This is a genomic window from Gammaproteobacteria bacterium (assembly GCA_041395725.1).
GTDB lineage: Bacteria > Pseudomonadota > Gammaproteobacteria > Pseudomonadales > Pseudohongiellaceae > NORP240.
Genome location: JAWKZW010000001.1, coordinates 3869216 through 3984558, shown reverse-complemented (window position 1 = coordinate 3984558; position 115343 = coordinate 3869216). Strand labels below are relative to the sequence as shown.

The window sequence follows — 115343 nt, the reverse complement described above, 5'->3', positions numbered from 1 at the left end:
AAGACTGATCAGGACAATTAGCATTGGTTTTACGTTTCCCGCTTGGAATGTAATTTTGGGGGCCATCTGCAGGCCCGCTCACCGGATAATAACAAACCTGTAAAGATATCGCCTGAGAGACCCGCCACATTTTGGCTATCTCATCATCCCGCCTGACCTGCCCATCAGTAAAGCTGCCGGTTCAGTGCCGCCACCGGTGTGTCCCGGTTCTGGCCGGTGAATTGTGCGCAAACCACAATTGGCTGTCCAGCGAGGATGGAAACGATTTTTTTGTTAATTTTTTTAGCAAGTGCTTGACTGGGAGATAAAGGGTTCTTAGAATCCCTCGCTCTTTCGCGGCCACCCGCAAAGACATCCTGTACGTCCCCTTCGTCTAGAGGCCTAGGACACCGGGTTTTCATCCCGGCAACAGGGGTTCGAAACCCCTAGGGGACGCCATTTTCCTCCGTAGTCGTATTCCAAGGAGTAATTTCTGCTCCTTCGTCCTGTCTGGGCCTTCGCCGCTGAACCACCCTTTGTTCGTATGATCGTATTCTTTTGGTCTGCGCTCTCAGTGCGAGATCAGGTCGGACTGATCTCGCAGCGCTGAAAACCATGCCTTCTGCGCACCAGCGCCGGCCTGGCATCGCTGTTGTGCGCGTCTCCCTGGCGATTGCTGTTCCTGTGACATGGGGGGATGCGGCCTGGCGTCGCGAGCCGGCCGGACTTTTCTTTACAAGAGGCACAGGTCTGTGCCGGTTGAAACCCAAAGCCTCGATATTTTTCTCTTCCCGCTTCGGCAGATTTGCGGCTATATCTATAGTAGCCTTCAGTGGGAAGGCTATATAATCGGCCAGACCAGGTGCACTTTCATTCAGGCTGACCCCGGCCAAAAAACCGACACAATAAGTTATGGCAGGAAAACGATCGCCCAATTGCCCCGCCCAGTCACTGAACGAAGCAATCGAGAACGTAGGCGCGATTTACGCGGAAGAGGGGCGTAACAGCTTTCCCGGTACCCGGGCCGTCATCCGCATGGGGTATAACGGCCTGAACGGTGCATCCAGGCGGGCGCTCGGGGCGGTTCGAGGCTTTGGGTTGCTGGAAGGACGGGGGGCTGAGTTGCGGGTCTCCGATGATGCGGTGCTGATAATTGCCGATGCCGAGGCGGAGGACCAGTCTGAACGGCAGGCCGCCCTGCTGAGATGCCTGCGGCACAACCGAGTGTTCAGCGATCTATATGAACGCTATCGTGAGCAGAGTTCCACGCAGCAGATTTCCGCCTACCTGCAGAAAAAATACCGCTTTAAACCGACGGCAGCGGACAAAACCGCCCTGGTATTTCGCAGCTCCCTGAACTTCGTTGGCACGGATCTGAACGGCCAGGGAGCGACGGCCGATGAGTACGTGGCCAAGGCAGTGGCGGGCGGGATAAAAACAGTCGCCAATGCCGGCGGGTTGCCAACGGGTGCAAACCCGAGGCCAGGGTCAGAAACAGGCACCGCGAGGGTACTTTACCAACCGCAGTCAGGGGAATTTCTGACAGGCTTTCAAGGCAGCCCCGGCCACCCCCAGACAGCGAATCATTCCGGTAGTGCTTCCTCTTGCGACCAGCAGGACAGTTTTGTCCTGGAGCACGGCGTGGCGCAGCTCAGCTGGCCGGCGCAGATGAGCTGCGAGGAGTTTGAGGATTTTACCGATTGGCTGGTGCTTGAGCACCGTAAAATAGCTCGCCGGGTTACCGGTGGCAGGTGCTTTACTCTTTCCCGGAAAGCGGGCCGGAGCGCGCAGGAAGGGCAGGAATCACCGGTCGACTCTCCTGAGAATTGACACGCCCTGCAGCCTGACGCAAGGCAGCCTTGTGCACCACAAACCCCGGTTGCAGACCGGCCAAATTACCCGCATACTCCGTCAGCTTTAAACCTCCTTTTCCTCGCGATTTCAGATGACAGCTGCAATATCAATCGAGAATTTAAGTAAAACCTACGACAACGGCCACGAGGCACTGAAAGGTATTTCCCTGGAAGTGCAGCCGGGTGATTTTTTTGCCCTGCTTGGGCCCAATGGCGCCGGCAAGTCAACCACCATAGGAATAATTGCCACACTGGTCAGGAAAACCGCGGGCCGTGTTGCGGTGTTCGGCAGGGATGTGGATACCCACGTTTTCGAAACCAAGCAGGATCTGGGTATCGTGCCACAGGAGGTCAATTTCAGTCAGTTCGAGCGGGCCCGGGACATTGTAATGACCCAGGCCGGCTATTACGGGCTTTCGCGCAAGCTGGCGGCAGAACGGACTGAGGTCTACCTGCGCAAACTCGGTCTGTGGGACAAACGCATGGTGCGCTCACGGACGCTGTCCGGCGGTATGAAAAGACGCCTGATGATCGCCCGTGCTCTGGTTCATGAGCCGCGCCTGCTGATCCTCGACGAGCCAACCGCCGGTGTCGACATCGAGCTGCGCCGCTCAATGTGGGAATTTCTCACCGAGATCAATCGGGCGGGCACTACTATTATCCTGACCACCCACTACCTGGAGGAGGCGGAACATTTGTGCCGCAACATCGCCATCATTGACGAGGGCGAGATCATTGAAAATACCTCTATGAAGTATCTGCTGTCCCAACTCGATTCCCAGGTGTTTATTCTCGACCTGGTCAACGAGCTCTATGAGCTTCCCGAAGACGCGCCTGAGGGCGTGGCGCTGCACAAAGTGGATAATCACTGCCTGGAAGTCAGTGTTTCCGGAAGCAGGGACCTGGGGCAGATCTTCTCCTACCTGGGGGACCGGGGCATTCAGGCTACCAGTATGCGTAACAAGACCAATCGTCTCGAACAACTTTTCCTCTCCAAACTGCGAGACGAGTAAGCTGCCATGTCACGTTTTTTCGCCAACCACAAATACATTGCTTTTGAAACTATCGTCATTAAAGAAGTGCGGCGGTTTTCTCGCATCTGGCTTCAGACCCTGGTACCCCCGGCGATTACTATCGGGTTGTATTTTGTTATCTTCGGTAACCTGATCGGGCGACGGGTAGGGGACATGGGAGGGTTCCAGTACATGGATTTTATTGTACCGGGCCTGATCATGATGGCTGTGATCCAGAACTCCTATTCCAACGTGGTGTCCTCGTTCTTCAGCCATAAATTTCAGCGCAGCGTAGAAGAGTTACTCGTGGCTCCTGTTCCAAACTACGTCATCCTGGCGGGTTTTGTTGTAGGCGGTATGGCCCGGGGGCTGGCGGTGGGGGCAATCGTTACGGCCATGGCACTGTTCTTTACCGATCTCAGCATACAGAATCCATTGCTTACCTGTTCGGTCATATTGCTGACCTCTATGGTTTTCTCATTGGCAGGGTTCATCAATGCGCTGTTCGCCAACAGCTTTGACGATATTTCCATCATTCCCACGTTCGTGCTGACGCCCCTGATTTATCTTGGCGGTGTGTTTTATTCATCCCAGATGCTGCCTTCATTCTGGCAGGGCGTGTCGGCCCTGAACCCGATTTTCTACATGGTCAACACCTTCCGCTACGGAATTCTGGGGGTATCAGACGTCAATACCATCTGGGCCTTCGTGATACTGCTGACCTTTGCGGGGGCTCTGTATGGAGGCTGCATCGTTCTCTTGAGGCGCGGGACCGGCCTGCGCAGCTGATTGGGGAATTAAAACAGATGGACAAGAATCCCCTGGGGCAGGCCACCGAATACCCTCGCCACTATGATCCCGAGCTGCTCTATGCCATACCCCGTTGGGCATCGCGATCGCTACTGGACATCGACAAGAAGGTGGAACTGCACGGTTTCGACATCTGGCGCGCCTACGAAGTGTCCTGGCTGGACCTTAAGGGTAAGCCTGAAGTCGCCATGGGTGAGTTTTATTTTGACGCCCGGTCGGAAAATCTGGTGGAATCAAAATCACTGAAGCTGTATCTGAACTCCCTGAACAACGAAATGTTCAGCAGCAGCGCGGCGTTTGCCCAGCGCGTGGCTGCTGATCTGCAGAAGACGACCCGCTCCGAGGTCAAAGTGATAGTCAGGCCCCTTGGTGAAAACCCTCTGAGTCAGATTCAGATTCCACCGGGAAAATGTATCGACAGTGCCACGCTCGGCGTACCTGAGCTTCAGCCGGATGCTGAACTGCTCCGTACCACCGGATCCAGCACTGAACGCAGCGCGCTTTACAGTAACCTGTTCCGCTCCAACTGTCCGATCACCGGACAGCCGGACTGGGCGACCGTCATGGTGCAGTACAGTGGCCCCACTATTGACGAGGCCAGCCTGCTGGCCTACCTGTGCTCGTTTCGCCAGCATGCCGGCTACCACGAAGAATGTGCGGAGATGATCTACCGGGACCTGATGTTCAAGTGTGGGCCGGAAAATCTGGTCGTGGGGATGAACTTCAATCGTCGCGGTGGCCTGGACATCAACCCCTATCGCAGCAATAGACCAATCAGCCCTGACCGCATGAATTACCGCTTCGTCCGCCAGTAACCTGGATAAAGCAGCAATCTCAGTTGCACTACGCTGAGCATTCGTGCACCAGGGTCCTGGTGCCCGAAGGTATTGCTAATGGCATCAGTGATGGCAATCAGTTATTCGATCACCATCAGAATTTCTCCGGGTGTGACGCGGTCACCCTTGGCAACATGGATGGCAGTAACCTTACCGCCCACGTTGGCAAGAATCTCTGTTTCCATCTTCATCGCTTCCGTAACCAGCACCGCCTGACCGGCTTCCACCTGATCACCTTCACTCACCAGTACTTCGACGATATTGCCCGGCATGGCCGCGGTCACATGACCCGGTTCGGTGGCTTTGCCCCGCTTGCTGCCCTTGTCGGCCACATATTCGTTCAACGGCTCGAAGGTGATTTCTTCCGGATGACCATCCAGGGAAATATACAGCTTGCGTTTGCTGCCCCCGGAACTCCCCACGCCGGTAATGGCTACGTCATAGATTTCACCGTGCACATCCAGCTTGAATTCAGTGGCTACACCGCTGGTCTCCCGGGAAGGGGCCTTATCGGCTTGTATCGGCTCCAGCACTTCCGGTTCTAAGGTACCTTCGGCCCGCTGCTTGAGAAATTCCCGGCCCAGGTCCGGGAACATGGCAAAAATCATGACATCGTCTTCCGACTGGGCCAGATCGCCAATTTCCTGGCGCAGTTTCTCAAGCTCCGGTTTCAGGGAATCGGCCGGCCGCTCTTCGTTGGGTTGTTCGTTGCCGATAGCCTTTTTTTGAATCTCCGCATTCACCGGGGCAGGAGGTTTCCCGTAGCCGCCCTGCAGGTAGCGCTTCACCTCGTTGGTGATGGTTTTATAGCGCTCCCCGGCCAGCACGTTGTACACGGCCTGGGTACCTACAATCTGTGAGGTGGGTGTCACCAGGGGCGGATAGCCCAGATCCTGTCGGACCCGCGGAATTTCGGCGAATACTTCCTTGATGCGATCCAGGGCGTTCTGTTCCTTCAACTGATTGGCAAGGTTGGACATCATGCCGCCTGGCACCTGATTGATCTGCACGGCGATGTCTTCCCGGGTAAATTCGTTTTCGAACTGGTGGTATTTCTTGCGCACTTCGCGGAAATAGTCGGCAATTTCCGACAACAGTTCCAGGTCCAGACCGGTGTCATAGGGAGTGCCCTTGAGCGCAGCAACCTGCGACTCCGTAGATGGGTGCGACGTACCGCCGGCAAAGGCGGAAATGGCAGTATCGATACGGTCGGCGCCGGCCTCAATAGCCTTAAGCTGGCAGAGCGGCGCCAGACCCGAAGTGGAATGGCTATGGATGACCAGCGGCAGATCAACACTGGATTTGATGGCTTTGACCAGTTCGTAGGTAGCATAAGGGGTCAGCAGCCCGGCCATGTCCTTGATGGCGATGGAGTCAGCGCCCATGTCCCTGAGTTCCTCGGCCTGCTGCCTGAACAATTCGGGGGTGTGCACCGGGCTGGTGGTGAAACAGATGGTGCCCTGCGCGTGTTTGCCGGCCTTTTTGACCGCCTGCATGGCCGTTTCGATATTGCGTAGATCGTTGAGGGCATCGAATACCCGGAAGACATCCATGCCATTCTCGGCACAGCGCTGCACAAAAGCGCTGACCACGTCGTCGGCATAGTGGCGGTAACCCAGCAGGTTCTGGCCCCGCAGCAGCATCTGCAGCCGGGTATTGGGCAGAGCTTCACGCAGTTTGCGCAAGCGCTCCCAGGGGTCCTCTTTCAGAAAACGGATACAGGCGTCGAAGGTAGCACCACCCCAGACTTCCAGCGACCAGTACCCCACCTTGTCGAGTTTATTACAGATCGGCAGCATGTCTTCGGTGCGCATGCGGGTGGCAATCAGCGATTGATGGGCATCCCTGAGAATGACATCGGTTATCTGGATTGGGCTTGAATCGGGCATTAAATACTTCTCCTGAAAATCACCAGCCGGCATGGGCGGCGGCAGCAGCGGCAAGGGCCAGGGCAACTTCAGCCGGGTGGCGCTTGGTGGAGTAATTCAACAGTTCCGGGTGCTCGACAACGAAACTGGTATCGAAGTGGCCGGACTTAAAATCCTCGTGCTGCAGAATCTGTTTATAGTAAGTGGCGGTAGTGCGGATACCGTGCAGACGCATGTCATCCAGCGCTCGCTGGCCACGCGCGATGACTTCCTCCCAGGTCAGTGCCCACACCACCAGTTTCAGGCACATGGAGTCATAGTAAGGAGGGATTTCGTAACCGGTGTAAATGGCGGTGTCCACGCGAACCCCGGGGCCACCTGGTGCGTAGTAGTGGGTGATGCGACCGAAGCTGGGTAAAAAGTCGTTTTTGGGATCTTCGGCATTAACCCGGAACTGCATGGCAAAGCCGCGAATGGATATGTCTTTCTGCGCATAGCGCAGCGGCAGCCCGGCTGCGATGCGGAACTGTTCACGGACAATGTCCACCCCGGTGATCTGTTCAGTGATAGTGTGCTCCACCTGGACCCGGGTATTCATTTCCATGAAATAAAAATCGTCTCCAGACAGCAGAAATTCGACGGTCCCAGCGTTTTCATAGCCAACCGCCTGGGCGGCCTTAACGGCCAACTGGCCGATGTGCTCCCGCTGCTCCGGTGTCAGCTGAGGGCTGGGGGCTATTTCAATAAGCTTCTGATTGCGGCGCTGAATAGAGCAGTCGCGCTCGTAGAGGTGAATGGTGTTGCCGTGGCTGTCTGCCAGTATCTGTACCTCGATATGGCGGGGATTGATGATGCATTTCTCCAGGAACACTTCGGCGGATCCAAAGGCTTTTTCCGCTTCCGATATTACCCGGGGGAACTGCTTGCGCAGTTCATCGGCATTGTCACAGCGTCTGATACCTCGTCCGCCGCCACCGGAGGTAGCCTTAAGCATGACCGGGTAGCCGATTGTTTCCGCTACATCAATGGCTTCGTGGAGGTCTGCCAGGTTCCCGTCCGAGCCGGGTGTCACCGGTACGCCGGCAGCCCGCATGCTGTCCCGGGCCTGGGTTTTGTCACCCATTCCCGCTATGACACTGGCTTTGGGGCCTACGAAGGTGATGCCTTTCTGCTCACAGAGACGTGCGAATTCGGCATTCTCGGACAAAAATCCGTAGCCGGGATGGATCGCGTCGCAGCCGGTTTCCAGCGCCAGATTGACGATCCGCCGTGGATCCAGATAACCGGCGATGGGATCTTCACCCAGGGAATAGGATTCATCGGCGCGCTTGACACACAGACCATAACGATCCGGTTCCGTGTAAATTGCCACCGAGCGGATACCCAGTTCGTTACAGGCCCTGACGATACGCAGGGCTATCTCGCCGCGGTTGGCGATGAGGACTTTCTTCAGCGTTTTTTCAGCCATACTTCCTTGCCAGTTGTGCCGAATGAATTATTGTTCTGCAGCCCTGTGGCTGCTCAGCGGCGTAGAGTACCAGAATGGGCGAATATTCAAATAGCTGCGACGATTTATTCGCCTCAACATATCCCTATGATAAAGAGGGATAATCGCCCACGCACCTTGTATTTGCGGGGGCACTAGGCTACAGTTACGCCCCCATCGGGAGGGGCCCGAGCGGCCGAAGGAGTACCCGGTGGGCATGCAGGCACACACTGGAAAGTGTGTAGTCGGCAACGTATCGAGGGTTCGAAAGCCGCGTAGCGGCGCAGACAGCCGGAGGCTGCCCCGAAGGGGTGAGGAATTTGGCTTAGTCAAATTCCGAATCAATCCCTCCCTCGGATACGCGAAGCGTATCTTTGTTACCAGCATGCAAGGTGCTGAGAAGAGAACAACTGAATTACGGTGAGGTGTCCGAGCGGCCGAAGGAGCACGCCTGGAAAGTGTGTATACGGCAACGTATCGAGGGTTCGAAAGCCGCGTAGCGGCGCAGACAGCCGGAGGCTGCCCCGAAGGGGTGAGGAATTTGGCTTAGTCAAATTCCGAATCAATCCCTCCCTCGGATACGCGAAGCGTATCTTTGTTACCAGCATGCAAGGTGCTGAGAAGAGAACAACTGAATTACGGTGAGGTGTCCGAGCGGCCGAAGGAGCACGCCTGGAAAGTGTGTAGTCGGCAACGTATCGAGGGTTCGAAAGCCGCGTAGCGGCGCAGACAGCCGGAGGCTGCCCCGAAGGGGTGAGGAATTTGGCTTAGTCAAATTCCGAATCAATCCCTCCCTCGGATACGCGAAGCGTATCTTTGTTACCAGCATGCAAGGTGCTGAGAAGAGAACAACTGAATTACGGTGAGGTGTCCGAGCGGCCGAAGGAGCACGCCTGGAAAGTGTGTAGTCGGCAACGTATCGAGGGTTCGAAAGCCGCGTAGCGGCGCAGACAGCCGGAGGCTGCCCCGAAGGGGTGAGGAATTTGGCTTAGTCAAATTCCGAATCAATCCCTCCCTCGGATACGCGAAGCGTATCTTTGTTACCAGCATGCAAGGTGCTGAGAAGAGAACAACTGAATTACGGTGAGGTGTCCGAGCGGCCGAAGGAGCACGCCTGGAAAGTGTGTAGTCGGCAACGTATCGAGGGTTCGAAAGCCGCGTAGCGGCGCAGACAGCCGGAGGCTGCCCCGAAGGGGTGAGGAATTTGGCTTAGTCAAATTCCGAATCAATCCCTCCCTCGGATACGCGAAGCGTATCTTTGTTACCAGCATGCAAGGTGCTGAGAAGAGAACAACTGAATTACGGTGAGGTGTCCGAGCGGCCGAAGGAGCACGCCTGGAAAGTGTGTATACGGCAACGTATCGAGGGTTCGAATCCCTCCCTCACCGCCAAAATAAAAAGGGCCCGCTAAAAGCGGGCTTTTATTTTCTGCGAAACAGGCCTAGCAAGAAGATTTTCGGGATCGAAAGCCACGCAGGGGTGAATAAATTGTCCATAGACAATTTACGAGTCAATCCCTCACTCTCCATCTACAAATTCTGTGAACCCACTCCATAACCCCGCACAAAAACTCTGCAACAATTCTCTTATCAAGAATCACTCCACCGATCCCCCTGCGGAGATTCAGGCAAATGTTTGTAAAACTCAAACTTATCCTGTTGCTGATACCCGTTCTGGCAACTGCCTGCACCAGCGTGCCTCAGGCGAATTCATCATCCTGGGCTGGGTTTAAACAGGACGGTAAAGCATCCTTCTATGCAGCGAAATACCAGTCTCGCCAGACTGCCAGCGGCGAACGATTCAATCAGGCTGCCAGAACGGCCGCGCACAAAAATCTGCCATTCGGGTCACTTGTAAGAGTGAAGAATGTCGAAAATGGTGAAACAGTCATTGTCAGAATCAATGACCGCGGGCCTTTTGTCGAAGGGCGTATAATTGATCTGTCCCGCTCGGCCTTCGCTGATATAGCAGACACCCGCCTGGGTGTGATCGATGTGGAAATAGAGGTTCTTAACTGACAAGCTGGAAAGCCTTGAACTTCCCACGAAATTGAGAGTAAATATCGGGACCCTGCCTGACCGAGGCCTCTGCCTGATGAACAATAAAGCAGTCATTTCTGCCATTCTGACCTTATCGATCTACCTGCCGGGTCAACTGCATTCGAGCAATGCCTCCGCGCAGGTAAGTGGATTCTTTGTGTGTGTTGACGATGCCGGAAACCCCGGACTTTGCAGCGGTGAAATACCCGCGGATCTGCTTCCCGATGAACCTGTCAGCATGAAACCCGATGGGCGGGGCTGTGGGAAAGGATTGCTCACCTGGAGCGAAAATAACAACTCAGTGACACCAGGCATTAAATCCGCTGTCCTGCACACTTATTGCCACGACGGCAGGGAAGTGGTCATCTGGACTGATTTTGAACAGCGTTTTCTAGCAGATTTCGGAACCGCAAATATCAGCCGTCGTCAGGTTACCGATAGCGATAGTAATCAAGTCGTACTTGGTAGAGGAATACGAAGGGCTACCGGGTTTCTGGAAGGGCATACCTTGGTCAATTATCAATTCGAGATCAGCGGTGATTCAGCCGGTGCAGGCTTTATCAACGATTCCTTATTTGATTTGAAAGACGGTGATCTATTCCTGGTAGCGACAGAGGGGCCTGCTATAGAGATCAGGCAAATCCACTACAACCTTGCGTATATAAGTGCGGAGGATATTAAATGGCTTGCAATAGAGCACCCGGAGATCAGTTCCTTTTTTGAAGATTTTCATGAATAGGTTTTTACGGGATTCAGTGAAGAATCAGGAATCTTTGAACAATTAATTGATAAAATTGCTGCGGATATCGATTTTCAAGAGCCGCAGTAGCTTTATTTTCCAAAGCCGCATGAGTCCTGCTGCCGGAAATGTCAGCCAGTTAATTACATTAGCATGGTGAAAGTAGTGCTTCCGCAAATTCTGCTCTGTTCTGCAATATCCTTCTTTGCCCGCACGCTGAAGACTTTGGTCTTGATGCCTACAAAAACCTTAATCTACTGTATGAATCTTCGGATCCCGATGATACCCGCTGGTATTTTGAAACAAAACTCCGGGAGGGGACTCCAGCAGAAAAATACGGCGTACTGCGGTTAATGGCGGAGCGCAAACTTTACTGGTTAGTCCCTGCAGCCCTAAACGCGATTGAAGATGAAAGGAATGTCAGATTGGAGATGTTTCATCTAGGTGCCCTGACAGTTTCAAGGGAATCGACAAGAGCGTTGCGTGAATTGGCAGTACCGTTGGGAATCTGGGATGAGGAGGTTAGCCACTTTTATCTGGGTTGGCGACGACATAGTCCCGAAGAAATCAGGAGATCCTGGGAGGCACTATGGTTTGCCTACCAACAGGTTTATCCGGAAAGGTTTCAGTAACCCTTAAGGAACCTCTGATTAATTAGGGAATCAGAAGTTCCTTAACGTCAATGCTGCCTTTTGTCGATATAGATTTGCAGTAACCCTCGAATGGGATAGAAAATCTATCCGCAACTAGATATGTAATACGCTGATATTTGAATCAGCTACCGAATGAGATTTATTTTGTCTATTTGTATCAAACTGACGGCACAATTATAGAAAGCGATGCTGATACTTGGTTACCTGTTAATCACGCGAACAGTCTTTGCATTTGAGTGTTTTGAGGGTGCTGATTTTACAGCAGAGGAAATCGTGGAGCTGGCGACTGATATAGTGATTAGCAAGGTGACAAAGGCTGAGTTAATCCGGCGAGATGACGATTACGTTCCCGATGATCTTTCCTTTGATATTGAAATTCTTGAGACTATGTTAGGAGATCTGGAGGGGGAATTGACCTTTAACTACCGTTATTTTTAGCAGGGAAGCACTCCCTCCGATCTGGTTGTAGGCAATAGTTAGGTTACAGCCCTTGATGACAGTTCTCGTGTCGTTGATCTATGCAATCCGATCATCGATATGACAATCCCGCGGGAATAGCTGAAGAAGGGTGCGCTATTAGATAAACCTGTCAGCCCCGATGCCTGGGCTCCCAATTTTCTTTAAAGCCTCTAGGAAGCAGTGGATGTAAGATGATCAATCAGAGTTTCTTTAAAATGAAAAGGATTCGCGTTTACCTCCTGTTCCTTTTGCTGGGACTAAGTTTCTGCACCAGCGAATCTTACCCACCATTCGAATTTTTCTACAATATCACCGGCGAGAAGGCCGTTGTCATTTCCATTTTGCCAGTCGAGACGGGTGTGGAAATGCACACCCGGGTTTATCCGGAAGATGGCCAGATAGGAGTAGGGGAGGTGGCTTCCAGGGACGATAGTCGAATTTTGACGTTACAGGAGGCGGGAGAAGTGCGCAGGCTGTTTACGGCGGTAGATTTTACTTTGATTAATGATGGGAATTATATTCCACCTCTGGATGCCTCGCTGTGGGCCGTCAACACCCGTGAGACAGCAGGCGATTATTACTCCGTACTGGAACCCGGTGAGGCTATCGAAGAACGTAATCTCTCCGAACTGGTTGCTCTAGGTACCTTGCTGTGGAACCTTGCGGAGCTTGATGGGATGTACTACTGATAGTCTCGCCGGACAAATATATTATCTGTTCCCTCAGTCAGGCCAGGGGCTGAATGGATTTTTTCTTTTCCTGATTGCCTTGCGGATCAGGCAAGGTGGCGCGGGTGAAGGTAGTGGTTTTCCTGACCGGAGGGTTGGGGTAGTATCCAGCCAATTGCCAGTTAATAAGGCCAGATTAACAAGGAGAGAGGGGAATGGGAAAAAATACTGCGCTGGCCCTGCTGTTGGCGGGTACGCTTTACTCCATCGACGTTCTGGCGGTCGACGTCGACTGGCCGCATTATGGCAGTGATCTGGGGTCTTCGAAATATGCTCCCCTGGACCAGATCAATGCTGACAATGTCGATCAGCTGGAGATCGCCTGGGTCTGGGACAGTGTCGATAACGCCACAGTCGCCCAGGGCCAGGCGGAAGGTAACTTTTCAGCCAGGCCTGGCGGGTGGAAAGCAACGCCCATCGTGGTCGATGGTGTCATGTATGTGCCCACCTCTTTCGGGCGAGTCGTCGCCCTTGATCCCGCCAGCGGTGAGCAGCAATGGATGTTCGACACAAATGCCTGGCAAATGGGCCGACCTGCCAACCTTGGCTTTAACGTCAGGGGCGTTGCTTACTGGGAGGAGGGGGAAGATAAGCGCATCTTCTTTGCGACTTACGATTCCTACCTGTGGTCATTGGATGCCGAAACAGGACAGCCTGTCGCCGACTTTGGCGACGCTGGCCGCATTGATCTGACGCTGGGTCTGGGCCGGGAGGTCGAGCGTGGCCTGTACGGTGTGGTGTCCCCGCCACTGGTGACCAATGGCGTGGTGGTAGTCAATTCCATTGTGCACGATGCGCCGCCCAACAAGGAGATGCCGCCAGGCCACGTGCGCGCCTTCAACCCGCGAAATGGCGAGCAGGTGTGGATGTTTCATACCATTCCCCAGGCCGGCGAATTTGGCAACGACACCTGGGAAGACGGCTCGTGGGAATACACGGGCAATACCAATTCCTGGACCATCATGAGTGCCGATGAGGACCTGGGCCTGGTCTATATTCCGATCGGTACCCCCACTAACGACTGGTACGGTGGATTGCGCAAGGGCGACAACCTGTTTGCCGAGAGCCTTGTCGCCGTGCGGGCAGAGACCGGTGAATATGTCTGGCATTTCCAGATGGTCCATCACGGCGTGTGGGACTACGATCTGCCGGCCGCGCCCACTCTGGTGGATATCACCGTGGCGGGCAAACCCATCAAAGCGGTGGCGCAGATTTCCAAACAGGGTTTTACCTATGTGTTCGATCGGGTTACCGGCGAACCGGTGTGGCCTATTGAAGAAAGATCGGTACCTCAAAGCAGCGTACCGGGCGAACGACTGTCACCAACGCAACCATTTCCGACCAGGCCCGCGCCTTTCGAGTACCAGGGGATCAGTGACGAAACGTTGATTGACTTTACGCCGGAGTTGCGCGCAGAGGCCCTGCAGAACATCGAGCGCTTCGACTACGGCCCTCTGTTCACACCACCGTCGTTGCGCGGAACTATTCAGCTCCCTGGCTGGATGGGTGGGGGCGAGTGGCACGGCGCTGCATTTGATCCTGATACCGGGCTCTATTACATTCCGTCCGGTACCACGCCCATTGTCGTCGAGCTGCGTGATGCAGATCCGGAGCGTAGCAACCTGGTTTACCGGCGGGGTGGGGCACGTGGCGTGGCCGGTCCCAGTGGCCTGCCTCTCACCAAACCACCCTACGGGCGGATTACTGCAATAGACCTGGATACCGGCGAACACGAGTGGATGGTGCCCCATGGTGAGGGTATCCGGCAGCAGATAATTGATAGGGGCATCATCGATCCCGGCCCGGTCGGCAGCGATAATCGGGTGGGGCCGGTTCTGACCCGTACCCTGCTGTTTGCGGCCCAGCGGGATAACGAACGCAATCTGCTCAGAGCCCTAGACAAGGCGACCGGGGAAGTACTGGCCGAGATTGACCTGCCACTGCCGCCGCAGGGCACGCCGATGACCTATATGATTGATGACCGGCAATACATCGCCATTGCCGTCGGCGGCGGTGGCGATGCCAGGCTGGTAGCTGTGGCGTTACCCTGATTTCACGGGGCTGCTCCAGAGGAAGCGATTGAAGGGCGTTGTCCAGGCATCCCAGGTGCTGCTGATGCGCAGGGCCGCTTGTTCGAGTCGAGCGGCCCGTGTTGGGGCGCACTGCGGAATGAGGCTTGAATCTCAGCGGCGCATTCCAGATAATGCGCCCTGCACAGCCCCCGGGCTGTGCTATCATGCTCGACGGTAGCTTTTGTCGGTCCCCTCGCAATGATAGGTTATGAACCCCGCCAGGCCCGGAAGGGAGCAACGGTAGTAATCGACTCATGTGCCGGGGTGTGGCTGGCAAGGGCTACCACCTATTTCTGATGCCGCCTTTGTCCATCACGGCACTGCCCGCTGGGCGGGCCCCCGGACTGGTTCCGGATCAAGCAGATCAGCAACGGTGATTTAATAACGGGATGACTTATCAGGTACTTGCCCGCAAATGGCGACCCGGCACCTTCAGTGACCTGGTGGGTCAGGCCCACGTTTTAAAACCTCTGACCCACGCCCTGGACAACCAGCGCCTGCACCATGCCTACCTGTTTACCGGAACCCGTGGTGTGGGTAAAACCACGTTGGCCCGGATCCTGGCCCGCTGTCTCAATTGTGATAAAGGCATCAGCTCAACGCCCTGTGGCAGCTGTGAGGCCTGCAAGGAAATCTCCGAAGGTCGGTTTATCGATCTGATCGAAGTGGATGCTGCGTCCCGGACCAAGGTGGAGGACACGCGGGAACTGCTGGAAAACGTACAGTATGCCCCGTCCAGGGGGCGCTTCAAGATCTACCTGATCGACGAAGTGCACATGCTGTCCACCCACAGCTTTAACGCGCTGCTGAAAACCCTCGAAGAACCGCCCCCCCATGTCAAATTCCTGCTGGCAACCACGGACCCGCAGAAGCTGCCGGTTACTATCCTGTCACGCTGCCTGCAGTTCAATCTGAAAAATCTCAGCCCCTTGCAGATCGAGGAATACCTGGAAGACATTCTGGGCCGTGAATCGATCAAATTCGAGGAGGCGGCCCTCTGGCAGCTTGCCAATGGGGCAGCCGGCAGTATGCGGGACGCCTTGACGCTGCTCGATCAGGCGATCTCCTTCTGCGAGGGCGAAGTGACCGCGGCCGGTGTCAGCGATATGCTGGGCACCCCGGAGCAGGGCGTGGTGTGGCAGTTACTGGATGGCCTGGCGGCAAAAGACACTGCCGGGCTGCTGGAAGCGGTTCGGCAGGTGGCGGAGCGGGCACCGGATTTCCAACAATTACTCGATGCCATGCTGGCAGTTCTGCACCGGCTGGCGATTGCACAGGTCTTGCCCGATGCCATCGACAACAGCTATGGAGACCGGGAGCAGGTGCTGGAAACTGCAGGCAGGATCAGCCCGGAAGATATCCAGTTGTTTTATCAGTTTGCCCTGAAAGGCCGTGCCGATCTCAATCTGGCACAGGATAGCCGTGCCATGTTTGAAATGCTGTTGATCCGATTGCTGGTGTTTGCACCGGAAGGCGTGCCGACCGTCCCAAAGCCGGGCCAGGGTGATACTGCGGCGCCGGAGCCATCCATCGGTAGCGGCAAGCAAAAAAAAAAGAGCCTGAAAAGCGTCCGCAACATTAAAGCACTTCCCGAGCCGCAGTCTGCGGGCGAGGAACAGCCTACCCCGGTAAAAGCTGTCGCGACAAAGACTCGAAAAGCAGCTCATCACGTGCTTGACACCCCGCCGGCGGTCGCGGCTGACGGGTTAACTGGAACCGGAGCGGTTGAAGTGCCAAAGCCCGGCACCGCTGAGCCCCCAGACTCCGACCCAGCTGAGCGGCAGAAGCCCGATCTAGCAGAGTCGCCAGCACCCAGCGAGGTCAGCCACCCGGAGTTACCGGCCAGGCCGGGGTTGCTGGACAATCAGAACTGGATAGCTCTCTACCAGCACCTGCATCCAGGCGGGATAACCGGTAACATCATGGCCCACTGTGTCATCGATCGGGCCGCAGAGGAATCCCTGCACCTGTGCCTGGACAGCAGGCAGAGCGCAGTGTTCAGTGAGGAGCATCGTTCCCGTATCGAACAGCTGCTCGCTGGTTACTTTCAGTGCACGCTGGAATTGTTCATCGAGATCGGGGCACCTGCCTGTGAATCCCCCGCGGCCTTCAATCAGCGGATCAAGCGGGAGCAGCTTGAACAGTTGCGCAATCGTTTCGAACAGGACAACAACGTTAAAAAACTGGTGGAAACATTTTCGGGTGAGATTCTGCAAGAGACAATTTCACCTGTCTGACCATGAGGAAATTAAAGTGACAGATTTGAACGCATTGATGAAACAGGCAAAGGAAATGCAGGAGCAGATGCAGAAGGCCCAGGAGGAGGCGCTGAACAAAATCGCTGAGGGTGAGTCCGGAGCAGGGATGGTGAAGGTGACTATGAACGGACGTCATGATATCAAGGAGGTCAGGCTGGCTGACGACCTGCTTAAAGAAGACAAGGCAATAGTCGAGGACCTGATTGCCGCTGCGGTGAACGATGCGGTCAGGAAGATAGAGGAGATGAACAAAGATGCCCTGTCGAGCATGGCTTCCGGGTTCAAGTTGCCTGAAGGATTCAAATTCCCGTTTTAGGTTGTTATCTGCATGCTCTCTAGCCCGTTAATCGAACAATTAGTCGAAGCGTTTCGCTGCCTGCCCGGGGTTGGTCCTAAATCAGCACAGCGCATGGCGTTGTACCTGCTGGAAAGAAACCCGGAAGGGGGGCGGAGGCTCAGCGAGGCGCTGCTCGAGGCCATTGAAAAAGTTGGCAAGTGCAGTCGCTGCCGAACCCTGACCGAGCTGGAAACCTGCAGTATCTGCGCCAGTCCGTCACGAAACAGGAAAGTATGCTGTGTGGTGGAATCGCCAGCGGACGTTTATGCTCTTGAACAGACCGGCACCTACCGCGGTGTGTATTTCGTTTTGATGGGACACTTGTCACCTATTGATGGTATCGGGCCGGAGCAGCTTGGTATTGATGAGTTTCTGCAACTGGTCGGCGAATACGGTACCGAAGAGGTCATCCTCGCCTGTAATCCTACTGTGGAAGGAGAGGCAACCGCCTATTACATTGCCGAGCAATTACGCGACAGAGGTCTGGTTGTCTCGCGTATTGCCCATGGCGTGCCGGTTGGTGGCGAGCTGGAGTACATAGATGGCGGGACTCTCAGTCACGCTTTAAGCGGTAGAAAACCAATGGACCTTACCTGAATATGACAGACATACAGACCGGCAGGCAGCCCGCCTATCTGGACAGCAACGAGGCACTGGCTGAAACCTGCCGGGAATTGTCCGGAAAATCGGCACTGGGATTTGATTCTGAGTTTATCCGCACCAATACCTATTACCCCAAACCGGGGCTGTTTCAATTGGAGGACGGGGAAGAGAGTTTTCTGGTTGACCCATTGGCCATCGATGAATGGGAAGGTTTCAAGCGTTTACTGATCAATGAATCTACTACTGTGATCATGCATTCCTGCAGTGAGGATCTTGGCCTGCTGGGCAGTTTCCTCGGGGTTCTACCGAGAACTCTGTTTGATACGCAACGTGCTGCGGCATTCACGGGGCAGGGTTACAGTCTCAGCTATCAGGCCCTGGTAAAAAACGAACTGGATATCGACATTCCCAAAGGTGAGACGCGGTCCGACTGGCTGCGACGGCCCTTGAGTGAGACCCAGCTGGAATATGCCGCCCTGGATGTGGAATACCTGGTTGAATTACAGCAGCTGCTGGAAGATAAACTCAGAAAGCGGGATATGCTGGAGTGGTTCGAACAGGACTGTCGTGATCTACTGGCCAATGTGCCCGATGAAACCAATACCGCGGCCTGGGAAAATGCCTATCAGTCTATAGCCTCTGCCTGGCAGCTGGATGAGCCAGCACTCAGACTGTTGCAGAAACTGGCTTACTGGCGTGAGCAGGAGGCCAGATTACGAGACAAGCCCAAGAGCTGGATAATCCGTGATCCTGAGTTACTGACCCTGGCAAGTCAGCTTCCCGGTACCGGTACCATTGACGAGGCCGATATCAGGCGTACGGACGTTTTCCCGGCACGTTTCGTGGACCGTGAGGCGCGTCAGTTGACCCGCTTCCTGAACGGGGATTTTGCCGCCCGCGAACCTGCGAAACCCGGTCTGGTCAGCAAACCGCTGGGCGGCAGCGCGAGAAAACAGCTGAAAACGCTGCAGAAACTGACTCGTGATAAAGCCGAGGAACTGGACATCAGCCCTGAACTGCTGGCACGCAAACGCCTGTGGGTGGAACTGCTGGAAAACCAGGCGCGTGGCGACATCGAATTCTGGCCACCCGGGCTGAACAATTGGCGACGTGAATTGCTGGAGCCGGGAGTTATGGCTATTCTTAGCCCGGGAAGTTCCCGATGAAACCTAAATCAGATCTATCAGGGGCCTGACACCGTGTCGGAATTGCCCTTCTGGGAGCGACCGCTGGAGTCGCTGAACACCGAGGAGTGGGAACAGCTTTGCGATGGCTGCGGGCGCTGCTGCCTGCAAAAATTGAGCGATGAAGAGACCGGGGAGATTTTCTACACCCGTGTCGTCTGTCGCTATTTCGATGAGCAGAGCAGTCGCTGCAGATGTTACGGCAGCCGTAGTGAAAAAGTGCCCGACTGCCTGCGGGTTCGGGAGCATGACATCGGGTCGTTGAGCTGGATTCCTGACACCTGCGCGTACAAATTGCGCCACCAGGGTAAACCGCTGTTCGACTGGCATCCTTTACTTTCAGGATCACGGGATGCCATGGAGCAACAGGGTATCGCCGTGGCCGGCCGGACGATAGATGAACGGCATGTTCACCCGGACGGTCTCGAAGAACACATAATCACTTGGGTATCGGCAAATGGTTGATGCAACAAATTATTGGATTGCCTGGGGTGTTTATCTGGCCGCCGGCTCCCTCTATTTTGCACTTTTCTGGCGTATTACCCGCTTCCGTGAACGGCGTTTGCTGGCTTACTGCCTGCGGGCTGTCATGCTCGCCCTGATTGCTACTCCCTGGTATGTCAGCGACACCGGTGCGGCCATGGCGCCAGCCCTGATAATTGTCCTGATGGACGCCATAACTATCGGTGGTGAAGCGGCGGTGCGCGCCTTCGTGCCCTTGTTTTTGTCTCTTGTTCTGTCCGTGGTGCTGGCGCTTCTGCTGATGCTGGTCCGGCGCACGCTGGGCCGACGCCAGGGCGCTTCGAGTTCCTGATACCGCGTGGTTTTCCCCTCTGCCTGAATCCGCCCCACTGTCAGCCGCGTATCCGGTATTATCCTGTATTAATAGGCACACGCTGGGTAGAATACGGCGTTTTTAATCGACAGCGAAGATGGACGGGGAATTATGAGTTTTACCGGCACCAGTGAATACGTAGCCAGTGAGCAACTGCAAATGGCGGTCAATGCCGCGGTGCAGTTACAACGCCCCTTGCTGATCAAGGGTGAACCCGGGACCGGCAAGACCCTGCTCGCCGAGCAGGTTGCCAAGGCGATGGATATGCCCCTGTACCAGTGGCATATCAAGTCCACTACCAAGGCGCAACAGGGGCTCTATGAGTATGACGCTGTATCGAGATTGCGGGATTCCCAGCTGGGTGATGAAAAAGTCCACGATATTGCCAACTATATCCTGAAAGGTAAGGTCTGGCAGGCCTTTGATTCAGAGCGTCAGGCGGTTTTGCTGATTGACGAAATCGACAAGGCTGATATTGAGTTTCCCAACGACCTGCTGCTGGAAATCGACCGCATGGAGTTTCATGTTTATGAAACCCGCGAAACAGTCAAAGCCCGCCATCGCCCCGTCATCATTATTACCAGTAACAATGAAAAGGAATTGCCTGACGCTTTTCTGAGGCGCTGTTTTTTCCACTACATAGATTTTCCTGATCCGCAGACCATGGAAAAAATAGTGGAGGTGCATTACCCCGGTATAAAAAAGCAGCTGGTCAGTCAGGCCATGGATATATTCTTCGACGTAAGGAAAGTACCTGGTTTGAAGAAAAAACCTTCAACCTCCGAATTGATAGACTGGCTGAAGCTGTTAATGGCCGACGATATTCCTGAGGATGTCCTGAAAAACCATGACAGCCGCAGAGCTATCCCGCCACTGTATGGCGCGTTGCTGAAGAATGAGCAGGATGTGCAGTTGCTTGAGAAGCTGGCATTCATGCATCGGTCCAAATCCTGATGCTGATCAATTTTTTCATGACACTGAGGTCTGAGCGCCTGCCGGTCACCCTGACTGAGTTGTTTGCGCTGCTTGAGTGCCTGAAAAATAACCTGGCCTTTGCCAATGTTGACGAGTTCTATTACCTGTCACGCCTGTGCATGGTCAAGGACGAAAAAAATTTCGACAAGTTCGATCGTGCTTTTGCGCGCTATTTTGACAGCGTGGAGCAACTTGATGAGCTGTTTCAGTATCAAATACCGGAACATTGGTTACAGAAGCAGTTTGAAGCCTCTCTGAGCGATGAGGAGAAGGCAAAAATTGAAGCGCTTGGCGGATTTGAAAAACTCATGGAAGCGTTTAAAAAGCGCATGGAGGAGCAACAGAAGCGGCATCAGGGCGGGAACAAGTGGATAGGAACCGGCGGAACGTCGCCATTCGGTGCTTACGGTTACAATCCGGAAGGAATCCGCATCGGACAGGATGAATCGCGTAATCAGCGGGCAGTCAAGGTATGGGATCGACGTAACTTCCGTGATCTGGACGATAGCGTAGAGTTGGGGACCCGCAACCTGAAGCTGGCATTGCGCCGACTGCGCAAGTTCGCCCGCAGCGGCGCGGCAGATGAGCTGGACATGGATGACACCATCAGTTCCACGGCGCGTAATGCCGGACTGCTGGATATCAAGATGGTGCCGGAACGTCACAACGCGGTTAAGGTGCTGCTGTTTTTTGATGTAGGAGGATCCATGGATCCCCATGTCAGGGTCTGTGAGGAGCTGTTTTCTGCAGCCAGAACTGAATTCAAGCATCTTAAATATTTCTATTTTCACAACTTTATTTACGACTCGGTCTGGACCAGAAGCCATAGACGCATGGCGGAAACCACGTCAACCTGGGATATCCTCCACAAGTATTCAACCGACTATAAAGTCATTTTTGTCGGTGACGCCACCATGGCTCCCTATGAAATAACCCACGCCGGAGGGAGCATCGAGCACTATAATGAGGAAGCGGGTGCGGTCTGGATGCAGCGACTGCATGAAACTTTTGAGAATCTTGTGTGGCTCAACCCGACTCCGAAGGATTACTGGCAACACAGCTATTCCATTGATCTGGTTCGCCAGCTTACCGGGCATAGAATGTTTCCTTTAACTGTCAAGGGACTGGAAGAAGCCATGTCGCGGTTGGCGCGCTAGGAACGGCGAAATTGCCCAGAGGCATTCCGGAAGAAGCTTAAAGAGTCTATTAGGAGATCCCATGACTGAACGGTTAAGCGGCGAATACGATCCTAAAATATTCCACTCCCTCCTGCAGGTACTGGAACGGGCCGTCAGTGAGTATGGTGACAACCCGGCGTACACTTGCTTTTCGACCACCCTGTCGTATCGGGATGTTGACCGTCACAGTAACAACTTCGCCGGGTACCTGATGCGAGAGACCTCCTTGCAGCCAGGTGACAGAATAGCGATTCAGCTTCCGAACCTGTTGCAGTTCCCCATTGCCGTGTTTGGTGCTTTGAAGGCCGGATTGGTTGTGGTTAACGCCAACCCGCTCTACACAGCCCGTGAAATGCGCTACCAGTTTGTTGATGCCGGTGTAAAGGCTATTGTTATCCTGGCGAATTTTTGTGACAAGCTGGAGGAAATACTGCCGAGCACGGGCATCGAGCAGGTGCTGATCACGCAGTTGGGTGATCTGCAACCGCCATTCAAACGGCTGATTTTAAACCTGGGCATCAAATACCTGAAGAGAATGGTACCGGCTTATAATCTGCCCACGGGAGTCGATTTCAACGCCGCTTTAAAGCTGGGGAGTAGGGCTTCTGAAGCAGTTCCTGTCGTCCCTGGTCAGAGTCGGGACACGGCGGTGATTCTTTATACCGGCGGAACCACCGGATATGCCAAGGGTGTTATGCTCTCGCATGACAATCTGCTCGCCAACATGATGCAATTCCGAATTCGCAGCACGGAAATTATGAGTGATGGTGTAGAACATGTAGCGGCACCATTGCCTCTCTATCACAGCTATGCGTTTTTACTTCATTGCATAGTGATGCCCTTTGCAGGTAATCACAATCACCTGATACCGAATCCCCGGGACCTTAAATCCGTTATTGAAGTTTTTGAGAAGAACACCATCACCGGTTTCGTAGGCATCAACACACTCTACCTGGCACTTTTACAGCATTCAGGCATTCATGCCATTGATTTCAGCTCGCTGAAGTTCTGTGGTGCCGGGGGAATGCCGCTGTCTACCCGGGTAATGGAAGACTGGCAAGATCTGACAGGGTGTCCGATCTTCGAGGGGTACGGGCTCACAGAATGTTCGCCGGTAGTGTCGGTCAATTCCCCCAGTCACAACAAACCTGGCACGGTAGGAATTCCTATGGCTGATACCGAGGTAAAGGTTGTCAATGAAGAGGGGCAGGAGCTGGCTTCGGGAGAGGTCGGCGAGCTGTGGATCAAGGGACCCCAGGTTATGCGGGGCTACTGGGGCAGGGACGAGGAAACCCGACAGGTGCTGAGTGAGGATGGCTGGTTCAGATCCGGTGATTACACGCAGGTTGATCAGGAAGGCTATATAACGATTGTTGATCGCAAGAAAGACATGATTCTGGTATCCGGTTTCAATGTAATCCCCGGCGAAATCGAAGACTATGTCAATAGCCACGAGGCTGTGCTTGAAAGTGCCGCTATAGGGATTCCCGACGAACACAGTGGCGAGGCGGTAGTGCTGTACGTGGTTCTCCGTAAAGGCCGACAGCTGGATGCAAAAGCCCTGAAGGAATACTGCCGGCAGGGCCTTACCCCTTATAAATTGCCAAGGCACATTCACTTTAGAGAGGATCTGCCAAAATCCAATATCGGCAAGATCCTGCGACGTGAACTTCGAGATAACCACACCGCCACCGGAAAAGGCTAGGCCGGTGACAAAGTACGGTCAGCAGTGTGAGTAACCCGACCTCTGTAGCAAATCAACTGGTTAGCCGATTGAGTCAGGATATCGCCGAATGCGCAATCTCTGACCGGTTTCGCCTTGCCCGGGAATTGGAAAAACTCGAGCGCTTGATCGTGGCGGCTGAAGAACGGCAACGGGTAGCGGCGAAGGTAAGGGGTGGGGAAGTACCCGGAAAGAAGGCAGCGGATATTACCGCCGTCGCAGAAGTTCTGCAGCAGGCAATTGAACGCTCCAGGGCCAAGTGCCTGCGCCGCTGGCAAAGCGTGCCTGAACAGATAGTCTTGCCTGCGGCCCTGCCGGTGGCCGGAAAAGCCGAGGAAATCACGGCGCTGCTAAAGACTAACCAGGTCCTGGTAGTGGCAGGGGAGACCGGTTCCGGGAAAACCACTCAGTTGCCCAAGATATGCCTCCAGGCTGGCCTGGGGAAGTACGGACTGATCGGTCATGCACAGCCACGCCGACTTGCCGCGATTTCGGTTGCCAGCAGGATTGCTGAGGAGCTGGGGACGGAAGTCGGCCAGGGAGTCGGCTATCAGATTCGATTCAACGACAAGACCAGCGAGGCCTCGTACCTGAAACTGATGACCGACGGCATACTGCTCAATGAAATGCAGCGGGATCGGTTTCTCAACAGCTACGAGGTGCTCATAATCGATGAGGCCCATGAACGAAGTCTCAATATCGATTTTATTCTCGGCTTTATCAAGCAGCTTCTGCCAAGGCGACCTGACCTGAAAGTCATTATTACTTCCGCAACAATCGATGTGGAAAAATTCTCAGCGCATTTTGATGATGCACCGGTGGTTTCCGTGTCCGGTCGCACCTATCCTGTCGAGGTCGTATATTCCCCCATAGGTGCTCAGGACGATCAGCGAGAGGCGATGTTTGATGATGATCTGCAAGCTGAAGCAATTCTTTCGGCTTTGCGTGACATCGAACAGCTGGACAGAAAACACAGTGGCCCCGGTGACGTTCTGGTTTTCTTCAGCAGCGAAAAAGAAATTCGCGAAACTGCGGTCAAGATTCGCAAGCAACGTTTTCGTGATACCGAGGTATTACCTCTTTATGCCCGCCTGCGGCAGACCGATCAGGTTAAAATTTTCAAACCTCATACCGGCCGCCGAGTCATTCTCGCAACCAATATTGCCGAAACGTCCTTAACTGTACCGGGCATTCGCTATGTCATCGACACCGGGCTTGTGAGGATCAGTCGCTACAGTGTGCAAAGCAAGATTCAGCGGCTGCCTATCGAACCAGTCTCCCAGGCCAGTGCCCGGCAACGGGCGGGGCGCTGTGGACGGGTCTCGGAGGGGGTTTGTATCCGCCTTTATTCCGAAACGGATTTCGAGTCCCGACCGGCTTTTACCGACCCGGAAATAAAACGTACTAACCTGGCCGCTGTCATCCTGCAGATGCTGTTTCTGCGCCTGGGGGAAGTAGAGGCTTTCCCGTTTATCGACCCGCCGGAGAACAAGGCTGTTAACGATGGCTTCAAGTTATTGTTCGAATTGGGCGCCATCGATGAAAAGCAGCGATTGACGGCGACTGGAAAAGTGATGGCCCGTCTGCCGGTGGATCCGCGCCTGGCCCGCATGCTGATCGCCGGTGCCCAAGGTGGGTGCCTCAACGAGATTGCCATCATTGTCAGCGCATTAAGTATTCAAGACCCCAGGGAAACGCCAGCCGATAAACGTCAGGCTGCCAGAGAGAAGCATTCCCATTATAACCACCCGGATTCGGATTTCCTCAGCCTGGTCAATTTGTGGAATGAGTACGAGTTACAAAGGCAGGATCTGAGTCACTCTCAGCTGCGCAAATATTGCACGCGTAACTTCCTGTCCTATGTGCGGATGCGGGAATGGCGTGAGACTCACCGCCAGTTACTGGGTTTGTGCCACCAACTGCAGCTCACCCTGAACCGGGTCGAAGGAACCTACAGGGAAGTGCACAGGGCCCTGCTGGTCGGCTCACTGAATCAGGTCGGTTGCCGCTCCGAAGGAACCGAATACCTGGGCAGCCGGAATCGCAGATTTCGACTGCTGCCGTCGTCTGCGCTGTCATCCAAAGGTCCGAAATGGATAGTCAGCGGCGAGATTTTCGAGACGGCTCAGGCCTATTCGGCAACCGCCGCCAAAATAGAACCGGAATGGATTGAGTCGGTTGCCGGGCACCTGTTGCGCCGGGCCTGGTCGCAGCCCCACTGGAGCCGCAAGAAACAGCGCGTAATGGCCTATGAAAAAACCACGCTCTACGGGTTGGTTATTATTGAGAAAAGGCAGGTTCCTTACGGGGATATTGATCCTGCCACCTGTCGGGAGCTGTTTATAAGAGATGCCCTGGTTGATCAGCAACTGGACACTGATCTGGCTTTTTACCGGCACAACCGGCAACTTCGCGCGAGCCTTGAAAAACAGGAGGAGAAGGTCCGTAAACAGGCGGTCTTTATTGATGAGCGACAGTTGCAGGATTTCTACGAAAAGAGAATCCCGGAATGGGTAATCGATCGGGCCTCTCTGCTGCGATGGTATCGACAGGCAGAAAAGAAGCATGCTGCATCGCTCACCATGCGACTGGAAGACCTGATTCCTGCAGCGGAGCGGGAGATTCTGCAGCAGGATTTTCCGGATCGAGCCACGTTGCATAATAATCCGCTGGCAGTCAAATACGAATTCAAGCCGGGCCAGGCGTCAGACGGCGCGACTATTGATGTCCCTGCACCCCTGATTAATCAACTGAGTCAGAAAGATCTGGACTGGGCGATACCGGGCCAGCTGCGGGAACGCAGTGTGTATCTGCTTAAAACTCTGCCCAAGACCATCAGAAAGCAGTTGATTCCAATACCGGAGTTCGTAGACCGGGCACTGGAGGGGCTGGATCCTGGCAGCCAGGACGCTGATCTGGCCACTGTGCTCTGCGAGCAGGCACGGCGTCTTAAGGGAGTGTTGATCACGCCGGAGCAACTAGTGTCGGATGCTGTCCCGGATTTTCTGAAAATCAAGATCCGGGTTGTCGACAATTCTGGCAAAGTACTGGACAGCGGCTCAGACCTACTGGCACTGAAGAAAAAGCTGTCCTCTGACAAACGGGTCAGCGCTGTTCTGCGGACCGCGACCCCAGAGACAAAACACCCCCTTGAGCAGCAGGGTTTAACCGACTGGGATATAGACCACTTACCGGAGCAGGTGGAGGTTGGAAGGCAGTTAAAGCTGGTCCGCTATCCTGGGCTGGTGGATGAGCTGGACTCGGTTTCTGTGCGTTTGTTTGAAGACCGTTTCCAGGCAGCCAGGCAGACCCGCCGTGGTCTGGTGCGACTGTATCGGCTCAGGACGGTGCAACAATCCCGGGATCTGGTGCGAGACTTTATCAGACAGCAACGGGCATGGGGGCTGCAATTGCCACCTCTACTGGCCGGTAAGAATGTCGCCGAAGCCTTTGTTTTTGCTGTTTATTGTGAGTGTTTTCAGGTCCGTCTCCAGATCCCTGCCGAGCGAGAAAGCTTTGAGAAAAGCCTGCAGGGTAACAAATCTGAAATTTATCCTGTGGCACAACAGATTACCGGCTTGCTGAGTAAGGTGATCCAGCAACACTTTTCCTTGCGGAAAAAGCTGAAGCACTGTGAAAAATCAAACGGACCGTTGTACGAAGATATTGTGTCTCAACTTGATAACCTGCTTGGAGAGGATTTTCTCTACTGTGTGCCCTTTGAATGGCTGAAGGAATATCCCCGTTACCTGCAGGCTATGGACCAGCGTCTTGACCGGGCGGTCAGCCAGAAGGCGCGGGATTCCGAGTTATTCGGGCAAGTCAGACCCCACTGGCAGAAGCTTCTGCTGCTGGACCGCAAGACGCATGGGAGTTTGAACGCTTTTGTTGAAGATAAGCCGGAGTTGGCGTCAATTCGCTGGATGATTGAAGAATTTCGCGTTTCGCTGTTTGCCCAACAGCTGCGCACCCGAATGCCCGTTTCCAGCAAAAGACTGGACAAGCTGTGGCAGCAGGGCAAATTTGCCGCCGGTTAGTCTTCCGTCTGCGATCCATCCTTACAATAACCACGTAACTCCTTTTCTCCTATAAATTTTTTTTGAGCTGTAGGTCGCGATTCTCACTTGTGGCGCTTGGCGGTTGTGGCATGACCACTTACAATGCGTTCAAATTGAGTATCTTAGGGCAGGATTTTCTTTTTGGCCGGTCTTATCTGGTTTGGCCTCCTGCCTTTGAGCAGCTATTGCTGACGCTGGGGCAACTCGGCCGTGCCAGTTCTGCCGGTGGCATCCAATGATGGCGCATTGCTCGTTCGATGAGGTTTAAGCAATTTGTGAGAATGAAAGAAGACCGGGGGTTGGTTGCAGGCTGCAACTGCCAGGGGAGTAGGGATATGTTTGGAGAGAGCGTGTATCAACGTCCTCAACAGGGTTCGCGTTTTAGTTGCATCATTGCCGGACTGTTCAGTCTGGCGCTGATGCTGCTGACGCACAACGCCATGGCTTCAGATCCCTGGGAACGAGCCAATCGACGGTTGTATCAGTTCAACGATTTTTTCGACACACTGATAATCAGGCCGGTAGCCGTTGTTTACTCCAACCTCATGCCCTCGATCATGCAACAGGGTGTGGGAAATTTCTTCAGCAATATCGATGACGTCAAAGTCACCCTCAACGATCTGCTCCAGTTCAAACTGGAAGACGCAGCCAGTGACTCGGCCCGCGTGGTTCTGAATACCACGGTAGGCGTAGTAGGGCTTATTGACGTGGCAACGCCCATCGGGCTGGAAAAGAATGACGAAGATTTCGGCCAGACGTTTGGCGCCTGGGGTGTGCCTGCCGGGCCTTACATTATCATTCCAACAGTTGGCTCGAGCACCTTAAGGGATGCGGTTGGCTGGGCACTTGGTCTGGCCTTTAATCCATTCTTTTACGGCGAATCGAGTGTGTCAGTGCCCGCGTATGCGCTGGAACAGACCAGCACCCGGGCCAATCTCCTGGCCTTTGACGAACTGGTATTCGGTGACGAGTACATTTTCGTTCGCGAGGCTTACCTGCAGCGCAGGGAATATCTGGTCAAGGATGGGGAAATCGAAGACGAGTTCGGTGATTTTTGATGGTGTATTCCATTACCAGGTCACAGTGCTGACAGCCACATAGTCCTGACTTTCCAGTCATCTCCGCACAGGGTCAACCGCTGAGCGAGCTGCCCCGGATTTTCAGCTTGGCTTGAATAAAATCTCCGTGGCTGACGTGAATCAGGTCGGCGATGCGGCGAATCAGGCCTTCTTCATACTTGTCGAGCTTTTCGTCGGCAAATGCTAGCCGCCACAGGTTTGCTATCAGGGCAGTTTTTTCCTCGTAACTGCAGTGATCGTTTATCAGGCGGGTAAACTCATACAACGAAGTGGAATCTTTGGCTGTTGTGCGTGCCAGTTGAACTATCTCGTCAACTTCCTCCCGGGCCAGTGAAAAAGTCTCTTCCAGAACACGGATGAACTCTTCGGTTTCCCTGGCATCGAGTTGATGATCGGTTTCCATTAACTCGACCATCAGTGCGGCGCCGGCCAGTTCTGAAGCCTTCAGGTGCTGGGTTTCGTCGATGCCGGAATCCTGGCCCGGTTTCTGGTCAAAAAGTTTCTTCAGTAATTCAATCATCACAGGTCCTTTAGCTTACGAAAGACATGGCAGTATGCAAAACGTCAATGCCGGCATCCTGGCGAAAAGCATTTTCACTCAGGTAGCGTCGGAAAGCCTTACCTCCACGCGTCCCCTTAAAGAGTCCCAGTATATGCCGGGTCATGTGGTGGAGTGGCGTACCACGCGCCAGTTCCCGCTCGACATAGGGCAGATAGAGGGACAGGTAATCCAGCCTGGGAAGCGGCTTTTCTTCCTCACCATAGTAAAGCGAATCGACCTGGTGCAGCAGGTAGGGATTACTGTAAGCCTCGCGGCCAACCATCACGCCATCCATCCGGGTAAATAAATTCAGGCCCTCGTCGAGCGACGTGATGCCGCCATTGATAATTATCTCAAGATGGGGAAATGTCTCCTTCATGAGAAAGACCCGCGGATAGTTCAGCGGTGGTACTTCTCGATTCTGTTTAGGGCTCAATCCTTTAAGAAGCGCTATTCGCGCGTGCATGATAAAGAGTTCGCAGCCTGCCGACGAGACCCGTTCGACGAAACCGGCCAGATGCTCGTCAGAGTCCAGTTCATCGACGCCCACCCTGCACTTGACTGTTACAGGTATCTGCACCTTGTCCCGGATTGCGGCGACGCAGCGGGCAACCAGATCCGGCTCACGCATCAGGCAGGCACCAAAGCGGCCCGATTGAACTCTGTCGCTGGGGCAGCCGATATTCAGATTGATTTCCTTATAGCCTGCCTGCTCCGCCAGCAGCGCGGCCCTGGCCAGCTCATCGGGATTGCTGCCGCCCAGCTGGATACCAAGGGGGTGTTCTTCCTCGTTGTAGAGCAGGAGTCGGTCGGTGTCGCCGTGTACCAGTGCGGCACTGGTGAGCATCTCGGTATACAGAAACGCCCGCCGCGAAATCAAACGCAGGAAGTAGCGCTCGTGACGATCGGTCCAGTCCATCATAGGCGCTACACTGAACCTTCGGTCCACTGGAGCCCTTGCTACATCTATCTTTCCGGTTGATTTGAAAGGTTTTTCCGACAATTGATTTTGACCCTTTTATATACTGTTTTTTACCGTTTTTCAGTATTCGGTGCTACCAAAGTGCTACCAAAATTCTGGTAGCACCTGAGAGATTAAATTATGGCGACAATTACATCACGAAAGCGCAAAGATGGTATGAGGTACTCCGCTCAAATACGCATAAAGCGTAATGGTAAGGTAATTCATACAGAAACCGAAACATTTGATAAAAAATCTCTCGCCAAGGAGTGGGCTGCCCGGCGTGAATCTGAGTTGAAAGTTCCTGGCGTATTGGAGCAAGTAAGGCATGAGGGGGTGACTGTCCAGCAGGTGCTGGAGTGGTATCGCGATGATTATGATGGAAAGAGTAAATTTGGACGTTCGAAGCTTAGCCACATTGAGTATTTGATCAATCACCCTACATTCTCCGGCCTTGATGCCATTAATCTCACATCTAGTCAGTTGGTGGCACACATCACCCAAAGACGCCGGAAGGGAGCAGGTGCATCTACCGCGAATAACGACCTTATTTGGCTACGCAACGCCTTCAGGGCTGTTCGTATAGGACGGGACATTCCTTTGAATATTCAAGTAATTGATGATGCGAGCTTCCTTTGTCGAAAGGAAAAACTGGTGGCTAAATCCAAACAACGTACTCGACGTCCTTCAATGGATGAGTTAGGTGCTTTGATGGACTACTTCAGTGGCCGTGACGGCCGAGCCAGCATACCGATGGTCGAGATCACGTTATTTGCGTTGTTTTCCAGTCGGCGACAGGATGAAATCTGCCGGATTCAATGGCCTGATTTAGATGAAGAGAATAAGCGCGTTCTTGTTCGGGAGATGAAACACCCGAGGGAGAAAACAGACACCTGGGTTTTCTTGACGGATGCGGCCTGGAGCATTATTCAGCGTCAGCCGAAGACAGAGAAGGAAATATTCCCCTATAACGGAAAATCCGTCAGTGCCGCGTTTACCCGAGCTTGTCATTTTTTGGAGATTGACGATTTACGCTTCCATGATCTGCGCCATGAGTGCACCAGTTGGTTGTTTGAGTTGGGGTGGGATATTCCGCGAGTATCGAGCGTGACGGGGCACAAATCCTGGGCGTGCCTACAGCGGTACACGCATCTTCGAGAGTTGGGGCAAAAGGATCGTTACAGTAACTGGCGCTGGCTGCCTTAATGTTAGGAGTTTAGGCGCTGCCAGTCATGCTTGGCTTTTTCCTTTAGTAGATCGATATGGTTGGCCAAATCAACCGCACTGACTAGCCACATACTCTTCTGGGAGCCACCACGGTACGCGGGAATCGGCAATTGTTGATGTCGGGCATGGGTACTGGCCTTTTTCAGGCTCATCCCGAAATACTTTTCGCAACACTGCTCCAGAGGGATATCTCCTGTCCCATATTCCGCCATTAAGGCAAAGAAAGTGCTGCTGTTCGTCATATATTGCTAGTTCTTGATTGATTCAATAGTAGTGTATAAATAGGAGTTGAAAGCAGCATCTATAAACTTTGCATAGGTGTGTGAAAATAATTCAGGAATAATAAAACCTAATTGATATCAATAGGGTATTGATATTTTTCAGAAGTAGGTAAAGGGCACGTGATCGTGCTCCATTGAAAATCACCGTAGCACCATTACCCGTCGTGAATTCAGTCTGATAGGCAATGCCCTTGATCAATCAAATTGTTCAACCACTGCCGAAGAAAGCTATTGAGTTCCTTACGCAGCTGAGGATAGAACTTCCCTGGCTCAGGAAACACTTGCTGATAGAGCGGCGGTAACGACATTTCAAATGTAAAGGCCTCCACCATCCGCTGCGACGGGTAGATAAGCACCACCATTTCAGGGTCTTTGCACATATCGCCATTCTGCTCAAAGTAATGCGCTAACGACACTGCAATGCCTTCATCATTTCCGGAAGCACCGTCGAGATGCGGTAATCGCTCGACCACCCAATCCATCAATCCCGCTACCTGGCTGCGGCGACATTGGTCGGGTACAGCCCCCTCATTAGTCATAACACCCAGCTTAATCAGCCGGTCATAGTTGGTTTCATAAATTGTCTTTCTCATGATTTTTCCTCGCTTGTTGTTTAACGAGCGCAGCGCCCGTCTGCGCTCCTGACCCGCTGGCGAAGCGTGGGGGTAGCAGATGGCCAGTGGCTCACCGGAAGCCGCAGCTAAGTGAGCGAGCGAAGCGAGGGAGTCTGAACGGGTGAGGAAGCGCGAAGCCTTGCACTTGCCAGGCGCGAGGGGCAACGCCCCTTAGCAGGTAAGCTACAGGGCATTAGGGGAAGGTATGGGGGGTACCCCTCGTTGATTGTGTAATAGCGATCAAACAGCCCGGAGGGCTGGGGCGTTAGGGATTGAGCGGGCGCCGGTCCCCCCGGCAAGGGGGATGAGCGTCTAGCGAACCCGGAAAAGCCCGTCAGACGCCAATATGTGCAGACATTTATGAAATCAATAATAAACGTTGTTGAAACGTTTCAGAGTATGCTCTAGTATGCCGTCATGTTTTTATGGCAGTGGTTGTGAGGTCATTATGAGTGAGCAGAGCAGTGTGGCGGCAGGCGAGATTGCTGAAAATATCTCTCGCCTTAGGGAGCAGGCAGGTATCAAGCAGGCAGAGCTGGCCAGGCAGATTACCTGGAGTCCAGCGTCTTTGTCCCGGGTTGAGAGTGGCGACCGTGATGTTTCGCCGGATGAATTGCAGACTATCCTCGGGGCAATAGGGTCTGAGGCCGCAATTAAAATGGGGGAGGCCATAACGAGGCAGTGGATGATTCTGTCTAGACCTCCTCTTGATCATCAGGAGCAGGATCTTCTGTGGCAGGCTGAGCAAGTGGCCCAACAACTGGAAGAGCTTCGTAGGCAGCCTGATGTCCGTCATGCGTTTGAGCGGCGCTTGTCCGAATACCTGGATGAGCTTAAGAGGGCTGCGAATCTGATCCTCAATAGAGAACATAAGATCGCCATGATCGGAAGCATTGGGATCGGGAAATCGACCTTTATTTGCCGAGTGACCGGCCTGGAAGTGCCCGGAAAAGATGGTGGCTTTCCCGTGTCTGTACTTGAGGCGGGAGCTGGAGGGATAACGATCTGTGAGGTTCATTTGCGGACCGGGCCGGGTGTCGGCATTTTGATTGAGCCCAGGGGGGAGGAGGAGATTCGGGCTGACGTGTCGGACTTTGCGGATCATATCCATAGGGCTTCTCGTCCAGAAGGTTCGGAACCGACGGTTGCAAGCAGTGATTCGCAAGGCATTTCAAAGGAGATTGAACGTGCTGTACGAAATATGGCGAATCTGAGAATACGCAGAGGAGAGAAACAAGCTGACGGAAAGCGTTCATCTCGTCGTGATGAGGCAAAAGGCCTCGCAGCCGAGTTCGATTCTATTAGGGAGCTGGTAGTCGAAATACTGACCAGGATGGAATTGCATCGCAGGGACGGACGGGATATTTGGTATGACCCGAAATGTGGGAAGCCCCCATTGGTTTGGCTAAAGGAGACGTTTGAGCAGATCAATAACGGGCGGCATCCTGAGTTTTCGCTTCCAAAACGTATGGAGGTGGTTGTGCCAGAGCGGTTGCTCGGGATTGATAATCTTGATGTCGAGATTGTCGATACCAAAGGTATCGATAGAACAGCGACCCGCGCAGACCTGGAGAGCCATTTGGATGATTCGCATACACTGACTGTGCTGTGTTCCAGCTTTAATAATGCTCCGTCAGCGGAAACGCAGCTCTTGCTGGAGCGCGCCATTCAGACCGGGGTAAAGTCGCTTCACAGTAGGGCGGCGATTGTTGTGCTGCCGAGGTCGGACGAAGCGATGGCTGTTAAGGACGAATCTGGCTTTATGGTCGAATCGATTGAAGAGGGTTACGAGTTAAAAGGCGAGCAGGTTTCCCTGGCTTTGGACTCCTTAGGGTTGCACGACCTGTCAGTTGAGTTTTTCGATGCGCGCCAGGATGGTGTTCAGAGGATACAGGATTTCTTAGCAGGCCGTATTCTTAATTTACGCAATGATTTCTGTTCGCAGATGAACGAAATTGTTGAAAGTGCTGAAGTTCTTCTGGGGAACCACGAACAAGAGCAGGTCCAGGCAGTCATGCAACAAGCTGCCACCATGATTAAGACTTGGATAAACCAAAATTCTGAAGTTCCCCAAGTTTCCGATCATGTACAAGATAGCTTGATGCATGAGATAGCTGCTGTTTACGCTAGTACATTGAGAGCTACGGTTCGTCGCGAGGGGGAGTGGTATAACCTAAGTTACTCACACCATCTTGGCTTTGGTGCCAGGAAGCTTGCGGTGTCATCTCTTGGAACAAGAGTGTCGGGTTTCTCGGAACTTTGCGGAACGATGGTTGCAAACCCTGATTACAAGGAAGCGGAAGGTCTTGTGAAACAGGCAGAGCGATTGCTTCTCTCGGCTTACGAAGAGCTGTTAAGGAAAATCCAGCTAATGGGCCAGACAGCTTTCAAGGATGAGTTAAGGCAAGACTCAGCATTCTGGTTTACTTGCGATCAGGAATGGGGAAGAGGTGGCGGATACAAAGATCGAGTCGCGACACGCAACAAGGATTGGTTTGACGAAGATGCTCGTAAAGACCTGCAGAGACAGATTAACGCTGTAATTGAAAAGGAATGGAGTCTGGCGTTGCAGCGCGTGAAGGGATTGTTGGCTAATTAAACCAATCAAGGGTTTGCGAGGCTTATCAATCAGTTAATTGCAAGGGGGCGGGAGAAGTAGCTTGTTGTCTTCGGTACCGTAAATGGTGGTGGACGTCATAGCCTTTTGTCCACTAAGTTTATGGAGTTATGTCTGCGCTTTACGTGCGGATGACTCCTGACCTGTTGGTTAAGCGCGAGGGGCAGCGCCCCTGAGTAGGGCTTCAATGAGTATTGCTGATAAGCCAGCCGCCCAGCGGGCCGAAGCGTTAGCGATTGAGAGGGCGTCAGTTCCGCGCAGTGGAATGAGCGGTTAGCGAACCCGGCAAAGCACGGTCAACGCTAACATATAGCAGTTCCATAATGTGGTTCAGCTGGTCATGATTTATACACCGGATGGTCAAAGCACTGGGAATCGGTATACAAAAGAGAAATCAATCGGTGATAATAGGCCTCAGGTATTTATAAGAGTTCGTACTATCTAACTAAACAACATTGAAACGCCCCCACCAAACAGTCATTTAAGAGGGATCTGGAATGCACATCATAAGACCGTTATCTAACCAAGTTCGTTCAGCACGCAGTTCTCTTTTCCGTCCTTTATTAATTCTCGTTTTTGCCTTGCTAATAAACGGCTGCGGTAGTTCTCTTCAAGTCAAAAAGGTAAAAAATAACCCTGCCAGCGGTGTTGTTTATGCGCTTCCATTTACCCAATACGACATTGAAATCAAACGTCGGATTGCCTCATGCGAGGGCGCGGAAATGAAGGTGGCTACCGATATCACCATGACGCCTACCTCCAAGACGGACATCGAACATGTGTATGCCATTGATGTCACATCACTATCGCGATTCGCCAATCACGCCAGTACCAGTGTTGAGCTGTTTGAAGATACACTCCAGTTAAAATCCATTAACGCGGAGGTTAAAGATAAGTCTCTGGAAATCGTAGCGGGTACAGTAAAAAGCCTGGCCACCCTAATGACAGTCCCATCTCCCTTTGGGGTTGCTCCCGGTGTTCCGCAAATCACTTGCTATAAAACTCCAGCCGGAGTTGAAGTCATTAAGAATCAGGTGACGGCGGCGAATGCCCAACATACCGTTGTCAAGGACCTTACCAAAGAGCTGAGCGAAAAAACGCTGCTCGCTACACAGCTGGCCTCTCAAATTGCTGATCTGGCACCGGGAAAAGACCCTAACCTTGAGCAGTCATTTGCCAATGCCAAAAAAGTGGTCAAGGCAAAACAAGCGCAGTTAGAGCTGGAAGAGAAAAAGCTGGCGCAATTGCTCAAGCCAATATCGCATACGCAGAAAGTACAGTGGCCCTTGCGTAGTGATGAGGTAAAAACGGCGACTCCTTTCCGTATCCCGCTGCCGATATTAAAGAAATGGGTCAGTCCAACGATCTCTGAGGGCGATTCACAGCAAGTCGCGATGGATGTCTATTTCCAGATTGAACGCATCGATACCTACGGCGTTGATCCCACCACAATCGGTACTGAAAAACCTCCTGTTGTTACCAGTAGTCTTCAATACCGAACCCCGGCGCTGGGCCGATTGGTCGCGTGCAATAAACCGGCATGTGACAGCAATGCTAATAAGGCCAATATGATTGCGCAGCTTGAAGGCCCCATTGCGCAACTGGGATTCGTCAACTCACTACCGATTAAAACGAAGACCTTTGAAAGTGCCAAGTTTTCCGCTGAGTGGACAAAAAACGGTTATCTGTTAAAGGCTGGATACGAGAAGACACAGTCAGCCGGTGAAAGCATCAACGCCTTTGCTGATGCCATTGCAACCCAGTACAAAGACCTCTCTGACGCAAAGGCATCAGAAGAGCAAAAAGCACTAGATGCCGAGCTGCTTCGATTGCAGGCCCTGGTCGGCATCGCCGAGGCCGAGAAAAAGCTCCAACCGCCCGAGCCCGAGTCTGACCAAGCCAAAGCTGTGGAAGCGCTAAACGCCGATACAAGCCTCCTCAAAGCCAAAATCGAACGACTTGAGGCTGAGAAAAAGCTGAAAGAACTGGAAGGCAGCTAATGCAACTTCAGGCAAGCCGCCCTAAAGCCGACTTTCTGGAGGAGCTGTCCCCACCACCAACGGTGAAATCATTTTCGGTTTCACCAGAGCACTTTGTCAGGAAGGATCTGCGTGAGGATGGTGTTATTACACCGGTGCGCGTACAAATGCCCTGCAATAGCTGCACATCGCACGGGTTTTGCGCTGTCATTGAATCCTATTGTTTGTCGATGACAGCCTCGGATATTGAGCTTGCTGCCGGTTGGATGCACACCTGCTTGGCGCAAGCCCATTGTCACAGCGGTGTGTCTATCAGGGGGCTGGCCGAGTTACTGCCTGGACAAATGATTCCCCTGGCTCAACAGGGTAGCTACCCCTGGGAACCAGCCCAATGTAATGTGACGGGCCAGTATCCCGCACCTGCACTAAGACAATTGTTGGGGGCCGAACAGATCAGAGCAGCCATACTCAATGGCTACCCGGTCGTCACCGGAATGTGGGCGCAAGATGATTTTTTAACTTGGCCGGGCGGTGACATTTACGCACCTCAGGACAAAAATGGTTCATTTCAGCACGTCGTCTGCTTGGTTGGGTTCGACGATCATAATCGCTACTGGATTGCCAAAAACAGCTATGGGTCAGATTGGGGAGATAATGGATACGTCTCGATTGCGTATGGCCACTGTGGAATCGGGCAGCTATATCACGCCTACTGTGCGGAAATAGCCTGAATACTAAATCAAAATACGCTGCTGACTGTTGGTGTTGCTGTCCTGCCGGAAAGCAGTGACCTCTGATTCGAGGTGGAACACTTTGCCAAACCTTTTATACCAGGGCAATTCGGGGTGCTCATGGGTGCAGCGCCATTTCTTCAATGTCATGGGGGAGAGGTTAAGCAACGCCGCGGCCTCGCGGGTAGATAGCTCCCGGTCTTGTTCGTTGTGTGATAACTGATCCATACAAAGTGACTCCGGTTAACCGAGAGATCAGCCTAGCAACCCCGCGTAAAAATACCCGAGTCAATCTTTCACAGACGTAAATAAGGTTCCATGAATGGTATTTGATGGTGGCAGTAAGATCATTATATGCCCGGAAGAAATGGCCTGAGTAGGCACAGTTCTATCTTGCCTGGATCAGTTGTCAGTGTAATCGCGCAAAGCACTCCAGATTCATTTTTTCAGCGATCCTAAGAAAACGTTCTCGCCAAGGGAGTTTGCGTATTTTGTCCTGGGCGTCCAAATTTGGAGTTCTGTTTGTTCATCGTATATCCGTCCATCTATCATTTACGTTGAATATTCTGCAAGGATATTGGTCTTCGTATTTATAATTGTTCCGCCTGCATCCAGCTAACGCCTTACTGGTGGCGTCATCTTGAGACAATTTACTGCTTTTCCATGACCATGCACCTGTATGTGACTGTGCAAAGGCTTTATGCTCAGAAGCCAATCTGTATTCATTCAGGTATGAAATGAGTGCCTTAGAGCTGATTATTTGCCCTTCGTCCTGCTGAGTATCATGTGAAATAATGGACTCATCACGATCCTCCTTCTTCCACTCCCCATTGATATTGATTACCTTGCAGGGATATTTCCCTTCATTTTTATGGTTATTACCTCTACATACAGCCAAAGCACTGTGAATTGCATGCTGCTCTGATGTTCGACCTGACCTCCATCCCCAGGCTCCGCTCTCTGATTGAGCCAGCGCCTTAAAATCTGGGGCTTTAATATACTTGCTTCTATAGGAATCAAGCGCATCATCCCTAATAAGCATACTATCACCTGCTGGTGTTTTCCGTGGCGATCTAGAGCTCCGAGTTGATTTCAATCGAACTATCTCTTCCTGAATCAACCCAAGAGATTTGTTTAGTCCGGCTCTCATGCAGTTTCTGTATGAAGTAATATATTTCTCTTTAGCTTCGAGAGATTTTGCTTTCCCAACCTTAATATCTACCAATACATCAAGTACATATTTGTCACAGCTCTTAGTGATGTTGTTTGTTACGGTTGCACCGACATTATTCCATCCCAACTTTTCGAGCATGTAGCTTCGAATATCCTCTAGCTTCTCGTTTCTCTCTCTTTCTGGTGTCAGCGCAGATTTGTCTGATTTGATTTTTTCAATGTAGTTATCAGTTGCTCGCGCTAGCACTTTGTCCCACTTTTTGTCCCACTCCAATACAGATACATGCGTTGCATTGTCGTAAGAAAAGGCGACGCTGGATACCAGTAGCAGAAGAATAGATACAGCATACTTTTTCATCATTAGGCCCTGCCTTTTATCTAGAATATTTTCTGCCAACCAGCAGTAAGAAGAAAATCAGTTTCAAGCTGTGGACCATGGAGGTCCTGGTGGATTGGAAAGCCAGTTTCTAGTGCAAATCGATGGCCCTTAAAGAGGCCGCTTGTCACAAGGAGATTGATGCCTCCCAAGAGATCAACTCTATCGCCACCTTGGAACTCAGTTTGGGCAGTTTGAACAGGCCCGATAATCTGGGCGTCACGCCCATCAATATTACCCTGTGTAGTTCCTTTGATTCGAAGCGATGTGGAAACGGAATCTGAGAAAAGATAAGCGAACCATGCAGATACCTCATAACGATCTCCGAGCGAATAATTCTCAGAATTATCGCCCAGTCTCAGGCTTGAACGAGCCTGAGCGCCCCATCCCCAATTTGAAGAAAAGCCGTTATAGGTGATTCCTGGCTCCAAATCCCAGGTGCCTGAACCAAGTTGCATTGGGTAAGGCAAGCGGACTGTGGTCGTTGCACCCATTGGGGTTAAAATTCGGTCATTCTCTGTGATACTGCCGGTTGGGATGGATACGCCAGCGTTCAGATGAAGTTTATGTTTGCCATCGTCATAAAGCCTGATTAGACCGGTTACCTTGGTATCGCCAAAACCAGATGAACGTGTCGTGAAATTACCAAGAACGGTAGTTCCTTGAGCACCTTGGAACGTGACATGATCCATTTCACGTTCATTATACGTGCCCATTATCATTAGCGTTATATCATCTGTTGGAGCGTACATAGCGCCGAACATATGCATTTCCATGCGCATTGATGTAGGCACAACACGTAAGGTAGGTGGTTGACCCGACGTTCCGGAGAATTGATTGGGTATGGTCGACACAATTTGTCGAGGCGATGCTGAATTTGTTCCAATACGATTGCCTTCCATATCCATATCCATATATCGATATGAAAACATCAGTTCCCCCTTTTTGTGGAGGTGATCGCCCATGACACCAATAGGCGCATGGTTGTATGCCATTGAGCCTGCGCTGGCAGTCATAGTTGTAGATAGATATACAATGAAAACTGTAAAGAGATATTTCAGTTGATTACTCACTCTCTTTGCTTCTTGTCCTTTTTCTCTGTTAATGCCTCGATTGATAAATTCGAAGCTGCATCTAGGGCCTGTTCACACTAATTAGCCTATCAGCAATCAATGAGAAGTTGATAAAGAACCTGAATACGACATCAAGTTTATCAAAACGGCTAAAAATTCTACGAAATCCTTTCAGTCGTCGAAACAGGCGCTCTACCTCATTCCTCTTTTTGTACATTTCTTTGTCGTATTCCCATGGTGTCACACGATTTATCTTTGGAGGAACAACAGGCATCATTCCCAAATCCAAAATCAACTGGCGCGTATCATCCCCTTCGTAGGCTTTGTCCATGATGACACTTGCCCCTTCCCAGCCACAGCCTTCCATGGTTCTCAGCAGGTCACGGCCTTCGGGTGCATCTCCAGACTGCCCTGGTGATAATGAAAAGGCTACAGCAGTTTTATCGTCAGCCGCTACCATGTGAATTTTAGTTGTCCATCCACCTCTTGATTTACCGATGGCTTGTTGACCGTTTTTTTTAGTGCACCTGTGCCATCGGGGTGGACTTTAATGATCGTGCTATCCAAAGAAACTTGATCAACTTGGATGTTGATAACATCTGCGCTCTGGAGCACCGAGAATACGTGATCCAAAACACCTTTCTTCGCCCAGCGATTCACTCGCATGTAAATGGCATGCCAGTAGCCAAAGTGCTCCGGAAGACCTCTCCATTTGCAGCCATGTTCTGCCACGTATAATACGGCGTTAATCACCTGTATATTCGGTATTTTTACATTACCCCGTTGTATTGGGAGCAAATGCTCAATGATTTTAAATTGCGCTTTTGTAATTTCCATAGGCGCTGATTTTATCAAATTTAGTGTGAACAGGCCCTAGATTGATTAATGAGAGTTGATGGCGTTTCTGGTGCTGGAGGGGAAATGTTGCATCCATGGTGAAATCGAGTGGCCGTTTTCATGTTATCTTCCAATTCCTAATAAGTGTTAAATCTGAGTTTGGTGGTTTGTCGTTATTTGAGAAGTATCCTTGAAATGACTTGGCACAAATCAAGGTTTTCTTAATCATCAAAAGTAGTGATATTTTTTGCTCAATTCATGCACTGCTTCGATAAAGACACCTGCATTGTTTGGGTCAGTAAACTGGGAGATACCATGCCCCAAATTAAAAACATGACCGCTACCTTTGCCAAACCGTTCTAATATACGAGTAACTTCTTCGCGAATTGATATGGGCGAGCCAAGCAATACGGCTGGGTCCATATTCCCTTGTAAGGCAACTTTATTACCTACTTGCTGACGGGCCTGTCTAATGTCCGTAGTCCAATCCAGTCCAAGTGCGTCTGCACCCGATACAGCCATGACATCAAGCCATTGCCCGCCACCTTTGGTAAACAAAATGACTGGCACCGGACTACCTTCATTCTCGCGGATTAGGCCATCGATGATTTTCTTTACGTAGGCCAGTGAAAATGTTTCGTAAGCAGGGCCATTCAGTATTCCACCCCACGTATCAAAGATTTGTACAATTTGAGCCCCGGCCCGAATCTGTGCATTGAGGTACGAGATAACGGATTGCGCCAGAATGTCCAACAATTGATGCATGGCGTCTTGCTGCTGGTACAGAAAGCTTTTGATACGGTGGAAATCACGGGTTGACTGTCCCTCCACCATATAGGTAGCCAATGTCCATGGGCTGCCTGAAAAACCGATTAAGGGAATTCGGCCATTCAGTTCACAGCGAATGGTGCGGACCGCATTCATTACATATCCTAAGTCGTCATCACCGTCGACAACCTTCAAACGATCAATATCTGATGGTCTTCCAATAGGTTCCTTGAACTTAGGCCCTTCACCCGTAACGAAATAAAGACCTAGACCCATGGCATCCGGAATTGTCAGAATATCCGAAAATAGAATTGCCGCATCTAAGGGAAATCGTTCTAGTGGCTGTAGGGTAACTTCGCACGCAAAATCAGCGTTACGGCATAAATCCATAAAACTCCCGGCATTCGCACGACTGGCTCGATACTCAGGCAAATATCGACCTGCCTGCCTCATCATCCATACAGGTGTACAATCAACGGGTTGCTTTAATAACGCCTTTAACAGGCGATCATTCTTTAATTGTGGAAAGCTAACATCTGAGATCAATTTACTTTTCCTCACTGTATAAACGAATGTCAGAAACTAATCTGATCTTAAGCTTGCTAGCTAAGACCTTAATGCTAGAGTTGCAAACAAATTCGCAGCTTTTGAATATGGGTAATCAGATGCCAAAAAACGTATTGATACGCCGCAACATAACAATGCTGCTAGTATTGTTAATATATGCGGTACCACGGTTTTAGTTACCTTTTTTATCTATCAGCTTCATTAACTCGGCCCCTATTACTAAGTCGTTTTCATGGCCGAACTTGTGTTTACGCAAATATCCCTGGCGATCAACTAAGATCAACGTTGGCGTCCCTCTCATTTGATAAGCGCTCATGGTTTGAGGGAAGGGATTACTGTCGTCTGATGGCATATCGATACCCACGGGAAACTCAATGCGGTTTTCCTGTAAAAATGCTTCCAGCATGATTACTGTATTAGCTTCATGGTGTTCAAAGACGGTATGCAGACCTATTACTGCAACGTCGTCTTGACTGAATAAGGCATGAACACGGCTGGCTTGTGGAATTGAATACTGTACACAGCCGGGGCATAACATTTGAAAAGCAAAGATCGCAACGACTTTTCCGCGCAGTGCGTCCAGCGACAATTCGTTGTCTGTATTCAGCCAGGTTTGCACACTCAGTTCGGGGGGCTTGGTTAGTTCGGTCATAGAAATCTCACAAGGTCTGGGCATACCTGCGAGTGCAGGTATGCCGTGTAGGGATAGATGCTGTACCGGTTCTACTTTACTTTTCCGGGTAAAGAGAGATCACCCGATGCCACATCAAAAACATCCACAACACACAATAGAGGAGCATGCGCGCTTTCATTGACACGTAAACCTGATGTCACGCCATCGAAAGCAATACCTTTCAACTCTTTAGCATTGCGAAACGGTACGCGCACTGATACATGCTTTTTACCAATAACAGGTGAGTACCCTGGGCTATCGATGAGGATCGGTAATCCGGGCCAGGTCAGAGGTAGCTTAGGGCTACTACCGGCAGGAATATCCTTCACCTTTAATGCACCTTCACCACAAGCATCATCGGGAACCAAAACCACCCAATGCGAGTGCCAGACGGTGCCATCGTTTCCTAGATCACCATCGGCATTTTCATCAAACAGTGGCGTATCGTCGAAATCAGGATGAGAGGTGATTGCCATAGACAAAATCCCCTGACCTTCATCAAAACCTACTGTCGAACTGTCTATCTTGGTTGGCCAGACATAGGAGAATACATTGCTTCCTTCGAGCTTACCCGTTGGAGTCGGTTTTGATTTGCCAGCTTTTTTACTCACTTCCATGGTGAAAGTTAGCCAATTATCACTGGCTTCAACGCTGGCCTGCACAATATCGAAAGCAGCCAATTTGGCGTTACCTTTTTCTGCCTTAATACCGTGAGCAGAAGTTGATAACGATAGGCACAGCAAAGCCATTGCACTAAAACTACTGGATATAACTTTAAATTGTTTCATAATATGAACCTCATTGAATGGTTGGTTACACAGGGGCTGGACAGCCTTCCATCTGAAGGATAAAAAATCCTTCAAACTCGACTGCTCGCTGAACTTCGGGGTTGGCTGCTTCCGTATGGCAAAAATTACAACGCGACTGCTCTAATCCTGCTGGGTTTTCGTCAATACTCGCTAGCCATTCTCTACCACGACGCAAGGCCACATCAGGATCAGTGCCCGACCTAACGAACACATCAAAATGCAACAAGCGCCCGTCGGTAGTTTTTGCATATGAGTCGTACACATCGATTTCCATAAAACCTCCTTACTTGACTTCAATTGTGATTTTTTCAGATGCGACTACTGGGGTATGCACCGCATGATAAGGATCACCAAAAACTAACAGGAGCGTGTACTTACCAGGAGGCAGGTCTAGCTCTGTTTCAGTTTGGCCTTGTCCAAAATGCAGGTGCTGTTGATCAAAAGGGATGGAGCCATTGCGTATTTCATCGGTCAACACCGAGTTGACAAACAAATGGTGATGTCCAATGTATTTGAATGCCTTGTTGTCCACCCCAGCAGGAGCGACCCCCATGCCTCGTAGCCCAAAGATAACCCTGAATGGACTCTTGACCTCTTGTTTGTCTTCAAGATTGACAAAATACACTTGGGCGGATGCGGGAGACGGAGAGTCCCCTGCATATACGATCCCAGACACCATTAGAGTTAGCGCTATGGTCAATGAAAGAAATTTCATGGTGGCTCCTTTGAGCTGCGTTATGCAGCTGGGCGCAAGTTGACCTTGGGGAAATCCACGGGCACATCAAAGGCAACATTGGTGTAGTTGGTGAAGATATTCAGAGCAACGTGAGCCAGAATCTCAGCGATTTCTTCATCACTAAATCCGGCCTCGCGAACTTCTTCTATATCTGACTGTGAAACACTGGCGCGCTTTATCACGAGCTTTGCTGCAAAATCCAGAGCAGCTTGCACCTTGGGATCTGATGACTTGCCAGCTTGAGCCGCCGCCATTTCCTCTTCACTCGCACCGGCGTTTTTCCCCAGCAGGGTATGGGCAGCAAGACAGTACTCACAGCGGTTAATATCAGCGACCAGTACGGCAATTTGCTCACCCAGTTTGGCACCTAAAGCACCGTTGCCTAACGCGGCAAAGGATGTCCACATACTTTCGAGGGCAGCAGAAGAGTTACCGATGGCTTTAAACATATTGGGTACAACGCCAAAAGCGCCGTTTATTTGGTCAAAAAGCACTTTTTGGTTACCAGATGCGCTAGTAGGCGCGACTAAAGGGAGACGAGACATAGTTCTATTCCTATAAATGATTAGTGAAAAAGGTTTAGAATCTAAACCATGTCTTGCATAATACTGCCCTTTTTAGGATTGTCAAGAAGGTTTAGAACCTATACTATTAAATAATAATGATGAATGATATTGATATATGGCTGGAAAGGCTGACTTCTCTCTATAGAAGCCAGATACGACATGCAGCCAACAATGAAGGTATCCAACCAGTACATGTGGAGATTCTTCAGTACCTGTCTATCAGCAATCGATATTCAAATACGGCACAGGCATTAAGCGAGTATCTAGGGCAAACGAAAGGAAGTATCTCTCAGAGCCTGAAGCTCCTGGAGAAAGAGGGTTTTATTGAACGGCGCCCATGTACTGAGGATAAACGCGTCACCCGCCTTTACTTAACACCTAAGGCTAAAGCGAGCATTAAGCGCATATCCAACTTATTGATGCCAAACCTGGGGGAGGCTAAAGAAGTCAGTGACGCAGTTAAATCACTGCTGATGGAGTGGCAGCATAAGAACAACCATCAAGGCTTTGGGCAATGCCAATCTTGCCGATACAATCGCTCACTGGGTAATGGAAAATTTCAGTGTGGGTTGACCGGGGAACCGCTATCCAAAATCGAAGTTAAGCAACTCTGCCGTGAGCATGAATTTCAGAGCCAGAGCGAAAACCAGAGCAGAGTGGGCCCGTAATCCTGACCATTGATCATCCATCCTCTGGGGTGATCAGGCACCGCTATCAATCCCTTTTGTTGATAAGTCGAGTCGCTTTTGTGTGCTCGGCGTGGTGGTGGCTGGGCCGAAGAGAGGTGATATCTGGACCACCGTTAAACTAAAAACTGGATGGTTTTTTAGAGTAGTGAAGTGCTTATTATGCCCTAAATCCCAACTGAAATATTTGCATGCACAGCAATACAAATATTTATAACCGAGTACTTATGGTCTGATTGTGAGTGATAGTTTGATCTGTGTGTCGATTGCCGAAGCCGATTCCTTTAATCTTGCCAACGAAATTGATCAGGCGCTATTAGCTGGAAGCGATATTATCCACCTCGATGTCGCGAACGGACAAAAACTAGCTATTAAGTTTGGTCTATCCTTCGGTAAGGTTTTGCGCGAGCATGTCAGAAACTCTTTTCTCAGTGTTGAAATAAAAATAGCGACAGATCATTCAGACATACTTGTTTTGGCAGAGGCGGGTGTCGATTATATATCGTTCAGACCGGAGGTGATGGATGACGCCGAATCCATCATTAAAACGATTAAAACCTATGGCTCTAAGGCTGGGATTTCCCTTGATATTGAGAGTGAGATAGAGACACACTCAATGCTTTTTGACCAGTTGGATTTTATTACCCTGTCTCTTGATGAAGAAACGACGACTGATAGTTGTATCTCAAGAGCTGATTTAGACAGAATTTCCCATGTGAGGGATATGCTAATTGAACACCAAAGCGGTTTGAGCATTTGTGTCGCCGGTAGAATAACGCCCGAGAATGTATCTGCGCTGGTATGGTTAGGTGTTAAACGATTCATTATCGGCCAAACGCTGTTTGAGAGCAGCGATTACTATACGACAATTGCCAGACTGAAAATGACAATCAAGTCTTGTGAGGATCGCAGGGACGTCTAAAATTGAAGCGCTCTAGCGAGCATGGTTTGTGATGATAGAGGTATGGTAATGAAAACCCCGATGAACTGTGACTTGCATGATTATCTAGAAATAGCCTGTATGTACAAAATACAGGTTTCTATAACGTTAACGGGTGGCAGGAAATACAAGGGCACTCCCATCACCACTAAGATTAACGCCGAAAAAGAAGAATGTCTTGAGTTCTTGCCTGTGTCCAGCAATGAACAGATGTGTATACCGCTATATATGCTAGAAACAATGAAAGCGCTCACGCACAATATTCATTTCAATGTCGTCACGTTTATTGAGCCTCATTGATCAGTTTAGCGTTTCCGATAACTGCTCTATTGACCGGGTTATTTCAACTTCACTCAATGCTCCAAAGCCAAAACGCAGGTGTGTAGGCGTAACTTGGTCATCTGAATACAATGTGCTTAAGGTTGAGTCTTTTCCAGGCAGGCTATCCAGTGTTATTCCATGAGCGAGTTTTGAAATATCAACCCATATAGCCATCCCACCCGTAGGCAACGTAAAAGAAATATTATCACCAAAGATTCGATTAAATTCTGCTGCCGCGAAATTCCTTCTCGCTTCATATTGCTTGCGGATTTTTCGAATATGGCGCCTGACCTCTCCCGATTCCATCAATTCTGAGAGAACAATTTCAGATATGGTATTACCCTGTCTGTCGATTAGTACAATCTGTTGTGCTGCTCTTTCGATGAATTGAGCGTCAGCAGCAATGTAACCGAGCCTTAGACCTGGTGCAAAAACCTTTGACATAGAGCCTATATGTACGACATTTTCCGAGTTAGGAAGACTTGCAAGTGGTGGAATCGGGTTGGTCTCATAATGAAATTCATGATCATAGTCATCTTCGAGTACCGCGAATTTGAACGATTTGGAGAGTTCCAATAGCGCGAGCCGTCTCTCCATCGGTAAACATACGGTTGTTGGGTATTGATGGTGTGGCGTAACATAAATGGCGGCGACAGTATGCTTGGCCAATATGGCTCGTAGATTGTCGATATTCAAACCTTGTTGGTCGAGTTTGCAGGTTATGACTTTAAAACCATTCGATTCAAACGCTGCCCTGGCAGGCGGATAGCACAGGTCTTCCATCACAATAGCGCCTTTGCTTGGGTCTAACACTCTTGATGCGAGATAAATACCCATTTGACTGCCCCTGACAATACAAATTTGCTCAACGGTACAGCTCATAAACCTATCGCCGGACAACATTTTTTTGACCGACTCGCGCAATTCGATGGTGCCCCTTGGGTCTCCATAGCCGAGCCTAGAGTGACGACTCAGGTTGATACATACCCTTCGATACGTCCTTGCGAGCAATTCATAAGGTATTAGTCGAGAATCAGGCGTTCCATCATTAGTGACTGCCATCTCGTCATAAGAGCAAACAGCATCTTGATAAAGCACCTCAACCAACTCTGATGGCGACTTGGTTTTTTGTGTGCTGTTGATTAAATCTTCGTTTGTGGCTGTAAGCCCTTGCTCGGGGAGTGTTTCTGAAATATAGGTGCCTGATCTAGGACGAGTTACTAACCACCCCTGAATTTCCAGTTCTTCATAAACTTGCTGGACCGTTTTTCGATTGACACCGAGTTGTTCTGCCAGCGAGCGCGATCCTGGCAGCATGCTTCCAGGTGCTAATCGCCCTTCCTTTATATCTGTTGTCAGCTTGTTCAGTAGCTTTGAATGCAGGGTCTTACCAGGGCTGCCCTCTAGCCAGAATTGCGTCTCCCAAGGTCTCAACATATTGCCTTCCATTTCTGGACCATTAAAAATGAAAATACTGGATCTTATTTTGGGTCCAGCTTAGCTGTATCTTACCGCCATTGTCAAAACCGTCTAAGAGGAGATCGTGCGTGAAGACAGCTGGAAAAACGAAACAGGAGCTAATGCAGAGCGCTGAGAGTGATATGCAGAGGCTGATTAAAGATATAGGTCTGTCGGATAGAGAAAAGCTAGCGCTGACCTGCCGTATTCTATTTGATAAGGGCCATGATTCAGGCTTGGTCGGGCAGATTACTTGCCGTGCTGAAAAACCAAATACGTTCTTAACGCAAAGATTCGGCCTAGGCTTCGACGAGATTACCGCTGACAACTTAATCGCTGTTGATCAAGACCTAAAGCCGTTAGAAGGCGAAGGTATGCCCAATCCAGCGAATCGCTTTCACACCTGGATTTATAAAGAGCATCCAGAGGTTAACTGCATAATCCATACACACCCAACGTACGTTGCTGCGCTGTCCATGTTGGAAGTGCCACTAGTGATTTCCCATATGGACACGAGTGGGTTGTACAACGACTGCTCTTTTGTGAAGGGCTGGCCAGGCGTTCCAGTCGGTAATGAAGAGGGCATTTTAATCTCCAACGCCCTAGGTGATAACCGGGCCGTCTTTCTTGCTCACCATGGCCAGCTTGTGACCGGGAAAAATATCGAGGAAGCCTGCAATCTAGCTGTCCTGATTGAGCGTGCGGCAAAGTTGCAGCTCTTGGCAATGGCTGGAGGAGAAATACAACCTTTACCACCTGCATTGGCAGAAGAAGCCCATGACTGGGTATCTACCGACAAGAGAAATAGGGTCAATTTTGCGTACTACGCGAGACAGGCCCTAAAAAAGCACACTGACTGTATATGAGGAGCACTTTATGAACTTATCTGGAATTATTGGTTACCCGGTGACGCCGTTTAGCAAAGATAACAAGAGCGTTGATCTAGAGAAACTCGGTAATGTAATCGACGTACTACTTGACGCAAAAGTGGATGCAATTGCTGCTTTAGGTAGTGCTGGTGAAGCGGCCTATCTGAGTGAATCTGAGTGGAAGCAAGTAGCTGAGTATACCGTGAAGCATGTCGCTGGGAGAATACCGGTGGTAATAGGGGTTGCAGAACTCACTACGGAACAGGCGATTAACTATGCCCAGTACGCGTATGAGATCGGTGCAGACATGATTATGCTCTCTCCATTTTCATACTATAAGTTGAACGAGCAGGAGATCTACTCTCATTACGAAAGTGTATCGAATGCTACGCCTCTACCCATAATGATCTACAATAACCCCGCAACCTGTGGTGTTGATATGTCGCCAGAGTTTATGCTGAAAATGGTCGATGGTATTGAGAACGCGGCCATGATTAAGGAGAGCACCGGAGATATACAACGGATGCATAAAATCCACACACTGTCGGGTGGTCAGGTGCCGTTTTTTAATGGCTGTAACCACATGGCCCTGGAAGCACTGAATGCCGGTGCCAGCGGTTGGTGTACGGCTGCGCCATGCCTAATTGGGGATCAGCCGAAACAACTGTTTGATGCGGTTAAAGATGGTAAAAGCGAAAAGGCAAAAGATCTGTTTTATCGGCAGTATGACTTTCTTGAGTTTATCGTGACTTCGGGTTTGGCTGCGGCGGTAAAATCTGGTCTAGCAATTCAAGGCAGTAGAGTAGGGGGGCCTAGAAAACCACTGTTGCCTCTAAATGAGACTGCACAGAAACGCCTTGAAGGTATGCTGAATGACCTTGCTCAATAAGAACAGAGAGAAAGGATTGCGATTTCACTAAATGAAAAATCGCAATCCTTTACTTTTATAATTACTGCTATTTGCAGTGAAAGCCCCCTATTTTTTCAGAACAATCACATTCTACTGTTAGCTAAACATACACAGCGTCAAATGAAGAGTATCTTCATACGCGGAAAGACAGCTTAGTTCAGGCGCAAAAGACGCAAACTGATCCGGCAACTGTGCGGCTATAGGGCCGACAGCTGCCAGATCAGGTATGAGATACTGTACTCAAGGATAGACAGTAACTGGTTTTGGCCGAATGCCCTCAATATGAACTTTATCACCTATTTCGAACTTGTGGTTTGGAGAGCGCAGTTTAATGCGTTCTCCGTTGGCCTTTTCGACTGTGTAAGCTTGACCGCTCAACCCTAAATCTTGCTGGACGTTCTTGCCAATCCAGGATCCAGGTAATATCGCCAGCAAACTACCTGCAGGACCTGCTAGTCCGCCGATGAGAAAAGCGGTAATGCCGCCAACCATTTTCCCGCCGGTATTATCGTCGTGTTGTTCGACAACGACGTCCGCCGCCGTGAACGGTGATTGTGATATAAGTAGAGCGGTCATGGCTAATACTTTCAGTTGATGTTTCATAGTCGTATATCCTCATGTGTGTTGGTTAAATAGTTCAGCCTTTGTCATACGACTAAGTCGTAGAGCTACGTTGCTGGGACGTTTTTCTAATCATCTCCGCTGGTCGAAAAAACTGTGTGTACAAATAGGCTGTTAGCTCTTTGGGCAAATCGAGCTGTTGCATGGCGGTATACATACAATCGAGCCACATATCGCGCTCTTTAACGCCAACTGACAGGTGGGCATGTGCTGCCGGTATATTGATGGGCGCGTATAACTCGGCGTAACGCGCTGGGCCGCCCATCCAGCCACACAGAAAAGTGAAAAGCTTATCGCGGGACAATTGAATATCGTCGGGGTGCCAATCCCAGATCGTGCGGTACGCTTCTTCCTGTTGCATGATGTCGTAAAAGGTATCCACCAGGCGGCGAACCCCTGCTTCTTTGCCGACAGCCTGAAAGGTTGCATCGCCCCGACCATACAGAATGTGTGTGTTGCTCATGACGAGCGCCTCAGCAGCATGGCATCGTGAATAGGTCGGCACATCTCGCAACGAAATTGAGTGGCATGATCGAACATGATTCCATCGGGTTCGTCACAATCGCGCTCAATCGAGTCCTTGATATCGTTGAAATAAAGATTGTTACAGGTAAACCCTAGAGAGGGTTCAGCCCGCTTTCGATTGGCGTCCATGGCTACCCCTATTTATAAAAGGCGACGTGAAAGGCCACGTTACCTAACGGCTTCACGTAGTGAGTTTGTTCAGAGACAATTACGGCACTCTCGCCAGCCTTCAATCGTTGTTCGGCTTCATGCCCGATCTCAGTTATCACGTACTTTAAGCTGCCTGATTCGACATTGAGCACGCCCCAAACGCCAGCCTTGGTTGAGTGATCCGCGAGAAGCGCTGAGGGGACGCTCTCATGGGTGAAAGTGGGTGTGGACTTATAGTGTGTTAGGCCTTCAGGCAGAGTTGCGCTCATGCTATTTCTCCTTACGCCAGTAATTGTTGGCAATGGCGATTGTTTTGAATTCCAGTGCGACCAGTTCTGCCGCATACATTAAGAGTTGAGCGTCGTCGGCATATTCTGCACGCACGGCTTGCTTGATCGAGCCATCGCGTTGAATGCTACCGATGGTTTTGCGCACAAGCGTGATAGCGAGTTGACGCCCTTCGTAGGGCGTAGCGGTAATCAGTGAGGGGACGTAGTTCGTGCTTTGAGGCGGGTGCTCCCTGGAGTGATCCGCGAGTGCTGGGGTGCAAAGGAAGAGGCTAAGGACAATGAGTGTGTGTACTTTCATGATGGGGTTCCTCCTGTGATCGAATTGGCTAACATTAACGTAATGGGGTGACGTCATTCGCCGTCACGGTGGGAGCACGGTTCCCCCATTGTGTACGCTCGTGGTTCACAACGGCGGCGACTTCTTCGTCATTGAGCATGGCTGCAAAGCCCGGCATGGGTGAGGCGTAGGGCACGCCGTCAATCACCTTGTCGGCCACGCCTTCGAGCACGGCGAGAATATGTTCTTTGGGGTCGTCATCCAGAACGACGCTATTGCCTTTGAGTGGTGGAAACACGCCAGCGAGTCCCGAGCCGTCCGCTTGATGACAAGACGAGCAATTGTTGCCGTACACCTGCTCGCCAAGTGCTTGCCAGGCGGCAGCTGCTTCGGGTTCGCCCGCCCGCTGAGCGGGAGAGGACAGACTGGTTTCTTGATTTGCTAATCCACCGAGCTCGGGCGTGCGAACGCGGTTATGTACCTCAAGGGACAAATAGCCTGCACCCCAGGCGAGTATGGAAAGAAACAGTACCCAGGCCCAGGTGGGTATCGGCGCTGGTGTTTCCATGCGCACCGGTTCAAACTCATCGCCGATGTTTGAGCTGTAGGCATTGGCTAGAATGGCAATCTCGCCTGAGAGGCGATCATCGTTGCGTATCCCATGGATTGAAATGGAAGGCCCATTTTGCACATAGAAGGTCATGTGTCGCTGGCTTGTGTCCCCATTGTCTTCAATCGCTTTAAAGATCAATGTGTGCTTCCCATCTGGCAACTGCGTAGTATCCAGTTCAAATTGCTCAGGCGGCGTCAGCGTTTGCTGTGGCGTTGCGTCATCATTGAGATACACTTCAATACGCATGGGGTCGCTCCTTCCTGTCGTAGCCGTCGATGCTTTCATCACACAGGACGCGATACTTAATGTGGGACTCATCTCGCTCTCCTGGATCAAGCATGCCCAGTGCTCCCTTGTAAAAAGCGTAAATCACGAGCACGGTGGCGATGCCAATGACAACCCAGCCAAGGACGGTACTGCCTTCACTGCCATCAAAGCCGCAGAGCGTGATAGCAAGATCGATGTAGTAATACAGGCGTTCCATCATGGCTTAACGTCCACTTGTTGAAGTGATTGCAGGTAGCTCACCATGTCGAGAGCTTCTTGCGTTGCAACGATGACCTTCCCTTTGGGTTTAAAAGCATCAGGTACTGGCACCACGGTGTCATCATCTTCAGCGGCGTCTTTCTCTTCAAATAGCCAGGGATAACCGGGCATGACCGACGTGGAAACCACAGCACGTGGGTTGTACAGATGGATCAGGTTCCAAATCAGTGAGGGTTGTCGGCTGCCGACATTAGATAGATCTGGCCCTGTTCGCTGTGTACCGAGTAAGGGCGGTACTTCAAGGGCGTAATCGCCAGCCAGCGAGCCGCGACCATACGGAGCGTCAACGGGGAGGTCGCGCACAAATTGTGTATGGCAGGTGGCACAGCCCTCTTTGAGATACAGTGCGCGACCGTTAGCGATCTCAGGTGAAGGAGGCTGGATACCGGGCAGGGGTGGGGTGCGTTCAGCTTCAAAGGCAGGTAGCACCGCGATAAAAATACTGAGGAATAAGAATGTGATTGCGGCAATCGCAATGAGCATTCGGTGTTGTGTATGTAGACTCATCGTAGGTTAGCCTCGAATTAGGTGGCACTGGCAGCGATCGAAGCAGGTGCTTCCTTAGCGTCAGGGAGCGGACGCATTTGCCACAGGTTCACGATGAACACCAGATGGCTAGCCACCATCATGAATCCACCAATGGAGCGCCAGAGCCACATCGGTGCTGCCGCGTCGACGGAGGCAATGAAGGATTCACCGGCGACCCAGGATGTACCTTGTAATATGCCCGCAATGGAGATTGCAATGACGTACAAACTACCGCCCAGGAAGGCCAACCAGAAATGCAGGCCTACGGCCGTGTTGGAGGGGCCACGCCCGGTGATGCGGGGCACGAGACCGTAAATGGCACCCCAGATACAGAACGCGACAAACCCGTACATAGCCAGATGTGAGTGGCCTACGGTAAAGTTAGTAAAGTGCCAGTAGATATTGGCTGAGCGAAAGGCTTCGATTGTGCCCTGTGAGGAGGACAGCGCATAACCCCAGACACCTGTGAGCAGAAAAATAATGGCATAGCTGCGGCGCACTTTATGCCAGGAACCTCTCGCCGTGAGGAAGAAGTTCCCAAAGCCCGACCACACCGGCACCATCATCCCGACGCTGAATAAGATGGCGGTGGTTTGAACCCACCAGGCAACGGGACTAAAAATGAAGTGGTGAGCACCAATAAGCGTGTAAAAAAGGATGCTGGTCCAGAAACCGAGTGCGCCAAGCGCATAACTGTAGATGGGTTTGCCTAACATGCGAGGTAAGGTGTAATAGGTGATGCCCAGAACCATCGGCGTAAACCACATACCGACGGCATTGTGCATGTAATAGCCCTGCACCACGATATTGCCCATGCCTTGCTGGTAAAAGGGCAGGTAGCCAATGGTGACGATAATGGCAAGCCAGCAAAAGGCACCCATGATGTACCAGTTGGAAACATAGATTTCCGGGGTGTCGCGCCGAGCTAATGTTTGATAAGCGCTATAAAAGTTACAGCCCAGCCCGATGGCGTATATCAGCATGATTGGCCACAGGAGTTCTCGGTATTCCTGGGGACCACGGCTCAGTCCCAGTGACAGGGTGATGATGGCCAACACCATGCACAGGTTCCAGCAGTGCATACCGATACGTGCGATACCAGGACTGACAAGGGGGATTTTCGACGTGCGGGTGACCACATAGAGCGCCAATCCCATCAAAGCCATGGACGACCAGCCGAACATCACGACATTGGTATGGATAGGGCGAATACGTCCAAAGGAAAATACCGGTAGCTCCAGCACTTCCGGCCAGTAAAGTTTGACCGCTGCCAGCAAGCCGTAGGCGGTTCCGACGAGCAGCCAGATACTGGCAGAGAGGAGGTAGGCGTACAGTAGCTTTTTGGTTGCGGGCTCGTGACCCGATGGCAGTGTTGTTGGACTCATTGCAGTCTCCCTTACACCACCATCGCGATGACAACGCCCATCACGATACAGGCAAGTACCGTGATGCCAGTGGAAAAGCCGAAGACGCGAGCCAGGGTTTGCTGGTCTTGTTCTTTGTTCGTCATATGAGTTACCTCGCTCTATTCATCAAAGATAGATTTGGATTTTCTGGACCATCGAGTCCACGTCTGTCTCAAAATTCAGGTAGTCGACGATGCGAGAAAACGGGTCAACGATGTACATCAGCGAAGAGTGTTGAATTTGATACCCCGGCTCCGGTTGATCTGGTGCCTCTGCCAGCAGGGTCTTGAAGCTATCAGCGGTTGCAGACAGTGCTTGGCGTGACCCGGTCAAACCGACAATGCGATCGTGAAAGTGTTCAAGGTAGGTGGCAATTTTGTCAGGGGTATCTCGTTCTGGATCAACAGTGATAAACAGAGGATTGACTTTGTGGCTGTTACCCGCTTGATCCAATGCATACATAACCTGCGTAAGCTTATGCATCTGCGTGGGGCAAACCATCTCACAGCTGGTAAAGCCGAAAAAAACCAGTTGATATCGCCCTGCAAAATGTTTTTCGGTTACCTTCTGGCCGCGATGGTCAGTCAGGCTGTACTGAACGCGATTTTGTAGGTCATCGTGATGACCAATCATGAAAAATAGAGACGCAACGATAACGAACAGGGTAATAGCAAACAAAAGGAACGTTTTGGCTAAGGGGCTTTTGGTTAGTCTATGGCTCAACATATAAGGCCTCCCGAAAATTTATTATGCGACCCGGCATGCCCAGCAGGCATCTAACCGAGATTGAGATCGCTACCATGCTATAGTTCATGTTCATTGACCCAGACTTGCATAGTAGGCGGCTATATTGGCGGCATCCTCATCAGTCAAGTTTGCGACCATGGGGGTCATCATTGCGTTCTTTCGAGCTCCGTCGCGAAATGCGATGATCTGGTTTTTCAGGTACTGTTCCTTCTGGCCAGCCAGATTGGGCCAGAGGGGGTTGGGGCTAATCCCTTCGTTACCGTGACAGCCAGAACAGGTAGCTGCTTTACTTTGTCCCGCCTCAATGTCGGCGGCCTGAGTTATGGGCGTAGCGATGAGGAGAGCAAGGGCCGCAGTAGGTAGGTGAAGTTTCATCGTGTGTCCTCCAAGAAGAGAGTCGTTAGTGTGAGTGAGTCGAGTGTTCAGTTTCGGGCTCGGATGTGCTGGATTGCGCAGTTGAGCCTTTGGGTTGATCTAGCGATTTAGGCGAGGCTTGGATATAAGCTATACCCATAAAAACTGCGCCACCGAAAATGTTGCCTAATGTGACCCAGCTCAAATTGTGAGCCATACCCGCCAGGCTGATACTGGAAGTAGGCTCGCCTAGTAGGGCGATGCTCAATAGCGTCATATTGGCCACACTGTGTTCGTAGCCACTGGCGATGAAGGCATACAGGCACCAGAAGATGATGATGGCTTTGGTTGTATCACTTTGGGTTCTCGCGGCCATCCAGAGTGCGAGACAAACTAACCAATTACAGAGAAGTCCGCGAGCAAGCAGTTCTATTCCACTAGAATTCATCTTGTAGCTTGCGACCTTATTAACGAGCGCTGTTCCTTCCTGGGTGAGTACACCACCGCCACCAGTGATAAAGAGCAGGGCGAGCGCGACTGAGCCGAGCAGATTGAATAGCCATGATGTGCCCCATACCCGCAGCAGTTCCCCTATGCGAGTCGTTCCTCGACGGCAGCCTATGGTCATGTACATCGTGTGACCAGTGAAAAGCTCTGCGCCCGCAAAAAGAATCAGAGTCAGCGCAACCCCAAACGACGCCCCCATAACCAGCTTTTGCCACGCAGGATCAATTAGGGCGCCCACCGAAAAAATAAGAATAATTCCAAGACCAACATAGGCCCCAGCCATCATTGGCGCGACGCAAAACCTGTGTTCCCTGTTTTCTGGCATGGTGGAGTCTCGGGGTTCGAAGGTCGGGCTTTTTAACCAATGGCTGCGGGCAAGTCAATAGAAGAGGCGGGGATGTCGCGTATTCTGTGAATTTCCGGGGAATCGCGTATAATCTGCGCCTCTTGAATTTGCCACCAGATCAATTACCGATGACACAGATCAGAACCCGAGTCGCCCCCTCTCCGACAGGTGATCCCCACGTGGGCACCGCTTATATCGCGCTATTCAATCGATGCTTCGCCCATACCGGGCAGGGGAAGTTCATCCTGCGCATCGAAGACACGGACCAGGCACGAAGCACACCGGAATCCGAACGGAAAATACTTCGTTCCCTGCAGTGGCTGGGGCTCAGTTGGGATGAAGGACCGGATGTAGGAGGAGATTTCGGACCGTACCGCCAGAGTGAACGCAGCGATATCTATCGGTCTCATATTGCACAGTTGCTCGATGCTGGAACTGCCTTTCGATGTTTCTGCACAGCAGATCGGCTGCAGCAGCTGCGCGCGGAACAGATGAAACAGAAATTGACTCCTGGCTACGATGGCCATTGCCTGCACCTGACGACGAAAGAGATCGAGCAGAAGCTGGCAGATAAAGAATCATACGTGGTACGTATGAAAGTACCAAGCGAAGGAGACTGCCAGTTTGTCGACGGTCTTCGTGGCGAGATTCTCATTCCCTGGCCGCAGATCGACATGCAGGTATTGATCAAATCTGACGGCCTGCCAACCTATCATTTCGCGAACGTGGTAGACGACCACCTGATGGAAATTACTCACGTTATAAGGGGCGAGGAGTGGATCAATTCGACGCCGAAGCACCTGCTGCTGTATCAGTATTTCGGCTGGAAACCGCCTGAATTTTACCACATGCCGCTGTTGCGCAATCCCGATAAGAGCAAGCTCAGCAAGCGTAAGAATCCAACCAGCATTTTTTACTACCGTGATATGGGTTACCTGCCCGAAGCGGTGGTCAATTACCTGGGCATGATGGGCTGGACCATGCCTACCGGAGAGGAGAAGTTCTCTCTTGGGGAGATGGAGGCAGCCTTTGATATCTCCAGAGTTTCCCTTGGCGGGCCGATTTTCGATCTGGAAAAACTGGACTGGTTGAACGGCAAGTATATTCGGGAGAATCTGAGTGACCAGGAACTGGCCCGGCGCTTTCTGAATTGGGCTGGCCAGGATAACCGTCTTGATCGACTGACGGGCCTGGTGCAGCAGAGGGTGGAAAAGTTCACCGACCTGGTGCCCTTGGCCGCGTTCATGTTCAGCGGACTGCTGGACATTGGCCCCGCGGATTTTCAGCACAATAAGCTGAACGACGATGATTGCAAGAAAATTCTGCAGTTCCTGCTCTGGCGGCTTGACGGACTCGACAACTGGCACCGTGACGGCATTGAACAGACCGTTCAGTCACTGGCCGAAACCATGGGGTATAAAATCAGAGAGTTCCTGTTTCCTGTTTTTGTCGCCATTACAGGCAAGCCGGTGTCGGTGTCAGTCATCGACGCCACGGCAATTCTGGGCCTGGACCTGACTCGCGCACGTCTTCGCCACGCGCTGGAGTTACTGGGGGGGTTTTCGAAGAAGAGGACCAAGGAAGTGGAGAAAGAGTACCAGCAGTTATAGCAACGCGCATTGACAGCCTTACGAGCTGTGCTTAGAATGCGCGTTCGTTTCGGGGCGACCCGGGATTCAGAAACAAAACCAGCATCACCACTCAACGTTTAACGTATGGGGCCTTAGCTCAGCTGGGAGAGCGCAACACTGGCAGTGTTGAGGTCACCGGTTCGATCCCGGTAGGCTCCACCATCTTCTCTTGTTTATCAAATCAGACCCTGCGGGCCGGGCTATGCCGGCAGTGGCTCGATGGGTCCGGGATGATAAGTCCCGGAACCTTCCATCGTCTCGTTTGTTATTCGTGCCTCTTTCAGGCCGGGTAGTCCCGCTTGGTGTGTCCCTTGTAAAGCTGACGAGGGCGACCGATCCGGTAAGGATTGCTTACCATCTCATTCCAGTGTGAAATCCAGCCAGGTGTTCGACCGATAGCAAATATCACAGTGAACAGACTGGTGGGAATGCCTATGGCCTGGAGGATGATCCCGGAGTAGAAATCCACGTTCGGATAGAGCTTCCGCTCGATGAAGTATTCATCCTCAAGGGCGATTTTTTCCAGTTTGCGGGCAATCTTGAACAGGCCATGATCTGCCAGGCCAAGCTCATCCAATACCTCGTCGCAGATCTTTCGCATTACCTTGGCGCGCGGGTCAAAGTTTTTGTATACCCGATGGCCAAAGCCCATCAGGCGGAATGGGTCGTCCTTGTCCTTGGCGCGTTTGATAAATTCATCAATCTTGGATTCGTCGCCTATCTGATGCAGCATCTTCAGTACTGCCTCGTTGGCGCCACCGTGTGCCGGTCCCCATAAGGCGGCGATACCGGAGGAAATGCAGGCATAAGGGTTGGCGCCGGTTGAGCCGGCCAGTCGAACCGTGGAGGTGGACGCATTCTGTTCATGGTCCGCATGCAACAGAAAGATGGTATCCATCGCCTTGGCGAGCACCGGGTTGACGTTGGGCTCTTCACAGGGCGTGCTAAACATCATGTGCAGGAAATTCTCTGATAGAGACATCTCGTTGCGGGGCTGCATGAAGGGTTGCCCGATGGCGTGCTTGTAACACATGGCCCCCAGAGTCGGCATTTTAGCAATCAGCCGGTGCGCTGCCTCACGGCGATGATTCGGGTCGGTGATTTTCAGGTGGTCATGATAAAACGCTGACAGGGCGCCTACGACGCCAACCATGACGGCCATGGGGTGCGCGTTGCGCGGAAAGCCATGGAAAAACAGATGCAGCTGCTCATGGACCATGGTGTGGTAGCGAATACTGTTTTCGAATTCGCTCCGTTCATCGGTAGTTGGTAATTCGCCATTCAGCAACAGGTAGCAGGTCTCGATGAAATCGGATTTTTCCGCCAGTTGCTCGATCGGATAGCCGCGATGCAGCAGAATACCCTGGTCCCCGTCGATGTAAGTTATTTCGGAGTCGCAGGATGCAGTGGAAACGAAACCCGGATCGTAGGTGAAAATGCCTTTACCGACCAGGCTTCTGACGTCTACGACGTCGGGTCCGGTTGTGCCTTCATAAACGGGTAGCTCGATGGTTTCATTTAAGCCGTCTATGGATAACCGGGCCATCTTGTCACTCATTACTGACTCCTTAAGAACACAAGCTGTTACAGAACCCCGGGGAAATAGCGGCACCGAGGCGATAGATCGCTCTGCTTCAGGTAATTGATGAAATACCCGTCAAGGGCTGGACGGGGTGAGGGTCGGAATATATGGAGTGATTGGTCTGTTTGTCAAATTTTATGCATCGGGAGAGGTAGGCGGTAGCGCATTCTAACCGCCGTCAAAATGTCGTCACACGTCTATGATAAAGGCTGCGCCACTGGCCCCGGGAGACGGTTTTATGGCACTGCGAATACATTTGCCCGGAAGATTGACAAACTATTGTCTATATCGCCGCCAATGTGCGGCATTTGGTTGTAATGAATGGGTTCAAAGTCTATACTCTGCGCCCGTTGTAGCGCGTTATTACCGTAATGATTTCAAGTAGTTTGATCCACATTCAGGGATCCTTGCGTAAAACCACCTGACATTTATTTTTGTTCAAATATTGGGGCGAAAGTGAAAGATAACAGACCTGTAAATCTCGATTTCACAACTTTTAAACTTCCGCTCCCAGCCATTACCTCAATCCTGCATCGCATATCCGGTGCCGTCCTGTTTGTCGGCATCGCGGGTCTGCTGTACCTGTTGGACAAGTCACTCAGTTCACCCGAAGGGTTTGCTGCGGTGACGGAATGGTTGGGCAATCCGGTCGTGAAGCTGGTCACCTGGGCGGTAGTTGCGGCCCTGTTGTATCACTTCATCGCCGGCATCAAACACTTGATCATGGATTTCGGCATCGGTGAGACTCTGGGAGGTGCGGTGCTGGGCGCGAAGATCGTCATCGTTCTGGCTACAGTCGCAATCGTCGCAGCGGGGTTATGGATATGGTAACTAGCGTCAGCAGTTTTGGTCGCAGCGGGTTGTTTGACTGGGTGATTCAGCGAATTACCGCGGTAGTTCTCGCTTCTTACACCCTGTGTATTCTTTCCACCCTGGTGCTGAATCCGGATATGGACTATCAGCAGTGGCAGGAAGTCTTTTCCTCTTTCGCCATGCGCTTTTTTACCCTGGTGGCGTTACTTTCAATCCTGGCCCATGGCTGGATTGGCATGTGGACAATTTCCACCGACTACCTGACTACCCGGATGTTTGGGACGAAGGGAACCGTGCTCCGGATTCTCTTCCAGCTGGGCTGCGTGCTGCTGACCCTGCTTTATCTGGTCTGGGGTATTGATATTTTGTGGGGAAACTAGATGGCTAATCTGAGGACTATTTCATTTGACGGAGTCATTGTCGGTGGCGGCGGAGCGGGTATGCGCGCGGCACTGCAGTTATCCCAGTCGGGCTACAAAACAGCGGTAATATCCAAGGTGTTTCCTACCCGTTCGCACACGGTTTCCGCCCAGGGGGGTATTACCTGTGCGATTGCCAGCTCCGACCCTAATGACGACTGGCGTTGGCACATGTATGACACTGTGAAAGGGTCAGACTATATCGGCGATCAGGACGCCATTGAATACATGTGCAGTGAAGGGCCACAGACTGTGTTCGAACTGGAGCACATGGGCCTGCCATTTTCCCGTACGGAAAACGGCCGCATTTATCAGCGCCCGTTTGGCGGCCAGTCCAAGGATTTTGGCAAGGGCGGCCAGGCGGCACGTACCTGTGCGGCCGCTGATCGAACCGGTCATGCGCTGTTGCACACCCTTTACCAGGGCAATGTCAAGAATGACACGGTATTTCTCAACGAGTGGTATGCAGTAGACCTGGTCAAGAACCAGCAGGGCAGCGTGGTTGGAATTCTGGCCATTAATATCGAATCCGGTGAACTGGTGTTCGTCAAATCCAAGGCAACAGTACTGGCCACCGGGGGCGCCGGCAGAATTTATGCCTCTACCACCAATGCCCATATCAACACTGGCGACGGTGTCGGCATGGCGCTGCGCGCGGGCTTTCCGGTTCAGGACATGGAGATGTGGCAATTCCATCCGACCGGTATCTATGGGGCCGGCACTCTGGTCACGGAAGGGTGCCGGGGCGAAGGCGGATACCTGATCAACAAGGATGGTGAGCGCTTCATGGAGCGCTATGCGCCCAACGCCAAAGACCTGGCCGGCCGGGACGTGGTTGCCCGCTCAATGATTCTGGAAATCCTCGAGGGCCGGGGAGTGGGTGAAAATGGCGACCATGTCCTGCTCAAGCTGGATCACCTCGGCGAAGAAGTGCTGAATTCCCGCCTGCCGGGTATCCTGGAGTTATCCAGAACATTCGCCCACGTGGATCCGATAAAAGAACCTATTCCGGTCATCCCCACCTGCCATTACATGATGGGTGGTATCCCCACCAATATTCACGGGCAGGCCATCAGTCAGGACGCTAACGGCCAGGATCACCTGATACCGGGCCTTTTTGCGGTAGGCGAGGTTGCCTGTGTGTCGGTTCATGGCGCTAACCGCCTGGGGGGTAATTCATTACTCGACCTGGTGGTGTTCGGGCGCGCAGCCGGCAAGCATATCGAGGAATTGCTGCGCACCGGCATCAGCCATGACGAGGCCAGCCAGTCCGATATCGATGAGGCGCGCCAGCGCTTGCAGAAGTTGGAGGATTCCACTTCCGGTGAGAACACCAGCGAGTTGCGCAAAGAATTGCAGGCCATCATGCAGAATCATTTCGGCGTGTTCCGCCAGGGTGATTTTATGCGCGACGGCATCGAAAAACTGGCCGGACTCAGAGAGCGGGTTGCCAATGTTGCCCTGCAGGACAAGAGCAGCGTTTTCAATACGGCAAGAATTGAGGCACTTGAACTGCAGAACCTGTTTGAAGTGGCCGAAGCTACCGCCATCGCCGCGGAGAACAGGACGGAAAGCCGTGGCGCTCATGCCCGCGACGATTTCAAAGAGCGGGATGACGAGAACTGGCTCTGCCACTCCATGTACTTCCCGCTGGAAAAGCGTGTTGGCAAGCGTGGCGTTAACTTTGCCCCGAAGACCGTGGACAAATTTGAGCCAATGGCCAGATCCTATTGATCACCTTGTCGCAGGGCGTCAGGGTGGTTATGAACTGAGGTTTCGGGCCAGATCCTGTTGATCAGCCTGTCGTGAGGCACTGAGGCGGTTATGAGCTGAGTTTTTAAGCCAACTCGTCAAAGAGTTTGAAATATCTTATGAGTCAGTCGCTATTTCCGAACTGAGTTTTTAATTAAAGATCATTAAGCTAGTTAACGATATCTCGCAGTCCGGCCCGAATTATCAGGTCACTGCCAGAAATGACGAAATTTCGAGGAAAGTGCAATCGTGTTAGTCAGCCTATATCGCTACAACCCGGAAACAGATGAAAAGCCGGTTATGCAAGACGTTGAAGTCCAGCTGCCTGAAGGCAAGGACCTGATGGTCCTTGACGTGCTTGAAATGATCAAGGCAAAGGATCCTTCCATCGCCTATCGCCGCTCGTGTCGTGAGGGTGTCTGCGGTTCTGATGGAATGAATATCAACGGAACCAACGGTCTTGCCTGTATCACACCGGTATCCTCGGCCGTCAAACCCGGTGGCAAGCTGGTGTTACGCCCCCTGATGGGGCTGCCGGTGGTGCGCGATCTGGTCGTGGACATGAGTCTTTTCTACCAGCAGTTCGAGAAGATCAAACCGTACCTGATCAATAACGAAGCACCACCGGCCATTGAAAGGCTCCAGTCGCCTGAAGACAGGGAAAAACTAGATGGCCTCTACGAGTGTATTCTGTGCGCCTGTTGCAGCACCAATTGCCCCTCATTCTGGTGGAACCCGGACAAGTTCGTCGGCCCGGCCGGATTATTGCAGGCCTACAGATTTCTGGCTGACAGCCGTGATACCGCGACTACCCAACGGCTTTCAGAGCTGGAAGACCCCTTCAGTGTGTTTCGCTGTCGCGGCATTATGAACTGTGTTGCCGTCTGCCCGAAGGGATTGAACCCGACCCGGGCGATTGGCCATATACGTTCCATGTTGCTTCAACAGGCGACTTGATAGCTGCGGGGCCGATTTCTGAGAAATAGTCAGCCTGAACGAGTTGGAGTTAATCCTCCAGAAAAGAAACCAGTTAGGACATAAAGATGCAAGATCGCACAATGGATCATCTGTGGAGTACCAGCCATCTTTCTGGTACCAACGCGGATTATGTGGAGGAACTTTACGATCAGTATCTGATGGATCCCGATTCCATCCCTGACGAGTGGCGACATTTCTTTGACAGTCTGCCTGCCACTTCCGGAAACGGGCAGGCAGAAGTTTCACTGAGTTCCATAGAAAGGCATTTCCGTGAGCTGGGCAAGGTCAGTCGCTTCAGCCCCATTCTCAGCAATGATGCAGTGGTTAACTCCGAGCATGAGAGCAAACAGGTTGGCGTGCTGCTGCTGATCAGTTCCTACCGCGTAAGAGGGCACCAGAAGGCCGAGCTGGATCCTCTGGCGCTAATGCATCGCGAGCGTGTTCCGGACCTTGAACTGGAATTCCATGGGCTGTCTTCCGTAGACAATTCGACGGTCTTCCAGACCGGTTCACTGTTTATCAGCAAGGACAAAGCACCTCTCAGGGACATTGTGGATACGCTGGAGCGAATCTACTGCCGCACCATTGGCTATGAGTTCATGCATATCGTCAATCTTGAGGAGAAGCAATGGATTCAGCAGCGCATCGAGAGCAACGACGGCTACCCCACCTTTGAAGAGGATGTCAAGCGCCATCTCCTGGAGCGCCTTACGGCAGCAGAGGGATTGGAAAAGCACCTCGATTCCAAGTTTCCAGGTACCAAGCGTTTTGGCCTCGAAGGTGGTGAGAGCCTGATACCCGCTATCGACGAACTGATTCAGCGCGCCGGGAGCCGCGGGGTGAAGGAAGTAGTAATCGGCATGGCCCACCGAGGCCGGCTGAATGTACTGGTTAATATATTGGGCAAGAACCCTTCCGATCTTTTCGATGAGTTCGAAGGCAAGGCGGTTTATCAGAATTCGGGTGATGTCAAATACCACCAGGGGTTTTCTTCAAATATCATGACTGCCGGCGGGGAAGTGCACCTCGCAATGGCCTTTAACCCCTCTCATCTCGAAATTGTTGCGCCGGTCGTGGAAGGCTCGGTACGGGCGCGCCAGACCCGCAGAAAAGACCCGATCGGTGATACTGTTCTGCCTATCATTATCCACGGCGATGCCGCATTTGCAGGGCAGGGCGTGGTTATGGAAACGTTTCAGATGTCCCGTACCCGGGCCTACTCAACTGGCGGTACGGTGCACATCATTGTCAACAATCAGGTTGGTTTCACCACCAGCCGTCAGGAAGATGCCCGCTCTACAGAATATTGTACCGATGTGGCGAAAATGGTTCAGGCGCCTATTTTTCACGTCAATGCCGACGATCCAGAGGCAGTGCTGTTTATTACCCAGCTGGCGCTCGATTTTCGCTACCAGTTTAAAAAGGATGTTGTGATCGATCTGGTCTGTTACCGTCGCCGGGGCCACAACGAAACCGATGAGCCGTCGGGTACTCAGCCGTTGATGTATAGAGCAGTCAAGCAGCATAAGTCCACCCGCACTATCTATGAAGAAAAATTGATCGCTGAAGGTATGGTGTCGGAGGAGGAGGCGGACAGGCTCAGTAACAGCTATCGCTCGGCGCTGGATACCGGCGAACATGTAGTGAAAAGCCTGGTCAAAGAGCCAAGTGTCGAATTGTTCGTCGATTGGAGTCCTTATATCGGCCATGGCTGGAGTCCGCATTATAATACGACTATTAGCCTTGACACGCTTAAGGGGCTGGCAAGGAAACTGGTGAGTGTGCCTGACGGGTTTACCCTGCAACGGCAGGTCAAGCGTGTTATGGACGACAGAGCCAAGATGGCCGCCGGGGAGCTGCCGGTAGACTGGGGATTTGCCGAAACTTTGGCCTATGCCAGCATTCTTACCAGCGGCAATCAGGTGAGAATCACCGGGCAGGACGTGCGACGTGGAACGTTTTCTCATCGCCACGCAGTGCTGCACGATCAGAAAAAAGGCGATTCGTATACGCCTTTGGAAAACCTCGCACCGGATGCGATGCGCTTTTTCATCTACGACTCGCTTTTGTCTGAAGAGGCGGTGCTGGCCTTCGAATATGGCTACGCAACGACCACACCCAACGCCTTGGTTATCTGGGAAGCCCAGTTTGGCGATTTCGCCAATTCCGCTCAGGTAGTGATAGATCAATTCATAACCAGCGGTGAGCACAAATGGATGCGTCTCTGCGGACTTACACTGTTGTTGCCGCACGGCTATGAGGGCCAGGGTCCTGAGCATTCCTCGGCCCGTCTCGAGCGTTTTCTGCAGTTGTGCGCGGAGCACAATATTCAGGTTTGCCTGCCAACCACCTCGGCGCAGGTTTTCCACATGCTACGCAAACAGGTCCTGTGTCCGCTTCGCAAGCCGCTTGTGGTTATGTCGCCGAAGAGTCTGCTGCGTCATAAAGAAGCCACCTCCACCCTGGAGGAGTTCGCCGAAGGCAGCTTCCGAGTGATCCTGGATGAAACCGATGACCTGAACAAGGAAGAGATTACACGCGTCATCCTGTGCAGCGGCAAGGTTTACTACGAACTCCGTCAGGCCCGTCGCGAGCGGAACATCAGTAATATAGCCATCATTCGGCTGGAGCAGCTCTATCCGTTTCCGGAAGAGGACTTGCATAGCTGCCTGACAGAGTACGTAAACACCAAAGAAATATTCTGGTGCCAGGAAGAGCCAATGAATCAGGGTGCCTGGTACGCCAGCCAACATCATATGAGAAGGGTAATTGACCAGATAAATCCGGCACTGGTATTGCAGTATGCAGGGCGTGAAGCGTCCGCTGCTGCGGCCGCTGGTTACCATGCATTGCATGTTAAACAGCAGCAGGAATTTATCGAGCATGTACTGCAACAGAACTAGCAGACCGGTTTAGTAAGGAAAACCATAATGACTATAGAAATCAAAGCGCCAACTCTTCCCGAATCCGTTCCTGACGGGACCATCGCGACCTGGCATAAGCAAATCGGTGACACGGTGAAGCGTGATGAGCTGCTGGTGGACATCGAAACTGACAAGGTGGTGATCGAAGTGGTTTCACCTGTAGATGGAACCCTGACCAAAATTTTCAAAGAAACCGGGGACACTATCGTCAGCAATGAAGCTATTGGTGCCGTCAAAGAAGGGGATGGAGAAGAGCAGAATGCCGACGCCCCGGCGCAGGCAGCTGAAGCCCCGAAGCAGGCAGATGTGCCTGCTGAACATGCGGGCTCCCAAGGCGCGGAGGATCAGCCCGCAGTCAGTCCGGCGGCGCGAAAACTGATGGAGGAGAACAAGCTGAGTGCTGACTCTGTCAGCGGTAGCGGTAAAGACGGAAGAATCACGAAAGAGGACGTATTGGCCCGGCTCGAAGGGGGGGGCGGTGGGAGCAGTGCACCTGCTGCTCTGTCTCCAGCGCCAGTTTCAAGTGGCGGGCGTATCGAAGAGCGGGTTCCCATGAGCCGTTTGCGTGCCAAAGTGGCTGAAAGGCTGCTGCTTGCCACGCAGTCGACGGCTATGTTAACCACGTTCAACGAGGTCAACATGAAGCCGATTATGGATCTGCGCAGCAAGTACAAGGAGCTGTTTGAGAAGACTCATGAGGGCACCCGGCTGGGGTTCATGTCGTTTTTTGTCCGCTCCTGTGTGGAGGCGCTGAAAAAATTCCCCGCCGTCAACGCGTCCATCGACGGAAACGATATTGTTTATCATGGCTATCAGGATATCGGTGTGGCTGTTTCGTCTCCGCGGGGGCTGGTTGTTCCCGTGTTGCGTAATGCCGACCACATGAGTATGGCAGCTATCGAAGCCAAGATTGGCGAATTCGGCGAAAAAGCCCGGGACGGCAAGCTGGGGATCGATGAAATGACAGGTGGCACGTTCACCCTGTCGAACGGCGGTATATTTGGCTCGTTGCTGTCGACTCCAATTCTTAACCCACCTCAAACTGCAATCCTGGGTATGCACAAAATACAGGAGCGTCCAATGGCAATCCGTGGAGAAGTTCAGATTCTTCCCATGATGTACCTGGCGCTTTCCTACGACCACCGGATGATTGACGGAAAAGAAGCCGTGCAGTTCCTGGTGACGGTCAAGGATTTCCTGGAAGATCCCTCAAGGATAATACTGGAAATTTAAACTTACCCGACTAACTCGAGAGCAATCAGATCATGGCAAAAGAATACGATGTCGTCGTCATAGGTTCCGGCCCCGCGGGCTATGTGGCGGCCATCCGTTGTGCCCAGCTGGGTTTTAAGACGGCGTGTATAGAAAAGTGGCTTACTAAAGACAATGAAACCGTCTATGGCGGTACCTGTCTGAATGTCGGTTGTATTCCATCGAAGGCGCTGCTGGATACTTCCCACAAGTATGCTGAAGCGGCTCATGGCCTGGAATCCCAGGGCATTAAAATTGGCGAGTTGAGCCTCGACGTGCCCGCGATGATAGAGCGCAAGGCTAAGGTGGTTAAGCAGCTCACGGGGGGCATTAACGGCTTGTTCAAAGCCAACAAGGTGGACGGCCTGGCAGGATTCGGCAAAGTGACCGGTAAAAACCAGGTAACTCTGACGGCACACGATGGCAAGGAGGAGCAACTCCAGGCCAAACACATTGTTATCGCCTGTGGATCGGTGCCCATTGAGATTCCGCCGACACCGATAGACCAGGAAACCATAGTGGATTCGACCGGCGCCCTTGAATTTCAGGAAGTGCCTAAGCGGTTGGGTGTTATCGGTGCCGGGGTAATCGGACTGGAACTGGGAAGTGTCTGGGCACGACTCGGTTCTGAGGTGACAATACTTGAGGCACTGGATGATTTCCTGCCTATGGTGGATCGACAGATCGCCCGGGAAAGTGCCAAGATCTTTGCCAAGCAGGGCTTGAATATCAAGCTGGGCGCACGGGTGACTGGCAGTAAAATCGCCACTCAGGCGAAAAAACCCGTGGTAAAGGTGCAGTATTCCGATGCGGACGGTGAGCAGGAAGCAACTTTCGACAAGCTCATTGTAGCGGTTGGACGACGCCCGTTCACCGATAATGTGCTCGATAGTTCCGTAGGCGTCGAACTTGACCAGCGTGGATTTATCAAGGTCGATGAGCAGTGCGCAACCAACGTGCCCGGAATCTATGCTGTTGGCGATGCGGTTCGTGGTCCTATGTTGGCTCACAAGGGGATGGAAGAGGGCGTTATGGTCGCCGAGCGGCTGGCTGACAAAAAGACCCAGGTAAACTACGATCTGGTCCCTTCAGTCATTTACACCCATCCCGAAGTTGCCTGGGTTGGTCACAACGAAGAGCAACTGAAAGCCGCGGGTACTGAGTACAATGTAGGCTCATTTCCCTTTGTGGCGAGCGGCCGGGCTCTCGCGGCTGACGATTCAGACGGGATGGTTAAAATACTTGCGGACGCCAAGACAGATCGTATTCTTGGCGCCCACATTGTCGGGCCCAGTGCCGCAGACCTCCTGCAACAGGTTGTAATCGCCATGGAATTCAGTGCCAGCGCCGAAGATATCGGGTTGACCATGTTTTCCCATCCCTCACTGTCGGAGGCGGTGCACGAAGCAGCGCTGGCGGCCAACGGGCATGCGATCCATATTGGCAACAGAAAAAAAAGAACCTGATCAACCAGCAATTTCAGACCACAGGCGACTGGCCTCAACGGGCCACGTCGCCGTTCAAATTAGAAGCGGTGACTTTTCATGAATCTACACGAATACCAGGCCAAAGCCCTGTTTGCTGAATACGGGTTACCCGTATCCAAGGGCTATGCGGTTGATACGGCAGAAGCAGCGGTCGAGGCGGCCGAAAAGATTGGCGGTGACAAGTGGGTGGTAAAGGCCCAGGTCCACGCCGGAGGACGAGGAAAGGCAGGCGGCGTGAAACTGGTTTCCACCCCCGACGAAGTCAGAGCCTTTGCCGAAAAATGGCTAGGTAAAAATCTTGTGACCTACCAGACCGATGCCAATGGACAGCCGGTCAGTAAAATCCTGGTTGAGTCCTGCACCGACATTGCCAGTGAACTTTACCTGGGGGCCGTGGTAGATCGTTCTTCTCGGCGTATTGTCTTTATGGCCTCTACCGAAGGGGGCGTGGAAATTGAAAAAGTCGCGCACGAAACACCGGAAAAAATCCTCAAAGCCACAATAGATCCGCTCACCGGGCCCCAGCCGTTTCAGGCTCGGGAACTTGCCTTCAAACTGGGACTGAACAGCGCCCAGAACAAACAGTTTACCAAGCTGTTTCTCGGTCTGGCGAAGCTGTTCACCGACCTGGATCTGGCATTGCTGGAAATTAATCCCCTGGTAATTACTGACGAGGGCAATCTGCACTGCCTCGATGGCAAAATCAATATCGATGGCAATGCGCTGTATCGTCAGCCAAAGCTGCAGGAAATGCACGATCCGTCTCAGGAAGACGAGCGGGAAGCGCTGGCGGCCAAGTGGGATCTGAACTATGTTGCGCTGGATGGCAATATCGGCTGTATGGTCAACGGGGCCGGCCTGGCCATGGGAACTATGGACATCGTTCAGTTGTTCGGTGGTTCGCCGGCCAACTTTCTGGATGTGGGGGGCGGTGCCACCAAAGAACGGGTTACCGAAGCCTTCAAGATCATCCTTTCTGACGACAAAGTGAAAGCGGTGTTGGTAAACATTTTCGGCGGTATTGTACGTTGCGACCTGATCGCGGAAGGCGTCATAGGTGCAGTAGAAGAAGTCGGTGTCGAAGTTCCTGTGGTAGTCCGGCTCGAAGGCAACAATGCCGAGAAGGGGCGTGACGTTCTGGAACGCAGTGGTCTGAATATTATTGCGGCGACCAGTCTGTCGGATGCTGCCGAAAAAGTTGTCGCAGCAACGGGAGGTGCACAATGAGTATTCTGGTAAACAAGGACACCCGGGTAATCTGTCAGGGTTTCACCGGTGCACAGGGAACCTTTCACTCGGAACAGGCGATCGAGTACGGCACTAAAATGGTCGGTGGTGTTACGCCAGGCAAAGGCGGGCAGGAGCACCTTGGGCTGCCGGTCTTCAACACTGTCCGGGAAGCCGTCAACGCAACGGAAGCCGAGGCTTCAGTCATTTATGTGCCGGCACCGTTCTGCAAAGATTCCATACTCGAAGCCGTGGATGGCGGTATTAAACTGATTGTCTGTATCACCGAAGGTATTCCCACCCTGGACATGCTGGTCGCCAAGGAAAAATGCGACCAGAGCGGCGTCCGGTTGATCGGTCCCAACTGCCCGGGGGTGATTACACCGGGAGAATGCAAAATCGGCATTATGCCCGGTTATATTCACAAGCCAGGCAAGGTCGGGATTGTCTCCCGCTCAGGTACGCTGACTTACGAGGCGGTTAAGCAGACCACGGATTACGGTTTCGGACAGTCCTCCTGTGTCGGTATTGGTGGCGACCCGATTCCAGGGTCTAACTTTATTGATATTCTTAAGCTGTTTGAAGCAGATGATCAGACCGAAGCAATCGTTATGATCGGAGAGATTGGCGGTACCGCCGAAGAAGAGGCCGCTGCCTTTATCAAGGATAATGTAAGCAAGCCGGTGGTTTCCTATATTGCCGGAGTGACAGCGCCGCCGGGTAAGCGTATGGGGCATGCCGGAGCCATCATTTCAGGCGGCAAGGGAACGGCCGAAGAAAAGTTTGCTGCCCTGCAGGAGGCTGGTGTCAGCACGGTACGCAGCCTGGCTGATATCGGCAATGCACTGCAAAAAGCTACCAACTGGTAGGATCCTTTGAGCTGCAGTGGTAGCTGTCTTCAGCCTGCCACTGCAGTCACTTCCCTGAACTGCCTGCACCAATTCCGTACGTCCCGTGCGCAGCCTCTGTGCTTGCCTGGCGCCAGTTTGTGGCAACTCCTGCTTCATTTTCTGGCAAACTCATGGCCCTGTTTTGGGCGCTCATACCTTTAACGTGGCCCTTGGCTTGAAAGCCCGTATTTTATTGAAACTTCCTTAATATAGAGGTTCTAAAATTCGGCGGGGTTGTGTTAGTCTAGTCGAAAATTTGGTACCAAGTACCTGATTTAAAGGACTGCAAGCAAACGTCAGAGCAATTGGTTACCTTCCCACTCACTTGTGTTGTGTGTGAGTAGAAAGGTAACCAGCTTTGAGTTCTGTCAGGGAGATCTGCCAGTTCCGTAAGGGGCTAAGACAGCAAATGGAATGCCTGTGGCAGACAGGCGAATTAGGGACAATAATAAAACAAGTATGGTTAGGTTTTAGGCTTCTGAACCTTACGGCGTAACTCTATCGAGTAAGCAGGGACATGCGGGTTTGAATGGCTGTCATGGCCAGACACACAATCCACCTGTTCATTGCTTGCAGTAACGAGGGCAGTCTGTGGTGCGGAAGTCCAACTGAAATCAAGAATAAACAGATAGGATGGAAAATGAACTACCGTCGAATATCCAGTAAGATCCTGGCGCCTCTCTTTTCTCTGGCGTTTGTCATGACAAGTAGTACGCAGGCTGCTGAGATCATGACCGATACCAGTATGATTGATGAGGCGCTTAGCGTTCTCGAACGCAAAAATGACGAGCTCGCGGAAATCCAGACCGAAATTAATCGACTGGCGAACGCTGCAAGCTCCACCTTTGAGCAATTCAAGCAGGAAAATGACAACCTCGAGGCCTTGCTGGTATTGAATGCGGAATATCGGCAGTTGATTTCTATCCAGGAACGGAACATCGCTACCCTGGATGAGAGTATCGCCAACGTTGAAGTTGTTACCCGCGAGATTCCTCTGCTGATGGAAAAGATGATGGCCAGCATCGAGCAGTTTATCGAGCTGGATCTGCCCTTTCAGATGGAAACCCGTAACAACCGCCTGACTTTCGCCCGCAATGCGATTGACAATCCCGATGTCTCCGTCGCGGAGAGATTCCGTCAGGTCCTGGTCCTGTACCAGAACGAAACTCTCTACGGACGTACCCACGAGACATACCCGGATACCATCATGCTCAACGGTGAAGAGCGTGAAGTGAATATTCTGCGGGTAGGGCGTATTGCACTGTTATTCCAGAGCACAGACCGACAGGTTACCGGTCACTGGAATAACACAACACGGGCCTGGGAAGAGTTGCCGGCAGGTGACTATCGCACCGCAGTCCAGTCTGCTATCAGGGTTTCCAGCGGCCTGGATGCGCCCCGTATTATCGAATTGCCAATTGCAGCACCGGAGTTAGCACAGTAATGAAAACAACAATCAAGACATTAGGTTTATCTGTTACGACGTTTCTGCTGGCTTCCTTCGCGAGCGCCCAATCGCTTAACACCTCCGAATTGCTTCGGGCGGTGGAAGAGGACCGGGTTGCCGAGTCTGAGGCGTATCGAACCCGCGTGCAGGAATTTCAGAACGCGGCCAGTAACCAGGAGGAAATTCTGGAACTGACTCGAAGCCGGGTATCCGATCAGGAAGACCTGCAGACCGAACTGAGTGATCAGTTTGAAGCCAACGAAATCGAAATCTCCGCCAAGCGCGAGGTTCTGCGTGATCGCCGAGGTGATTTAAACGAATTGTTCGGAACCCTGCAGGGTGTTGCCGGTGACTTCATGAGCACATTCACAGGCTCAATCATCAGTGCCCAGTATCCTGGTCGTACCGAATACCTGGAAGGCTTCATCGCCAGGGCCGGCAGCACGACTGAACAACTGGCCATCGATGAGATCGAGCGTTTCTGGTTTTTCATGCAACAGGAAATCACCGAATCTGGGAAGGTAGTCAAGTACAGTGGCCCGGTTGCACTTCCATCCGGTGAAACAGTGACTCGGCAGATCACCCGGATTGGTGCCTTCAACGCGGTATCAGAGGGCGAGTACCTGTCGTACAACAGCAATCTGGGTACGCTGCAGGTACTGCCGCGTCAGCCCTCCGGCAGCATGATCAGCCGGGGTTACTACCAGGATCAGGCACAGGCTCTCGAAAATGCCAGCAGCGGTTACGTGAAGATCGGCCTGGACCCGACCGGCGGTATCGGTGGACAGGTGTTTGCCAACCTGGTGAACTTCCCGACTGTGGATGAGCAGGTTCGCAATAACTCCGGCCCCATCGGTTTCACTATTATCGGTGTCGGTATTATCGGTGTGGTCGTTGCACTGATCCGTTCGCTGATGCTGACTCTGACCAACATGAAAGTGCAGCGTCAGTTGAAGAGTGACAAGCCAATGAAGAACAACCCGCTGGGTCGCGTTCTGGCGGTTGCTGAGTCCAATCCAAGCGCCGATACAGAAACTCTGGAACTGAAACTGGGTGAGGCAATATTGCAGGAGACACCGTCCCTGGAAAGATTCCTTACCTTCATCAAGATTATCGCCACCATCGCACCTCTCATGGGTCTACTTGGTACGGTAACCGGTATGATTCAGGTGTTCCAGCAGATCACAGTTTACGGTGCGGGTGACCCGACTATCATGGCAGGCGGTATTTCCGTGGCCCTGATGACTACCGTACTTGGTATTACTGTCGCCATCCCGACAGTGCTCATGCATACCTGGGTAAAGAGTAAGAGTGATACCATCATTCATATTCTTGAAGAGCAGGCGACTGGCATGATCGCTGAAAAGGCGGAGCAAAAAGCAGCATCTCATTAATGCTGGCGGAGGTTAGATAATTATGTACTTCACGCTATTAGACATGTTGGATGCTATCGGCAGTTTCATGGATCGTGGTGGCCCAGTTCTCTGGGTCATCGCCGGTCTGCTGCTGATCAAGTGGTCGCTGGTTTTTGAGCGGGTTTGGTATTTACACACCACGCACAAGAAAAACGTGAAAAACACCCTGGCTGCCTGGAATGCGCGCTCCGATACCAAGTCATGGAGCGCACACGCTATCCGCCAGATGATGATTTCCAAAGTGTCCCTGGATCTGCGTACAACCATGCCAATGATCGAATCACTGGTTGTGGTCTGTCCACTATTAGGTCTGATCGGCACTGTAACCGGAATGATCGAGGTTTTCTTCGTGATGGCGGTTACCGGTGGCGGTGACGCCAAGTCCATGGCCGGTGGTGTTTCCAAAGCAACCATTCCCACTATGGCGGGCATGGTCGGGGCTTTATCCGGAATCTTTGCGTCTAACTGGTTGAAAGCCAGCATTGATCGCGACCTGGAATTACTCGAAGACCACTTACCATTAAGTGATTGATCTGAACCAACATCGTAAGAACAAGGGTCTACTCTACTAAGGGGTAAGAATTATGAGATCAGGTTTAATGAAGAAGAAGGCCGAAGAGCCAGCAGGTGAGATCGATCTCACTCCAATGCTGGACGTGGTCTTTATTCTGCTGATTTTCTTTATCGTTACCTCGGTATTCATTACCGAGGCCGGCATCGACGTCGCCAAGCCAGAAGCCTCCACTGCGGAACCGAAAAGCAAAGATTTGATTCTTATTGCTGTCAGTCCGCAGGGAGACATCTGGATCGATGGCGAGCAGATCGATCCACGTTTCATTCGCTCCCGCTTTGAGCTTCGACTGGCAGAGTCACCTAATTCCTCTGTCGTCATTCAGGCTGACCAGGCGGCAAGTAACGAATATGTCATGATGATCATGGCGGCTGCCCGCGAAGCTGAAATAGCGGACGTTTCCATATCAACTGAAGCCTAATCCAAGGAGACCTGACAATGATATTTATAAGATGGGGCTTGTCTTTGGTTCTAGCGAGCGGAATAACATTTGGGCTTTTCTACTTCATGCAGGCATTGATTGCCACCGGTGATAGAGTCGAGCAGAACTTGAGCATCGTCAGGGTTGTGGACGCGACGATGCCCGACATCGAACTGGAAGTCATTGAGGAAATCGATGAGCCAGAGCCTATCGAAGACTTGAACGAGCCGCCACCTGAGCCTGAAAATCGACAGGTTGATCTGGATAGCGGGCCTTCGTTGGCCATCGCCAGGACCGAGGTGAACATTGACGCCGATCTAAATCTTGGTAACGCGTCTATTTCCATCACTGACGGGGAGATGTTACCGCTAGTAAACGTTACACCGCAGTACCCGACCCGAGCAGCATCCAGAGGTATTCAGGGCTGGTGCCAGGTCAGCTTCACGGTTGACGGTGACGGAAATGTGGTTGAGGACACCATCACTGTTGTTGATGCAGAGCCACCCAGTATCTTCGACCGCTCCTCTATTCGAGCGGCCGCGCGGTTCAAGTTTCAACCCCGTGTTAAGGACGGTGTTGGTGTCCCCGTACCCAATGTTCAGTACGTATTCAGATACGTTCTGGAGGAGTGATAATTAATGAAAAAGTCACTTGTTAAAGGTTTACTGCTGGCAATCTTTTTTGCGGCCAATATGACGATGCTGGAAATCGCGTTGGCTGGAGAGGAGCAGCGGGCACCGCCACCGACCCGCTCCTCCGACGTATTGTCCGACAGGGTTTTCAGGGCGATCAGTGAAGTTCAGGAATTGATGAGTCCGGAGGATCCTGAGGATCAGCCGGACCTGGCTCGTGCGAAGGTTCTGCTGGATGAATTGTATGAGTCCCGCTATGAGAGAATGAACGACTTCGAGAAATCGACGGTGCTGAATTTCTACTCCAACTATTACCTGTCAACCGATGATATCCCCGCGGCAATTCGCAATTTCGAACAAATGCTGGAGATTGAGGAACTGCGTGAGGATGTTCGCTTACGAGCCCTCAGAGCGCTCGGGCAGCTCAATATGGCGGAGGAGAACTACGAGGACTCCATCACCTTTTACAACCAATGGCGGGATCTGTCCCTGGAAGAGGACGACACGGTATTTCTCGGGCTGGCCAACAGCTATTACTCACTGGAGCGCTATGCAGAAGCTGTCCCTCACATGCTGAGCCACATGGAAATGCTGGCTGATGCCGGGGAAGAGATTGAACGTAACAAGTGGGGCCTGCTCAACGTGCTCTACATTGAGCAGGAAGATTACGTCAACGCGCTGCAGGTTACCGAGAACATGGTAGTCAAGTTCAATGACCCAGCCGACTGGCGTAACCTGTCCGCAATCTATTCTTTCCTGGATCAGGACAGTAATCGCATCGGGTCCCTGAGAATACGTTACCTGCTTGGTAACATGGACAGCGACGCTGAGTACATGAATCTGGGTCAGTCACTGGCCGGTGAAGAAACACCATACTCTGGTGCCGAGGTCATCAAGGCCGGCATCGATTCCGGTATCGTGCCGGAAGACGTGGATAACCTTAAGATTCTTGTGCAGATGTATCAGCTGGCTTTTGAGTTTGACGAGGCTGTTGAGCCTGCCATCAAGCTGGCAGAGATGTCCGAGTCAGGAGACGGGTACGATACCCTGGGCTATATTTACTATATGCTGCACGATTATGAGGCTGCGGCCGAGGCATTCCGTAACGCTATCGACAAGGGCTCACTGGAAAACCCCGCGGACACAAATCTGTTCCTCGCACGAGCATTGGTGGAACTGGATGAGTATACCGCTGCGGAAGCAGCGGCAAGGCTCTCAGCGGATCTCGGTGACGATTCTGATTCGAGGGCTGCGAGGAATTACCTCAATTTCATCAATGCACAGCGCAATCGCTATAACGCAATTTCACAGCGTAAAGCTAATGCCATCGATTTTTACGTAGCCTACGACGATTGATGGATCTGCATTTGGTGCTTGAATAGCGTAAAAACGCCCCCATAAAAAGCCCAGTTCAATGAACTGGGCTTTTTTTTGCCCAAAAATTACGAAATCCAGTAACGGTAAGTCAAGCACGCGCTATGACCACTCGATAGACAAAAATTCAATTTAAGTTAAACAAGAGGCTATTCAATGACTGCAGAAAATAAGGCAGAAACCAGGGGCTTTGAAACAGAAGCCAAGCAACTGCTGCACTTGATGATCCACTCGTTGTACAGCAATCGCGAAATTTTCTTACGGGAGTTGATATCCAACGCCTCCGATGCAGCGGACAAGCTTCGCTTCGAAGCGCTGTCAGAACCAGACCTGCTGGCGCAGGATACGGAGCTGTCAGTAACCATCGATTACGATTCCGACGCTGGCACGGTAAGCATCTCGGACAATGGGATAGGTATGAGCCGTGATGAGGTTATCAGTCACCTTGGCACTATTGCCAAGTCGGGTACTGCTCAATTTCTTCAATCTCTTACCGGTGACCAGAAAAAGGATTCCAGATTGATCGGTCAGTTCGGCGTCGGTTTTTACTCGGCGTTTATCGTAGCTGATGAAGTTGAAGTGGTCACTCGTAAAGCAGGGCTGGCTGAGGACCAGGCGGTTCGATGGAAGTCTACCGGTGAATCGGATTACACCATTGAAGATGGGCATCGAGAGACCCGTGGTACGACAGTCATACTGTACCTCAAGAAGGACGCGGCTGAGTTCGCAGAACCTTACCGTTTGAGAAGTATTGTAAAAAAATACGCTGACCACATATCCATTCCGGTGCTGATGAAGAAAGAATCGCCTGCCACTTCCGAGGAGTCCGAGGAAGCTGAAGAGGCTAAGAAAGCGGAAAGTTCCATAGAGTATGAATCCGTTAACCTGGCTAAGGCGCTGTGGACCCGGCCGCGCACTGAACTGAACGACGAGGAGTATCAGGAATTTTATAAGCACGTCATCCACGACTTCGAAAACCCTGCTACCTGGAGTCATAATAAAGTAGAAGGGAAACTCGAATACACCAGTCTGCTCTATGTGCCGTCGAGAGCTCCATTTGATCTTTGGAACCGGGAAGCGGCGAGAGGATTGAAGTTGTATGTGCAGCGGGTTTTCATCATGGATGACGCTGAGCAGTTCCTGCCGTTGTATCTGCGCTTTATCAAGGGCGTCGTGGACTCCAACGATATCTCTCTCAATGTCTCAAGGGAGATTCTGCAGAAAGACCCAGTCGTAGATTCTATGCGCAGCGCGCTGACCAAACGTGCGCTGGATATGCTGGAAAAACTGCGCAAGAACGACAAGGAAAAGTACGCTGTTTTCTGGAAGGAATTCGGCCAGGTACTCAAAGAGGGACCTGCCGAAGATTATGCGAATCGCGAGAAAATCGCCAGTCTGCTGCAGTTCACTACAACCGAATCAAAGGCCAGTGAACAGGATCAGGGCCTCGAAGACTATGTCTCCCGGATGAAGGAGGGCCAGGACAAGATTTACTATCTGGTTGCCGATTCGTTGAACGGGGCACGTAACAGCCCGCATCTGGAAATTTTCCGTAAGAAAGGTATTGAAGTCATTCTTATGCACGATCGCATCGATGAATGGCTGATGGGCTACCTGCAGGAGTTTGATGGCAAGCAACTGCAGGATATAACCCGCGGTGAGCTCGATCTTGGAAAGCTGGAGGACGAGGAAGAGAAAAGCCGCCATGAGAAGGTGGAGGAAGATCTGAAGGGGCTGGTTGAGCGGGCCAAAGGCGCCCTGGGTGAGCGCGTGCAGGAAGTAAGGCTGACTCACAGATTGACCGACTCACCCGCCTGCCTTGCGATGGGGGAGCATGAACTGGGCGAGCAGATGCGTAAGATTCTCGAGGCGTCTGGACAGCAGGTGCCGGAGAGCAAGCCTGTCTTTGAACTCAATCCAGACCACCCTCTGGTGGAGAAACTGGACCAGGAGAGTGATGAGGAGCGCTTCGCCGACCTGATCGGAGTGTTATTCGATCAGGCCAGCCTGTCACAGGGGCGGCAGCTTGACGATCCCGGACAATACAGTCGCCGTTTGAACAAACTGCTGCTGGAATTGTGTAACTGACCCGGAGGTTTCACCCTTTTTCCGTAACGAGGCCGTTCCATGGAGCGGCCGCCGCTGGAGGGTGATTGAATTTCCGGGGCAGCCTCCTCTACATCTGTTCCAGGGTATTCAGTCCCAGCAGGTCCAGGCCCTCCCTGAGCACGTCGGCGGTAATCCGGGCCAGGGCCAACCTGCTGGCCCGGACGTCTGGCTCCGCCTTGAGAATAGGGCAGGCCTCATAAAAGCGCATGAACAAACCAGCCAATTCAAAAAGATAGGTGCACAGATGGCTGGGGTAGTAGTCTGAAGCGACCACCTGCAATACCTCCGGTAAGCGGAGTAATTTGACCATCAACGCTCGCTCCTCCGGTGCCGTGATGGAAATCGCTACAGCCTCTTCAGAGGTATTCAGCGGTTGCTTGCGGAGCACGCTTTTGATTCGCGTGTAAGCGTAGAGCAGATAAGGCGCGGTATTCCCATCCAGGGCCAGCATGCTGTCCCAGTCAAACACGTAGTCGCTGGTTCGATTCTTGGACAGGTCGGCATACTTGACAGCGCCAATCCCTACTTTTTCGGCGATCTCCCGACGGGTCTCCTCGTCGGTGTCCGGGCTCTTGGCAGAGACCAGCTCGAAAGCCCGCCGGACAGCTTCATCCAGTAGATCAATCAGCTTGGTGAGACTGCCACTTCGGGTCTTAAAGGGTTTTCCGTCCTTGCCCATCATCGTCCCATAGGCAACATGCTCTAACTGGCAGGCAGGCGGCAGGAAACCGGCGGCTTCGGCCACGGCAAAAACCTGCTGAAAATGCAGCCCCTGTCTTGCATCCACTACATAGAGCACGCGGTCGGCACTCAACTCCTGGGCCCTATAACGGATGGCCGCCAGGTCGGTGGTGGCATACAGAAATCCGCCGTCAGACTTCTGTACAATGACCGGCAGGGGTTCGTCGTCTTTGCCTCGGAATTCTGGCAGGAACACGCAGCGCGCGCCCTCAGAAACAGTCAGCAATCCCTTGTTATCCAGGTCTTTAACTATTCCCTGTAACTTGTTGTTATAAAAGCTTTCTGCTCTCAGATCTGAACGCCTTATCTTGATGCTGAGTTTGTCATAGACCGCTTCACAATGGCGCAGGGATTCTTCGATAAACTGATGCCAGAGAGTCAGACTCTGTTTATCACCACTCTGCAGTTTGACCACGCTGGCGCGTGCCTGGTTGGCAAAGTCCGGGTCGGCATCAAACTTCTCCTTGGCAGCCCGATAAAATGCTTCCAGATCGGACAGCTCAGCTGACAGGGAGTCCAGGTCGTCGCTGACAAGGCGCAGGTAGGCGATCAGCATGCCAAACTGGGTTCCCCAGTCGCCAACATGATTCTGCCGGATGACTTTATGGCCAAGCCTCTCGAGGATCCGAACCAGGCTGTCGCCGATGATCGTGCCGCGCAAGTGCCCGACGTGCATTTCCTTGGCCAGATTCGGCGAGGAGTAATCCACTACAATGGTTTCCGGCTCGCTTACAGGGGGAACCAGATCAGCCGTGTGCTGCTGCAGGCTGCTGACGCGGCTGGTCAGCCAGTGATCCGACAGATGGATATTGATAAATCCAGGGCCAGCCACTTCGTAGCGTTCTACCAACTGACCGGTTTCCAGTGCCTGGCATACTGCTGTGGCGATTTCCCGCGGGTTCCTCTTTAGCTGCTTCGCAACAGCCATGACCCCATTCGCCTGGTAGTCCCCGAACTCGGCGCGAGAGGCCGAAATGACCGCCGCCGGGCATTCAGCGATTCCGGTAACCCGGGAGAGGGCTTCGCTGATGAGTTCATCCAGGGTTTCTTTAATCGTTGCCATGGCGCTTTTTTCCCAATTAGTAGTACCGGATAGGCCCAGTCAGAGTGTTCGGCAGGTATCCGCGCGCGAAAAGGCGGGATTGTACACTATCTGCCCAGATTCTGATTGGCCGGCGGTGTCAATCGAGTAAAATGCCGGCTCGCGCCAACTTTCACACAGGTTTAACGCCGAATGTCAGAAAATTCCCAGGTCCAACTGGTGCAGGTGGATGCCGAGACAGCAGGTCAGCGCCTGGACAATTTCCTGTTGAAGGTTTTGAAGGGCTGTCCCAAATCCCGTGTTTATCGCATTATCCGCAAAGGGGAGGTGCGCATAAATCGCAAGCGGGCTAAACCCGACAGTCGCTTAAGTGAGGGGGATACCGTGCGGATCCCGCCAGTGCGGCTCTCTGAGCGTCAGTCGCCCCCCAGGCCCGGTCCTTCGCTTACCGCGCTGCTTGAGAACAGTATTCTGCATGAGGATGACAATTTACTGGTAATTAACAAACCCGCCGGATTAGCGGTTCACGGTGGCTCTGGTGTCAAGCTGGGTTTGATTGAAGCCATGCGCCAACTGCGCCCGGAATGGCATAACCTGGAGTTGGCGCATCGCCTTGACCGCGACACTTCAGGGTGCCTGCTGTTATCGAAAAAAATGAGCTTCCTCAGAGAGATAAACAGTCAAATTAAACAAAAATCTGTAACCAAGATCTATTGTGCGCTAGTGCTTGGTTACTGGCCGGATGGCCTGCAGGTGGTGGATGCACCCCTACAGAAAAACCACCTCGAATCAGGAGAGCGCATGGTAAAGGTGGATTCGGAGGGCAAAAAGGCATTGACGCGGTTCCGCGTTATCGAACATATCGGACGCCTGGCGACACTGGTCGAAGCCGAGTTGGATACCGGTCGAACTCACCAGATCCGGGTGCACTGCCGTCATGCGGGGCATCCCATTCTGGGTGACGCCAAGTACGGCGAGCGCAATCTGCCTGCGGCAATCGGTGAAATCAAGCGCCTGTGCCTGCATGCCTCGCGGCTGGAATTCAACTACCCGGCCAACGGGCCGTTATATGAGTTTCAGGCGCCTCTGGGTGTGGACTTCCTGGCTATCGTCAAACTATTGAGAAGTCAGCAAAAAACTGCCCGGGAATAAGCCCCGGAAGAGTAGATTTTTTTGACACATCGAGGCAGTGCAACTATTATTGCGCGCCTATGTCAGAAGCCCCCCTTCCAGCCTATGTCGATGCGCGAAAGGCTTTCGCCCAGAAACTGTCGATTGCGGGTCAAATCGAGCTGAGGAAGCTCGAAAGGGTGGCGGCTTGTACGGCGGAGGCTGACGGTAAGGTCAACGCTGAGCTGAGTTTCAGTACTGACAGCGCCGGACGCCGTCGAATCAGGGGTGAGGTTTCAGCACGGTTAACATTGGTCTGCCAGCGCTGTCTGGAACCGGTAGCCGAGGAAATCAGGGAAACAGTCGATCTGGTACTGGTACCTGATGAGGCGGCAGCAGAAGCGCTCAGCACGGAGTTCGACCCGTGGATTACCGAGGATCATCGAATTTTCCTTGCTGACCTGCTGGATGAGCAATTGTTGCTGGGAATGCCGATAGTCAGCTATCACAAGGACGGACCCTGCAGCGAAAACACCCGGGTCGAAGTAAAAGCGGAACCAGGGACTGAAAACCTCGGAAAAGAGGAGGCCGCTGAGGCCGATTCCAGCAATCCGTTCGCGGTGCTGGCGAAGTTGAAACTGGATTGAGGCTGGGCATTATGCAGCGCTTCCAGGTACATGGATTACTGAAAGATTTTTGAAAGAATACTGACGTTTAGGAGCTTACAATGGCAGTTCAAAAGAGCAAGGTTACCCGGTCGAGGCGCAACATGCGACGTAGCCACGACAGCCTGTCCGGACCCACTTTATCCACTGACAAAACCTCCGGTGAGGTACATCGTCGGCATCACATCACTGCCGATGGTTTTTACAAGGGTAAAAAGGTGCTTGATCTCGGCGACGAGTGAACTTGAGTTACCGCAAACGCATAGCTATTGATGCGATGGGCGGTGACCTCGGTCCCCGAGTCACCGTTCCGGCAGCCCTTCGGGCACTGGCATCTTACCCGGACCTGCACCTGATCCTGGTTGGCGACAGTACCCGGATTGGAGGGCTTTTGTCGTCTGCTGGGGGTGACTTCGAGTCAGACCGGCTGACTGTGCTGCACACAGAGACTGTTGTGCACGACGAGGACAAGCCCACCCGGGTATTGCGGGATAAGACTGAGTCTTCCATGTACCTGGCTGTGCAGCTTGTGCAGCGCGGCGAGGCCCAGGCCTGCGTCAGCGCCGGGAACACCGGTGCGCTGTTGTTGTCCGGTCGACACCTGCTCAAGACCATACCTGGCATTGAGAAACCGGCAATCCTGGCCACCATACCAGGGGCCAGCAGAAATTGTTACCTGCTTGACGTCGGGGCCAACGTAGACTGCAAGGCCGGGCAGCTGTTCCAGTTCGCTGTGATGGGTTCGGTACTGGCGGAATCCCTGGGTGGATTAAAGCAGGCCAGAGTGGCCCTGTTGAACATCGGTGTAGAAGAGTACAAGGGCAGCGAACAGGTTAAGGCTGCTGCTGCGTTGCTGGAAGCCAGCGATTCGCTCAACTATATTGGCTTTGTGGAAGGCAGTGCCCTGTTTGAGGGAATTGCCGATGTGGTGGTATGCGACGGCTTTGTCGGTAATGTCACGATTAAGTCCAGCGCGGGAGTGGTGCGGGTCATCAACCAGAAGCTGTCGGAAATCGCCAGCGCCAGTGGTGATAATCAGCAGGGAGCACTGGCGCAGGCAAGAATGATCGGCGAGTTGCAGCGGCGGGTAGATCCCAGTCAGTTCAATGGTGCAAGTCTACTGGGATTACAGGGCGGCATTATAAAGAGTCATGGCAACGCCACCGCAGAGGGATTTACCTATGCGATTGAGCGAGCGATCAAAGAAGCTGAAAGCGACGTGCCTGGTTTGATAGCGGAAAAAGTCGGCAATATTGTCGGCATGGTGACTTAACTGGACTGGCAAAAGCGCAGAGGTGTCACGAGCCGGTGCTGCCGCACAGTTTGTTAGAAATCATAATAAGATCAAGCGATAACTCTCATGCATAAATTCGGATTCGTTTTTCCTGGGCAGGGCTCTCAGAAACTGGGCATGCTGGCGGATTTGGCCAGCCAGTACCAGTCAGTGGAGGCCACTTTTGCGGAGGCATCCGATGCTGTTGGGCTGGACCTGTGGGAAATCTGCCAGCGCGATGCCAGTAACAATCTCGATCAGACGCACATAACCCAGCCAGCCCTTCTGGCAGCTTCCGTAGCTGTCTGGCGGCTCTGGAAAGAGAATGGTGCGCCGGACCCCGCCATCATGGCCGGGCACAGCCTTGGGGAATACTCGGCCCTGGTGTGCGCCGGTGTTATCGACTTTACCGATGCGGTGCGCCTGGTCCATAAACGCGGCCAGTACATGCAGCAGGCCGTGCCGGCAGGCAGTGGCGCCATGGCTGCAATCGTAGGGCTGGAAGACTATCAGATTCGTGAGATCTGCCAGCAGGTAGCTGACGGGCAGATCGTCTCCCCGGCAAATTTTAATTCCCTGGGCCAGACCGTTATTGCGGGTGAATCCGATGCCGTCGAACGAGCGATGGCCGCCTGCAAAGAGGCCGGCGCCAAGCGGGCACTACCCCTAAAGGTAAGTGTTCCCTCGCACTGCGCGCTGATGCAACCCGCGGCGGATAGACTGGCCAGCGACCTCGAAGCACTGGCATTCAGGCCCGCCATCATTCCGGTGGTACAGAACGTCAATGCGGAGCTGGCCACAGAGGCCGAAAGTATCAAGCAGAATCTGCTGAACCAGTTACATCAACCGGTATTGTGGGTTGACAGTATCCGGTTAATCCATCAGGGCGGCATCAAGCTGCTGGTTGAATGCGGCCCGGGCAAAGTTCTCTGTGGTCTGATAAAACGAATCGAGCCCGGCATTTCCTGCTTTGGCAGCGATGACTGCCAGAGCTTTCAACAGGCCCGTGAAGAGGTTTCAGGCTAAGCCTCAGACCAGGCTTAAAAATACGCGGTCTGGTCGAAAACGATCATTTAGAGGAGATCACAGTCATGAGCGAAGGTGCACGAGTAGCCCTTGTTACGGGCGCCAGCCGCGGAATCGGCAAGGCAATAGCCATCGAATTGGGCCGCCAGGGACTCACCGTGGTGGGTACCGCAACTTCCGACGCCGGGGCTACCGCCATCTCCGCCTACCTGGCAGAAAATGCTGTTCGCGGCCAGGGACTGGTTCTTGATGTCGCATCTGACGAGGGCGTGGCTCTCTGCCTGGAGACTGTTACGGAGAATTTCGATGCACCGCAGATTGTGGTTAACAATGCGGGAATTACGCGTGACAACCTGTTAATGCGCATGAAGGCATCGGAATGGGAAGCTGTCATCAATACCAACCTGACGGCCATGTATCGTGTGTGTAAAGGCAGTCTGAAAGGTATGACCAGGGCGCGCTGGGGCAGGATCATCAATATCAGTTCAGTGGTTGGCTCCAGTGGTAACGCGGGCCAGACCAATTACGCTGCTTCCAAGTCTGGTGTCGAGGGCTTTTCCAGGGCACTGGCCAAAGAGGTCGGTTCCCGTGGCATAACCGTCAACGTGGTTGCACCCGGATTCATCGATACAGATATGACCAGCGAATTACCCGCGAAACAGCGAGAGACGCTGTTGGCACAGATCCCTCTGGCCAGATTGGGTAACCCTGAAGAAATCGCGGCAGTGGTCGGTTTTCTTGCATCAGAGAAAGCCGGATACATCACTGGCGAGACAGTGCACGTCAATGGTGGTATGTACATGGGCTAATCTCTTAGGCTTTTCTTTCTGCATGAAACGGTGGAAAAATTTGGTTCCAAATCAAATTAATCCGCGTTAGAGATTACAACTAAATCAAAATAGAGGTAAACTTGCGTCCATATTTCGAGGCTGGTCTTGCGCCATTCCGCGGTATTGCAGTTGGCCGCATAAAATTGTTAAAACTCAGGAGCTAATGATTGATATGAGTAGCATTGAAGAGCGCGTTAAGAAAATTGTTTGCGAGCAACTTGGCGTAAAAGAGGAAGAGGTCAAACTTTCTGCATCCTTCGTGGAAGACCTTGGCGCTGATTCACTGGATACCGTAGAGCTGGTAATGGCCCTTGAAGAGGAGTTTGAAACAGAAATTCCAGACGAAGAGGCGGAAAAAATCACCACAGTCCAATTGGCAATCGACTACATTAACGAACACCTGTAAGGTTTCGGGAAATCCAACAAAAGCTACTCTGGCCTGCCAGAGTAGCTTTTGTTTTATACGCCCATCGTAATACGCGAGTTTACGGAGATACTGCAGTGAACGGTAGAAGAGTGGTGGTAACTGGCATGGGCCTGCTTACCCCGGTTGGTAATGACGTGGAATCGTCCTGGCAAGCCATCAAGAGTGGGCAGAGCGGCATTAATCCCATCGAGCATTTCGATACGTCAGAGTTCACCACGCGCTTCGGCGGATCTATCAAGAATTTCGACAGTAGCCAGTACATGCCGGCACGAGAAGCACGGCGCATGGATGTTTTCATTCAGTATGGTATGGCCGCTGGAGCCCAGGCAGTCAAGGATGCTGGCCTGGAAGATTGCAATATCGATCCTCAGCGGGTTGGTGTGGCTGTGGGTTCCGGAATCGGTGGCATCAGTTCCATCGAAGAAACTTCTTACCTGGTCAGAACCGAAGGGCCCAGGAAAATTTCACCGTTTTTTGTACCTGGTTCCATAATCAACATGATCAGCGGCATGCTGTCTATCCGCTTCGGTTATCAGGGCCCCAATATTGCTATCACAACTGCCTGCACGACAGGAACTCACAACATCGGCATTGCTGCCAGTATGATCGCCAGCAGTCAGGCTGATGTCATGCTGGCTGGCGGTGCTGAAATGTCCTGCTCCCGGGTCGGGCTGGGTGGGTTCTGCGCAGCACGCGCTTTGTCCACCCGCAACGATGATCCGACCCGGGCCAGTCGGCCCTGGGACCGCAACCGTGATGGTTTTGTGCTGAGTGATGGCGCGGGCGTGCTGGTCCTGGAGGAATATGAGCACGCCAGGGCGCGCGGTGCCCGTGTTTATGCCGAACTGGTCGGTTTTGGTATGAGCGGTGACGCTTACCACATGACTTCGCCGCCAGAGGGCGGAGCCGGTGCAGCACAGTGCATGAAAAACGCCCTGGCCAGTGCGGCCCTGGCTCCTGAGCAGGTCGATTACATCAATGCCCATGGCACATCGACACTGGCTGGCGATAGCGCTGAGACTGCAGCTATCAAGACCGTATTCGGTGAGCATGCTTACAGACTGTGCGTCAGTTCGACCAAGTCCATGATTGGTCACCTGCTCGGTGCGGCAGGTGCGGTGGAAGCTATCGTTTCCATCCTGACCATTCGGGATAATGTCGTATCGCCAACTATTAATCTGGACGACCCTGACGACGGCTGCGATCTTGACTATGTGCCTCATCAGGCCAAGGAACGGCAGGTCGATGTGGCCATCAGCAACTCCTTCGGCTTCGGTGGCACCAATGGAAGCCTTATTTTCGCCAGGCTGAACTGACCCTGAAGCTGGCGAAGTCCAGCCTGAGCGACAGAGACCATCGACGTGTCAGCTACTCTGATCAACGGCGAAACCACTACCTGTATACCGGTTTCTGACCGGGCCTTCCAGTATGGCGATGGGGTATTCGAAACGATTCGAATTAGCCGGCGAACCCCGACCCTGTGGTCATTGCATCTGAAGAGATTGCTCGCCGGTTGCCAGTATCTGGGTATTCCGGTCGATGCACGATTGATTGAGGCAGAACTCTTCCAATTGTTAGCAACCAATCCCTCCGACGGCATCGCGAAACTGTTGATATCCCGAGGTAGCGGAGGGCGAGGCTACCAGCCACCCGCGGTGACAGAACCGCTCCGGATTGCACAATTTTATCCTCTCCCGGCAGAGTTGGATTTGCGCAGAGACAGCGGTATCCGAACGCGACTGTGCTCCCATCCCATTTCCCGCAACGGCTCGCTGACCCGCTTCAAGCACCTGTGCAGGCTGGACCAGGTGATTGCCAGTGGAGAACTTTCCGAGGCATTTCCTGAAGGTATAATGCTCACCGAGGATGAACAGGTAATCGAAGGCACCCGCAGCAACTTATTTCTGGTCTCAGGCGGTGAGCTTGTTACTCCTTCTTTACAGGAGGCCGGCATTCACGGTGTGATGCGGGAATACCTGATTAACCGGTTCGCCGGGGGGGATGTCTCTGTCAATGAAGTCAAACAGGAGATAGTCAGCCTTGAGACCCTTCGCAGTGCGTCGGAGCTGTTCTTCTGTAACAGTGTATTTGGTATCTGGCCGGTTACCGAACTACAGCTTGTGGACGGACCTATTCCTTATGCAATCGGGCCCTTTGCACAAAGAGCAGGCGAATTTGTAGATGATGCCTTTGTTTTGGAAAACTAGATCTCTCTGGCTTTGGTTGCTCAGTGGCGCGGTTATTTCTGCGTTGTTGATTGCAAGTTTCCTGGTTCGCGCCTGGGAGCAGCTTAATGCGCCCCTGAACCTGAGCTCCAGTGTGGTTTTCGAGGTGTCTGCCGGCGCGTCGCTGTCAAGAGTGGCCGATGAACTGGCTGGCAATGGCTGGCTTGACTATCCGTTGATATTTACCCTCTGGTCCAGAATAACGGACAGTGACGGGTTGTTGCAGGCAGGGGAATACCAACTCGATCCACCGATCAGCGCTATTCAATTGTTGAGCAAATTGACCAGCGGCGAGGTTAAACAGTATCAGCTCACCCTGGTTGAAGGCTGGACGTTCACCCAGGCACTGAATGCTATCTGGTCCAGTCCAGGAATCACAGCGACTTTGGCTGGGCAGGGCGGCGCGGCGATCGCAGAGAGCCTGGCATTTCGTTTTACTCACCCGGAAGGACAGCTGTTCCCGGACACCTATTTCTACACGCGAGGTACGACAGATCGTGAGGTCCTGCAAAGAGCCCATCGACGCCTGTTGGAAATCCTGGACGAAACCTGGGAGCGGCGGGCTGGAGCGTTGCCGTTCAATTCACCTTACGAAGCACTGATTCTGGCCTCGATTGTAGAAAAAGAGACCGCCGTTCCCGACGAGCGGCGCCAGATTGCCGGTGTATTTATCCGGCGTCTTGAACAGAACATGCGCCTGCAATCCGACCCCACGGTGATTTACGGGATGGGCTCCCGCTTCGACGGCAACATTGATCGCGAAGCTCTGAACGAGGTGACCCCCTACAACACCTACCGCGTAAACGGGCTTCCTCCGTCACCGATCGCCCTGGCAGGTCGAGAAGCAATACTAGCCAGCGTCAACCCGGATACTGCAGATGCCTTGTATTTTGTCTCCCGTGGCGATGGCAGCCATCAGTTTTCCGCTACCCTCGAAGAGCACAATGCGGCCGTGCGCCGCTATCAACTCGGTGAACAACCGCTATAACGTACGGACATCAAGCTTCCATGACAAACAGCAGACAGTTACAAGACGGTGCCAAATTTATCACTATCGAAGGGGTAGAGGGGGTCGGTAAATCCACCAATATCGCATTCATCAAGGAGTTTCTGGAGCAGCGCAAGATTAACCTGTTGGTGACCAGGGAGCCGGGTGGAACCGAGTTGGCAGAACAGATCCGGGATCTTCTCCTGCAGGAACATGCCGAAGCCATGAACCCGACTGCCGAACTGCTGCTGATGTTCGCTGCCAGGGCTCAGCACTTACAGAATAAGATACTGCCTGCGCTGGCGCGCGGATGCTGGGTGTTATGTGACCGATTCACCGATGCGACCTATGCCTATCAGGGAGGTGGCCGGCAGCTGGACGTCAACAGGATTTCACTACTGGAACAATTAGTTCAAGGCGATTTGCGTCCGGACCTGACCATTATCCTTGACCTCGATCCGGAGACCGGTCTGTCCCGTGCATCAGAGCGGGGCGAACTGGACCGCTTTGAAAAGGAAAAACTGGAGTTTTTCCAGCGGGTACGTCGCACCTATCTGCAACGGGCGGCGGCTGAACCAGAGCGTTGCATTGTTATAGATGCCGGTCAGCCGTTGGAGAGCGTCAAGTCTGCTACACTGTCAGTAGTCGAAATGCTTTTCGAATCACCGACGGGGAATTAGCTCAAGTATGGAACTGGCACCTTATCCTTGGCAACGCCATCAGTGGCAACGGCTGATGCAACAGCAGGAGGGCGACCGCCTCGCGCATGCGTACCTGCTCATGGGTGAGTGCGGCCTGGGCAAAAGGCATTTCGCTCTGTCCGCAGCTGCACGGTTGCTTTGCACGTCTCCGGCCGACAATAAGGCCTGCGGCAATTGTCGCAGCTGCCAGCTCTTGGGTTCCGGCAGCAACCCCGATCTTTTACTGGTAGAGCCGGAAGACAGCAAGGTCATCAAGATCGACCAGGTAAGGCAGTTGGCTGAGTTCTCCAGTAAGACGAGCCACAGTAATTCCCGCAAGGTTGTCATCCTGCAGCAGGCTGAAGTGCTTAACGTCAATGCGGCCAACGCCCTGCTCAAGACTCTGGAGGAGCCGCCGGCCAGCACTGTCCTGCTGTTGGTCTCGGATAATCCCGGCAGGCTGCTCCCGACTATCCGTAGTCGCTGCCAACGTATTCTGTTTGCCGTTCCGAACCAACAGCAGGCATTGGAATGGCTTGCAGCCAATGCCCCCGGTGAAACCGGGCTGGAAGGGCTGCTGCTCCTGGCTGCTAACCGCCCGGTTCAGGCTCTCGAGCTGCTGCATAGCGACGAATTGCAGGACCGGGACAACGTCCTGACGGGGCTGGCCGCGGTGCTGGTCGGAAAACTGGATCCGGTTGATTTTTCTGCCACCGGTAAAACCATCGGTGCAGAAAAAATTATGGACTGGTTATGGCAGACCAGCTCGCTGACGGTAAAACACCTGTTGCTCCACGAGCCACCCGAGGCAGCCGGTCAGGCACTCCGCCTGATCTATCAGGCTCTCGCTGGTTCCGCCCGGTCGGAGGATGAAATACTGGCCCGTTTACTGGGCATCAACCAGGCGGCCGAGGAGGCAAGGCAGCAACTCATCGGTGCATCGAACCCTAATCCGCAACTGGTGCTTGAAGGTATCCTGTGGCGTTGGTCCCGCCTGGTTTCCTGATATGGGGCCTGATCCGTCTCCCGGGCGGCAGCCCAGACTGTTCTTCCTTCGCATCGCGGACACATCGGCTCTGCAGCATTATTACCTTGAATGGGTCGATTCCGGTGGCATCTTTATACCGACTCCTGTAACCAGCTGCCTGGGTGAAAAGGTGTTCATGGTTCTGTCCCTGGCTGACGCGTGTCATGCGGTTGAGGCAAGAGTGGTCTGGACCTGCCCTTGCAGGTCGCCGGGTGATCGGCCGGCTGGGATTGGCGTACAGTTTAATCAAGCGGAAGCTATTCTACAGACAACTATTGAAGAAATTCTCAGCAAATCCCCCGCCGATAAACTGGAAGTGCCAGTCCCCACATTTTAGAGTGATAGTGCACAGGGGCGGGGCGGTGCCGTTTCGCTATCGCATTTTGGTCATGATACCCGCCTGGTAGATCCCTGAAAGATCTGGAGGCGAGGTGATCAGTTGCTGATACGCAGAGTCAAAAAAAACCGGAGCCTGGGGGAGACTCCGGCGGAACACTGCTGGGGTTCGCAGTGTTGTGAAAAATCTGCAACACGCACGCGCAACCGCATTCGACTTGAGCCCTACTGAGAACTCGTTCTCCGAAGCCCGGCGTTTTAAAACCCGACAACTGCTTCATAGCCTGGCTCGATGCAATCGTAAATCCTGTAAGTTGTACCGGCATCGAGTGTGTTACCCGAAGTGCCAGCACATTTGTCTCAGGGAACTTTATTACTATTGAGTATGGACCAGACTGTCAATAATGCCAGTTCAGGGGTGAATCAGATTGATTTGCCGGCTTCAGGCTTCAGAAATAATCACGCACTATGGCGGTGACTTTTTCCCCGATAGCCAGGCTTGCAGTGAGGCCCGGCGATTCGATACCGAACAACTGCAACAGATTAGGGACTCCATGCCCGGCCGCATCCTGGAATACGAAATCGGCAGGCGGCTGGCCAGGGCCCGCAAGCTTAGGCCGGATGCCCGCATAATCGGGATTGAGCGCGGTCGCGTTAACAGCTGGAAAATAACGTCTGATGGCTTCGGCGAAGCGTTCGCGTTTGAGGGGATCGATACTGTAATTCACCTGGTCAATGTACTCTGTGTCGGGCCCGAAGCGTAACTGCCCTGCCATGTCCAGGGTGGCGTGAATGCCGAGCCCGGTCGTATTGGATTCAGGTAACGGGTAGACCAGGTGCCTGAACGGATTGCGGCCGGCATAGGAAAAATAATCTCCCTTGCACAGGTACTGCCTGGGAATACTGCCTGAGTTGAGCCCCTCGATACGGCTGGCGAGGGCAGCTCCCTCGAGGCCGGCGCAGCAGATCACGACACCGGCGCGGAACACATAGGCTTCAGCGACGTTACCCGTTGCTGTCATTATGCGGGTTTCTACCAGGCTCTCATTACCCCGGCTGAATAGGGCCTGAACCTGGGTTCGCGGTGAGTAAACAACACCCTGCGACTGAGCGAGATGCAACAGACTGGTCAGGTAGCTATGCGAGTTAATAATACCTGAGGAGGGAGAATACAGGCCCAGTGTCCCGCTGACCTGCGCCTCAAGTTCCTGAATTGACTTTCCCTCAAGAAGTTGAAGATCTGAGACGCCGTTGGAGGCCGCCTGCGTCAGGAGCCTCTCGAGAGCCTCCGCTTCACCCTGGCCGCCAACGATCAGCTTGCCTACGCGCTTGTGAGGGATGTCATAGCGCCGGCAGTGCTCATACAGCAATTCTTTGCCACGAACGCACAGAAGCGCTTTCAGGGAGCCTGAAGGGTAATAAATGCCTGCATGGATAACCTCGCTGTTGCGGCTGCTTGTATGCTGCCCAAACCCGCTTTCCTGCTCCAGCAGCACCAGGCTCCGACCGCGCATGAAAGGCGCTGCTGACAGTTGCTGCGCGATCGCCAGACCGATGACGCCAGCACCGACGACGGCAACATCAAAACTATCCAGACCTTTCACACACTTGCCTGAAAGTGAGGTTGATCCTCGGCTCCTCCAGTCCCTTTGCTTTAGGAATCTGGTGGAGCCAGTTGTTTTGCATAGTATTTCCCATTACCAGCAACGAGCCGCTGTGGAGCATCAGCCGATATCTTGCAGCACTGTGGTTGTCCTTGGGTTTGAGCTCAAAAGGCCGGCTGGCACCGAAACTGACCGAAGCAACGACTGGATTGGGCCCCAGTTCCGGCTCGTCATCCGCATGCCAGGAGACACTGTCCTGACCGTTTCGATAAAGATTCAGCAACACCGCATTGAACGATAGCCCTGCCAGCTCCTGAACCCGCTGCCTTATCGCCAGCAACGTTGCCGACCAGGGCAGTGGGGCCATCTGAATACCGGAATAGCTGTAATTGAACCCGCTTTCCGCAACCCAGCATTGCAGCCGGGGAATGGCAATCGATCGACCTGCCAGGCGGATAGAGGCTGACTGCCAGTTTATTTCATGTCTCAGAAGATCGAAGTATCCCTCTGACTCTGTTCTGTTAAATGCTTCTGGATATTCTGTCAGCTCGGCCTTTTCAAGCCGATGGGTTATCGTGGCCTGGGGGGCAAAGAGTTCTGGCTGGTTCGGGTGAGTTCGCATCGTTAAAAGCAATTAAAGCACAATCTGTGAAAGGTCGGTAAAGGGAGTTTCAATAGCCACACAGCCGTGCATAATGCCAACCTGAAAATTGATTATCCTTGGTTCAGTCACTGGAGAGGGCGCGAGTTTGTCGAATTATGATTATGATCTGTTTGTGATCGGCGGGGGTTCGGGAGGAGTCCGGGCCAGTCGCGTCGCTGCCAGCCTGGGAGCACGGGTGGCCTGTGCTGAAGAGCGCTATTTCGGCGGCACCTGCGTGAATGTAGGCTGCGTGCCAAAAAAACTGCTCAGTTATGCTGCCCATTATCGGGATGATTTCCAGGACAGTCGCGGATTTGGCTGGGACACGCCTGAAGTTGATTTTGACTGGGCTAAATTGAAAAGGGCAAAGGATCAAGAAATCAGCAGGTTAGAGGGCATTTACAAGTCGATACTCGAGAATAATAAGGTGGCTGTATTCAAGCATCGTGCAGCGGTGCTCGGCCCCCACGAAGTTATGGTCGCAGACCAGCACATTACTGCGCAGTATATCCTCATTGCTGTTGGTGGATGGCCCTGGGTGGCACCATTCGACGGCAGCGAACTGGCCATGACATCCAACGATATTTTTCATATGGACACCCTGCCGGATTCCATGCTGATTGTCGGGGGCGGTTATATCGCTGTCGAGTTCGCCAGCATCTTCACCCGCCTTGGATGCAAGGTAACGCTGGTGTATCGAGGCAATGCGCTGCTGAGAGGCTTTGACGAAGAAGTACGGCAGTTCCTGACCCGTGAAATCAGTCAGAGCCTGGATCTTAGGCTAGGGACTAAACCGGTAAGAATACAGAGCAATAATAAAAGGTTAGTTACAACTCTTGATAATGGAAGCGAAGTTGAGAGTACCACAGTTCTGGCCGCCACCGGCCGCAAACCAATGACCCAGAACCTGGGCCTGGAGAATGTGGCAGTCAAGCTCAGCGATAACGGGGCCATAGAGGTTAATGACCGTTTTCAGACTGCAGAACCCAGCATTTATGCGGTAGGCGATGTGATCAATCGGGTGGCACTGACGCCGGTCGCCCTGGCGGAAGCGCAACTGGTGGCTCGTGCGTTGTTTTCAGGGGATTCCCGGCACATGGAATACCAGAACATACCTTCGGCCGTTTTCTCCCATCCCAACGTCGCAACAGTAGGCCTGACCGAAGAGGAAGCCCGAGCTAAAAACCAGGATATCGATATCTACAGTGCGAGTGTCAAGCAGCTCAGGCATTCCCTGAGCGGTAGAGAAGAGCGGTCGCTGCTGAAACTGGTGGTCGACGCCGGTAATGACAGGGTACTCGGTGTTCACATGGTAGGCCCAGACGCTGGAGAGCTGGTTCAGGGCTTCGCGGTAGCGCTTAACTGCGGCGCAACCAAGGCGGATTTCGACCGGACTATAGGTATCCATCCAACGTTGGCGGAGGAGTTTGTGACCCTGCGCACCAAGCGTTAAAAACCGGCCTGAGCGTGTCTCTGGTGAGTCTGGGCATAGCTCAGATTATTCCATCGATTGCTTTTATTCGGTGAGAATTTATCGCAGCTCAATAAGTTTACACTCACTAACATAAGGAAAACAATATCCAATAATATCAATATATTGGAATAATATATTAAAGTCTTTACGCATAAGCCGTTGAGGCTGCAGCGATGCCAAACATGCAGGTTACCTTTAATAATATTGGGCCGGGTGTCTGGCCGGTACAGTCGCCGTATTATAGTCGGCATGTCGGCCTGATGTTCCAGATCGGATTTCGAGGCAGATCTGATAGCAGCGTCGGACAGGACATCTCAAGCAGTTTTCCGCCGAGCCTGGACACAAGAATCGTGTTCAGTTCGCGGGTTATTATGGCTGCAACGGGCCGATCGTCATCGGTTCATTGGACCGTTCAGTTGTGGATTGTGAATCTCCAATCAACGCTCTGGAAGCAATGCCCAGGTGTGTGAAGATTGATTCTGATGATCCAGCAACAATTTCAGCGTAGAAGCCGGAGCTGCAACCCAAAGGCCAACCCAAAGGGTTTGGCAAATCCAACGGGTTCAAAGTCGGCAAATAGCGTTAAGGTGATTGGAAGGAAGCCAGTTGAACGAATCACGGTTCGGGAATCAATTGCTGCTGACTCGACCAATACCAGGCATTGGTCAGTCATCAGGCACATAGCGTTAAAACAACAATGGTTTTATGTGCGAGAAGTGGTTATTTCGGATAAGTTCACTATTTCCGGTAATAAAGATTACCGGAAATTATAAAGCAATTAGATAACAGGTAGCTATCCCTTCTAATTCCGTTAAAACCGAGAAACACCCTTCCCTAAAGACCTTCGGTAATTACGGGACCTAACGATCGTGGTCAGCACTTTCAGCTTTTAGACGTTCAACCAACCAGACTTTGATTATCGACTGCCTGGTTACACCCTAAAAATACAAGGTAAGCTTTTTCGAAAAGCGGAAATGTGTGGCGAATATCCAGACAAAAAGTGTAAACATAAATCCAAAAATTGCTAACACGACACTCAATGGGTTCAGGGCCCCTGATGCGATTGAACTAACCAGGTTGGCGATAAGGAACAACGCCAGATTGACAGTCACAGAGCAGAACACCAGGATGTCAAAGACCCAACTCACATGGTTACAGCGCCGCAACTTTTCTTGAATTTGATTATTCAAACTCTCAAGTAACGCTGCGTCTTCGTGCCCAGTAGTCATGAAAGTGATTCCTCGATATTGGGCAGTATTGGCCCCTAACTCAGGCTGTAGCATTACTCACATTCAGGCGATGTAAAATGAAATCTCTAAAGTGAAGAGTTGCCATTTCATTCGGTGATTTCTGGTTGGGCTTTCAGCACGACCCCAGATCGCGTAAGAGCAATAAAATGTACTGCGCATAATATTGGCGCCCCGAAAAAATATAAAGCGTATAACAGGTTATCTCTGTCGGCGAACTGTGCAAACAGAAGCAATAACAGAAGAACCCCAATGCCCGTCAGAAAAATTTGTGTGAAACGCGGCAACTGAACATCTCCTGAAATCAACTCCATCAGCATACTCACTATGCCCATTAGCCCCAGCGTCCCTGGCAGTATAAGCCCGAGAAGCAGAAGGTATCCTCCTTGTACCAGGCTTATCAGACCCCAGGCAAATCCCAAAGGAAGGACGGCAAGCAGGTGCCAGTAGCACGCGATAAACTCGACGGCTAAAAGAAGACTTCTGGTTTTTGAATACATAGACAAAGTGACACTCAAATCAGTCAGCCATCTCATCCCGGGCAAGTAATCATTCTTCAATCCGGCGTATTGCTGATAGAGCAGCAAGGCTGGCACCAAACTGCAGTTTTCTGCCGGAGATAAGATCTGACACTTCGAGCTCTTCACGCCCAAAGCGCTTCATTGGCAGTATTTCCTGTCTGCGGCCAGGCGACTCTCGGGCTTCTCAAGATTCAGCGTATACGCCAGCCGACTACCGAAATACTCTTTTTCGGAGAAACCCACCTCAAGTGCCAGCCGGGATACTGTGTTGCGGCTTTGGAAATGGGGGTCGAAGATGATTTCAGTCACGGACAGTATTCCCCCTGCTTTCAATGACGCAAAGATCTCTTGCAGAGCCGTTTCCCGGTCCGGAATTTCGCCAAGCACGGTGACCAGCAAAACCCGATCAAACCGTTCCCTGCCAAGTTGGTTTTCTCCGGATCCTGCATGGAGGAAGTCAATATTGGTAAGCCCGGCTTCCTGTGCTTTTTCCTGTGCCCGGGAAATCATGCGAGCCTGGATGTCCATGGCGATAACCCGGCCTTGTGGGCCGACGCTCCCGGCTACCGGAACGGCTACCCTGCCCGGTCCACAACCCAGGTCCAGCACCGTCATTCCAGGGCTGAGGTCGAGATGTTCTACGATAGCTGCCGCCCGGTTTGTTCTGGCAAAGGGGTTGTCCAGCTCGACCAGCCAACCCAGCCAAGCCGGACAGGGAATCGAGTGTCGGCGCGACGCCAGCCGCCAGGCCAGACTGATAAGCACCAAAACAACAATTGAACCTATGAGTGCGGCCACTGGGAGCTTCTCCTGCTGCAGATGAGGCCAACATCGCACAGGCTGTCCAGCCTTGTAAAGATCAGTTCGGTAACAGTGGCGCATATTCGGCGGCGTAGGTGCTGGCTGATTTCATCTGATCTTTATTCTCTCGCCTGCCATGAGCTTACGCACAGATCACAGTCTATGTGCCCCTTACAGGCTCACCTTGTGCGCGCGTCTTTCGCGAGTCATTCGTTAGACAGGGCTACCCCGGGTGTTTCTGGAGCATTGAGGTGTGTCTGTCCACCGGTTTTATGGCCAGGATTTCTGCCGTCACCCGCTTGGCAGGCTGGCTGAACGAACGGGATGGGGCGATGGAAGAATTCGAGGCAAAGTGCATCGCTTCTATCTTGAAGCCGGCGGCGAGCAGGCTGTTGCGCAGATTGGTGGGTGTTATATGAGATACAGGCATATAATGGGGGCCTTAATATAATAAGGCGGTGGGGACGATCTCGAGTTGGCGGTGCTGAAAACGCGACAAGCGGTACCCGCTATCCAGATTGAAGGTCTGTTGCCAATAAGTCAGGCGCCGTTCACTGTGGATTTCGTTTCTTTAGCATGACGCTGAACCCCGTGACAGGTTCCCCATACTCGTAGCGAAGAAAGCCTTCCTCAAGACTGAGCACGTCAAACCCCGCTTCTTCCGCTGTCGATCGAATATGACTTTCAGAGTGGGAAAAGCGCCCGGAATCGTTCAATTTATAAGGGACTTCAGCCCCCTTTTCTACTGTGAAAGCGAAGTAGCCCTGGGGCTTCAGGACATTTGCGGAAGGTTTTAAAATCAGACTCAGGTCACCGAAGTAAATAAGCGTGTCACAGGCTGCGACCAGATCAAAACGGCACCCCTCCGTTGCTTTCCTGGCGAGAAAGGCGGTAATTTCAGCGACTTCCAGCTGATCGTAGAGCTGGCTGGTCTGACATTGCGAAACCATCTCTGGGCAAAGATCGACACCGATCAGGTGGGCGGCGTATTGGCGCAATACCTTGCCTGAAAGTCCGGTGCCACAGCCCAGTTCAAGCACCTGCAGGTTCCCGGCATTGTTGAGAAAGTTGTCCAGTAGCTCCTGCAGGCGCCTGGGCGCCTCATACCCAAGGTCTCCGCACATATTCTCTTCATAAAAGCCTGAAAACCTGGCGTAAAGCTGGCGAATACAGTCATCCGGCGCCCGGGCAGGAGGCGCTTCGTCGCTGAGTGCGAGCAGAATGAGTCTAGCCTCGGCATTATCCGGCCGCATCTCGGTAAAGTGTCGATAGGCTTCTCTGGCTTCCGCGCGCCGGCCGAGGATATGGGCTAATTCCCCCAACTCAAGCCAGTGCTCTGCGTTTTCAGGGGCCAGTTCACAGGCTTGAGACTGACAGACAAAGGCAGCCAGAATGGCACCGTTGTCACGCAGAGTATCGGCTTCCCGGGCAAACAATTCCGATCGGCGAAGGTTATCAATGCTGGCTTTTGAATGCTCCGCAAGCAGGAGCTGGTTCTTTTCGGCCTTCTCGAGCCATGCTCGAAGCTGCGGCGAATGATCACTGACCTCGGGGCCCAGCAGCGCAACAACTTCATTTCGCGTTCGTTTGCCGTCACAAAGTTCGTAAAGGAATGCCGCGGTACCATTGAGTTTATGGAGCATACCTTTTGGCTGACAATAAACCAGGTATTCGTCATCGGTTACGAAGATGGCGTTCAAAGGATTCGGCCTTAAGACCACAGGAGTCGAAGTCATCATCTCAGCTCAGCCAGGGCATCGTTGAGGCCCTGGCTCCGGGATAAGAAAGGATTGGGCCTGGCTAGACCGACCCCTTGCCTTTGCCCTTACCCTTACCCTTACCTTTGCCTTTTCCGTTACCAGGACCCTGGCCTCCCGGGTTCACGCCCTTGCCCTTACCCTTGCCACCTTGAGAAGTCCCGTCGCCTTTGCCGCCCTGAAAGGTGCCATCGCCCTGACCTTTGCCCTTGCCCTTGCCTTTGCCTCCCGTACCCGGTTGCCCTTGCTGCGCCAGCAAGGTCGAACTTGGAACGGCCAGTGCCACGGCGCCAGCCACGACCAGGCCGCGCTTGATAAACCTGCGTCGCTCAGGCCTGATAGTTTTCAGCAGGGAGTTCAGACTTTCGAATTCTTTGTTTGACATACATCGGGGCTCCTGTGAATCTCGATTCAGCGAGGCGCAGCCTGCTGGTAATCGCCAGTAGATAGAGCGGGTTGACGGTTTCGCTACGCTTCACCATTCACCTGCCACTTACATCCCTCTAAACGCAGCAACAGGCAGCAGGTTGACAAGCCTGCGTTGAGTAAGTCTATTACCGTTCAACCTGTCATTGCTTTGACCGATGTCAGACCAGCGGCGTCAGACCTTCTTAATTAGACTGACCGCGTAGAGAAGTACCACCGCGCCGATAGTCGCGGTAACTATTGAACCGAAAAATCCCCCGGCACTGACGCCAAGCATGCCGAAAAGAAAGCCGCCAACCAGGGCACCCACGATGCCAACCACAATGTTGCCGACCAGGCCAAATCCCTTGCCTTTGAGGATCTTACCAGCCAGCCAACCGGCGATGCCGCCGATGATCAGCACTGCAATCAAGCTGTTTGCTTCCATTAATCTGTTGCCTCGTTGTTGTAGAAGTACAGGAAAGTATAGAAAGAAGAGTTATTGATACTGGTTCACATTGACAGCTACTGTGCCGTTGTTGGCAGGGATTGTCAAAGGCGGTTGCGGGCTTGCGAAAGATTTTTTACAACGCAGGTATTTCCTCACCTACCCACCGGGCGCTGTCGGTAAGCTGGTCTATCAGATTTTCGAAATCCTCCAGTTCCTGTGGCCCGGCGAAGTAATTAAGCACCGACTTCGCTTCGCTCCTGGTTTCTACAGTAGTGATGCGCGAAGGAAGATCTGAAACCGCCGTAACCGAATTGTCTGCTTCTATGCGGACCCGGTACTCTGCAGACAAAGAGTAAAAATCGATTTCCCGGGCGAATTGTGCCAGTCGGTCAAAATTGGCCGGATCTACCCTGTGATTGTAATCACCCACCGATGCGACGAATCTTTCCCCATGAAATTCAACCAGGCCATTCGGGTAAATGCTGACATTGTAGACCGGACAGACACCAAAACAGGCGGTGCGCTGCAACGAAATCCTGCTGACTGATTCCTGGCTTTGCGCACACGCCTGTATTGCCGATAACCCCATCAGGACAAGGACCAGGATAAACCGACCCCGGAGAGTGAGACGGTTGTTGCGGAAGCCCCCCATAATTGTGCCTGCCCTTCTGTATAAGGCCTGAAAGTGGTAGTGTTCAGCCTACCCTTTTCGGCTGTCCCGAGGAAATCACGTGCTCTCGTTTTTTAAAAAATTGTTCATTTTTTTGCTGATTCTACTACTGGCGGTTACGCTCTTTCTCGTCAGCATGCGTTTCCACGATGGCCCACTGGAGATCATTTCAGGAGGCCCGTTCAAGACCGGAACCCGCGCCACGCCACCAGAGGACTGGAGCTTTCTTACGGATCGGGACACAATTGAGTTTCAAACCCTCACACCGTCCCGCTCTCGAACAGTGTGGCTTGCCGTGTATGAGGGCCGCCTGTTCATCGTAAGTGGCTACATGACTACCGGCTATGGTGCCATCTGGAAGCAATGGCCCCATTACCTGGAGAACGATGATCGCATTATAGTCAGGGTCGATGGGCAACTTTATGAACAGCGCCTGATGCGCCTGACCAGCGGACCGGAGATTGAACCGGTACTGAGGGAATTCAGTCGTAAATATGGTGAGGGTCTCGGCGTCGGGGCATCACAGGTCACCGAAGGACACACCTGGATGTACGAGGTAGTCGACCGCTGACACCTGCTCAAAAACAACGGGCGCCGGCCAAAAAGTCTGCGTCGCAGCCATGCAAACAACAACGGAGATTCAGTCCTCCGTTTGTTGCTGCACTCTATAGAGGGCAGTCAGCTGTCTTACTGCTCTGACTCCCTCTCTGCCATCACCTCCAGTTGTCGGGCCCCCGCGAGAATGCCGGGCAGTGCGTAGTTGCCTTCGTGACAGGCGTATTCGTAGATCACCTCGTCGGACGGGCGGGCATTGAACATCAGTTCGCCAGTCCAGGGTTGGCTGAACACCGTGTCGTCATCCAGGGTAAAGCTGTAAAGAATTTCTGAGTCGGAGACTCGGGTAAAGCGCTCGGTGACCTGCAGATTTTCCGACGCACCGCGAAAGCTTTGCTGAGGATGAAAGCCGAGGGTTTCCACCACCAGCGTATCGCCCTCCCAATGCCCCACGGAATCACCCATCCACTTCTTCATGTCGGGCATAAGTTCACTGCCATCGAGACGTACGATACGGGCATCGTGAACCATCTCGGCGAGAATTACGACGTAGTCATCGGTCTGAATGAACTGGTAGTTGTTGTTGTACATCACCGGCAGCATGGGTGGGCCGGAGTGGGAACCGAAGGACAGCAGGCAGCGCTCGGCCAGCGGGCGCCCCTCTGGTCCGTCGCTGCGCCCGGGTGCGCCGGGGTCACGGCGGAACATGGCACGGGGATCGCCTTTATAGGGAATCTGACCGTCAGGCGGGTCTATTACAATCGAAGCCCGGTACTCCCCGTTGATCACCTGGATGTGACTGCCTTCGTCTTTCCAGAATTCGTTGTAGCCGTCCTCGGTATTGCCGTCATTACCGGCCTGCGCGCCGGCGCCTGCTTCACGATCAGGGTCACTGGCGGCAAATTCTGCTTCCAGGAAATCCTGGCGCCCGGCCTCCAGGCGCGCCACCTGCTCCGCAGTCAATGCCCGATTCTCACCAAACTCCCGCCCCCGGGTCAGCGGTGTCAAGGTCTTGTTGGTCCAGATGCCTTGCAGATCCGGTCTGCCACCGGGGGTGCGCGGAATCATGCCATTTTCCTGTGCCAGAAGCCCGGTCGCGATCAGACTGACCAGGGTGCCCGTCAGACTTGTTTTGATCCTGTTTGTCTTCTGCATTGTTCAACCTTATTTTTAAATTCAGATTGTTAGCTATCATTCCTTATGTGAATTATCACTTTATGTCAGTGACTACTAACAGGGTTTTGCGGCGCGATTCCGGGCTAGGAGCATGACCGCAGTATATGTGAAAATACCGGTCAAAACAGCCCAGCCACGCTCGCAAACAGGCTACCTGGCCTGCCGGTATTCAATGCCAGGCTGGCTGCCCGAAACTGCGTAGTACCCTGCCCTCAAGCCGAAAAGGCAAAAAGAGGCCTGGGGCAGCGCAACAAAGCCATGGCGGGCCACGGTAGAATACCCGTTCGTTTCTGCAGTCCCCGGAGGACCGATGCCCAGCAAATTGCAAGGCCAGATATGGCTTACAGCGGATACCAGTGGCAGCACATTCGCACTGGAACAGGTGAAGCTACTCAGTGCCATCAGTGAGTCCGGATCAATCAGCGCCGCCGCGAGGGAACTGGGTATCAGCTACAAGACGGCCTGGGAGCGGCTGGAACGCATGAATAACCTGTCGCAACAGCCCCTGGTGACACGCTCAACGGGAGGCAGTCAAGGGGGTGGAAGCTGCCTTACCCCACACGGTGAAAAGATCCTGGCGGGCTTTACACGCCTTCAGGAGCAGCACAACGCTTTTATCAACCGGCTTGGTGGCGGCGTCGACAGCCTTGACGACCTGACCAGCTTCGTGAAGACCAGCCAACTGGTCAGCAGCGCAGGCAATCAGTTTCTGGGCGCGGTGGAAGCCGTGCAGCCAGGCGCGGTTAACGCCGAGATCACACTGCGGGTTAACGAGCAGGTGTCGTTGATTGCCATAATCACTGAGCAAAGCCGCAAAGAGCTGGATGCCCGGCCGGGCAGAAGCCTGGTCGCCCTGGTCAAGGCCTCTTCGGTGCTGTTGAGTACCAGCCCGGATCTCACCGTCAGCGCCAGGAATATCATCACCGGGCAAATCTCCAGGCTGGTGAAAGGTAAGGTGAATACCGATGTCTCTGTGGATATCGGTGACGGAAAGACACTTAATGCAGTGATCACCAATCAAAGCGCCGCCCGGCTTGGACTTGCTGCCGGGCATTCGGTTACCGCCTTCTTCAAGGCGTCCAGCGTCATTCTCATGGCCGGTTGACAGGACCCGCCTGCAGCAATGCCGCGGCCTTGACCTGGGCGTACAACGCCGTGCCGGGCTGAATCGCCAGTTGCTGCCGCGAGTAATCGGATATCCGTGCTAACAGCTTATCTCCTCTGAGGTCCAGTCTTACCAGACAGCTACCGCTGGCATTTACCTCAGAAACCTGTTCTACAACAGCTGGCAGGATATTGAGAATACTGCTTTTTTCAGTTTTCTCCAGACTCAGGCTGACATCCCTGGCCTGGACTTTCAGGCGCACCTGGCCAAGGCCTGAGATGGGCGCCAGCGGCACATGGAACAGGTTCCCGGCGCCGGATTCAACCGAGGACAGGCCGGGTAGCTGCCCCGGCAATATACGCCCTGGCAGCACGCTGAACGCATCATCCAGTTGCGCCAGCGGCGAATCAAGCTTGGAAAATAGCTCGACCAGAGGCCCGCTGGCTACTATGCCACCCCCTTCCATAACCACGACGTGATCGGCAAGACGCACCATCTCATCAATCGAATGGGTTACATAAAGAGCAGGTATATCAAGTAGATGCATGGCATTTTCAATAACTGGTATGAGATTTTTTCTACTGCTAAGGTCGAGTGCCGCCAGTGGCTCGTCCAACAGCAGCAGGCGGGGCCTGCTCAGCAGAGCCCGCCCCAGAGCCACGCGCTGCTGTTCGCCTCCAGACAGTTCTCCCACCGGGCGTCCGAGCAAGGGTTTCAATCCCAGGGTTGCAATGCTGGCTTCCTCGTCCAGGCCGGGTCCACCCCGGCGGCGCGCTCCAAATGACAGGTTAGCGTCCACTGACAGGTGAGGGAAAAGGCTGGGCTGCTGAAAAACAAAGCCCACACCACGCTTATGGACAGGCAGGACAAATCTCTCATCCTGCCAGGTTTGTCCATTTACCCGCACCGTCCCGCGGGCATGTTTCTCAAGCCCGGCAACACTGCGCAACAGGCTGGTCTTACCGGACCCGGAAGAGCCAAAGATCACTGTAACGCCCTGCCCCGGCAGCTCACAGGTCACGTCCAGACCAAAACCGCCACGCTCAAGCTGACTGCGGATCGTGATCATGGCAGGTTCACCTGACGGGACCGGCGATTGGCGAGATTCACCAGCAACAGCACCAGAAAGGAAAGGCCGAGCAGCAGGCCAGCCAGGATATGGGCTTCGGTGTACGCAAGCGCCTCGACATGTTCGTAGATTGCAATTGAAACCACCTGTGTCTCGCCCGGGATATTGCCGCCAATCATCAGTACCACGCCGAACTCCCCCAGCGTGTGGGCGAAGCCGAGCACCGCCGCTGATAGATACCCGAGGCGCGACAGCGGCAATACCACATGGATAAAACTTGCCACCGGCCCTGCTCCCAGCGTTGCGGCAACTTCCAACGGGCGGTTGCCCAGGGCTATAAAGGCATTCTGCAGTGGCTGTACAACAAAGGGCAGAGAATAGATCACCGAACCTGCCACCAGCCCCGAAAAGGAGAATGCCAGGGCCGGCAAACCAAACGCCTGCAGCGCCCCCCCAATGACCCCGTCCGGCGACAAGGCGATCAACAGATAAAACCCCAGCACGGTTGGCGGCAGCACCAGTGGCAAGGCTACCAGCGCCTCAACCAGCGGGCGGATTCTGGAGGACGAACGCGCCAGCCACCAGGCCAGGGGAGTGCCCAGCACCAGCAGGATGGTCGTGCTGTAGGCTGCCAACTGGATGGTTAGGTATAAAGCTTGTAAATCAGCTTGTTGCAACACTTTTCTAAGTCTTTTCCTCAGTCATCAGGGAAGTCCATAGCCAGCCGATTCGATGAGGGAGCGGGCCGCCGGGGACGCCAGGTAGGTGAGAAAATCTCTACCGGCGGCGCTATCCCGCAGTAACACCAGTTGCTGAACAATGGGCTGGTAGAGCTGCTCCGGCACGACCCAGTACGCTCCGCCACCGGCAGCCAGCACCTGAGAGAGTGCCACAAAGCCAAGTTGTGCATTGCCAGTCGCCACGTATTGATAAGCTTGAGCGACATTCTCGCCGCGTACCAGGCGGATAGGCCCCGCCGCTATTCTGTCTGCCAGACCCAATGCCTGCAGTGCTTCCTCGGCGGCCTGCCCATAAGGGGCCAGTCTTGGGTTGGCCATCGCCAGGGTGGCGAATTGCAGCGCCGTAAGCCGCGCCTGCACAGCCTCCCCACCCTTGTCGGCCAACGCCCAGACCACCAGCCTGCCCAGGGCGTAGGTCTGCAGCCGGTCATTGGGAAGCGCCAGTCGGGAGACCAACTCCCCGGGCCGCCGGGCATCCGCGGAAAAGAACAGGTCGAACGGTGCGCCGTTGACGATCTGAGCGTAATGGCGGCCACTGGAGCCCCGGACGATGCGGATCTGATGGCCCGACTGCTGCTCGAATCGGGCAGCCAGCGTCGCCAGGGTTTCAGCAAAGTTCGATGCGACCGCTACAGTAAGAGTGTCTGCCCGGACTGGCAGTGTGAAACCCACCAGCAAGGCAAGCAGCAAGCCCGTACGTGCGGTCTTCCAGTAAAGCAGGCTGGTGAAGTGGCAAGGCATTGGCGGGTCCGGCTTCTCGAGCGAAAACTCCATTCGTTATATAATCCGCTACATAACGGGAGTTTAGCGGCGGACGATAACCCCTGTAAAGCCACGCAGCAGGTGCACGGTCACTGCCTGGCATCAGACAGTTTCTGAAACGGGTTTGCAGAGCCTTCATGACTAATAGTAGAAATGATTTTAATTCAGCAGGTTAGAGAGCCCGGATAATGCCGATTATCACATCACCGACGCCCTTGTTTGATACCCTCGAGGAGATGCCGAACCCGTTCAAGCATCCGATTCGGGATCTGGGGACGTTGACGGCCATTGCCCTGCCTGGCGATGCTGAAACCGATTACCAGCTGGCCAGTGAATTTATTTACAGCTACCGGGGCAGCCCCGACACGTTTTCTACTTATCGCCGCGAGATCGAGCATTTTCTACAATGGATGTGGCTGATCGCGAAAAAATCCATCAGGCAACTGGCCCGGGAAGACATCGAACGGTATGTGGAATTTTCGCGGCAACCGCCCGCCGCTTGGGTGGGGAAGAAAAACGTGGCACGGTTCCTGAACCGCGAAGGCCTGCGCCGGCCCAATCCCGATTGGCGCCCCTATGTAACGACTGCGCCCCAGTACGTGCTTTCTCAAAACGCTCTGCAATCCTTATTCAGTGTCTTAAGCAGTTTCTTTAACTTTCTGATCCAGGAGAACTTTCTGGCCGCTAATCCGGTCTCTCAGATCCGTCAGAAAAGTAAGTTTATCCGCAAGCGGCAGGGGCAGACCAAGATCCGCCGCCTGTCACCACTGCAGTGGAATTACATCATTGAAACAGCCGAACAGATGGCAGCGCAGGCACCGGAAATCCATGAGCGCACCCTGTTCATCATGAATGCCCTGTACGCCATGTACCTGCGTATTTCTGAATTGGTCGAGACCAGTCGCTGGGCGCCACAAATGGGTCATTTTCAACCCGACCAGGAGGGTAACTGGTGGTTCCTGACCGTGGGCAAGGGTAATAAGGAGCGGGAAATCTCCGTCAGCGATGCCATGCTGAATGCATTGCAACGCTATCGCCTGGCAAGAGGGTTACCGGCATGGCCCCTGCCCGGCGAATCCACGCCACTGATTCATAAAACCCGGGGCGCCGGGGGCATTACCAGCACCCGCCAGATCAGGGGTATTGTGCAGAAATGTTTTGATACCGCAGAAGCGCGGATGCGCTCGGAGGGATTCACGGACGAGGCAGAGCGCCTGTCGGCGGCCACGGTTCACTGGCTGCGTCACACGGGCATCTCGGAAGATGTGAAACATCGCCCCCGGGAGCATGTGCGGGACGATGCGGGACACGGCTCCAGCGCCATTACCGATCGGTACATCGACGTCGAGCGTGCCGAAAGGCACGCTTCGGCCCGAGGAAAAATCATAAAGCCTTGATGTTAATAGCAATATAAGGCTCGAAACGGGTGGAAGCGCGGCCGCCCTGGGCACCGGGGTGGGACTGAAGTCAGATTTTTCGCCTGGAACCTCTTTTTCAGAGACCAAGGCGGTAGATACTAAGGCAACACTGTTGTATAAATTGACTGAACTGAATAAGTCCGTCCAGCGTTCCTTTATGAGGAACAGTAAGAAAGACTGGTACGAACACAGAAAACGCAGCAAAGGCGCAGATGTCTGCGCAAAAACCGTCGGTTCGACACCCTGATTACATTGAACCGCTGCCCCAAAAAACGCTGAAGCAATGGAAGACGATATGACCGAAATCACCACTGCCTATTCCAAGTTCCCTTTGAAGCTCCGCCGGACCGCGTCCTGGCTCGGTGCGTTCGTTATTTCCGCCAGCCAGCTGGCACTGGCGCAGGAACCCGTGGAACTGGACGCGGTACTGGACCTGGAATCGCTTTATCAGCCAATACGCAGTGAATTGATCTACGGGCAGACCGCCTCCGACCTGATCAAAGAGCTGGAGGAAAAACACTACTCCAAAGTGGAGGTTAACGACGAGTTTTCGGCCGAGTTGCTGGACAGCTATCTGGACGTCCTGGACGGCTCACGCTTGTACTTCCTGCAGGCCGATGTGAATCGATTCGAATCCTATCGCTACAGCCTGGACGACAGCCTGAAAAATGGCAGCGTGGAACCGGGTTTCGAAATGTATAACGTCTACCTGCAACGTTTACTGGACCGACTGATTTTTGCTATCGAGACCATCGAAAACGACATTCCGGACATGGACTTTTCCGTGAATGAGGAAATCCTGATCGATCGCGAGGACGCCCCCTTCCCGACCAGCCGGGAAGAACTGAATGAGCTGTGGCGCAAGCGCATGAAGAACAGTGTCCTGAGCCTCAAGCTGACCGGGGACAGCAACGAAGAGATCCGCGACAAGCTCAGCAAGCGTTATCGCAATCAGCTCAACCAGGTACTCAAGACTAACGAAAGAGATGTCTTTCAGACCTACCTGGCGACCGTCGCCCGAGCCGTCGATCCCCACACAGCCTATTTTTCGCCCCGCGATTCGGAAAACTTCAACATGGGCCTGTCGCTGTCACTGCAGGGAATTGGTGCCCAGCTGACCACCGAAGATGAGTACACCAAGGTGGTGGAACTGATCAAGGGCGGTCCGGCAGAACGCGGCGGCGACCTGCAGGCCGGTGAAAAGATCATCGGCATTGGTCAGGGCCCTGACGGCGCTATTCAGGATGTAGTCGGGATGCGACTGGACGACGTTGTTGATCAGATTCGGGGCGAAAAAGGCACCGTCGTGCGGCTCAGTGTACTGCCGCCGGATGCCGTGAGCGAATCCAGTTCCCGTGTGGTCAGCATCACCCGGGATACCGTGAAGCTGGAAGACCAATCCGCTAAAAAAGAGATTATTGAGCTGAGCGCCAACGGTTACGACTACCGTATCGGGGTGATCAATCTGCCTACTTTCTATTTTGACTTCGAAGCCGCGTCCCGGGGTGAGGAAGACTTCAAAAGCTCCACGCGCGATGTCAAAATCCTGCTGGAAGAACTGAAGCAGGAAGGCGTCGATGGTGTGGTCGTCGATCTGCGCAATAACGGCGGCGGCTCTCTGAGTGAAGTGAATCAGCTCGTCGGCCTGTTTATCGATACCGGTGCCACCGTTCAGATTCGCTACACCGGGATCCGCGCCGGATTTGTAAGGGCCTTCGGCGACAACGATCCGGAAGTGGTTTACGATGGCCCGCTTGCTGTGCTGGTCAACCGGACCAGCGCCTCGGCCTCGGAAATTTTTGCCGGTGCAATTCAGGACTACCAGCGGGGTGTTGTCCTGGGTGGACAAACCTTTGGTAAAGGTACCGTGCAGGAAATCATCCCCATGAACTACGGCCAGGTGAAACTGACCCGCTCCAAGTTCTACCGGATTTCCGGAGAAAGCACGCAGCACCGTGGTGTCGTGCCGGACATTGAGTTCCCCGACATTCTCCAGACTTACGAGGACCTTGGTGAAAGCAGTCTCGATGGCGCACTGCCCTGGGATACCGTTCGCCCGGTGGAGTACTCCGCGTATTATCCCATCCAGGAGTTCCTGCCGGAACTGTCGCGTCTGCACGAGGAGCGCGCCAGTAACTCCCCGGACTTCATTTATCTGGAAGACCAGATTGAACGTTCTCTCAAATACCGGGATAGGACTACCCTCTCTCTCAACGAAGCGATGGTCAAGGCAGAGCGTGCGGAATCCCGTCGTGAGGAATTTGACGCCGAGAATATGCGACGCTTCCTGAAAGGGCTGCCTCTGCGCGAGTGGGTGGAGGAAGGCGACGAGGCCGCCGGTGATACCGTGGCCAGCGCTACCGAAGAGGATACGGACACAGTGGATGTGGCTCAACTGACCCCTGAGACCGAGGCTGCGGATGAGAGCGCCACGGCAGTTGAACCGGAAGAGGAAACCGATCCCCTGCTGCTGGAAAGCGGCTACATCCTGGTGGACCTGATGCGGCTCTCCGACGGGGGTTCAATTGCGGCACAGGGTGCCGGCAGTCGTGCCAGTCTGAACTAGCCCGGCAGCGGAATACCTAGCACAAGAATACTGTCATTCGAAAAAAGGCCCCCGGTCAACGGGGGCCAATCACCAGGGTCGAACTCCAGAAGGAGAAACAATCAACGCAATGTTGATTGTGGAGTCATTTAACCAGCCAAACCGGGCACTGACATTACCTGAAAAAGGCGCTTCGCCGATTAAACAAGGCAACTCTGTGGCATACCATGCCATTTAGGGCCGCGCACCTGAGCACGAGAAATTTCTGGCAAACCCCACCTATCTGACGCTGGCCCGGGTGCTGGTTTTTGTAGCTCAACAGCGTAGCGCTGTTCCAGTCAAGCGGAATAGGCAATACCGGCCCGTATCGACAGCCACCGGCACCAACTGAGAATGAGGCTTAGGGTCGCTGTCGCGTCGGGCTGAATCAGCTGGCGGAGTGGCTGCACAATGACAGTGGTGTGTTAATAAGGAGCGGTAATACGGTGGAGAAATGCCGGAGAATTAGGGCGCCCCGGAACGGGGAAGCAAGGAGGAAAATAATAAAAAGCCTGGTTTACTAACTGAGGTCGTGGGAGCGTAAACTGGCGGAGGGGGAGTCCGCCGATATAGTCGCCAAAGGCGTTCCATAAAGAGTATATTATCGTTTCATATCAGGTATATATAGTCCTAGCAAATCCCAGAGGAACCCGTATAATCTTTGCATAAAGGGGGCCATGTGGGGGACCGACCCTCCGCCCACACGAATATGTAACGGAGAAACCACGGGATGGCTATTCACAAATTATCCCCACGAAAAGTCGCCACTGCCACGCAGGGTAAGTACGAAGATGGTGGAGGGCTGCGACTCGTTGTGTCTCAAAGCGGGGCTAAAAAGTGGGTATTGCGCTTTACCATAAGCGGTAAGCGAAGAGAGATGGGGTTAGGTAGCTTCCCCGATATCGGCTTAGCAGAGGCTAGGGAAGAGGCAACGAAGTGCCGCAAACAGGCAAAGAATGGCATTGACCCTATAAACGCTCGCCAAGCAGACGAAGAGATGATCCCTGATTTTACCTCCTGTGCCGCCCGATATATTCGTGCTCATCGGCGTGGCTGGAAGAACAAAAAACATTCCAAACAATGGACGAGCACCCTCAAGACTTACGCCAGACCGATTATCGGATCACGGAAAATCGACTCCATCACTACTGAAGATGTGCTTAAGATTCTCTCCCCTATCTGGACTAGCAAAACTGAAACAGCTAAACGGCTTCAGGGTCGTATCGAAAATGTTCTTGATTACGCAGCGGCTCACAAATGGAGGGAGCCTCTAAATCCTGCACGTTGGAGAGGGCACCTGGATAAACTTCTGCCTAAGCCATCCAGAATAGCCAGGGTCAAACATCACCCAGCGATGCCATACACCGAAGTTCCCGCCTTCTTTTCTGAGTTATCGAATAATACCGGAACCTCGGCACAAGCATTGCGCCTTCTAATCCTGACTGCAACGCGTACCAGTGAAGTTCTGGAAGCACGATGGAAGGAGATTGATTTTAATGAAGCCACATGGACCATACCTGCTGAGCGCATGAAGGCCAGGCAGGAACATAGGGTGCCGTTATCAGATCCCGCAATTTCTATCCTAACGGCTCTACCGAAAATCGAAGGTAATCCATATATCTTCCCAGGAATCCGTCATGGCCGCCCTCTTTCAAATATGGCATTACTCCAGGTAATGCGACGTATGGGTTATGGCGTAAAAGGCTCCAGAGGAGATTATGTTCCGCATGGATTCCGTTCTAGCTTCAGAGATTGGTCAGGAGAAGTCTCCAGTTATCCTAGAGATGTTGCAGAGATGGCTCTCGCTCATGTTATCGAAAATAAAGTTGAGGCAGCATACAGGCGTGGGGATTTGTTTATTAAACGGCGGCAAATGATGCAGGATTGGAGCGAGTTTCTGACCCTCCCAGGCCTGGAGGAGAAGTGAGATAGCTCAGGCTTATTCAACCTGTCGACCAATTGGTGCGGTAAAAAGTCAAGACGAAGCCCGGCAGGCACCAGAATCAGTTAGGCTAACATTGTATGTGCAGTATGGTTTACAAATCGTGATTGATACCCCTCCGTGGGAAGGAGTGTGACCATGAGTGCCAGCAAAGAGAGTAAGCAAGAAGCGTTTGAAGATGGGCAAAAATATGAATCTGGTAAAGGACCTCTAATCGATCTTCCAGAACCCTCTTTAAAAGTCTGGGAAAGTAATGAGGATTATGCCGAGCGTAAAGAAAGCTTTGACGCAGGTAGGACCAGCGTTCGCAATAACAAATAAAAGGAGGCCCTGTTGCCGAGTCTAGCCCCGTGCCCCGTCCGTCAGGATTGGGGTACGGTGTTGATTTGAACTCAAATTTGACCCGAACCGACCCTGTAAATAATTCTGTGCAACCGCTCTTGCCGGTTGTCATTGGTAATCGGCTACCCGATCGCCAAAGTCGATCATAAATCGGTTCAGAGCCGGCTTCCAGTTCCGGATTGGCATAGTCCATTTCTTGGATGCGGACTGCATCGCCAGATAAACCACCTTCATCGCGGAATCATCGGTCGGAAAGATTTTCCGCTGTTTGGTCGCTTTGTGGATGACACTGTTCAGTGATTCGATGGCGTTGGTAGTATAGATCACTTTCCGGATTTCCTCCGGGTATTCGAACAGCGTAATCAGATTAGGCCAGTGATTGCGCCAGGATTTGCTGATCTGCGGATACTTGCCGTTCCATTGCTGCTCAAAGCGTTCCAACTCAACCTGGGCAGCGGTTTCGGTCGACGCCTAGTAGATGGCCTTCAGATCGGCGGTCACGGCCTTGTAGTCCTTCCAAGTCACGTATTTCAGCGAGTTACGCACCATGTGCACAATGCACAGCTGGATCTTGGTCTGCGGATACTCGGCAGCAATCGCATCCGGAAAGCCCTTCAGGCCGTCCACAAAGGCAATCAGCATGTCCTGCAGGCCCCGATTCTTGAGTTCTGTCAGCACCGATAGCCAGAAAGTCGCCCCTTCCGTCTCGGCCAGCCACAGGCCCAGCAGTTCCTTCTGGCCTTCCATGTTGATGCCCAGAGCCACGTACATGGATTTGTTGATGACCCGCTTGTTTTGGCGGATTTTCAGCACGATGCAGTCCAGGTAAACGATCGGATAGATCGGATCGAGGGGCCGACTCTGCCATTCGGTGACCGCCTCTAACACCCGATCGGTAACCTTCGAGATCAGAGCTGCTGACACCTCGGCGCCATACATCTCCCGGAACGCATCGACGATATCACGGGTGCTCAGGCCCTTGGCATAGAGCGCCAAAATCTGGTCATCCATCTGGGTCAGGCGGGTTTGGCCCTTGCGGACAAATTGCGGATCGAAGGTACCGGCCCTGTCACGGGGCGAGGTGATCTCGACTTCGCCGTGCTGACCTTTCAGACGTTTAGGAGTGGAGCCATTACGACTGTTGCCACTTCCGCGACCCGCAGGATCATGCTTGTCATAGCCCAGGTGCTCATCCAGTTCAGCACCTAAGGCTGCTTCGACCGTCATCTTGACAAGGTTTTGGGTCAATCATTCAGGTCACTTTCGGACTTCAGGCCTTTGGCCAACTTGGTAACCTGAGCTTTTAGGTTCTCTAGGTCTTGTTCGTTCATCGCTTCGCTCATGATATTCTCCTTCATAGGTTACGAAGGCATGAGCAGTTACACAATTTAATTTA

The 115343-nt window shown here is 52.7% G+C and carries 110 protein-coding genes, 3 tRNA genes, 1 other RNA gene and 1 pseudogene (1 of these 115 cut by a window edge); 68 read left to right on the top strand and 47 right to left on the bottom strand.

The window, feature by feature from the left end:
- A protein-coding gene (locus tag R3F50_17690; GenBank protein ID MEZ5492119.1) for a hypothetical protein crosses the window boundary here: on the bottom strand, positions 1–24 show its 5' portion. The gene continues 1383 nt to the left of window position 1, outside the view; 24 of the gene's 1407 nt are visible here — the first part of the coding sequence; it begins with the start codon at positions 22–24; its stop codon lies off the left edge, out of view.
- 338 nt (positions 25–362) lie between these two features.
- On the opposite strand from R3F50_17690, the gene R3F50_17685 reads away from it, so the two are divergent.
- The 5 genes from R3F50_17685 to queF all read left to right on the top strand — a co-directional run bounded on the left by R3F50_17685 (position 363) and on the right by queF (position 4470).
- Positions 363–438: transfer RNA gene (locus tag R3F50_17685), tRNA-Glu, on the top strand.
- Between the two features lie 453 nt (positions 439–891).
- On the top strand, positions 892–1809 hold the full coding sequence (locus tag R3F50_17680; GenBank protein ID MEZ5492118.1) for a hypothetical protein: 918 nt from the start codon (positions 892–894) through the stop codon (positions 1807–1809).
- Positions 1810–1924: 115 nt separating this feature from the next.
- Entirely contained in the window at positions 1925–2845 is a 921-nt protein-coding gene (locus R3F50_17675) for an ABC transporter ATP-binding protein (GenBank protein ID MEZ5492117.1), read from the top strand.
- 6 nt (positions 2846–2851) lie between these two features.
- Complete coding sequence (locus R3F50_17670; GenBank protein ID MEZ5492116.1) at positions 2852–3634, top strand: ABC transporter permease; 783 nt, start codon at positions 2852–2854, stop codon at positions 3632–3634.
- Between the two features lie 17 nt (positions 3635–3651).
- Positions 3652–4470 carry an NADPH-dependent 7-cyano-7-deazaguanine reductase QueF gene (gene queF / locus R3F50_17665; protein ID MEZ5492115.1) on the top strand — a complete coding sequence of 273 codons (819 nt, stop codon included), beginning with the start codon at positions 3652–3654 and terminating at the stop codon, positions 4468–4470.
- Between the two features lie 101 nt (positions 4471–4571).
- Here queF and oadA read toward each other — a convergent pair whose 3' ends face one another.
- Both oadA and R3F50_17655 read right to left on the bottom strand, forming a co-directional pair.
- Positions 4572–6380, bottom strand: coding sequence for a sodium-extruding oxaloacetate decarboxylase subunit alpha (oadA, locus tag R3F50_17660; GenBank protein MEZ5492114.1), 1809 nt, complete (start codon positions 6378–6380; stop codon positions 4572–4574).
- Between the two features lie 19 nt (positions 6381–6399).
- Positions 6400–7827: an acetyl-CoA carboxylase biotin carboxylase subunit gene (locus R3F50_17655; protein ID MEZ5492113.1), complete on the bottom strand. Its 1428-nt coding sequence runs from the start codon at positions 7825–7827 to the stop codon at positions 6400–6402.
- A 1321-nt stretch (positions 7828–9148) separates the two neighbouring features.
- On the opposite strand from R3F50_17655, the gene R3F50_17650 reads away from it, so the two are divergent.
- From R3F50_17650 to R3F50_17565, 18 genes are all read left to right on the top strand, one after another.
- Positions 9149–9236: transfer RNA gene (locus R3F50_17650), tRNA-Ser, on the top strand.
- A 240-nt stretch (positions 9237–9476) separates the two neighbouring features.
- Complete coding sequence (locus R3F50_17645; protein MEZ5492112.1) at positions 9477–9863, top strand: septal ring lytic transglycosylase RlpA family protein; 387 nt, start codon at positions 9477–9479, stop codon at positions 9861–9863.
- Between the two features lie 76 nt (positions 9864–9939).
- Complete coding sequence (locus R3F50_17640; protein ID MEZ5492111.1) at positions 9940–10623, top strand: hypothetical protein; 684 nt, start codon at positions 9940–9942, stop codon at positions 10621–10623.
- 839 nt (positions 10624–11462) lie between these two features.
- On the top strand, positions 11463–11714 hold the full coding sequence (locus R3F50_17635) for a hypothetical protein (protein ID MEZ5492110.1): 252 nt from the start codon (positions 11463–11465) through the stop codon (positions 11712–11714).
- 236 nt (positions 11715–11950) lie between these two features.
- Positions 11951–12424 carry a hypothetical protein gene (locus R3F50_17630; protein MEZ5492109.1) on the top strand — a complete coding sequence of 158 codons (474 nt, stop codon included), beginning with the start codon at positions 11951–11953 and terminating at the stop codon, positions 12422–12424.
- A 194-nt stretch (positions 12425–12618) separates the two neighbouring features.
- Positions 12619–14514, top strand: a complete 1896-nt coding sequence (locus R3F50_17625; GenBank protein MEZ5492108.1) for a pyrroloquinoline quinone-dependent dehydrogenase — start codon at positions 12619–12621, stop codon at positions 14512–14514.
- Between the two features lie 203 nt (positions 14515–14717).
- Positions 14718–14814, top strand: an RNA gene (gene ffs, locus R3F50_17620) — signal recognition particle sRNA small type.
- Between the two features lie 110 nt (positions 14815–14924).
- Entirely contained in the window at positions 14925–16772 is a 1848-nt protein-coding gene (gene dnaX / locus R3F50_17615; protein ID MEZ5492107.1) for a DNA polymerase III subunit gamma/tau, read from the top strand.
- A 16-nt stretch (positions 16773–16788) separates the two neighbouring features.
- Positions 16789–17109 (top strand): YbaB/EbfC family nucleoid-associated protein, encoded by a 321-nt coding sequence (locus R3F50_17610; GenBank protein ID MEZ5492106.1) that lies wholly within the window; start codon positions 16789–16791, stop codon positions 17107–17109.
- 12 nt (positions 17110–17121) lie between these two features.
- Entirely contained in the window at positions 17122–17727 is a 606-nt protein-coding gene (recR, locus tag R3F50_17605) for a recombination mediator RecR (GenBank protein ID MEZ5492105.1), read from the top strand.
- A gap of 2 nt (positions 17728–17729) precedes the next feature.
- On the top strand, positions 17730–18899 hold the full coding sequence (gene rnd, locus R3F50_17600) for a ribonuclease D (protein ID MEZ5492104.1): 1170 nt from the start codon (positions 17730–17732) through the stop codon (positions 18897–18899).
- 33 nt (positions 18900–18932) lie between these two features.
- Positions 18933–19382 carry a YcgN family cysteine cluster protein gene (locus R3F50_17595; protein ID MEZ5492103.1) on the top strand — a complete coding sequence of 150 codons (450 nt, stop codon included), beginning with the start codon at positions 18933–18935 and terminating at the stop codon, positions 19380–19382.
- Positions 19375–19731 (top strand): hypothetical protein, encoded by a 357-nt coding sequence (locus tag R3F50_17590; GenBank protein ID MEZ5492102.1) that lies wholly within the window; start codon positions 19375–19377, stop codon positions 19729–19731. The genes R3F50_17595 and R3F50_17590 overlap by 8 nt, the downstream gene beginning before the upstream one ends.
- A 132-nt stretch (positions 19732–19863) precedes the next feature.
- Complete coding sequence (locus R3F50_17585; protein ID MEZ5492101.1) at positions 19864–20706, top strand: MoxR family ATPase; 843 nt, start codon at positions 19864–19866, stop codon at positions 20704–20706.
- On the top strand, positions 20706–21884 hold the full coding sequence (locus R3F50_17580; GenBank protein ID MEZ5492100.1) for a VWA domain-containing protein: 1179 nt from the start codon (positions 20706–20708) through the stop codon (positions 21882–21884). Before R3F50_17585 ends, R3F50_17580 begins: the two co-directional genes overlap by 1 nt.
- A 61-nt stretch (positions 21885–21945) precedes the next feature.
- Positions 21946–23610: an AMP-binding protein gene (locus R3F50_17575; GenBank protein ID MEZ5492099.1), complete on the top strand. Its 1665-nt coding sequence runs from the start codon at positions 21946–21948 to the stop codon at positions 23608–23610.
- 26 nt (positions 23611–23636) lie between these two features.
- Positions 23637–27665 carry an ATP-dependent RNA helicase HrpA gene (gene hrpA, locus R3F50_17570; protein ID MEZ5492098.1) on the top strand — a complete coding sequence of 1343 codons (4029 nt, stop codon included), beginning with the start codon at positions 23637–23639 and terminating at the stop codon, positions 27663–27665.
- A 356-nt stretch (positions 27666–28021) separates the two neighbouring features.
- Entirely contained in the window at positions 28022–28744 is a 723-nt protein-coding gene (locus tag R3F50_17565; GenBank protein MEZ5492097.1) for a VacJ family lipoprotein, read from the top strand.
- Positions 28745–28817: 73 nt separating this feature from the next.
- Here the strand turns inward: R3F50_17565 and R3F50_17560 are convergent, their stop codons facing one another.
- Together R3F50_17560 and dusA are read right to left on the bottom strand one after the other, a co-directional pair.
- Positions 28818–29285: a TerB family tellurite resistance protein gene (locus R3F50_17560; GenBank protein ID MEZ5492096.1), complete on the bottom strand. Its 468-nt coding sequence runs from the start codon at positions 29283–29285 to the stop codon at positions 28818–28820.
- A gap of 10 nt (positions 29286–29295) precedes the next feature.
- Positions 29296–30255 carry a tRNA dihydrouridine(20/20a) synthase DusA gene (gene dusA / locus R3F50_17555; GenBank protein MEZ5492095.1) on the bottom strand — a complete coding sequence of 320 codons (960 nt, stop codon included), beginning with the start codon at positions 30253–30255 and terminating at the stop codon, positions 29296–29298.
- A gap of 153 nt (positions 30256–30408) precedes the next feature.
- Here dusA and R3F50_17550 point away from each other — a divergent pair, with 153 nt between their 5' ends.
- Positions 30409–31473 (top strand): site-specific integrase, encoded by a 1065-nt coding sequence (locus R3F50_17550; protein MEZ5492094.1) that lies wholly within the window; start codon positions 30409–30411, stop codon positions 31471–31473.
- A gap of 2 nt (positions 31474–31475) precedes the next feature.
- On the opposite strand, the gene R3F50_17545 is transcribed toward R3F50_17550, so the two are convergent.
- Both R3F50_17545 and R3F50_17540 read right to left on the bottom strand, forming a co-directional pair.
- Entirely contained in the window at positions 31476–31736 is a 261-nt protein-coding gene (locus R3F50_17545) for a pyocin activator PrtN family protein (GenBank protein ID MEZ5492093.1), read from the bottom strand.
- 209 nt (positions 31737–31945) lie between these two features.
- Positions 31946–32368, bottom strand: coding sequence for a hypothetical protein (locus R3F50_17540; protein ID MEZ5492092.1), 423 nt, complete (start codon positions 32366–32368; stop codon positions 31946–31948).
- A gap of 469 nt (positions 32369–32837) precedes the next feature.
- On the opposite strand from R3F50_17540, the gene R3F50_17535 reads away from it, so the two are divergent.
- The 3 genes from R3F50_17535 to R3F50_17525 all read left to right on the top strand — a co-directional run bounded on the left by R3F50_17535 (position 32838) and on the right by R3F50_17525 (position 37716).
- Positions 32838–34988, top strand: a complete 2151-nt coding sequence (locus tag R3F50_17535; GenBank protein MEZ5492091.1) for a helix-turn-helix domain-containing protein — start codon at positions 32838–32840, stop codon at positions 34986–34988.
- A 515-nt stretch (positions 34989–35503) separates the two neighbouring features.
- Positions 35504–37006 (top strand): hypothetical protein, encoded by a 1503-nt coding sequence (locus R3F50_17530; protein MEZ5492090.1) that lies wholly within the window; start codon positions 35504–35506, stop codon positions 37004–37006.
- The gene (locus tag R3F50_17525) at positions 37006–37716 is read left to right on the top strand and encodes a C1 family peptidase (protein ID MEZ5492089.1); all 711 of its coding nucleotides are present in this window, start codon (positions 37006–37008) and stop codon (positions 37714–37716) included. The genes R3F50_17530 and R3F50_17525 overlap by 1 nt, the downstream gene beginning before the upstream one ends.
- 3 nt (positions 37717–37719) lie before the next feature.
- Here R3F50_17525 and R3F50_17520 read toward each other — a convergent pair whose 3' ends face one another.
- The 10 genes from R3F50_17520 to R3F50_17475 all read right to left on the bottom strand — a co-directional run bounded on the left by R3F50_17520 (position 37720) and on the right by R3F50_17475 (position 45273).
- A complete protein-coding gene (locus R3F50_17520) occupies positions 37720–37944 on the bottom strand; it encodes a hypothetical protein (GenBank protein ID MEZ5492088.1) in 225 nt (74 codons plus the stop codon).
- 298 nt (positions 37945–38242) lie between these two features.
- Positions 38243–39250 carry a hypothetical protein gene (locus tag R3F50_17515; protein MEZ5492087.1) on the bottom strand — a complete coding sequence of 336 codons (1008 nt, stop codon included), beginning with the start codon at positions 39248–39250 and terminating at the stop codon, positions 38243–38245.
- A 17-nt stretch (positions 39251–39267) separates the two neighbouring features.
- Positions 39268–40338 (bottom strand): transporter, encoded by a 1071-nt coding sequence (locus R3F50_17510; protein ID MEZ5492086.1) that lies wholly within the window; start codon positions 40336–40338, stop codon positions 39268–39270.
- 61 nt (positions 40339–40399) lie between these two features.
- Positions 40400–41175 (bottom strand): IS5 family transposase gene (locus R3F50_17505; protein MEZ5492085.1). Its coding sequence is split into 2 segments (ribosomal slippage): positions 40400–40860 and positions 40860–41175, totalling 777 coding nucleotides; the frame shifts between segments, so codons are not numbered across the junction.
- A gap of 228 nt (positions 41176–41403) precedes the next feature.
- A complete protein-coding gene (gene hemE / locus R3F50_17500; GenBank protein ID MEZ5492084.1) occupies positions 41404–42486 on the bottom strand; it encodes a uroporphyrinogen decarboxylase in 1083 nt (360 codons plus the stop codon).
- A 196-nt stretch (positions 42487–42682) separates the two neighbouring features.
- Positions 42683–43162: a redoxin family protein gene (locus tag R3F50_17495; GenBank protein ID MEZ5492083.1), complete on the bottom strand. Its 480-nt coding sequence runs from the start codon at positions 43160–43162 to the stop codon at positions 42683–42685.
- Positions 43163–43233: 71 nt separating this feature from the next.
- The gene (locus R3F50_17490) at positions 43234–43971 is read right to left on the bottom strand and encodes a hypothetical protein (protein MEZ5492082.1); all 738 of its coding nucleotides are present in this window, start codon (positions 43969–43971) and stop codon (positions 43234–43236) included.
- A gap of 25 nt (positions 43972–43996) precedes the next feature.
- On the bottom strand, positions 43997–44266 hold the full coding sequence (locus R3F50_17485) for a DUF2024 family protein (protein ID MEZ5492081.1): 270 nt from the start codon (positions 44264–44266) through the stop codon (positions 43997–43999).
- A gap of 9 nt (positions 44267–44275) precedes the next feature.
- Positions 44276–44707, bottom strand: a complete 432-nt coding sequence (locus tag R3F50_17480) for a DUF4399 domain-containing protein (GenBank protein MEZ5492080.1) — start codon at positions 44705–44707, stop codon at positions 44276–44278.
- A 20-nt stretch (positions 44708–44727) separates the two neighbouring features.
- Positions 44728–45273 (bottom strand): carboxymuconolactone decarboxylase family protein, encoded by a 546-nt coding sequence (locus R3F50_17475; GenBank protein MEZ5492079.1) that lies wholly within the window; start codon positions 45271–45273, stop codon positions 44728–44730.
- Positions 45274–45389: 116 nt separating this feature from the next.
- On the opposite strand from R3F50_17475, the gene R3F50_17470 reads away from it, so the two are divergent.
- Both R3F50_17470 and R3F50_17465 read left to right on the top strand, forming a co-directional pair.
- Positions 45390–45962 (top strand): MarR family transcriptional regulator, encoded by a 573-nt coding sequence (locus R3F50_17470; protein MEZ5492078.1) that lies wholly within the window; start codon positions 45390–45392, stop codon positions 45960–45962.
- Positions 45963–46218: 256 nt separating this feature from the next.
- The gene (locus tag R3F50_17465; protein MEZ5492077.1) at positions 46219–46902 is read left to right on the top strand and encodes a hypothetical protein; all 684 of its coding nucleotides are present in this window, start codon (positions 46219–46221) and stop codon (positions 46900–46902) included.
- Between the two features lie 318 nt (positions 46903–47220).
- Here R3F50_17465 and R3F50_17460 read toward each other — a convergent pair whose 3' ends face one another.
- A complete protein-coding gene (locus R3F50_17460; protein ID MEZ5492076.1) occupies positions 47221–48678 on the bottom strand; it encodes a PLP-dependent aminotransferase family protein in 1458 nt (485 codons plus the stop codon).
- 110 nt (positions 48679–48788) lie between these two features.
- On the opposite strand from R3F50_17460, the gene R3F50_17455 reads away from it, so the two are divergent.
- Together R3F50_17455 and R3F50_17450 are read left to right on the top strand one after the other, a co-directional pair.
- Positions 48789–49565, top strand: coding sequence for an aldolase (locus R3F50_17455; GenBank protein ID MEZ5492075.1), 777 nt, complete (start codon positions 48789–48791; stop codon positions 49563–49565).
- Between the two features lie 10 nt (positions 49566–49575).
- Positions 49576–50457, top strand: a complete 882-nt coding sequence (locus R3F50_17450; GenBank protein MEZ5492074.1) for a dihydrodipicolinate synthase family protein — start codon at positions 49576–49578, stop codon at positions 50455–50457.
- 261 nt (positions 50458–50718) lie between these two features.
- Here R3F50_17450 and R3F50_17445 read toward each other — a convergent pair whose 3' ends face one another.
- The 12 genes from R3F50_17445 to R3F50_17390 all read right to left on the bottom strand — a co-directional run bounded on the left by R3F50_17445 (position 50719) and on the right by R3F50_17390 (position 57367).
- Entirely contained in the window at positions 50719–51081 is a 363-nt protein-coding gene (locus R3F50_17445) for a hypothetical protein (GenBank protein ID MEZ5492073.1), read from the bottom strand.
- A 52-nt stretch (positions 51082–51133) separates the two neighbouring features.
- Positions 51134–51562 (bottom strand): group II truncated hemoglobin, encoded by a 429-nt coding sequence (locus R3F50_17440; GenBank protein ID MEZ5492072.1) that lies wholly within the window; start codon positions 51560–51562, stop codon positions 51134–51136.
- Positions 51559–51753, bottom strand: coding sequence for a hypothetical protein (locus R3F50_17435; GenBank protein ID MEZ5492071.1), 195 nt, complete (start codon positions 51751–51753; stop codon positions 51559–51561). The genes R3F50_17440 and R3F50_17435 overlap by 4 nt, the downstream gene beginning before the upstream one ends.
- An 8-nt stretch (positions 51754–51761) precedes the next feature.
- Positions 51762–52043 carry a DUF1971 domain-containing protein gene (locus R3F50_17430; GenBank protein MEZ5492070.1) on the bottom strand — a complete coding sequence of 94 codons (282 nt, stop codon included), beginning with the start codon at positions 52041–52043 and terminating at the stop codon, positions 51762–51764.
- A gap of 1 nt (position 52044) precedes the next feature.
- Complete coding sequence (locus R3F50_17425; protein MEZ5492069.1) at positions 52045–52362, bottom strand: hexameric tyrosine-coordinated heme protein; 318 nt, start codon at positions 52360–52362, stop codon at positions 52045–52047.
- 34 nt (positions 52363–52396) lie between these two features.
- Positions 52397–53200, bottom strand: a complete 804-nt coding sequence (locus R3F50_17420) for a c-type cytochrome (protein MEZ5492068.1) — start codon at positions 53198–53200, stop codon at positions 52397–52399.
- Positions 53190–53441 (bottom strand): hypothetical protein, encoded by a 252-nt coding sequence (locus R3F50_17415; protein ID MEZ5492067.1) that lies wholly within the window; start codon positions 53439–53441, stop codon positions 53190–53192. Before R3F50_17415 ends, R3F50_17420 begins: the two co-directional genes overlap by 11 nt.
- Positions 53438–54007, bottom strand: coding sequence for a cbb3-type cytochrome c oxidase subunit II (locus tag R3F50_17410; GenBank protein ID MEZ5492066.1), 570 nt, complete (start codon positions 54005–54007; stop codon positions 53438–53440). Before R3F50_17410 ends, R3F50_17415 begins: the two co-directional genes overlap by 4 nt.
- Positions 54008–54024: 17 nt before the next feature.
- On the bottom strand, positions 54025–55413 hold the full coding sequence (locus R3F50_17405; protein ID MEZ5492065.1) for a cbb3-type cytochrome c oxidase subunit I: 1389 nt from the start codon (positions 55411–55413) through the stop codon (positions 54025–54027).
- Between the two features lie 147 nt (positions 55414–55560).
- Positions 55561–56160: an SCO family protein gene (locus R3F50_17400; protein ID MEZ5492064.1), complete on the bottom strand. Its 600-nt coding sequence runs from the start codon at positions 56158–56160 to the stop codon at positions 55561–55563.
- Between the two features lie 90 nt (positions 56161–56250).
- Positions 56251–56556 (bottom strand): cytochrome c, encoded by a 306-nt coding sequence (locus R3F50_17395; protein ID MEZ5492063.1) that lies wholly within the window; start codon positions 56554–56556, stop codon positions 56251–56253.
- A 25-nt stretch (positions 56557–56581) separates the two neighbouring features.
- Positions 56582–57367 carry a formate/nitrite transporter family protein gene (locus R3F50_17390; protein MEZ5492062.1) on the bottom strand — a complete coding sequence of 262 codons (786 nt, stop codon included), beginning with the start codon at positions 57365–57367 and terminating at the stop codon, positions 56582–56584.
- 149 nt (positions 57368–57516) lie between these two features.
- On the opposite strand from R3F50_17390, the gene gltX reads away from it, so the two are divergent.
- Positions 57517–58998: a glutamate--tRNA ligase gene (gltX, locus tag R3F50_17385; protein ID MEZ5492061.1), complete on the top strand. Its 1482-nt coding sequence runs from the start codon at positions 57517–57519 to the stop codon at positions 58996–58998.
- Between the two features lie 107 nt (positions 58999–59105).
- Positions 59106–59181, top strand: a tRNA-Ala gene (locus R3F50_17380).
- A 118-nt stretch (positions 59182–59299) separates the two neighbouring features.
- On the opposite strand, the gene gltA is transcribed toward R3F50_17380, so the two are convergent.
- A complete protein-coding gene (gene gltA / locus R3F50_17375) occupies positions 59300–60577 on the bottom strand; it encodes a citrate synthase (GenBank protein MEZ5492060.1) in 1278 nt (425 codons plus the stop codon).
- A 480-nt stretch (positions 60578–61057) separates the two neighbouring features.
- On the opposite strand from gltA, the gene sdhC reads away from it, so the two are divergent.
- The 16 genes from sdhC (at position 61058) to htpG (ending at position 80290) form a co-directional block, all read left to right on the top strand.
- Entirely contained in the window at positions 61058–61432 is a 375-nt protein-coding gene (sdhC, locus tag R3F50_17370; GenBank protein ID MEZ5492059.1) for a succinate dehydrogenase, cytochrome b556 subunit, read from the top strand.
- A complete protein-coding gene (gene sdhD / locus R3F50_17365; GenBank protein ID MEZ5492058.1) occupies positions 61426–61794 on the top strand; it encodes a succinate dehydrogenase, hydrophobic membrane anchor protein in 369 nt (122 codons plus the stop codon). The genes sdhC and sdhD overlap by 7 nt, the downstream gene beginning before the upstream one ends.
- Positions 61795–63567 carry a succinate dehydrogenase flavoprotein subunit gene (gene sdhA / locus R3F50_17360; GenBank protein MEZ5492057.1) on the top strand — a complete coding sequence of 591 codons (1773 nt, stop codon included), beginning with the start codon at positions 61795–61797 and terminating at the stop codon, positions 63565–63567.
- 267 nt (positions 63568–63834) lie between these two features.
- Positions 63835–64542 (top strand): succinate dehydrogenase iron-sulfur subunit, encoded by a 708-nt coding sequence (locus R3F50_17355; GenBank protein MEZ5492056.1) that lies wholly within the window; start codon positions 63835–63837, stop codon positions 64540–64542.
- Positions 64543–64628: 86 nt separating this feature from the next.
- Positions 64629–67466: a 2-oxoglutarate dehydrogenase E1 component gene (locus R3F50_17350; protein MEZ5492055.1), complete on the top strand. Its 2838-nt coding sequence runs from the start codon at positions 64629–64631 to the stop codon at positions 67464–67466.
- Between the two features lie 27 nt (positions 67467–67493).
- Positions 67494–68720 carry a 2-oxoglutarate dehydrogenase complex dihydrolipoyllysine-residue succinyltransferase gene (gene odhB / locus R3F50_17345; GenBank protein MEZ5492054.1) on the top strand — a complete coding sequence of 409 codons (1227 nt, stop codon included), beginning with the start codon at positions 67494–67496 and terminating at the stop codon, positions 68718–68720.
- Between the two features lie 32 nt (positions 68721–68752).
- Positions 68753–70204 carry a dihydrolipoyl dehydrogenase gene (gene lpdA / locus R3F50_17340; GenBank protein ID MEZ5492053.1) on the top strand — a complete coding sequence of 484 codons (1452 nt, stop codon included), beginning with the start codon at positions 68753–68755 and terminating at the stop codon, positions 70202–70204.
- A gap of 78 nt (positions 70205–70282) precedes the next feature.
- Positions 70283–71452: an ADP-forming succinate--CoA ligase subunit beta gene (gene sucC / locus R3F50_17335; GenBank protein MEZ5492052.1), complete on the top strand. Its 1170-nt coding sequence runs from the start codon at positions 70283–70285 to the stop codon at positions 71450–71452.
- A complete protein-coding gene (gene sucD, locus R3F50_17330; protein MEZ5492051.1) occupies positions 71449–72321 on the top strand; it encodes a succinate--CoA ligase subunit alpha in 873 nt (290 codons plus the stop codon). The genes sucC and sucD overlap by 4 nt, the downstream gene beginning before the upstream one ends.
- A 661-nt stretch (positions 72322–72982) precedes the next feature.
- Entirely contained in the window at positions 72983–73786 is an 804-nt protein-coding gene (locus tag R3F50_17325; protein MEZ5492050.1) for a DUF3450 domain-containing protein, read from the top strand.
- Positions 73786–75183: a MotA/TolQ/ExbB proton channel family protein gene (locus tag R3F50_17320; protein ID MEZ5492049.1), complete on the top strand. Its 1398-nt coding sequence runs from the start codon at positions 73786–73788 to the stop codon at positions 75181–75183. Before R3F50_17325 ends, R3F50_17320 begins: the two co-directional genes overlap by 1 nt.
- Positions 75184–75205: 22 nt before the next feature.
- Positions 75206–75736: a MotA/TolQ/ExbB proton channel family protein gene (locus tag R3F50_17315; protein MEZ5492048.1), complete on the top strand. Its 531-nt coding sequence runs from the start codon at positions 75206–75208 to the stop codon at positions 75734–75736.
- Positions 75737–75788: 52 nt separating this feature from the next.
- Positions 75789–76196 carry a biopolymer transporter ExbD gene (locus R3F50_17310; GenBank protein MEZ5492047.1) on the top strand — a complete coding sequence of 136 codons (408 nt, stop codon included), beginning with the start codon at positions 75789–75791 and terminating at the stop codon, positions 76194–76196.
- 17 nt (positions 76197–76213) lie between these two features.
- A complete protein-coding gene (locus R3F50_17305) occupies positions 76214–76828 on the top strand; it encodes an energy transducer TonB (protein ID MEZ5492046.1) in 615 nt (204 codons plus the stop codon).
- Positions 76829–76834: 6 nt separating this feature from the next.
- Positions 76835–78184 carry a hypothetical protein gene (locus R3F50_17300; protein MEZ5492045.1) on the top strand — a complete coding sequence of 450 codons (1350 nt, stop codon included), beginning with the start codon at positions 76835–76837 and terminating at the stop codon, positions 78182–78184.
- A 174-nt stretch (positions 78185–78358) separates the two neighbouring features.
- Positions 78359–80290 (top strand): molecular chaperone HtpG, encoded by a 1932-nt coding sequence (gene htpG / locus R3F50_17295; protein MEZ5492044.1) that lies wholly within the window; start codon positions 78359–78361, stop codon positions 80288–80290.
- Between the two features lie 88 nt (positions 80291–80378).
- On the opposite strand, the gene argS is transcribed toward htpG, so the two are convergent.
- Positions 80379–82115 (bottom strand): arginine--tRNA ligase, encoded by a 1737-nt coding sequence (argS, locus tag R3F50_17290; protein ID MEZ5492043.1) that lies wholly within the window; start codon positions 82113–82115, stop codon positions 80379–80381.
- 171 nt (positions 82116–82286) lie between these two features.
- Here argS and R3F50_17285 point away from each other — a divergent pair, with 171 nt between their 5' ends.
- The 12 genes from R3F50_17285 to R3F50_17230 all read left to right on the top strand — a co-directional run bounded on the left by R3F50_17285 (position 82287) and on the right by R3F50_17230 (position 92324).
- Positions 82287–83246: an RluA family pseudouridine synthase gene (locus R3F50_17285; protein ID MEZ5492042.1), complete on the top strand. Its 960-nt coding sequence runs from the start codon at positions 82287–82289 to the stop codon at positions 83244–83246.
- A gap of 59 nt (positions 83247–83305) precedes the next feature.
- A complete protein-coding gene (locus R3F50_17280) occupies positions 83306–83851 on the top strand; it encodes a YceD family protein (protein MEZ5492041.1) in 546 nt (181 codons plus the stop codon).
- 80 nt (positions 83852–83931) lie between these two features.
- Positions 83932–84111, top strand: coding sequence for a 50S ribosomal protein L32 (rpmF, locus tag R3F50_17275; GenBank protein ID MEZ5492040.1), 180 nt, complete (start codon positions 83932–83934; stop codon positions 84109–84111).
- A gap of 2 nt (positions 84112–84113) precedes the next feature.
- Positions 84114–85142 carry a phosphate acyltransferase PlsX gene (gene plsX, locus R3F50_17270; GenBank protein MEZ5492039.1) on the top strand — a complete coding sequence of 343 codons (1029 nt, stop codon included), beginning with the start codon at positions 84114–84116 and terminating at the stop codon, positions 85140–85142.
- An 87-nt stretch (positions 85143–85229) separates the two neighbouring features.
- Complete coding sequence (gene fabD / locus R3F50_17265) at positions 85230–86168, top strand: ACP S-malonyltransferase (GenBank protein ID MEZ5492038.1); 939 nt, start codon at positions 85230–85232, stop codon at positions 86166–86168.
- 65 nt (positions 86169–86233) lie between these two features.
- Complete coding sequence (gene fabG, locus R3F50_17260; protein MEZ5492037.1) at positions 86234–86977, top strand: 3-oxoacyl-ACP reductase FabG; 744 nt, start codon at positions 86234–86236, stop codon at positions 86975–86977.
- Positions 86978–87170: 193 nt separating this feature from the next.
- Positions 87171–87404, top strand: coding sequence for an acyl carrier protein (gene acpP, locus R3F50_17255; protein MEZ5492036.1), 234 nt, complete (start codon positions 87171–87173; stop codon positions 87402–87404).
- A 95-nt stretch (positions 87405–87499) separates the two neighbouring features.
- Positions 87500–88741: a beta-ketoacyl-ACP synthase II gene (gene fabF / locus R3F50_17250; protein MEZ5492035.1), complete on the top strand. Its 1242-nt coding sequence runs from the start codon at positions 87500–87502 to the stop codon at positions 88739–88741.
- Positions 88742–88786: 45 nt separating this feature from the next.
- Positions 88787–89632 carry an aminodeoxychorismate lyase gene (pabC, locus tag R3F50_17245; GenBank protein ID MEZ5492034.1) on the top strand — a complete coding sequence of 282 codons (846 nt, stop codon included), beginning with the start codon at positions 88787–88789 and terminating at the stop codon, positions 89630–89632.
- Positions 89607–90638: an endolytic transglycosylase MltG gene (mltG, locus tag R3F50_17240; GenBank protein MEZ5492033.1), complete on the top strand. Its 1032-nt coding sequence runs from the start codon at positions 89607–89609 to the stop codon at positions 90636–90638. Before pabC ends, mltG begins: the two co-directional genes overlap by 26 nt.
- 20 nt (positions 90639–90658) lie before the next feature.
- Complete coding sequence (tmk, locus tag R3F50_17235; protein MEZ5492032.1) at positions 90659–91318, top strand: dTMP kinase; 660 nt, start codon at positions 90659–90661, stop codon at positions 91316–91318.
- A 7-nt stretch (positions 91319–91325) separates the two neighbouring features.
- Positions 91326–92324, top strand: a complete 999-nt coding sequence (locus tag R3F50_17230; GenBank protein MEZ5492031.1) for a DNA polymerase III subunit delta' — start codon at positions 91326–91328, stop codon at positions 92322–92324.
- A gap of 806 nt (positions 92325–93130) precedes the next feature.
- Here R3F50_17230 and R3F50_17225 read toward each other — a convergent pair.
- Both R3F50_17225 and R3F50_17220 read right to left on the bottom strand, forming a co-directional pair.
- Entirely contained in the window at positions 93131–94276 is a 1146-nt protein-coding gene (locus tag R3F50_17225) for an NAD(P)/FAD-dependent oxidoreductase (protein MEZ5492030.1), read from the bottom strand.
- Positions 94269–94907 carry an alpha-ketoglutarate-dependent dioxygenase AlkB gene (locus R3F50_17220; GenBank protein ID MEZ5492029.1) on the bottom strand — a complete coding sequence of 213 codons (639 nt, stop codon included), beginning with the start codon at positions 94905–94907 and terminating at the stop codon, positions 94269–94271. The genes R3F50_17225 and R3F50_17220 overlap by 8 nt, the downstream gene beginning before the upstream one ends.
- Before the next feature lie 127 nt (positions 94908–95034).
- On the opposite strand from R3F50_17220, the gene gorA reads away from it, so the two are divergent.
- Positions 95035–96381 (top strand): glutathione-disulfide reductase, encoded by a 1347-nt coding sequence (gorA, locus tag R3F50_17215; protein ID MEZ5492028.1) that lies wholly within the window; start codon positions 95035–95037, stop codon positions 96379–96381.
- Between the two features lie 959 nt (positions 96382–97340).
- Here the strand turns inward: gorA and R3F50_17210 are convergent.
- From R3F50_17210 to R3F50_17175, 8 genes are all read right to left on the bottom strand, one after another.
- Complete coding sequence (locus R3F50_17210) at positions 97341–97631, bottom strand: hypothetical protein (GenBank protein MEZ5492027.1); 291 nt, start codon at positions 97629–97631, stop codon at positions 97341–97343.
- A 107-nt stretch (positions 97632–97738) separates the two neighbouring features.
- Positions 97739–98209: a hypothetical protein gene (locus R3F50_17205; GenBank protein MEZ5492026.1), complete on the bottom strand. Its 471-nt coding sequence runs from the start codon at positions 98207–98209 to the stop codon at positions 97739–97741.
- A 99-nt stretch (positions 98210–98308) separates the two neighbouring features.
- The gene (locus R3F50_17200) at positions 98309–98968 is read right to left on the bottom strand and encodes a methyltransferase domain-containing protein (protein ID MEZ5492025.1); all 660 of its coding nucleotides are present in this window, start codon (positions 98966–98968) and stop codon (positions 98309–98311) included.
- A 226-nt stretch (positions 98969–99194) separates the two neighbouring features.
- Positions 99195–99401 carry a hypothetical protein gene (locus R3F50_17195; GenBank protein ID MEZ5492024.1) on the bottom strand — a complete coding sequence of 69 codons (207 nt, stop codon included), beginning with the start codon at positions 99399–99401 and terminating at the stop codon, positions 99195–99197.
- 121 nt (positions 99402–99522) lie between these two features.
- Positions 99523–100671 (bottom strand): PqqD family peptide modification chaperone, encoded by a 1149-nt coding sequence (locus tag R3F50_17190; GenBank protein ID MEZ5492023.1) that lies wholly within the window; start codon positions 100669–100671, stop codon positions 99523–99525.
- A 100-nt stretch (positions 100672–100771) separates the two neighbouring features.
- Entirely contained in the window at positions 100772–101113 is a 342-nt protein-coding gene (locus R3F50_17185) for a hypothetical protein (protein ID MEZ5492022.1), read from the bottom strand.
- Between the two features lie 216 nt (positions 101114–101329).
- The gene (locus R3F50_17180; GenBank protein MEZ5492021.1) at positions 101330–101581 is read right to left on the bottom strand and encodes a GlsB/YeaQ/YmgE family stress response membrane protein; all 252 of its coding nucleotides are present in this window, start codon (positions 101579–101581) and stop codon (positions 101330–101332) included.
- Between the two features lie 136 nt (positions 101582–101717).
- A complete protein-coding gene (locus tag R3F50_17175) occupies positions 101718–102236 on the bottom strand; it encodes a DUF6438 domain-containing protein (protein ID MEZ5492020.1) in 519 nt (172 codons plus the stop codon).
- Positions 102237–102315: 79 nt separating this feature from the next.
- Here R3F50_17175 and R3F50_17170 point away from each other — a divergent pair, with 79 nt between their 5' ends.
- Positions 102316–102825, top strand: a complete 510-nt coding sequence (locus R3F50_17170) for a hypothetical protein (GenBank protein MEZ5492019.1) — start codon at positions 102316–102318, stop codon at positions 102823–102825.
- A gap of 116 nt (positions 102826–102941) precedes the next feature.
- Here R3F50_17170 and R3F50_17165 read toward each other — a convergent pair whose 3' ends face one another.
- Complete coding sequence (locus R3F50_17165) at positions 102942–103964, bottom strand: hypothetical protein (protein ID MEZ5492018.1); 1023 nt, start codon at positions 103962–103964, stop codon at positions 102942–102944.
- A gap of 331 nt (positions 103965–104295) precedes the next feature.
- Between R3F50_17165 and R3F50_17160 the strand changes: the two genes are divergently transcribed.
- Positions 104296–105090: a TOBE domain-containing protein gene (locus tag R3F50_17160; GenBank protein MEZ5492017.1), complete on the top strand. Its 795-nt coding sequence runs from the start codon at positions 104296–104298 to the stop codon at positions 105088–105090.
- Here the strand turns inward: R3F50_17160 and modC are convergent.
- The 3 genes from modC to modA are packed head-to-tail and all read right to left on the bottom strand — an operon-like array spanning position 105077 to position 107673.
- Entirely contained in the window at positions 105077–106159 is a 1083-nt protein-coding gene (gene modC / locus R3F50_17155) for a molybdenum ABC transporter ATP-binding protein (GenBank protein MEZ5492016.1), read from the bottom strand. The genes R3F50_17160 and modC overlap by 14 nt on opposite strands.
- Entirely contained in the window at positions 106156–106839 is a 684-nt protein-coding gene (modB, locus tag R3F50_17150) for a molybdate ABC transporter permease subunit (GenBank protein MEZ5492015.1), read from the bottom strand. The genes modC and modB overlap by 4 nt, the downstream gene beginning before the upstream one ends.
- 24 nt (positions 106840–106863) lie before the next feature.
- Positions 106864–107673, bottom strand: a complete 810-nt coding sequence (gene modA / locus R3F50_17145) for a molybdate ABC transporter substrate-binding protein (protein ID MEZ5492014.1) — start codon at positions 107671–107673, stop codon at positions 106864–106866.
- 176 nt (positions 107674–107849) lie between these two features.
- On the opposite strand from modA, the gene R3F50_17140 reads away from it, so the two are divergent.
- The 4 genes from R3F50_17140 (at position 107850) to R3F50_17125 (ending at position 113926) form a co-directional block, all read left to right on the top strand.
- Entirely contained in the window at positions 107850–109058 is a 1209-nt protein-coding gene (locus R3F50_17140; GenBank protein MEZ5492013.1) for a tyrosine-type recombinase/integrase, read from the top strand.
- Between the two features lie 316 nt (positions 109059–109374).
- Positions 109375–111645: a carboxy terminal-processing peptidase gene (locus R3F50_17135; protein MEZ5492012.1), complete on the top strand. Its 2271-nt coding sequence runs from the start codon at positions 109375–109377 to the stop codon at positions 111643–111645.
- A 748-nt stretch (positions 111646–112393) separates the two neighbouring features.
- The gene (locus R3F50_17130) at positions 112394–113590 is read left to right on the top strand and encodes an integrase arm-type DNA-binding domain-containing protein (protein MEZ5492011.1); all 1197 of its coding nucleotides are present in this window, start codon (positions 112394–112396) and stop codon (positions 113588–113590) included.
- Positions 113591–113743: 153 nt separating this feature from the next.
- A complete protein-coding gene (locus tag R3F50_17125; GenBank protein ID MEZ5492010.1) occupies positions 113744–113926 on the top strand; it encodes a hypothetical protein in 183 nt (60 codons plus the stop codon).
- 129 nt (positions 113927–114055) lie between these two features.
- On the opposite strand, the pseudogene R3F50_17120 reads toward R3F50_17125, so the two are convergent.
- Positions 114056–115278 (bottom strand): annotated as a pseudogene (locus R3F50_17120) (IS256 family transposase).
- Positions 115279–115343 lie beyond the last annotated feature (65 nt).

Excerpts from the sequence above, each read along its gene's own strand:
- R3F50_17410 (MEZ5492066.1), bottom strand. The coding sequence starts at position 54,007 with ATGAGTCTACATACACAACACCGAATGCTCATTGCGATTGCCGCAATC.
- R3F50_17285 (MEZ5492042.1), top strand. The coding sequence starts at position 82,287 with ATGTCAGAAAATTCCCAGGTCCAACTGGTGCAGGTGGATGCCGAGACA.
- modA (MEZ5492014.1), bottom strand. The coding sequence starts at position 107,673 with ATGGAGTTTTCGCTCGAGAAGCCGGACCCGCCAATGCCTTGCCACTTC.
- R3F50_17575 (MEZ5492099.1), top strand. The coding sequence starts at position 21,946 with ATGACTGAACGGTTAAGCGGCGAATACGATCCTAAAATATTCCACTCC.
- R3F50_17520 (MEZ5492088.1), bottom strand. The coding sequence starts at position 37,944 with ATGGATCAGTTATCACACAACGAACAAGACCGGGAGCTATCTACCCGC.
- odhB (MEZ5492054.1), top strand. The coding sequence starts at position 67,494 with ATGACTATAGAAATCAAAGCGCCAACTCTTCCCGAATCCGTTCCTGAC.
- rpmF (MEZ5492040.1), top strand. The coding sequence starts at position 83,932 with ATGGCAGTTCAAAAGAGCAAGGTTACCCGGTCGAGGCGCAACATGCGA.
- recR (MEZ5492105.1), top strand. The coding sequence starts at position 17,122 with ATGCTCTCTAGCCCGTTAATCGAACAATTAGTCGAAGCGTTTCGCTGC.
- R3F50_17195 (MEZ5492024.1), bottom strand. The coding sequence starts at position 99,401 with ATGCCTGTATCTCATATAACACCCACCAATCTGCGCAACAGCCTGCTC.
- R3F50_17310 (MEZ5492047.1), top strand. The coding sequence starts at position 75,789 with ATGAGATCAGGTTTAATGAAGAAGAAGGCCGAAGAGCCAGCAGGTGAG.
- R3F50_17560 (MEZ5492096.1), bottom strand. The coding sequence starts at position 29,285 with ATGATTGAATTACTGAAGAAACTTTTTGACCAGAAACCGGGCCAGGAT.
- oadA (MEZ5492114.1), bottom strand. The coding sequence starts at position 6,380 with ATGCCCGATTCAAGCCCAATCCAGATAACCGATGTCATTCTCAGGGAT.
- R3F50_17400 (MEZ5492064.1), bottom strand. The coding sequence starts at position 56,160 with ATGTTGAGCCATAGACTAACCAAAAGCCCCTTAGCCAAAACGTTCCTT.
- R3F50_17430 (MEZ5492070.1), bottom strand. The coding sequence starts at position 52,043 with ATGAGCGCAACTCTGCCTGAAGGCCTAACACACTATAAGTCCACACCC.
- R3F50_17305 (MEZ5492046.1), top strand. The coding sequence starts at position 76,214 with ATGATATTTATAAGATGGGGCTTGTCTTTGGTTCTAGCGAGCGGAATA.
- R3F50_17525 (MEZ5492089.1), top strand. The coding sequence starts at position 37,006 with ATGCAACTTCAGGCAAGCCGCCCTAAAGCCGACTTTCTGGAGGAGCTG.
- R3F50_17645 (MEZ5492112.1), top strand. The coding sequence starts at position 9,477 with ATGTTTGTAAAACTCAAACTTATCCTGTTGCTGATACCCGTTCTGGCA.
- dnaX (MEZ5492107.1), top strand. The coding sequence starts at position 14,925 with ATGACTTATCAGGTACTTGCCCGCAAATGGCGACCCGGCACCTTCAGT.
- lpdA (MEZ5492053.1), top strand. The coding sequence starts at position 68,753 with ATGGCAAAAGAATACGATGTCGTCGTCATAGGTTCCGGCCCCGCGGGC.
- queF (MEZ5492115.1), top strand. The coding sequence starts at position 3,652 with ATGGACAAGAATCCCCTGGGGCAGGCCACCGAATACCCTCGCCACTAT.
- R3F50_17300 (MEZ5492045.1), top strand. The coding sequence starts at position 76,835 with ATGAAAAAGTCACTTGTTAAAGGTTTACTGCTGGCAATCTTTTTTGCG.
- acpP (MEZ5492036.1), top strand. The coding sequence starts at position 87,171 with ATGAGTAGCATTGAAGAGCGCGTTAAGAAAATTGTTTGCGAGCAACTT.
- R3F50_17395 (MEZ5492063.1), bottom strand. The coding sequence starts at position 56,556 with ATGAAACTTCACCTACCTACTGCGGCCCTTGCTCTCCTCATCGCTACG.
- R3F50_17515 (MEZ5492087.1), bottom strand. The coding sequence starts at position 39,250 with ATGATGAAAAAGTATGCTGTATCTATTCTTCTGCTACTGGTATCCAGC.
- sdhA (MEZ5492057.1), top strand. The coding sequence starts at position 61,795 with ATGGCTAATCTGAGGACTATTTCATTTGACGGAGTCATTGTCGGTGGC.
- gltX (MEZ5492061.1), top strand. The coding sequence starts at position 57,517 with ATGACACAGATCAGAACCCGAGTCGCCCCCTCTCCGACAGGTGATCCC.
- R3F50_17630 (MEZ5492109.1), top strand. The coding sequence starts at position 11,951 with ATGAAAAGGATTCGCGTTTACCTCCTGTTCCTTTTGCTGGGACTAAGT.
- R3F50_17625 (MEZ5492108.1), top strand. The coding sequence starts at position 12,619 with ATGGGAAAAAATACTGCGCTGGCCCTGCTGTTGGCGGGTACGCTTTAC.
- R3F50_17210 (MEZ5492027.1), bottom strand. The coding sequence starts at position 97,631 with ATGACTACTGGGCACGAAGACGCAGCGTTACTTGAGAGTTTGAATAAT.
- R3F50_17175 (MEZ5492020.1), bottom strand. The coding sequence starts at position 102,236 with ATGGGGGGCTTCCGCAACAACCGTCTCACTCTCCGGGGTCGGTTTATC.
- R3F50_17535 (MEZ5492091.1), top strand. The coding sequence starts at position 32,838 with ATGAGTGAGCAGAGCAGTGTGGCGGCAGGCGAGATTGCTGAAAATATC.
- sdhD (MEZ5492058.1), top strand. The coding sequence starts at position 61,426 with ATGGTAACTAGCGTCAGCAGTTTTGGTCGCAGCGGGTTGTTTGACTGG.
- R3F50_17440 (MEZ5492072.1), bottom strand. The coding sequence starts at position 51,562 with ATGAGCAACACACACATTCTGTATGGTCGGGGCGATGCAACCTTTCAG.
- R3F50_17415 (MEZ5492067.1), bottom strand. The coding sequence starts at position 53,441 with ATGATGGAACGCCTGTATTACTACATCGATCTTGCTATCACGCTCTGC.
- tmk (MEZ5492032.1), top strand. The coding sequence starts at position 90,659 with ATGACAAACAGCAGACAGTTACAAGACGGTGCCAAATTTATCACTATC.
- R3F50_17635 (MEZ5492110.1), top strand. The coding sequence starts at position 11,463 with ATGCTGATACTTGGTTACCTGTTAATCACGCGAACAGTCTTTGCATTT.
- R3F50_17450 (MEZ5492074.1), top strand. The coding sequence starts at position 49,576 with ATGAACTTATCTGGAATTATTGGTTACCCGGTGACGCCGTTTAGCAAA.
- R3F50_17470 (MEZ5492078.1), top strand. The coding sequence starts at position 45,390 with ATGATGAATGATATTGATATATGGCTGGAAAGGCTGACTTCTCTCTAT.
- R3F50_17545 (MEZ5492093.1), bottom strand. The coding sequence starts at position 31,736 with ATGACGAACAGCAGCACTTTCTTTGCCTTAATGGCGGAATATGGGACA.
- R3F50_17420 (MEZ5492068.1), bottom strand. The coding sequence starts at position 53,200 with ATGCGTATTGAAGTGTATCTCAATGATGACGCAACGCCACAGCAAACG.
- R3F50_17320 (MEZ5492049.1), top strand. The coding sequence starts at position 73,786 with ATGAAAACAACAATCAAGACATTAGGTTTATCTGTTACGACGTTTCTG.
- htpG (MEZ5492044.1), top strand. The coding sequence starts at position 78,359 with ATGACTGCAGAAAATAAGGCAGAAACCAGGGGCTTTGAAACAGAAGCC.
- R3F50_17135 (MEZ5492012.1), top strand. The coding sequence starts at position 109,375 with ATGACCGAAATCACCACTGCCTATTCCAAGTTCCCTTTGAAGCTCCGC.
- R3F50_17125 (MEZ5492010.1), top strand. The coding sequence starts at position 113,744 with ATGAGTGCCAGCAAAGAGAGTAAGCAAGAAGCGTTTGAAGATGGGCAA.
- gltA (MEZ5492060.1), bottom strand. The coding sequence starts at position 60,577 with ATGAGTGACAAGATGGCCCGGTTATCCATAGACGGCTTAAATGAAACC.
- R3F50_17230 (MEZ5492031.1), top strand. The coding sequence starts at position 91,326 with ATGGAACTGGCACCTTATCCTTGGCAACGCCATCAGTGGCAACGGCTG.
- fabD (MEZ5492038.1), top strand. The coding sequence starts at position 85,230 with ATGCATAAATTCGGATTCGTTTTTCCTGGGCAGGGCTCTCAGAAACTG.
- R3F50_17590 (MEZ5492102.1), top strand. The coding sequence starts at position 19,375 with ATGGTTGATGCAACAAATTATTGGATTGCCTGGGGTGTTTATCTGGCC.
- R3F50_17390 (MEZ5492062.1), bottom strand. The coding sequence starts at position 57,367 with ATGCCAGAAAACAGGGAACACAGGTTTTGCGTCGCGCCAATGATGGCT.
- R3F50_17220 (MEZ5492029.1), bottom strand. The coding sequence starts at position 94,907 with ATGCGAACTCACCCGAACCAGCCAGAACTCTTTGCCCCCCAGGCCACG.
- R3F50_17680 (MEZ5492118.1), top strand. The coding sequence starts at position 892 with ATGGCAGGAAAACGATCGCCCAATTGCCCCGCCCAGTCACTGAACGAA.
- R3F50_17405 (MEZ5492065.1), bottom strand. The coding sequence starts at position 55,413 with ATGAGTCCAACAACACTGCCATCGGGTCACGAGCCCGCAACCAAAAAG.
- R3F50_17565 (MEZ5492097.1), top strand. The coding sequence starts at position 28,022 with ATGTTTGGAGAGAGCGTGTATCAACGTCCTCAACAGGGTTCGCGTTTT.
- R3F50_17165 (MEZ5492018.1), bottom strand. The coding sequence starts at position 103,964 with ATGCAGAAGACAAACAGGATCAAAACAAGTCTGACGGGCACCCTGGTC.
- R3F50_17475 (MEZ5492079.1), bottom strand. The coding sequence starts at position 45,273 with ATGTCTCGTCTCCCTTTAGTCGCGCCTACTAGCGCATCTGGTAACCAA.
- modC (MEZ5492016.1), bottom strand. The coding sequence starts at position 106,159 with ATGATCACGATCCGCAGTCAGCTTGAGCGTGGCGGTTTTGGTCTGGAC.
- R3F50_17130 (MEZ5492011.1), top strand. The coding sequence starts at position 112,394 with ATGGCTATTCACAAATTATCCCCACGAAAAGTCGCCACTGCCACGCAG.
- R3F50_17460 (MEZ5492076.1), bottom strand. The coding sequence starts at position 48,678 with ATGTTGAGACCTTGGGAGACGCAATTCTGGCTAGAGGGCAGCCCTGGT.
- R3F50_17485 (MEZ5492081.1), bottom strand. The coding sequence starts at position 44,266 with ATGGAAATCGATGTGTACGACTCATATGCAAAAACTACCGACGGGCGC.
- R3F50_17325 (MEZ5492050.1), top strand. The coding sequence starts at position 72,983 with ATGAACTACCGTCGAATATCCAGTAAGATCCTGGCGCCTCTCTTTTCT.
- R3F50_17550 (MEZ5492094.1), top strand. The coding sequence starts at position 30,409 with ATGGCGACAATTACATCACGAAAGCGCAAAGATGGTATGAGGTACTCC.
- R3F50_17435 (MEZ5492071.1), bottom strand. The coding sequence starts at position 51,753 with ATGGACGCCAATCGAAAGCGGGCTGAACCCTCTCTAGGGTTTACCTGT.
- R3F50_17540 (MEZ5492092.1), bottom strand. The coding sequence starts at position 32,368 with ATGAGAAAGACAATTTATGAAACCAACTATGACCGGCTGATTAAGCTG.
- R3F50_17180 (MEZ5492021.1), bottom strand. The coding sequence starts at position 101,581 with ATGGAAGCAAACAGCTTGATTGCAGTGCTGATCATCGGCGGCATCGCC.
- R3F50_17640 (MEZ5492111.1), top strand. The coding sequence starts at position 9,940 with ATGAACAATAAAGCAGTCATTTCTGCCATTCTGACCTTATCGATCTAC.
- R3F50_17445 (MEZ5492073.1), bottom strand. The coding sequence starts at position 51,081 with ATGAAACATCAACTGAAAGTATTAGCCATGACCGCTCTACTTATATCA.
- R3F50_17185 (MEZ5492022.1), bottom strand. The coding sequence starts at position 101,113 with ATGTCAAACAAAGAATTCGAAAGTCTGAACTCCCTGCTGAAAACTATC.
- R3F50_17530 (MEZ5492090.1), top strand. The coding sequence starts at position 35,504 with ATGCACATCATAAGACCGTTATCTAACCAAGTTCGTTCAGCACGCAGT.
- R3F50_17280 (MEZ5492041.1), top strand. The coding sequence starts at position 83,306 with ATGTCAGAAGCCCCCCTTCCAGCCTATGTCGATGCGCGAAAGGCTTTC.
- R3F50_17655 (MEZ5492113.1), bottom strand. The coding sequence starts at position 7,827 with ATGGCTGAAAAAACGCTGAAGAAAGTCCTCATCGCCAACCGCGGCGAG.
- argS (MEZ5492043.1), bottom strand. The coding sequence starts at position 82,115 with ATGGCAACGATTAAAGAAACCCTGGATGAACTCATCAGCGAAGCCCTC.
- R3F50_17480 (MEZ5492080.1), bottom strand. The coding sequence starts at position 44,707 with ATGAAATTTCTTTCATTGACCATAGCGCTAACTCTAATGGTGTCTGGG.
- R3F50_17490 (MEZ5492082.1), bottom strand. The coding sequence starts at position 43,971 with ATGAAACAATTTAAAGTTATATCCAGTAGTTTTAGTGCAATGGCTTTG.
- R3F50_17315 (MEZ5492048.1), top strand. The coding sequence starts at position 75,206 with ATGTACTTCACGCTATTAGACATGTTGGATGCTATCGGCAGTTTCATG.
- fabG (MEZ5492037.1), top strand. The coding sequence starts at position 86,234 with ATGAGCGAAGGTGCACGAGTAGCCCTTGTTACGGGCGCCAGCCGCGGA.
- R3F50_17140 (MEZ5492013.1), top strand. The coding sequence starts at position 107,850 with ATGCCGATTATCACATCACCGACGCCCTTGTTTGATACCCTCGAGGAG.
- R3F50_17580 (MEZ5492100.1), top strand. The coding sequence starts at position 20,706 with ATGCTGATCAATTTTTTCATGACACTGAGGTCTGAGCGCCTGCCGGTC.
- R3F50_17495 (MEZ5492083.1), bottom strand. The coding sequence starts at position 43,162 with ATGACCGAACTAACCAAGCCCCCCGAACTGAGTGTGCAAACCTGGCTG.
- R3F50_17160 (MEZ5492017.1), top strand. The coding sequence starts at position 104,296 with ATGCCCAGCAAATTGCAAGGCCAGATATGGCTTACAGCGGATACCAGT.
- R3F50_17350 (MEZ5492055.1), top strand. The coding sequence starts at position 64,629 with ATGCAAGATCGCACAATGGATCATCTGTGGAGTACCAGCCATCTTTCT.
- R3F50_17585 (MEZ5492101.1), top strand. The coding sequence starts at position 19,864 with ATGAGTTTTACCGGCACCAGTGAATACGTAGCCAGTGAGCAACTGCAA.
- sucD (MEZ5492051.1), top strand. The coding sequence starts at position 71,449 with ATGAGTATTCTGGTAAACAAGGACACCCGGGTAATCTGTCAGGGTTTC.
- rnd (MEZ5492104.1), top strand. The coding sequence starts at position 17,730 with ATGACAGACATACAGACCGGCAGGCAGCCCGCCTATCTGGACAGCAAC.
- R3F50_17425 (MEZ5492069.1), bottom strand. The coding sequence starts at position 52,362 with ATGAAAGTACACACACTCATTGTCCTTAGCCTCTTCCTTTGCACCCCA.
- R3F50_17670 (MEZ5492116.1), top strand. The coding sequence starts at position 2,852 with ATGTCACGTTTTTTCGCCAACCACAAATACATTGCTTTTGAAACTATC.
- mltG (MEZ5492033.1), top strand. The coding sequence starts at position 89,607 with ATGATGCCTTTGTTTTGGAAAACTAGATCTCTCTGGCTTTGGTTGCTC.
- sucC (MEZ5492052.1), top strand. The coding sequence starts at position 70,283 with ATGAATCTACACGAATACCAGGCCAAAGCCCTGTTTGCTGAATACGGG.
- R3F50_17675 (MEZ5492117.1), top strand. The coding sequence starts at position 1,925 with ATGACAGCTGCAATATCAATCGAGAATTTAAGTAAAACCTACGACAAC.